Origin of the sequence: Saonia flava (assembly GCF_011927795.1) — a bacterium.
Classification (GTDB): Bacteria; Bacteroidota; Bacteroidia; order Flavobacteriales; family Flavobacteriaceae; genus Saonia; species Saonia flava.
The window spans coordinates 403,583-518,925 of sequence record NZ_JAATJJ010000001.1; the positions used below are offsets into that span (position 1 = coordinate 403,583).

Here is a 115,343-nt window from a genome sequence, read left to right on the forward strand (position 1 = left end):
TAGAGCGATTTCTTAATCACAGGAAAAGGGTCTGGATAGTTTAATTTATAGGGTTTCTTGTACATAAATTCTACCACATACTTTCCGTTATCCTTATACTGATTTACAAAAACCTTAAAATGATAGGGAATATTGGCCTCCCCATTGCCCTTTACCTCTTCGGGAATTCCATCAAAAGTTTTAAAATTTTGTTGTTGCGCCAGCTCTATGGCTTTGTCCTTTTTTAGTTCTTTTACGTACCTTTTTAACAGGAACAGGTTCTGGGCCTCTATTACCACTCCATGGATAAATCCAAAAGAGCCCAACCCCACCAGCGCAGCATTAAAGAGCCCATCATTTCGAATGACCCTAGACCTAAGTTTTTGTACAAAAACATCGTTTAAGGCGGGTTTAGAATGCCTTTCCAAATACACAATATCCCCAGGATTGGGACCAATTATAAGGTTTAGCCCCACAACATAATCCTGTACGGAACCTACATTGATTGCAGACCCATGTACTCCCGTAGAAATACAGCCCGCAATGGTTTGTCCGTTACTGGCACCCGAGGCCTTTAGGGATTTCCCATGTCCCGCTAATTTCTCAGAAATTTCTTTTACCACATTGCCACACTGAAAAAGGAACAAATTCTCTGCCTGATACCCTGAAAGTGCATGCAAATCTTGGTTTCTAAACGAGAAATAGGTGTTCATATGCGCATTAAAGTGCATACGTTCTTTTTGGTGCGCTATCTTGGACATGGACCAAGCTGAACCATACGCCCTAAAACCCTCATTTTTGTTCTTTGCCTCTGTAATGAGGCTTTGTATTTCCTGTGCCGCATCATTGTAACGGTCCAAATCTGAGGGCATCAATGCAGGCGACTCCAACTTGGTTTTGTACAATAGCTTTAGAGGGAAAGGCCCATTGTTATGGAGCGTATCCCATTCTGTTAAGGTAAGTTTTGTTGTTTTGGCCATTTTACTGGGTTTTAATCTTTCATGCAGACATACTTAATTTTCACTTTTCGCTTACGGCCAAAAGTAACCGCGCTCAACAATAGGGCTCCGAAGGTATTTCTATACTCTACGGTGTGCAGTTTGCCCGAAGGACATAAATCTGTTGACTTAATGAGATAGCTAAAGTCTTTGTCGGCTACCCCAATGGTAATCACAGTATCCAATTCTGTAACTTCATAGGGACGGTAATAATCGTCACGTACATGGGGAACGGCAGGCTCGGGCGTTCCTACGGTGCTTACTAGACGTACCGAGTAACAGGATTGAAACAAGAGCAGCACCAAAAACGCCAATACTAACAGAGGTATTAGGTATTTTTTAAACTTCATATAAATGGGTTTTGTGCCATATACCAGGGCATACAGCAGATTTTTATAATACTATATTGGGAGAACAGTGGAAAAATACCCCTAGGGGCATTCTTACTAACTAAAAAATCGAGGGAGGGTACTACCTAATACTTTTGGTTCTAAAATACAACGTATCTTAATGTACGAGCATATATAATGTATATCTTGTAAGAAATAGTGTACGTTTGGTGCTTTTACTTATATTTATAGAACTGATATTGTGATGTTTATATATTTAAAATAATAATCTTACCTAAATCCCCCAACTGGTCCATCTATCCATCCCATCCTGATACCATTTGTCCCCTTTGATAAAAAACAGATCGTTGTTTCTTTCTACCTTAAACTCTATGGGTTGGTTATAGAGTTGCCCATCCTTCCATGCCGTAAAGCAGTCCATCAAGGCAAGTACCTCTTCATCTTTGGTTAAATCCATGTCCATAGCATATAATTCTTTAACCAAAGGGATGACCTCTTCTGCTGTTTGGGTATCAAAATGTATTAATGGGGATAACCTAATAATAGCATCGTTCGTTAGCTTGTCTGTTGTTGCTTTTAGGAACATCATGGCTATATAATTGGCCGTATCTGGCGGTTGGTACAATATGGTTTTCGCTTGATTTAATACGGTGGCAGAAAAAAACTTGGACTGGGGTTTTAGTTTAGAAAAGACCAGCTTTTTTCTTCGGTATTTTTGCGCTATCTGTTTCCATTTCCAAAACCTCTTTTTATCCTCCATGGACATTAAAGAATTACTGGTTCCAAGGGAAATCATGCGTATATCCTTTAGGTCTACCCCTGTCTTATACGCTTCTATGATGCCTGCCAAGATGGGGTTGTTAAATCCACCAAGTGCGCCATCCCATAACTCGTAAAAAATTTCGCTTTCCTTGGCCAAAAATCTCGCAGGGAAATCAAAATACTGTACAGGTGCATTGGAGGAACCGTTAATGGCCTGTGTGAGCCTTACCGAATCATAACCCGTATTGCCAGAGGTGTAGGACTTAAAAAATTTGGCGCGGTTATTCAACGCATCGTAGGTGCATACCGCAATTTTAAGGGATTCCTTCCCTATTTCTTTTGGCAGTTCCGCCATTTGGAACTTGTCTATTTTAGGAAATAGGCTCTCAAAGGCTTCTTTTTTCTTTTTGGAACTGTATTTTGGACCCAACCCCAACCCTAATGTTCTTAGGTAGTCCACAGGAAAAAAGCGGTCACTAAAGGAGTTCTTGTGGAAAATCTTTTCTCTATTCTCCTTTTCTTTAAACAGGGCTATGGCTTCTTCTATAGTATAATCTTCAGCAAGAGCGGCTAAAACAATGCTCCCTCCAGAATTGGCAATGACCAAATCGAACTTTTTAAGAATATCACGCCCCTTACTGTTCCCATACCGGTCTTTTAGGGTAAGTAGCTGTATAATGGCCCAACTCCCTCCCCCATCAAGTGATAAAATGTTGTACATGTTTTTATTGGTTTACCTAGTTAAGACGAGCTTACTATGTTTTAAATTTTTGACCTTGTTCTACATGGGGGATTTAGAATGTAGGAAGTCAATTCTTTGGAGACCAAAAAGTTATAAAAAATATTTGTAACAGCATTACACAAAAACCATAGGATTTATAGGGTTATGTTCCCGTTTAATCTTCCTTTTCTTACAATACGGCCTGTTTCCTAGAAAATAGTATACTTTCTAATTCTTAAGGAGAGATTTTTTAGATAAAAAACTAAAGGCAGTCCCAATCTCTGGGTATACCCTTAATTAACAAAAATCAGAGAATACCCTGACTTATTTTTTAGGATACCCCTCTAATTTGCGGATAATTTAATAACCTAAAAGAATAGAGTCATGAAAAAAAGTAGATCAAACTTTCTAATAATGCTAACACTCGTTTTGTTAGCGCTGTCTGCCTGTACAAGAGCAACAGAAGACCCAAACAGTGAATTTAGTATACCACCCACTATTGAAGTAGTATTACCAGATGATAACAGTATTTTCTATACAAGCGAAGGTCCAAACAGGCAAGCAGATTTACACTTTATAGGGAGAGACGATGTAACGGTAGACTGGGTATCTATAACGGTAATCAATAGTAGAGATCAAGAAGTGTACTATGATAAGGACATAACAAGGACTACCTCTACATCGTTTGAAATGTTCAGAAATTTTAGTACAGAAGCAGCAGATACCTATACCGTAATATTCGAAGTATCCGATACCGCTGAAAACACTTTGGAAGCGCGTAGAACTATTATTTTTGAAGATAGGGTTGAATTGGATACCGATTCCTAGGATAAGTAATGGCAACACATCTGTTTTAAAATAGATGTGTTATCTTTCTTTTTAATAAATGACAGATTGATTGGAATGAGACTATTTTACACATTATTGGCTTTATTATTTTATATGACCGTAACGGCACAGACGGGTAAAATAATAGACAGCCTTAAAATAGAACTCACCAAACAACAAGAGGATACGATTAGGGCCCAGGTTTTAAACGACCTATCTTACTATTATTTATATCAAAACACGGATACGGCACTACTCTATGGAAGAAAAACCTACACCTTTGCCAATACAATAGGCTATCATAAGGTAAGGGCCAAGTCCAAACTATACATGGGCAATGCTTTTTTGTTCTCTGACCGTGTGGATTCTGCCCAGGTATATTACAATAGAGCATTGGAAATTTCCAATGAACATGATCTTGATAAATCTGCCATATATTCCTCCTTGGGCATGTTTTATAAAAGTACGGGAGCCTACGAAAAAGCTACGGATATTTATTATAAGGGCATTGCGGACGATGAAAATACAGGAAACGAATATGGAAAGTTCATTAAGTTGAACAACCTTTCCAATGTCTATGGTATATTGGAGAACTATGAAAAATCTACTTCCCTGTTAAAAGAGGCGGTTGCCATTTCTGAAAAAAGTGAAAACCCAAACATAAAATATGCGTTGGGCACTATTTTAAACGGCATTGGTAGTCTCTATATACAGGTAAATAATTTTGATGAGGCCATCCTATATTTTAACCGTTCCCTAGAGGCCAATCTAGCTTCGGATAATGAAAAGGAAATAGCGAGAAACTATCAAAACCTAGGTGCTGTTTTTGAAAAGAAAAACCAGTACCAAAAATCATTGGAATACCTAAACAAAGCGTTCTCCATAAGGGAAAAGCTAGGGAATAAAAAAGAACTGTCTGAAACCCATTTTCAGTTGGGAAGTACCTACGGTAAGCTTTTAAACACCTCTAAATCCGAGTTTCATTTTAAAAGTGCCCTTGCATTGGCAAAGGAAATAAAGGACAAACCCCTCATCGCTGAAATTTACTTGACCCAAAGTAATACCTATGAGGATTGGAACAAGGCCCAAAAAGCACTGGCAAGCTATAAAGCATATAGTTCTTATAGAGATAGTATAGTACAGTCTGAGAGTCTTACGAACATTTCCGAAATTGAAACCAAATATGAAACGGCAAAAAAGGACAAGGAAATTTTGGAACAACGATTTGAAATTGAACAGACAAGCAATACCTTAAAAAGAAGAAACACCTTGTTATATTACTTGTTGGGAGCTTTGGTCCTCTTATGGTTGGTGTTTAGGCAACGCCAAAAAAGGAAGAACCAAGAAATTACAACCCTTAAAAGGGAACATCAGATAAAAACGTTGGAATCCCTTATCCAAGGTGAAGAAAAAGAGCGTTTTAGAATAGCAAAGGAATTGCACGATGGTGTTAACGGTGATTTATCTGCCATAAAGTTTAAACTTACTTCCTTGTTGGAAAAGAACAATAAAATCATTAATGAGGCCATATCCATGATCGATGATTCCTGTAAGCAGGTAAGGGCAATTTCCCACAACCTGATACCCCCATCATTGGAAAATTTTAATGTATCGGAAGCGTTGGCGGAATATTGTGAGAATGCAAATTCCATTCATGAGCCAGACATCTTCTTTCAACACATGGGAAGCGACATAAAAATTTCTAAAAATGCCGAAATCAATATTTTTAGAATTGCCCAAGAATTGGTGGCAAATGCCTTAAAACATGCCCAGGCCACTTTAATCAATGTACAATTAAGCTGCAGGGACAACGAAATTCAGCTTACTGTGGAGGACAATGGCATTGGTTTTAATGTGGAGGTGGAAAACACCCATGGCATTGGGTTAAAGAACATTAATTCCAGAGTGGAGTACCTAAAAGCGGATAAGGACATGATTTCCAACAAAGAAGGTACTTCCTATACCATAACTATGGATAAAGACACCCTATCATGAGTTTAAAAATTGCCATTACAGATGATCACCAAATGGTTTTGGAAGGCGTAGTTTCCATGCTACAGAGTGTGGATGAAATAGCTGTTGTGGGTACGTATAGCTCCGCCCAGCATACTCTGGAAAATATTGGGAACGATGAACCCGATGTTCTTTTATTGGATGTAAACCTGCCAGATATAAATGGAATAGATCTAAGCAAAAAGCTTCTTAAAAAGTACCCGGACCTAAAAATCATTGCTTTGACCAATTTTGAGGATATTTCTTTCGTAAAGCGAATGCTAAAAAATGGCGTTAATGGCTATCTATTAAAAAATACGGATAAAATTGAGCTGTTAAAGGCCATAAAAACAGTACTTGCCGGGGAGTTGTTTTTACAGAGTACTATCCAAAAGAAACTATTAAGTCAATCCCACGATAAACAAGTATTTAACAATGGGCTAGAGCCCAATTTAACCCGGCGTGAGCTAGATGTTCTAAAGGCCATTTCTGAAGAACTGACAACTCAGCAAATCTCTGAAAAACTATTTATAAGCCCCAAAACAGTAGAGACCCATAGAATGAACATTATGAGCAAATTAGGGGCAAAAAATAGTGTCGGGATTATTAAAATTGCCATGGAAAAGGAATTGATTTAACCATATACAGTTTAGCTTCCAAAGAATATCTATGGATAATGTATGACCTATTTGGAGGCCACACCCTTTTTATCCTAAAAAAAGAGCCCCTTCTATTTATAGCCCTTTATTTCAGCGATTTGGATTTGTGAACATTTTACATTAATATTGAGTACGCAATCGATTGCGCAAACCACCTACCCATGCATGATAAAAAATTAATTTTCGCCATTTGTGCCCTTATACTAGTGGCCTGTTCGGAATCCAAAAAGAAAAAATCGTTAGTAACCAGTGAAAAGCAAAGTGGTTCTTTAGTTCTAAAGATGGAACATAAGCCCCTTTTAAGTTACAAATACGAAACCAATTACCCACCCATAGGTGTAGACTCCTCCTATAAGCGAAGCGGTTATATTCACCCGCTAAGAACTCCAGCAGGTAAAGTCCTGACCCGTATACAGCCAGAAGACCACTACCACCACTATGGTATATGGAACCCATGGACACATACTCTCTATGATGGTGATACCATAGATTTTTGGAACCTCAAAAAAGGGGAAGGCACAGTTAGGTTCGCAAAGTTTAAAGAGATACTAGATAATGGGTACACTGCCCTCCATGAACATGTGGTGCTTAAGGACAATAAAAATGAAGTGGCCCTAAACGAATGGCAAACGGTAAAAATAACTCCCAGCGAAGATCCATCAACATATACCGTTGATCTAACTTTTACCTACGAATGTGCCACCGATAAACCTTTTTTGATTTTGGAATACCGGTACGCCGGTTTTGGGTGGCGGGCGACCGAAGAATGGACCAATAAAAACAGTGAGATTTTGGCCTCCAATGGAAAAACAAGAGTGGATGCCGATGGAAGCACTGCCCGTTGGTGTCTGGTCCAAGGTACATTGGGCAATGAATATGGGGGAGCCCTAATGCTTTCCCACCCCAACAATTTTAATCATCCCGAACCTTTAAGAATCTGGCCTGTGGACCAATATGACCGTGGAGATGTCTTTGCTTGCTTCTGCACCACAAAAAACACCAATTGGCTTTTTGAGCCTGGTAAGACATATACCTTAAATTATCAACTTGTGGTTTTTGATGGGAAATTAGATGCAGAAAAATCAGAACAATACTGGCAACAATTTGCAAAAACTGAATAACCAAACAACTTTTATATTATGAATCAAATAAATAGAAGGGACTTTATAAAAAAAACAAGTGCAGCATCCCTTGCCACCGTTGCGGTCCCTACCATTGTTCCCTCTCGGGTATTTGGTAAAAACGCGCCCAGTAACCGTATTAATATTGCAGCCATAGGAACAGGAAGAATTTCCCGTATAATGGATATGCCCCAAGTTTTGGCCCATGATGATGTACAGCTGGTAGCAGTTTGTGACCTAGATGCCAAGCGTGCACTGGAAGGGGCCCAATTGGTTAACAACCACTACTTTAAAAAACATGGGAAAGCCTATATTGAACCGGCCCAATACACAGATTACCGCGAGCTATTGAACAAAGATGATATTGATGCTGTATTAATAAGTACTCCAGATCATTGGCATGCTAAACTTGGAGTAGATTTTGCAAGAGCTGGTAAGGATATCTTTATGCAAAAACCAGCCTCTTTAACTATTGAGGAGGGAAGGTTCTTAAGTGATGTGGTTCAAAAATCTGGTGTTATTTTTCAAATTGGAAGCCAACAGCGTTCCAGCCATCAGTGGAGATTTGCTGCAGAAATAGTGAGAAATGGTCGTATAGGTGAGCTCAAAAAAGTCTATGTGGGCTTACCTGGTGATCCAGCAGGTGAAGAGGAGCACGAACTTCCCATTCCAGAAAATTTAAACTATGACATGTGGTTGGGTTCTACCCCAGAGGCCTATTATACCGAAAAAAGGGTGCATCCCCAAGTGGGTTATGGCCGTCCAGGTTGGTTGCGTTGTAGGCAATTTGGTGCAGGCATGATCACAGGTTGGGGTGCGCATCATATTGATTCTGCCCATTGGGGCATGAATACGGAACTTACTGGGCCTATTGAAATTTGGGGTGATGCAGAGTTTCCCTCTTCAGGTTTATGGAATGTCCATGGTGAATTTAAAACCCATGGACTTTATGAAAATGGAGTTGAAATGATTGTTTCCAATACAGCTCCAAATGGTGTGAAGTTTGAAGGAACCGAAGGTTGGGTTTTTGTGACCCGTGGCGATTATAAAGTCACTGCATCTGATCCAGTGGCCAATGAAGAAGGCGTTAAACCTCTTGATGCTAGTAACCCCAGCATTATTAATTCTCCAATTGATCCCAATGGCATACACCTTCCTGTAAGTGAAAATCACCATAGAAATTGGTTAGACGCCATAAAATCAAGAGAACAGCCTATTGCTCCCGTTGAAGAGGCACACAGATCATGTTCAGCGTGTTTATTGCACCATATTGCCATGAAATTGGATAGAAAGTTATATTGGAACCCTAAAAAAGAAAAGTTTAAGAATGATAAGGAAGCAAATGCTCTATTATCGCTTGAACAACGCGAACCTTATAAACTGGTTTAATTCATGAAAAAAGGAATTTATGTACTCATATTGTTCGTTATTTTTTCGTGTGGCAAAAAGCAAAACAAGCCAACCGAGGATAAAATAAAGTTGGTTACTGTTGATCCCGGACATTTTCATGCGGCTTTGGTCCAAAAAAACATGTATGACCTTGTTGATTCTACCGTCCATATTTACGCTCCAGATGGAAATGATGTGGATTTGCACCTTGCAAGAATTGAAGCGTTCAATACAAGAGCTGAAAAACCCACGGATTGGAACAGTAAAGTGTACCGAGGGCAAGATTTTTGGGATAAAATGTTGGCCGAAAAACAAGGTAATGTTGTGGTTCTGGCTGGCAACAACCAAAAGAAAACAGAGTACATACACCAAGCTATTGACGCTGGCATGCATGTATTGGCAGATAAGCCCATGGCCATTGATCGTGAAGGGTACAAGCTTTTACTTAAAACTTTTAAAAAATCGCAGGAAAAAAATGTGTTACTGTACGATATAATGACCGAGAGGTATGAAATAACCTCAATCTTACAGCGAGAACTGACACAAATACCTGAAATTTTTGGTGAGATGGAAAAAGGAAGTCCTGAACACCCAGCCATTACCAAAGAAAGTGTCCATCATTTTTTTAAGTATGTTTCGGGCAACGTCCTTGTACGTCCGCCTTGGTTTTTTGATGCCAACCAAGAGGGGAATGGACTTGTTGATGTTACCACGCATTTGGTTGACCTTGTGCAATGGCAATGTTTTCCAGAACAAATATTGGATACCTTGGATATGGAAGTGGGCAAATCTTCATTGTGGCCCACTAAATTGTCCTCCAAACAATTTGACCGGGTTACCAATTCTTCTTTTCCAGACTATCTGAACAAAGACATTAGCAACGATACCCTTAGCGTAAACTGTAATGGTGAAATAAACTTTAAAATTAAAGACTTACACGCCCGTGTATCGGTAATATGGAACTATGAGGCACCAGAAAATGGTGGCGATACACACTTTTCCACAATACGTGGCACCAAGGCCAATTTGGTTGTTAGACAGGGCAAAGACCAAAATTTTAAACCTACATTGTACATAGAACCGGTTGCCGAGGACTTTGATAATGAATTGCTTTCCAAAACATTTGGTGCTCTGGCCATTAAATATCCTGGTATTTCATTAAAAGAATCTTCCACCGGATGGCAGGTGATGGTACCCAACGATTATCGAGTGGGCCATGAGGCACACTTTACACAGGTGACCGAGAAATTTATCGAATTTTGGCGTAAGGGAAGTATGCCGGCCTGGGAACGTAACAATATGATGACCAAATATTATATCACTACAATGGCCTCAGAGCTGGCTGAAAAATGAAAGGAACAACCTGCAAATAGTACTTTAATTAAAATCGATAGTTTTTCATGAACTAGCGTATCCTTAAAAATTTTAAGGATTTCAAAATTACAGAAATTGGCTAAAAACTTATATTCGCGCCATGTGGATGTATTTAGGCCTTTTGGCAGCTCTTTTTTTAGGATTACACAACCTATGTAAAAAACATGCAGTACAGGGAAATGAGGTTTTTCCAGTGCTTTTGGGTACAATTACTTCGGGTTTTTTATTACTTCTTCCCTTCTTTATTGGGTCCCTCTATTTTCCAGAATACACCAAACAAATAGGATTTCATATCACCAAAATTCCATGGAAAACCCATGGTTTTATTTTTATAAAATCTATGATAATGACCGCATCATGGGTTTTAGCCTACCAAGCGTTAAAACACTTGCCCATAACCATTGTTACTCCAATACGTTCGGCAGGTCCATTTTTTACCTTCATCGGTGCCATTTTAATTTATCAAGAAAAGCCTAATTTTTTACAGTGGATTGGTTTTTTCCTTATTATTTTCTCTGTAATGTTATATTCTAGAATAGGCAAAAAAGAAGGAATTCATTTTAAGAGCAATAAATGGATATATGCCATTATTGCTGCCACATTTTTAGGGGCTTCCAGTGGTTTGTATGACAAGTTTTTAATACAGAACGTAGCGTTGAACCCCCAAACCTTACAATTTTGGTTTTGTTGGTATACCATACTGATCTTACTGGTTGTCTTATCCGTACTATGGTTTCCCAATTCTGAAAAACGAAAAAAATTTAAATGGCGTTGGACCATTCTTGCCGTTGGGGTTTTGTTACAAACAGCAGATTATTTTTATTTTAAGGCCTTACAGGACCCAGATGCCTTAATTATGTTACTATCCGCTATAAAACGAAGTCAAATACTGATTGCCGTCCTCATTGGCGGATTTGTCTTTAAAGAAAAAAATAAGCGTAAAAAATTAGTGCCTTTGCTCGGTATAATGATTGGCGTATTTCTGATTTTATATTCAAATACATAGCAAAGAATATAGAACAGGCCATGCATAAACACATTGCAGCTCCCTTTCTACTCCCCATCATGATCAGCCAGCTTGTTTTTAAATTAGGACCATTTGTTAATTATAAGATTTTAAGTGCTTTAGAACATATAATCCTTTATCTATTTTTTTTATAAGAAGATGGTGTTGTCTCCTCAAATCTTTTAAAGGCTACATTAAATGAGGATAGACTACTAAAACCCGTATCAAAGGCGATAGATGAAATTGTGTACTTCTGGTGGTTAATATCCAACAACATCTTTTTTGCATCTTGGATTCTGTGATAGTTGATAAAATCGTTAAAGTTACGCTTGGCATATTCATTTATTACCTCCGAAGTTTTCTGAGTACTTTTTTCAATAAGCTTGCTTACACTCACCAAGGAAATATCCGATTCTAGATAAAGCTTTTGTGCTACCACCAATTCACCTATTTGTTCAAACAGTGCTGCATTTTCGTTTTTAGCAAATGCATATCCATCTATATTGGTGGACTTTAGCCTAAAAGCCTTAATACTTAAATAATAGATTACTATGGAATACACAATGGGACCCACAATATAAGGTACTGCATCTTCTACAATGTTTAAAACATATGAAACCCAAATAAGAACAAAACAACCGATCAAAATTTGTAGCCATTGCAGAACCGTTGCCTGAGATTTTGTTCGTTTCGTCTCTGGATGGGTTTTCCTCACTTTATGCACCGACCTGCCACTTTTAACAATGTAAAAGGCCAAATGTAAATAGGTGAAAATAATAACGCTGGCAAACAGAGCAATGGCCTCGCTATTGTTTTCATTGAACCAATTGGTCTCCAGAAAAAAGCTCATTCCCACAATAAAAACGAAGGGTACCAATTCAAAGAAATGAAGACCGATAGGCCTAAAACCAGGTGTGGTCATGGCCATAACATACCATCGCAATAAAGGCCCTATGACCAGCAAAAACGATAATCCCAAAAAAACAAAAATGGGTTCTAGATCATGCCCAAAATATAACATGACCGATTTGCCTATACGAAAGGCCATAAAGATCAATATTAACCCAAGCAAAAGGTTGGAAACCGTTCTTTTCTTATTAAAAAAACATAAATAGAAAGCAAAAAAAATACCGTGCAAGAGTCCCGCACCACTAGTTAGTATAAGAAGTATGTCTAAAAAGCTCAATCGAATATTTTTTCGAATTTAACCATTATCCTTTTTCTATGGTTCTATTTCCTTAATAAAAGAGACCAGGCCAATAAGGTCAACAAATTGACCGACCTTTCCTTGCATGGCTGCGATAATGCTATGCTTTGCTATTAGCACCCTATCAATTACCCTTTTTCCATCTTGTGATAGCTCCAGAACCTGCTCCTTTGCTTTTTCGGAGCCTTTTTGATGATAGGTCACCAATATATCCACTGCATGCTCCTCTGGGGTAATCTCTCTAAATTTTGGCCTATGCCCCATTTGTTTAACCATGGTTTCTGCAACAGACCAAACAGACCAAGGGTTTTGGCCCGTAACCAGGTTCTTGTCATGGCTAATTTTATCTAAATACATGTTCCCCGCATTAAAGCGTGCTCCTTGGTCCACCAGCTTATCCTCCAAAAGAAACGGGAAGATGGATGTCGCTTCTGGTATGAGCAATAATTCCTCGTCATTGGTAAAACCACTTACCGTTTTGTTCTTTAGTATGGATTCACCGTTGTCCAACACAACATTCACCAAAGCGGCCGGGCCATGGCACACTGCGCCAATAACTTTGTTGGATTGGTAATACTCCCGCACGATTGCTTGTATAGTTTTATTTTCAGGAAAATCGAACATAGCACCTTTACCGCCAACAAAGAAAACGGCCACATAACTTTCTGCTTCTACCTGATGTAATGGAATTGTATGGCCGGTTTTATATTGGGCGATGGAATCATTCATAAAGGCAAAATCATAGGATCCCATATCTTCATCATCGATTACCACAGGAGGTTCGCCGCCCAATGGGCTGGCAATATCCACCTCGTAACCATTGGCTTGGAACACATAATAAGCTCGGGCCAATTCTGTTAGTTCATAGCCTGTACTTTTTTCGCTGTCCCCCATTGTATAGGTACTTGTGACAACCGCTAAAATTTTGCCCCGTGGAGGCTGAATGTTTTCTGACACGTAGGGCAGTTGTTCTACCAATGTCATTTCTATTGCAGTATCTCTTAGGGGAAGTAAACTTTTAAACCATAGTCCAAAGGAAACGATTAAAATTAGGAAAGTGGCACAGGCAATGAGCACCCATTTAATAATTGGATATTTTTTTAACATGACGGTATTCTATTTTTTGATTCGAGTACAAATAAGGCCTCATTCTTGACAAAAGCATTGTGAATGATAATTCCGTCAGAATTAAAATGGGCGCATTAGTTTAAAAATCATGTGAGATACCTGCATGAGACGGGAGGGTATTATGCCTCATACTTCCCCTCGTTATAATCTGTACTTAAACCCTACCCTAACAATTTGGGTCTCAAAGAAGTTTTGGTATAATGCTGTAAATCCTTCATTTGTTAATCTTTGTTGAATACCAAACTTATTAAAGATATCACTAGCAGAAAATGTAAGTTCAGCTTTATTGCCCCATAAGCTTTTCCTTAACCCAAGGTCTACAGAGGACCTAGCCAGTTCCTCCCCTTGGGGAATATTCTTTTTGGAATAATAGACCCCTGTTAGTTGTATTGTAAAATCCTTGGGCAGATCAACTTCTGAAGTTAGTTTTCCTGTCCAAGCATTAGCCGATGACGCATCAATATAGAAAGGACGTTCAAACGGGAACAACAAGGTACCTTGATAAGCATCAATCTGGTTCTGCAACCAATTAAAGGTGCCAGAGACTTTCCATTGACTGGTAATATCTTGACTTGCCAATAGTTCCACACCTGTATTGGTAGCACTGCCTGTATTTTGGTAAATACGGTTCACAATATCATAATCTGGATTGGAATCATCAATGCTAAAAATACGCATGTACTGGTCTTGGGTCATTCTATGATAAACGGATGAAAATAAAGAGCCGTTGTCCCATGAATATTTATGGGCCAATTCAAAGGCATCCGTAAATTGTGGCCTTAAATAAGGATTACCCACTTTTAACAGTTCAGGGTCATCATATTTTGGAAAAACCCGTAGTTCTGGTTCTCCAGGGCGGTCAATACGACGGTTATAAAATATGGAAAATTTGTTATTGTCCCGTATCTTGTAGGTAAACCTAATACTTGGAAAAAGCTCAAAATAATCATAACTATCATTCTCGGGGTAATACCCGTTCACGGGGTCCACATCATAAAAAACCGAAGTTTCTTCTGCTCTTAAACCAGCTTCCACATCGTATTTCTCTTTTTCCAAAAGATAGTTGATATATCCAGCATACAGGTTTTCACCCCAGTCCGAAAAGGTTCCCAAATCTGGATATATAATAGATTGGTTTCCTGGCGTAATGGTATAATCCACAGGGAGTCTGCGAACACGAAGCTTTGCGCCCAATTCTAGTCGCCCCGATTGTAACGGCCGCACATAATCCGTAGAAAGACTTGTAGTGTTTTCTATGGCTTTAATATTGGTCATATCCCTACCTATACGGACAGCCGAGCTATCGTTTAAGGAATAGGTCTCATCTTCCAAACCTTGGGTATACTGTGCATTGGCACTTAGGGTATGCCCCGCTTGCTTAAAGGCATGCCTATAGTTTATGGCTGCATTAATGTAGCGGGTTACTTCCTCTTCCCGCCAAGTATAAAAGCGGTTTCTAGTGTTCGTGTTTAAATTAATAAAAGCAACTTGGGCGGTATCTATGTGTTTTTCCCGGTCATACAGTCCAGAAAACGTAAAACTATTTCTTTCGTCCAGTTCATAATCAATGCCTCCATTAATAATGGACCTAAATTGTTTTCTATTTTCCGGTACTTGGGAAATAATATTGCGACCATCATCATAATTTCTAGTCGTGAATTCATTATTTGGCAAAGCTTCTTGAAGAATGAATTCCGATTGTAAAAAGTAATTGGTCTTCTCCTTTTTATAATTCAGGTTTATGCTCGGAATCACTTTGGGATTGGCAGAAAAACTCCCCAAACTTGTCGGGGTGTCCTCTTTTCTTTTGCCCAAGGCACCCAATCCGAAAGAAAGCCCAACATCCCCATTGAGGCCGGTTTGTTTTTCTTTTTTATAAATAATGTTCACAATTCCGGCAAAACCATTGGCATCGTACTTTGCGGAAGGGTTATTGATGATTTCAATTTTCTCAATATTGGATGCGGGAATATTGGAAAGCCCTTTTTGATTCCCAAAACCTGTTAGACTGCTTTGCTTGCCATCTATTAGAACCACTACTTTATCACTACCCCGTAAAACTACTTTCCCATCTTGGTCAAAACTCACTCCGGGAAGTGTTTTCATGGCATCCAAGACGGAACCGCCAGACTGTGCAATGTTGTTGTCCAAGTTAAATGACTTCTTGTTTAAGTCGGCATTTGTGATTGCTTGCTCCCCTACCAGTTCCACTTCTTGGAGTGCTTCTGCACTTGGACTTAGCTCGATTTTTCCAAAATCAAAAATAGTGTTCAATCCACCTGCATTAAGAGTGCGTTCGGCAGTTTTAAAACCCAAGAATGAAAAATATAAGCGGTATTTGCCCAAAGGAAGTTGTAAAATTTCAAACCTTCCCTCTTCATTGGTAATGGCCCCACTCAATAGGATGTCATCATCAAATTGATGTATAGCAATATTGGCAAAGGACAAAGGTTCTGCCGTTTCCCCATCTATTAATTGTCCACTTATAGATACGGTTTCTTGGCCTATAAGAAGTAATGGGCTAATAAATAGTAATAGTGTAAGGAAAAATCGATGCATGCTATAGAAATGAATTTCTATCAAAAGTACATCTAAAATAGTTTAGGAATGGGAAAATTGGACAGTCCTAGTTCATATTTCTAATAGACAGGTTTTATAAAAGTAATTAAAGCATAATAGACTTTAATCAGTATAAAAAGGGTAGGGTTATTTTTCGTTGACTTCTACCAACTTATCATTTTCCCACTCACCACCTGCAACTAAATCCCCATCAGAAGCAAAAAAACTACCAACACCACTGCGTTTGTCCTGTTTCCATTCTCCTGCATATTTTTCACCATTGGGCCAATAATAAGTGCCAAACCCACTTCGTTTGTCATTTTTATAGGTGCCCACATAGTATTCACCATCTGGCCAGTAAAAAGTACCCTCTCCCTGTCTTTCGTTTTCTTTCCACTGACCTTCATAGCGACTGCCAGAGTCCAACAGCGCAATACCGAAGCCATTGGCTTTTCCATTTTTTACTTGACCCACGTAATGCAACTGGTTTCCTTTTTTGCTTTTAAACTTTAAGTACTCCCCAGATGACTTTTGCTTAAGTTGTTGCCTTACTTGTGCCAATTGCACCTGGGTCTTTTCCAATACAAAATTAATGGAATCATATTTTCGGGTTTCAGAAGGATATTCAGTTACCTTCTCCACCTCCTCATCCAAAAGCGGCTTTTCTTGTGCTTCTTTCTGCTCCTCAACCATTTTTTCCCCTAGCAATTTTTCAGCCAAAGCAATACGTAAGGGAATGGCCATTTTATTTTCTTTTTGCACATTTATGGATGTGCTGTACGATTCAATTGCTGCATTGTAATCCCCTTTTAACAAAATGGAATCCAATCGCGCCAATTCCTCATAATTGTTCAATCGTTCTACTAGGCCATCCTGTTGCTCCTTAACAAGTGCAAGTTGATTTTGTAGTGTATGTGATTTTGTGCTAAAAAAAAGGACGCCAGCCATGGCAATTGCAAGAGTTAAATAAAGAGATGCTTTTTTCATAAGTATATCGTACTAGCCCAATAACTACTTTACATACGGTCTAATCGTTCAAATGGATTTCGGGCAGTTTATTTTTTACCTTTCTAAAATCCGGGGAGTAATACATATGAAAACGAAGTGTCCATGCCTGTTTATAATATCCTCCATTGTAAAGGTCTTGTCCCTGGGAATACATAAGTCCGGCCGCAAAGGTTAATCGGGGTGTTGCTATATACCCAAAAGTAGTGGTTAAACGTAGGTCTTCCATGGGGCTTGCCACAACTTTTTTGCCGCTTTGCATAATTAGTTCGGCCTCTGGAGAAACATAAAACGTCTTGGGTTTTAATTTATGGTCGTTCAACGGAATCTTGGCCCTGAACATATAACGCCACCTATTTCTAAAAATATATTCACTGTTCTCTTCAAAACCTTGTGTCCATCTATGTTCAATCCTAATTCTATGATAAATCATAGCACTATAAAAAGGCATGGCAAATTGGTATTGATGCCAAATTCTCCATTCTGGAACCACATTCCTATCTTCGGAATCCTCATCTGTATTAAAATTAATGCGTACTACCCCTCCCAAACTAAAATTGGTCTTCTTGGAATAAATATACCCAATGGCATGCCTGTTGTAAATTTGTCCTATCTGACCTACAAATGGAGTGTCCTCAGTCTCCTGAAAACGAAAATGGGTTTGGGCATCCCAAAAAAAACGTTTTCCTATTCGGATATTTCCATAGGTATTCAACCACACTTTGGTCTTTGGGTCCTTATATTTGGAATACTCAGGGAGCACTACTTGTTCATCTTGCCCAGTAACGGTATTGGGAAGACCTACTAAGAATACGACCAGCCAAATAAAAATAGTGTATTTAGTGCTCATTCTTACCTTCTTTTGCCACGGATGGTTGGTGAAACAACTTTATGATTTCGTTGGGGTCCTTCTCTTTTCGAAGTTTGCGCTCCAATTTTTTAGTATCCTCCTCCCGTAGTTCAAGCATTCGTTCATTTATGAATTTGATAGCACTATCTAAATCCCCTACATTTTCACAAGTAAGTTGTGTCTTTGCTTCTTCTAGAAAATGGGGTATCAATATTTTAGAGTAGGCCGCCCCTATTCTTTTCTTGACTTCTTCTTCCATCACATTGGCCATAAAAGGGTTCCAAACAGCGTCTTGATATGCAGTGTTGATTTCTTCTGTCTTATCAGGAAGCGAAAGCAAAGTATTTGTTAGCATGGCGTATTGTGACAAACACTTTTGAATCTTGTTCCCGTAGGTCAACTTTTCTTCAGGATTTTCTATGGACGCATATTCGTTTAAATGGGAATCGGCCAAAGATTTGATGTTTAATAAAGTATGTTGATATGGAGCGGAAAACGTACTAGAGACTGAATCTATTTGGGCCACCAAGGATTCGTTTTGTTCTATAAGTCCTTGCTCTACTCCATTTAGCATCTGTAATTGTTCATGGTCTGTTAAGTGACTGGAAAGTTTTTCTGAAATTGCTTTCATGCTTAAGGTAGCATAGTTCGTTATTTGGTAGAGCGCATTAAGGTTGTTTCCTTTAAAATCAAAATCAGTCGCGTTTGGCAATTCAAATGTTCGTGTATTGCCATCAACTGGGACTTTAATATGGGTATTGGGTATTCCATTGGGCCACAATTGGTCAAGGAAATGGACTAGGTTTATGTATTCTATAATGCCCGCCTCTTTCAAGGCAATCAGTTTTTCTATGGGTATAATAAATTCCTCTGAAAATACTTGGATAGTATTATAATGGAACAAAACATCTTCGTTTGTCCGCTTAACTATATTTAGATGACCATTGCGCAAATGGGTGTTACGAATCTCCTTCGCAGATTTCAAATCACTATCAATTTTTTCAAGTACGGATATCTGTTCGGAGTCTAAAGGAAAATAGGGCACCTTTACTTTAAACTCAGGTTCAAAATTAGATGACCCCAATTGTGTTAATAGAGTGTCTATTTTTTGATAATAATCTATATTTTGTGATAGTAAGCCAAAAATGCCCTTTTTAAAATCTAGAGTACCTTCTGTAGATATGGTAGCCTTCAATACCTGAATATAGGCATCGTTCAAGGGTATCGTCTTAGTTTCATCATATTTATCCTTAAAGATGGGGATTACAGTTGGTGTCCCATCTTCAACACTTATGATTTTTCGTAGAAGTCCCTCCTCAAAGAACCAACTCTCATTAGTGTTTATATCATCTGTGCTATAGGCAGACCACTCATCATGTGCAAGCCCGTCCCTAAGAAAACGTCCGACCAAAGTATAGCTATCATTTTCTATGTGAAAATTTTGTTGGGGAACCCCTTCATTAAAAAGAAAACTGCTTTTAAAGAGAACTTTCTCTATTTCAGAGTTTTTAATCTGGCTCACTTGATAATCCCATGGACCTTCGGGCATTCCATTCTCCATGGCACCCTTTCCTTCTTCTTGCACACCGCTAATCAGGACTCTATATTCATAGTCCACTACATTGCTTTGGCTCCCAGATTGATACTCCCCAAATTGAAATACCCAAGGACCTGTGGCCTGGCCATTTTCAAAACCTCCCCTGAACAAAAAGGAGCTGTCCTCCTTATTTAATAAAGCGTTCAAATTGGATTGCTCTATTTCAAAAGTGCCATGGAGCACAGTATCATTTTCTACAATTTTGAAGGTGTAATTGGCAAGTCCCTCATACTTTCCTAGTTTTAATGGACTTTTGAACAAATAGGTCTCTTGTCCCAGCAAATTCTCAGAGATAAAAAAACTACAAAAAAAAGAAAGCAATAAAAAAAAGGATGAAATTCGAAACCGAATCATACGGTAAAAAAAGCTAGTCATAAATATAGTGTTACTTCTTTTACGAGAATAAAAGGCAGTTTGGATTTTAAAAATCCATTTTAATTTACAAGAAAATCTTGACCTTAATAAATATGATATGAAAGACTTTTTAAGGTTTATATCAATAGAACTGGCTATCCATGCCCTAAATTAAAGAACATATTCTTTTTATGTTTTTTTTAGTGGGACAAAAATTATTCTACATTAAAACTCCATACTTGCCCTATTGTTTGGCCTTCCTTATCGTCTTTTACAACAATTTTCCAATAATAAGCTGTTGAGGCAACTGCATCTATGTTATAACTTGTAGTTTCTTGATTCTCTGACACTAGGGTTGTAGGAGGGTTTTCCGTTCCAAAATAAACATCAAATGTTAGGGGGTCATCATCGGCATCACTTGCAGCCCACTCTAATTCTACCGTGCCTTGAGCTTTCGTTGCATTTAATAAGGGTTTTACCAATTCAGGAGCAAAGGGCAAATAGTTGTTTATACCTTCGCCTTCCGTGTAGAAATTAAATGTTTGGGAATAATCGCTTTCTGCATTTTCCGTATCTATTGCCTTCACCCTCCAATAGTAAGCAATTCCCTTTTCCAAGGTAAAGGTTTGGATAGTTGGTGTGCCGGTTGTTGTATGGGTTATTTCAGAAAATTGATTGTCCGTGGATACTTCAATTAGATAGGTGATTGTATCTCCATTACTATCGGTAGAGGCACTCCATTCAAAATCCAAGGTATTATCTATACAAAGCAAATTGTTTGTAGGATATACCAAGCTAGGCACTGTAGGGGCTTCATTTACCTCATCAGGTGTAGGTGGTGGGGGTGATTTATCAGTCTCACCTCCCTCTGAACTTGTACAAGACCACATACCAACAACCAATAAACTTATATATAAGAATTTCTTCATAACTCTACTGTTTTACAATTTTTAAGGTTATAGGCTCATGTAAATGTACTTTAGCCAAATAAACACCTTTAGGCAGATTTTCAATATCCAATTTTGCCCTTCCTCCAACAATGGAATAACTACGGCTTGAAATAAGCTGTGAATCAGTGGTAAATAAATCTATTGTTACCTCCGATTGAAAAATGGGTAATGATATTTCAAAAAAGTCTGTGGTTGGGTTAGGGTAGGCACTTATTATAATAGGGCCCTCAACCATCTGTGAAAAGATTCCCTCACATACTTTATCCGTTGCCACTTCTACAAAATCCCCTTGTTGTACATCTACAGAAATTTCCTTTAAATAGGTCTCCATTATTTTTTCACCATTTACCGACACGTAGTATGGGGCTGTTCCCTGCTCCATGGTAATAGCCATTTTCCCATTTTCCACTGTAGATTTTCCTGAAATATCGGCCGCTTCGGTCAACTCTAGGGCATAGCATTGCTCAAAAGCCTGTGAAGGAACGGTTATGCAAATATCATATGCTCCAGGAACCAAGTCAGACACAACTAGGGTATCTGTAAAATCATAATTGGTACCATTGATTGTAGCTACATAATCATAAATCTCTATAGCTGTAATTTTAATTTGGGCATTATCTTGGTCTGGACAGGTTTCGGCAATACTTTCAATAGCGAAGTTATTGGCAAACGAAATTAGGCACCCCTTATCGTTTACAATTCCACCTATTGGAGTGTTTAAACATTCATCCAAATGGTCCATAACACCGTCGCTGTCATTATCTGCATTACAGTTAACATTCTTCCCACCATCAATAATGGTCCAGCCATAGTTGTCAATAAGATATTGTTTGGAAACTTCTCCATCACAATATTCAATACCAACAGCTCCTAATTGAACACCATTTTGTACTAATGTTGATTGACTCCAGGCAACTAATAGTCTATCATAGTTTTCCGTGGCCAATCCAGAATCGTCAAACATAGAAAACATTTCAGTAGTATTTGATATATCCCAATTACTAATGTCCTGATTAAATGATGTTGCGCCTTTAAATATAGAACCCATGTTTTGCACTAATCCTACATTCCAGCTGCTAATATTTTGATTAAATACCTTATTATCAACAAACATTCCATACATAGAGGTAACTGCACTAGTATTCCAACCACTTATATCTTGGTTAAACGCAGAAGCCCGAAACAAGCCATTCATGTTAGTAACATTACTTACATTCCAATTATTTATATCCTGATTAAATGAGCTAGCGTTATAAAATAATGACTCCATATTTGTTACATTCCCCACATTCCAACTACCAATATCTTGATTAAATGAATTGGCCACTTGAAACATCCTTGACATATTAACAACATTACTTACATCCCAATTATTTAAGGGTTGATTAAACAAAGTAGCCCTAGAGAATAACTGTTGCATATTTTCAACAGAAGAAGTGTCCCAATCATTTATGCTGGAATTAAAAATCAAAGAACTTGTTTCGCCAAACATAGTATTTAAAGATGTTACACCTGATAGGTCAGGAGCATCTATGGCAATCACATCCAAATTATTGCATCCATAAAATGCAAACTCCATTGAATTCCATTTATTGGTTCCCCACTGGTCAACAGATACTATTTTAGACCTATCACCTTGGTTATAAAAAAATATTCTAGGGAAATTTCCTGTTATTGAAATAGTATATGTTCCGCTAAAACCGTATGTATGGGTAATATCACCTACAACTTCTGAAGTTGATGTTCCATCGCCCCAATCTACGGCATAATTGTAGCTTTCACCAGGATAGGTAGGTATTGTTATTTGATTGTCTTCCGAAGCTCCCGGATTATCAGTTTTCCATGTTGTAATAAAAAACGAAGAATCCAAACAATTCTTACCCGCATCATCAAAACTCCAAAAGTAATTGTCAATCAAGTACTGTTTTGCTCCTTCTCCATGGCAATAAGAACTGGTGCCAGCGCTAAGATGAACCCCTATCTTTAAAGTTGGTAATTGGGCCCAACCAATAAGAGTTTTATCATAATTGGTTGTTGAAAGACCGGTTGAGTCAAACATCAAATTCATATTGACAACATTTTGAATGTCCCAATTTCCAAGGTTTTGATCGAAAGATTCCGCTTCATCAAACATCCACATCATATTGGTAACATTACCAACATCCCAAAGAGAAATATCTTGATTAAACATATATGCCCTGTGGAACATTCCAACCATGCTTGTTACGTTGCCAACATTCCATTTACCAATATCAGTATTAAATGAAATAGCAGTGTTGAACATATTTTCCATGGCTAACACGTTGGAAACATCCCATGATGAAATATCTTGATTAAAATTATCCGTATTGTGAAACATGGAAGCCATGTCCGTCACATTTGAAACATCCCAAGTAGATATATCTTGATTAAATACTTTATTTCCATTAAACATACCGCCCATATCTTCCACACTACTTACATCCCAATTTCCAATGTTTCCATTAAAATTACTACCGGCAAACATTCCTTCCATATCCTTTACATTACTAACATTCCAGTTTCCAATGTTCTGATTAAATGATAGAGCATGTCCAAACATAGATGACATATTATCAACATTTCCCATATCCCAATTAGAAATGTCTTGATTAAAATTCTCTGCGTAAGCAAACATAGATGACGCATTACTTATATTGGACATGTCCCACTGGGCAAAGCTTGTATTTCCTACTAAAGAAATACAATTAGAAAACATACCAGAGGCGGATACCGTTTCAGAAAAATCAGGAATATCTTCGGCCACAACATCTAAATTAGAGCAGCCAGCAAAGGAAGAAGCTGCAAATTGCCATTTATTTGTCCCCCATTGATTTACCTCAATTATTTTTTCCGGATCTACAGAATCGCCAAAGTTTATCCAAGGAAAATTGCCAGAAATTGCCACGGTATATGTTCCAGGAGTATCATAAGTGTGCATATGATCACCTGTTAAACCTATATCAGATGTTCCATCTCCCCAATCTACTGAGTAATTGTATACAATGCCATATTCCGCAGCTGTTGGGATTGTAATTTGATTATCGTCTGATGCCCCATTATTATCTGTTTTCCAGGTAGTTATAAAATAGGTGTTAGAACAATCCTTACCAGCATCATTAATTGTCCAACCATAATCCTCTATCAGTTTTTGCCTGGCATCCTCGGATAAGCAATATTCACTGTTTCCTGCATTAAAGATTATATTGGATTGAAGGCTTGGCAAACTACTCCAGCCTTTCAAAAGACTATCATAATTTATAGTAGATAATTCAACCCCCTCAAACATCGAAGACATATCCACAACTTTGGAAATATTCCAATCTCCTATATCTTGGTTGAAAGATGTTGCGTCCTTAAACATTTCGTGCATGTTGGTAACATTCTCAACATTCCATTTAGCTATATTCTGATTAAAGGAGGATGCTCCTAAAAACATACTTCCCATATTGGTAATATTACTAGTATTCCAATTACTAAGGTCTCTATTAAATCCCTTTGCTTCATAAAATACACCAATCATATTAGTAACATTTCCAACATCCCAAACCCCCACATCTTGATTAAATATATTGGTCCGAGCAAAAATGGAGTTCATGTCTGTTACATTCGAAACATTCCAAAGTGTAATATCCTGATTAAACGAAGTCGCACCAGAAAACATTGAACTTATATTATTGGCACTTGACATGTCCCAATTTCCAATATTCTGATCAAAAGAGGTGCAGTTATAAAACATTGCTTCAAAATATGTTACATTACTAACATCCCAACTACTTATATCTTGATTAAAAGAAGTGGCTCCACCAAACATAGAGCCCATTTGAGTTACGCTAGATACGTTCCAATTGCTTATGTCCTTATTAAAAGAAGTGGCTCCTTTAAATGTTACACTCAAAGATTTTACTTTACCTAAGTCCCAACCACCTATATCTTTGTTAAAAAGGGAGGCATTATTAAAAACACCCGTTAAGTCGACAACATTTGATATGTCCCAACCACTTATGTCTTGATTAAATAAATGGCAGTCACCAAACAAAAAACCCAAGCTACTTACCCCAGAGGTGTCCCAATCTCCTATTGAGGGGTTTAAAACCAGTGAAGAACAATGCCTAAACATTGAATTTATGCGGTAGACATTTGACAAATCTGGAATATCCGTTGCCAAAACATCGAGATTAGAACATCCAGCAAATGCCTGTTCCATGGATTTCCATTGGTTGGTACCCCACTGGTTAATAACAACTAATTTTTCCCTATCATTCTTTGATTCATATGGTAGTGAATTAAAATAAATTCTGGGAAATTCTCCTGAAATAGAAACTTGATATGTACCAGGTTCCAAATAAGTATGCATTGCATCCCCAGTAAAATTAGACTCTATAATTCCATCTCCCCAATCTACTGTATAATCATATATTTCACCGGGATAAGTTGGTATTATAATTTGATTGTCTTCAGAACTTCCAGGGTTATCTGTTTTCCAAGTGGTTATAAAAGCTGAGGAGTTTTGGCAATTTTTACCGGCATCATCTATAATCCAACCATAGGTATCCACTAGATTTTGCCTGGCAGTTTCACCATCACAATACTCAATTCCACTAGCTCCTAATTGAACTCCACTTTGTAGCAATGGCAAATTACCCCATCCTTTTAAAATTTTATCGTAATTGTATGGAGAAAGACCAGAACCATCGAACATGCCATCCATGTTTTCCACTTTTCCTATGTTCCAATTTTCTAAATTTTGGTTGAAAGAAGTTGCATTTTCGAACATTCTATCTAGGTATCGAATATTACTGACATCCCAATTCTCTATAGGTTGATTAAACTGTGTAGCTCCAGAAAACATACTAGGTGCTGACATCGTTATATAACTTAAATCCCATGAAGCCATACTTTCATTACCCTTGAGTGATGTACACCCATAAAACATATAGGAGAGGTGAATATCTTTAGAAAAATCTGGAATATCTGTTGCCAACACATCCAAATTTGAACAACCTGCAAAAGCAAAAGACATAGATATCCATCGATTAGTTCCCCATTGATCTATGGAAATAATTTTATCAGTATCTGAGGTATTTTTAGGAAATTGATAAGTGTAATCTTCACCGCTATTATTAAAATAAATATGTGGAAATCTACCTGATATGGACACTTGATAGGTGCCAGGCTCAGCATAGGTATGCGTAATATCTTCTGTAATACCCGTATCACTGGTACCATCACCCCAATCTACATTGTAATTATATATTTCTCTCGGATTTGTCGGTATGGTAATCTGATTATCTTCCGAGGGACCTGGATTATCCGTTTTCCATGTAGTAACAAAGGGACGGTACTCTTCACAGTTTTCACCTTGGTCCACAATAGACCAATTATATGTTGAAATTAAAAGTTCCCGGGCATCTTTTGCTAAACAATACTGCACATCTTTTGCCCCTAATTGTGTTCCATTTTGCAAGGATGGCAGTTGACTCCAAGCAATCAATATGTTATCATAATTTTCTCTTGACAAATCATTATCGTCAAATATGTTCGACATATCGGTTACATTTCCAATGTTCCATGAAGATATATCTTGATTAAAACTACATTGGCTCAACATATGCCTCATAGAGGTAACATTGCTGACATCCCAGTTGGAAATATCTTGGTCAAAATAGGTGCTGTTGAACATAAAGTCCATATTAGTAACACTACTTACATTCCATCCTGTAACATCTTTGTTAAAATTTGAAGATCCAAACATACCCGTCATATTGGTTACATTGCTTACATCCCAAGTGCTAATATCAAAATTGAAAGGACTGCTAAAAAACATATAAGACATATTCTTTACATTGCTTACATTCCATTGGGATATATCCTGATAAAAAGAAGATTTATCAAACATATTAGACATATCCGTAATGGTACTTACATCCCAATCATTGAAATTTTCAATGCCATTGAAATTAGGGAATTCACGATTGCCTGAATTATCGAAAGCATAAATGCAATAGAAAAACATTCTTCTTAAACTTGTAACATTGGATAGGTCTGGGATATCATTGGCCGCCACCGATAAATTGCTACATCCTGCAAAAGCAGATTCCATAGAAGCCCATTGATTACTGCCCCATTGGTTAATGGTGAGAATTTTATCTTTATCACCTGTTTCGTTAAAAAATATTCTTGGAAAGGTTCCGCTAATGGAAACATAATACGTACCCGGCTCTATATATGTGTGGGTAATGTCCCCAGAAACATTGCTATCGACATTGCCATCACCCCAATCAACCAAATAGTCATAAGTTTCCCCAGAGAATGTTGGTATTGTAATTTGGTTGTCTGCCGAAGTTCCAGGATTATCTGTTTTCCATTTCGTCACAAATTGATTTGGCAAAAAACAAACTTCCCCTCCATCAGTAATAATCCAACCATGATTGTTGATCAAATCTTCTTTGCCAGCCTTACCGTCACAATATTCACTGTTTCCTGCATTAAAAAATACGTTATCCTGAATTTGTGGTAAGGTTGACCAAGCGGTTAAAATGTTGTCATATATATTCTTGGACATTCCTATTTCCAAAAACATATCGTCCATACTAGTGACATTGGTAATGTTCCATAAAGAAACGTCCTGTTTAAAGGTATCCGCACGGTGGAACATATTATCCATCAAGGTTACTTTACTAACGTCCCAATTACTTAAATCTTGGTTAAAGGAATACGCATATTGGAACATTCTTGTCATATCCGTTACAGAAGATACATCCCAATTGTTGAGAGGACGGTTGAAAGAAGTGGCCCCATTAAACATACCAGACATATTGGTTACTTTGCTAACATTCCATGAAGAAATATCTTCTCTAAAACCAAAAGCGTAATAAAACATGTTGGACGTGTTCGTCACATTGGACATGTCCCAAGCATTCAATGGTTGGTTAAAGGATTCTGCTTTTCGAAACATTGACCCCATATTGGTGACCTGACTTACATCCCAGTTGGAAATGTTTTGATTGAAGGCCATTGCACCATCAAACATTAAAGACATATCTGTAACACTAGATACATCCCAGCTTCCTAATGGTTGGTTGAACGCTTTAGAATTTGAAAACATCCAGCCCATTTGGGTTACATTGGCAACATTCCAATTCTCAATATTCTGATTAAAAGAGTCCGTTCCTGCAAACATTGCCCACATAATTTTTACATTACTTACATCCCAATTTCCTATATCTTGATTAAAAGAAGAGGCATTAAAAAACATTGCGGGCATATTTTCTACATTGCTTACATCCCAGTTTCCAATTGGAGCATTAAAATTGGTACACGAATTGAACATGCTATCCATATTTGATATGGTTGAAACATTCCAATTATTGAAAGCAGAAGTTCCCACTAGCATAAAACATCCACTAAACATTTGGTTTGTTGAAGTGACTTTGGAAAGGTTGGGACTATCATTTGCCAAAACATCTAAATTTTTACAACCACTAAATGCCTCTTGGGCCGCAACCCATTCAATATCCCCCCATTGATCGACGGATATTATCTTTTCATTATCACCCCAATTCTTAAAATAAAAACCTGGGAAGTTCCCAGTAATTTCTATAGTATAAGTACCTGGATTGGTATACGTATGGCTTAAATTAGAGCTATTGGCATATGTGTTACTTGTACCATCTCCCCAATTAATAATTACTTCGCCAAAATTTCCATAATAGGATGGAATGGTAATTTGGTTGTCTGCCGAAGTTCCAGGATTATCTGTTTTCCAAGTGGTTATAAATTCTGTCTGGGCATTGGCAAATAAAGAAATAAGGCCAAAAAAAAGAATTGGAATAATTTTTTTCATGGTATATGATTGGTTGGGTATAAGTGTTTAAATCTAAACATTTAAAATAACAAAAGTTTATTTTTCACGATAAGCTGTAAAAAAAAACTTTCAACTCCAGACAATACCCAACCTAGCAATAATCTGTGGCAAAAACCATTTGTTTTAGAAATTGTACTTTAGATATGGATAGCTCCCCCTCACATATATACAGTATTGATGAAAAATAAATCCATCAACAAAATTGTAGCCATTACCACAATGGCACTAGCTGTTTCTTTGGTTCAAGGGCAAGACTATTTGGACCTGGTAAGTATTTCCTATTTCAACACGCCATCCAATAGTTTTAAAAATAGCCAACAATCTACGCAATTGCAGCAATTGGATATGCAATTGGACTTTCCCATAGTAGCCAATGAAAAAATGGTATTTCTTACTGGTTTTTCTTCTCAAGCCAACACACTATTATTGAATCCTGATAATGAATCTGAAAGCACGATTGGATTTATGGCCGTGGAAATGGGAATAAATCTAGTACATTCAGAAAAAATATCTGGCACCTATTTGGTCATTCCAAAATTAGCTTCCGATTTTGGCTCTATTAATAAAAAAGATTTTCAGCTTGGATTTCTAGGGTTGATCAATCTGAAGAAAACTGAACATTTAAGCTACAAATTTGGTCTCTATGTAAATACGGAGAAGTTTGGACTTTTCCTAGTTCCCTTGCTAGGTTCCTATTATAAGAGCCCCAACAACAAACTTGAAGTAAATGCCATTTTACCAGCTTCGGTAGATGTAAATTACAAAATCACACCTACTATATGGGCGGGAATCTATTTTGAAAGTCTTTCCGGTAGCTATTATCTTAACAACAACCATGTAAACAGTAGCAACCAATATGTAAACAAGTCGTCGAATGAGCTTTATCTTTATTTAGGTATTCCATTGACAAAGTCACTCATTCTAAAACCTAAACTTGGTCATAGTATTGGAAGAGCCTACAGAACATTTGATGTAAATGACAAAGTATCCTTTTCCCTAAGTTCAATTTATTTTGGTGACAATAGAACCCAATTAAACCAAGATTTTAAAGATGGCCCAATAGTAGAATTGGAACTTGTCTATAGATTTCACTTCAAAAAATAGAACTCTTTTCCTGTTTATTTAAATGATTATTTTCCATTGCGTAAAATTCACATACATTCCTTACTTTTAAGCAACTTAAAATTTAACTAATAAACATGAAAAAATCATTTTTAAAATTTCCCTTAAAATTAATACTGGCGGTATTGGTATTGGGAAGCTCATTCTCTGCCATTGCCCAAGAAAAATTGGGTGGATTGGCCCTTTATACTGTTCGTGATGCTATGGGCAAAGATGCCAAAGGAACTTTGCAAGCTGTTGCCGATGCCGGTTATAAAAATATTGAAGCTGCCGGATATGAGAACGGAACGTATTATTCCATGTCTCCAACGGCTTTTAAGGCCATGCTGAAAGAATTAAAGCTAAAACCAATGAGCACACACCAGTCTTCCATAACATTGGATAAGGCCGATGTCATGTTTGCAGATGCAAAAGCTGCTGGTTTTAAATATTTTGTAGTGCCCGTACCTCCTATGGGGTATTTTAAATACTACCAAGAAACACAAAGCATGGGAATGACATGCAGCAATGAAGAATTAGCTACTATTCTTACCACTTTGGGGAAAAAGGCTAAAACATACGGACTTAAATTATTGTACCACAATCATGATTTTGAGTTTAAAAAAGATAAGGATGGCATTGTACCCATAGAGTATTTATTGGAGAACACCGACCCCAAATATGTGAATTTTCAAATGGATTTATTTTGGGTGACCAAAGCAGGTGCAGACCCAGTTGATTACTTTAATAAATACCCAAAACGTTTTAAAAGCTGGCATGTTAAGGACATGGATGACGAAGGTAGATTTGCACCAGTGGGCAACGGAAACATTGATTTTGAAAAAATCCTTGCCAATAAAAAACTTTCTGGCATGAAATATTATATGGTGGAACAGGACAGGACTTTTAATATGGAACCCTTGGAAGCTATAAAAGTGAGTAGAAAAGCCCTTAAGCAAATAGGATTTAAATAGTATTTTTTTAAGTCATAGTAAAGGGGGAAAACCAAATGGTTTTTCCCCTTTATTTTTAGAGCATCTAGAATAAAACTCAGTCTTTAGTTTTCGCCTATATCATCCAATAGTTCATACCCCTGGTTGATTCCTTTTTCAATTGCTGGCACGCCATGTTTCATCCATACTGGTTTGGGTGCCGCTTTTAAGTAGTGGTCAAAAAACTGTGCCATACGTAAATTAAAATCTTTTCTATTCTGGAATTTTAAAGGCCAATGGGGTTCCCCATTGTAATTTAGGAACCATGAGGGTTTCCCCAAACGTCTTAGGCTAACAAAAAATTCAATTCCTTGGTACCAAGGCACATGACCATCGGCATCATTGTGCATCACCAAAAGCGGGGTGTTTATTTTATCTATATTAAAAATGGGTGAGTTTTCTATATACCTTGCTGGATATTCCCATGGGGTGCCCCCTAACCTGCTCTGGGTATGTTCATATTGAAATTGCCTGCTGAGACCTGTCCCCCATCTTATGCCACCATAGGCACTGATCATATTTGGTACGGGAGCACCAGATTCGGCCGCCTTAAAAATATCGGTCTTGGTCACCAAATATGCTATTTGATATCCTCCCCAACTATGCCCTTGCACCCCAATATTATCTTTGTCCACAAAGCCCTTTTCCAGCAATGAGGTAATTCCAGGAATAACACAATTTAAGGCACTTTCCCCTGGATATCCTATTCTATAATGAACATCGGGATTAAAAATGAGATAGCCCCTGCTTGTATAAAAACTATAATTGATTGTGGAACGTCCAAAAGAAGGGGCCCTATGTCTAAAAAGTCCGTTAGAGCTTTTTTCATAGAAATTCACAATCATTGGGTATTTTTTGTTAGGGTCAAAATTTTCGGGTTTTATGAGCATCCCCGTAAGTTCTTTTCCATCTAGGGAGGTCCATTTCACCAATTCAGATGTGCCCCAATTGTATTCCTTTTGCTGTGGATTGGCATCGCTTACCACTATCTGTTTCTTAAAGTTTAAATTAGAAATTCTAATATTGGGGAATTCCTGAAAGGACTGTCTTGTGAAAATAACATGTTCTCCCATTTGTGCCTTTATTGGCCTAGAATAGCTATACGGACCCGATACCAATTGCTTTCCTTTAGTGGTCTTTGGATTATATTCATAATATCCAGAATGTTTAGAGGTTTCATCAAAGGTTGTGAACAGCCATTTTTCATTCGTATCCATAAACCGTTTTTCATCATCTAACTGCACATAACGGTAGGTAACTTTATTGGCCCTTCCTTCCGTTAATTTTTCACTAGACCCTGTATCTGGGTCGAACTTCCAAATATCATATCGATCATAAATTAAAAGAGCCTTGTCTTTTTCTGTCCAACCTGCTACACTATAAGAACTGGGATGTCTTGGTGAGTCGTTCAATTCATTATAAAAAAGCTTTCCTTTGGTCAAATCAATACGTTTTCCAGATGCTACTCCATAGGCAAACCAGGTACTGTCAACGGGACTATAGCCATAGGCATATTTACCCTCAGGGCTTAGGCGAACGGCACCACCTAATGCTGTGAGCACCTTTTTGGTTTCTCCCGTAGCCACATTGACCAGGGCATAATCACTAGATCGCATTCCTGTCCATTGACTTTCCAACTGATAGGGTTTTGGATTATTGACCAAGGCATAAGGTGCATTCCCCTCATTGCCCAATCGCACATTTGGATATTCCTTAGATCCCAATTGTACTAGTTTACCGTCCTTTAAATGAATAACCGTTTCGTATGCTTTTTCTTGATCTCTTTTAAGCTGTAACTCTTGTACTGTATATAAACGTGGTTCATCATAGGTCCAAACTTCTACATTTACGATTTCATCGTCGTTCAATAAGGTGTCCTGGACAATAGCCGGAGTTGCCAATCCAAAGTACACTTTTGTCTCATCCTTGGAAAAGATAATGGCACCATCTGGCGAAACCCTGTACCCCTTTGGGCTGGACACGCCATCCAACAGTTTTTCTGCCAAGGAAGCACCCTTCTGCCAGAGAAACAGTTCATTGGGTCGTACATAGGCCTTGGTAGTGTCATTATCTACCACAAAGCCCAATCTTTCACCAGATTCACTAAAACTTAATTGATAATACTTGGATTTTTCTGCCTCATAAACCTGTGAAAGTTGGTCGTTTTCAAAATCAAACACATAAACCCCTGCCTTCATAATACTATCCGTGCCTGTAGTTACAAAGGAAAGCTGCCTTCCTTCTTTTGCAAAGATGTAGTCCGTTACAAATTTTATGGTATCTTCTTTTTTGGACAATAAATTTCTTACAACCAAATGATACCCATTGTCTTTATCTACTTTTTTTGACTTTTTCTTCTTTTTATCTTTCTTTTCTTCTTTTTCAATTTCTTTATCACTATTCTTTGTGGTGTCCTTTTTAGCACTAATTTCTTCAAGTTGATACGCTATATGACTGGACCATTTTTCTGGAACTTTGTATGACTTTATGTTTCCTATCTTCACCAGAGAACCATCATTTAAATTGTAAATTCCAAGGGAGTCTTTTGGTAGCCTATCCTTTTTAACTTTTCTTCTTTTCATATCAGAAACAGAATCTTTCCAAGCTTTTATGGTAAACAAGGCGAAGTCTGAATGATAGGTGAATTTACCCTTCTCCCCTCTTTCATGCTCAAAAACAAGATTGGATTTAGCGTTTTTAATTTTTAAGTGGCTGTCCTTTTCCCCCTTTTCCAGGGAATACATAACAAAATTTCCATCATTGGAAATGGACCTGTTTTTAATGGTTTTCCACAAATCAACATCTGCATGGTCCAAAATCTTTTTTTGGGAAAAAGCACTAATTGAAAGTGAAATTAAAAATGTAGAAATTATATATTTCATTATATAGTTGGGATTAGTTGGTCTTTGTTTTGTTAAAATAGTTAAACTAAAAAAGGATTGGGTGACTTAGGCCAGTTCCTTAATCACCTTAAGCGCCCTATCAATTTCTTCTTTGGAATTATAAATATGAACCGAATGTCTCAACATCTCGGCACCAACCGAACGGGGTTGTAGTTTTTCCTTTTCCCACATTGTTTTTTGCAGATCTGGTCCCGAAATTCCTTTTACACTATAGGTGGTTATTCCAGCAGCCAGTTCTTCATTGCTAGAAGAATGTAAGGTTACATGTTCCATTTTCTTTAGTCCGTCTCGTAAATAAGTGCCCAATTCCTTTATCCTCCCCAACCATCTCTCTTGGCCTATGGTATTATAGAAATCTACCGCTGCCCCAAAACCTGCCAATAAAGCGGCATTTCCAGTTCCAGTTTGCATTAATCGAAACCCATGATCTTCTTGGTTGTCCCAATTATAGCTGGCAATAGTGGTCCATATATCGCCTACCACATCTTTATTCACATATAAAATACCACTTCCTGCCGGTGCCAGCATCCATTTATGAAGACTGGAGTAATAGGCATCACATCCTATATCCTTAACATCTACTTTAACCTGACCTACGCATTGCGCACCATCCAATACGGTAAAAATTCCGCGCTTTCTGGCTTCTGAACATATTTCCTTAACAGGCATTACCGTACCATATCCAGAAATAATATGGGGAATGGCAATTACCTTGGTTTTCCGGGTTACTTCTTTAAAGATTGCATCAATAATTTCTTTTGGGTCATTGGCCGGGACAGGCATAGTAGCTTGTTTGTATATACATCCCTTTCTTTTTGCCAACAATTGCCATGCTCCAAAACCACCACCATGCTCTTGGTTGGTATTCAATAACTCATCCCCCTTTTTTAAATTGAGTCCCATGCCCACATAGTTCATTCCAAAAGTGGCATTTTGGGTAAGGGATATTTCCTTAAAATCACAGTTGATAATGCTTCCCAATTTTGTCCTAAGTTCTTCACATGGAAAATACCCACTTAAAAGTACGGGGCCAGAACCATTTTTATAATCCACTGTGGCGGCCTGTTCTCCCCAATGCAGCATATGATTGATCATGGTATCCAAAACATAACCAGATGAAGGTCCCATGGTGCCATTATTAAAGTAGGTCATTCCCTCTTTCAAGGGAAACTGCTTACGAACCATCTTCCAATAAGCTTCCCCTTCCGTTGTAGTTGTATTCAGTTCTTTTAAAGACCAATCCTTTTTGGTATCAAAAGATAAAAAGGGCATGGACAAGGCGGCAAGTGAGCCGGTTTTTAGGAAAGATCTACGTGGATTCATAAACTCTGCATTTTAGATTGTGTTAAATTTACAGAATAACTTAAAAATTATGGGTTAGATATCCCTAATTATTGAATGTCTTTTTCGCAAAATTGATATTAAAACCAAGGGTTTTAGAAGAACCAAGAAGAGTTTACTATGTTACGTCCTTTTCTGAAACAGCATACACAAAGACTTCTTTAAGTTTACCCCTTAGGGAAAGACTTCCCAATTCATTAAAGATAAAGCCGGAACCATTTAATTGATTTTTTAGTTTATCAGAAATCAATAGTTCTTGTTTGTGTTCGTTGCATTTACTTTGAATCCTTGCAGCAGTATTGATGGTGTCACCATGATAGGCAATCTCCTTTTTGTACTTGCCAACCTCTGTCACCGTAACAATACCAGAATGCAGTCCTGCCTTAAAAAAAGGCGCACAATTGTATTTACTTTTATAGGCTTCCCTTTTTTTTGCCAACTGCTTTTTAAAATTATAATAGGCGTTGATACAGTTTTGATTTCTTAACCCAGCCTTTAAATTCCAGGTCAATATTACTTCGTCTCCCACATATTGATACACTTCCGCCTCATTTTCCAAGACCACACCCAAATCATTAAAACACTCTTGGATCATTTTACTATATGTTATATGGCCCAATTTTTCTGCATGGGTGGTAGAGGACTGTAAATCCAAAAACATAAAAATACGTTCCTCTTCCCTAGGGGTGTAAAACTTACCCGATAAAACCTTTCCAAGGTTTTTCTCCCCAATGAGCAAGCTTATCTGTCGAAAAACAAACATAAAAATATCTACACAGAGAATATAAAAATAAATGGCCGGGCTTCCTGGTTCTAGTACAAAGGCAATAAAACCTTTGGTTTCACCAAAAAATGTGGTGACCATGAGGTAGGAAACAAAAATGAGAAGGGATAAAAACAAAAAAGCAAAAACCACCCTAACCAGTAGTAGCTTAGCTATGGATATTTGCTTGTAAATACGTTCTTCCGTAAGGATCTGGGTATATCCAGAAATGCTTCCAAATAGGAGACCAAATAGTATGGAAACCAAAATAGTTTCCCAGAACTCAAAGGCAACAGAGCTTTTTTCAATGGTTCCTACTCCCCGTACTATGCTTAGAAAAAGAAATGCTAGCGTCCAACCCAGAACATAGTGTAAAATAATCTTCCATCTATATTTGGTTTTGAACTTCATAGAAACTAAGCTACACAAAAAGTAGTAAAAGCGTAAGAACAATTCCTCCCAATGTATAATACAGTCCTTTTTTAAAGGTGTCCGATTTTGGTAAAAACATAAAAAAGGCAGAAACCACAAAGAACAATAAGGAGACCCCAAAGAAAATATTAAGCCAAAACAACGGACTATTGGTAGTTGCCTTGTGTACTTTGGTCATCTTGTTCAGGACAAAAGGAAGTTCTTTGGAAGTATACGTGGCCATCCCTGTGGCATTGTTATATTCCCCATTGGAAAAATAAAAAACATCCCCTTCTTTTTTGGTGATTTTTAGGTTTCTATTGTGCACTGCCCTTCCCAATTCATCAATAGCCATATTTGGTGCCAATTTTTCTTCCACTAATTTTTCCTGTTTCAAAAAATCCGTGTTCCTAAAGATGAGAACAATCCCACTCAAAGCGTACATCGCCATGATTCCTGCTAAGAAAAAACCCAAATAGCGGTGGAAAATTCTCATATAAAAACTTGTTGATTTTTTTGCTCTTGCACTCATATTAAAATTACTTTTCTTTGGATTTAATTTATATATCTATTCAACTGCAATACTAAGAATATCTTTTATAAATAGCTGGTGATTAGGCAGCATTTATATATTTGTTGAAAATTAAAAAGTGCATCCTAGAAATCTTCACAACAAAACTTATGATTTTAAAAAGCTGATCAATGGCCATGCACCACTACAAGATTTTGTTTTTACCAATAGTTACGGTACAGAAACTATTGATTTTGGAAATCCAAAGGCCGTTTTAGCTTTAAACAAGGCCATACTATTAAGTGATTATAAACTAACGGATTGGGAGTTGCCAGAAGGCTACCTATGCCCTCCTATTCCAGGAAGGGCAGATTACATTCATCATATTGCGGATGTTCTAAAAAATGAAGGGATGACAGAACCCGTTAAAGGTTTGGATATTGGTGTTGGGGCCAACTGCATCTACCCCCTTTTGGGAGCACAGATTTACGATTGGAATATGGTTGGAGCAGATATTGATCAGACCGCAGTCGTTTCAGCAAGAAACAACGTAGGTTTAAACCATGAATTAATAAACAAAATTGAGATAAGGCACCAACCCAATAATGCCGATATTTTTAATGGAATTATACAACCCAAGGAATACTTTCACTTTACCTTATGTAACCCCCCTTTTCATGCCTCAAAAGAAGAAGCTAGCAAAGGTTCACTACAGAAACTAAAGAATTTAAAAGGTTCTAGTGCCCTAGAACTAAATTTTGGCGGACAAGCCAACGAACTGTGGTGCAATGGTGGGGAAGCCCTGTTTATTAAACGCATGATCAAACAAAGCGTAGCATTTGCCAAACAAGTGGGCTTTTTTACGTGTTTGGTCTCAAAAAGTGATAATCTTCCTAAAATTAAAAAGCAGCTCAATAAACTAAAAGCCTCCTACTCCATTATTCCCATGGAGCAAGGCAATAAGAAAAGTAGGATTGTGGTCTGGACGTTTAAATGAATCCTGTTTAATTTAAGCAGGAACCAAATCCTTCTTGGATTTTCTATACAGGTATGAATTAAAAATACTTCTTCTGGCAAAACGGTATTGCTTTGGAGAACTATTAAATTTTATAAATACATTCCTGTTTACCCCAAAGTATTCATAGGTAGTACCATCTAAAAAAGTAACTTCCAATAGCAATCCTTTGTGTTGGTAATCTGCGATACCAGATTCCGAAATAGTTTTATTGTATTCTTCCAGGTTGGCAGCTTTTGTCTCGGGAGCTATACTTACCAAAAAATGATACGCATCTATAATCTCCCTACTTTTAAGTTCTGCCTCTTCCTTTTTGGCATCTCCCTCCAAGAACTTATCTGGATGCCATTGTTTTACCAAACCTCTATAGGTTGTTTTTAAGGTTTTAAGGTCTATTTCCTTTTCTATGGAAAATAACTTCTTGTATTGGTTAATACGTTTCATATGCCAGGGTTTTAAAAACCAGCCGCGAAATTACACTTTTTCTTTTGATAGTTGTATAAAATTCAACGTATTACGGCAATAAAGTTTAAGTAGGGCCTATATATTGATTCCTTTATTAATTCATTACTTTTATAAGGGATATATAGATACCGTTACTAATATCCGTACGTTAGGTGTCATTTGAAAAAGACACTCTGTCAGTCATTGAACATTGGCATAAATATTGCCATCTAACTTCCAGAAAATAAGTTCATTGAAATAATAATATTGGATTAGACTTTAGGTTCACTCATAAATCTATCGTCAGGATTGCCCTAGAACACCTTTTGAGAATATGTGTCCGAACGATTTACGTCTTTGGGCTGTATTTAACCTTAAGTGGTTCTGTGTGCTTCTCGTTTGATGCCATTGTGTATGACAGCACAATACCAATGGAAACAATGGTATCAAGCTCTTTTAAGAGCAGAGAGTGCAGGCAGTCAGAAGCTGTTTCTGCAAAAAATGCAAAAAACTTGCAAAAGTCAGAAAAAACCTTAAATTTGAATGAAATGAGTATATATCACAACATCAATTTGGGCGAGAAAGCTCAATCCAAAAAAATGCCGTCCGCAACGCCGATGAGAAAACGCTTGAATTAAATGTCAAGTTTGCGTTAGACTTTAGGTTCACTCATAAATCTATCGTCAGGATTGCCCTAGAACACCTTTTGAGAATATGTGTCCGAACGATTTACGTCTTTGGGCTGTATTTAACCTTAAGTGGTTCTGTGTCTATATTGTAGAGGCTGTCATACAGACAGTTTGTCTTCCAAAAGGTCTTTGCAACACAAGAATTGATGAAAAAAACACTACTATACAAAATATCCTCTGAAAAAAAACTACTAGCTGCTTGGGGAAAGCTTAACAAATCAAATAAATCTTCATATGGAATTGACAATATTTCAATTGAGGATTTTAGTGCAAATTTAGAGGATAAAATATCTTCAATTTCTAAAAATTTACGCGCCAACTCTTATAAATTCTCAAAAAACAGAGCTGTATTAATTCCAAAGTCAAACGGCAAGTTTAGACCATTACAAGTTCCTACAATCTCTGATAGATTAGTTTTAAAATCTATAGCTATAGAACTTGAAGAACAATTTTCAGAGACAATAGATAAAAGTTCAGGATTAAGCTTTGCGTATCAAAAAAAACTTGGAGTTAAAGATGCAATTGAAAAAATCAAGGAACACTACGATAGTGGAAATGATGTCGTTCTTGAAGCAGACTTAATTAACTTCTTTGGAGAGGTAGACAAAGAGAAACTTCTAAATACACAGATTTTTCCCAAACTTCCAGATGACAGCTTAAATGATTTAATAAACAATGCGCTCAATCAAGAAATTGGTGGATTGGATAAAATAAAACAACACGAAAAGAAGTATTTCGACGGCTTAAATACTGGAATCCCTCAAGGAAATCCGCTTTCACCATTGCTTTCTAACATTTACTTGTCACCTTTCGATATTTATTTAAAAAGCAAAGGACACTTATTAGTTAGATATGCTGATGACTTTGTAATTATGTGCAAAAATGAAACCGAATGTAAAAATGCTTACAAGGACAGTTTAGAAATTCTAACTAAATTGGATTTAAAAATTCATCCTTTAGAAGACAGTGATAAAACCAAAATTGTCGACTTATCAAAATCCACTTTTGATTTTTTATCAATCACTTTTGACGGAAAATCCTTTTACCCTTCAATTGAAAACGTTGAACGGCTGAAAAGTAAAATCCGTGATATTTGTAATGGAAAAATAGACTACAATGTGCTTACGCTACTAAAAAAAGTGTTCAACGTATTTGATGGTTGGGTTTCAGCATTTTATTACACAGAAGTTGAAAGATATTCAAAAGAAGTCGATTACTATATTAATAGGCAATTATTTCTCGCATTGAGAAAATTTGATTGGAAGTTTACACCATCATCAAAAGGAAAACTTCCGAATAAATATCGTCATAAAAATGAAAGTCCTGATTGTCTTTCTGACAAGCAAAGACAAAAATCTGGAATTCCAATTTGCACGGAATTGTTAACTTCAAAACGGAATAAAAAAAACGACACCTAACAAAGAACTGAGGTGAAAAACAAACAAATTCTTCCTTAATCTGAATCAAACTTAAGAAGTGTATAATTAGTTGCGGGCTGAATTTCCAAATGGAAATTCTTAACTTTAAAAAATGGCTCGGATCTAGGCGGACGATTTCCGATGGAAATGTCCGCAACGAAATCATAGCTGAACCGTTATGCAAGAAACTATACAAATAGGAATTGGTAATTTAAGATTCGATTGTCGAACTGATGGCAATAAAGAAAATGAGTTAGTGATTCTTTTACATGGTTTTCCTGAAACTTCATACATGTGGAAAAAGTTAATGTCCAGTCTTTCTGAAAATGGATTTTATTGTGTTGCGCCAAACCTAAGAGGATATAGTAAAGGCGCTTCCCCAAAAGGTAAAAAAAACTATAGTTTGGATAAATTGGCTATGGATGTTTTAAATATTTCTAAATTTCTAAATAGACCTAAATTTCATCTCATTGGCCATGATTGGGGAGCTGCAATTGGATGGAAAGTGGTTCATGATCATAAAGACAGTATTTTAAGTTGGACTGGGATTTCTGTACCTCATATACAAGCTTTTGGAAAAGCAATTGTAGTTGATAAGGAACAAAGTAAAATGAGTCAATACATTAAAAACTTTCAAATCCCATTTCTTCCAGAAATTCAAATTAGAAAAAACGATTTTAGGTTATTTAAAAAGCTATGGAAGAATTGTGATGCAAATGAAATAAATGATTATTTGGAGGTTTTTAGAAACCCAAAACAACTTACTGCAGCCTTGAATTATTACCGTAGTAATTATAAACTATTAAAGAAAGCTTATAGAAATAAAATACTCGGGGACATACATGTCCCAACCTTATTTATTTGGGGAAATAAGGACATTGCAATAGGTTCTTACTCCGTAAATGAAAGCCATCAATACATGAAAAATGATTATGAGTTTATAGAGTTGGATTCTGGACATTGGCTAATTCAAACAAATTACTCTGAATTGCAAAAAGCCATTTTTAATCATCTTTTAAGAAACAAGAACAGTACCTAACCATGTGTTTAGCAATAGCGGTTTAAGTGATAAAACCAAAGCATAAAATAAAACAAAGGTCTTGTACCAATTAGCAAAGTAAGCTCTAACCCCTTATTCTTCTTATACAAACGGATGGTAGTGCATTAACAATTAAAGCTTAAGAAATCCTATACAACGTAGTTATAATTACTTCTTTATTCCCATTTACAGGAACAGCCAACAGTTGTTTTTCTTCTTTTACTTTTAGATTAAAGAGGGGTACCAATAGGTTTAGTCCACTTTGCTTTTTTAGTCTAGTTCCTTGCCCAGAAATAATATCTTTATTGGGTATAAAATCTCCTACAGGTAGATGTTCCGTTATAATAACATAGTTAAAAGCAGCCAACTTTCTTACTATTTTTTGTACTTCCCCATTGGATAGGTGTTGCAGAACTTGTCTTAGTATGGCGCAGTCCCCATATGGCATATCATCTACTGCAATATCCAAGCACTGGAATTCCAAGTTTTCTGCTGCAAATTTCTCTTTATTATGCACAATTAGGGCAGGAACAATATCTACGGCAACATAGTTCTTAGTGAACTTTACCAACTCCTTGCCCACATTAAAATCCCCACAACCTAAATCACATACCGAAAGGGGGTTTGTAAAAGAGTTTAGAAATGTTGTTAGAACTGCTATATAAGGATTTACTATTTCAGGATCGTGTGATCCTTCACCGGAATAAAACTTAGCAACGCTATTCCCCCAAAGGTTCTTTTCATAAACCTGTTCCATAGCAGCTTTCGTTGGCCAAGGTGTCTTAATTTTAACGTTATCTTTCTTTTTCATGGATGCACTAAAGTTGACTTTGGCTACCAATCAATAGGTCTATAATCTTTTAAGAACTTGCCACTCCAATGCTTTCCTGTATTTATCCCATCTATTAATGGGTCCATAACCCTGGCAGCGCCATCAACAATATCCAATGGTGGTTGAAAATCGTGCAATTCTTCTTTACGCTTGGCCAATTCGGCAGGGTCTTCATCCGTTACCCAACCCGTATCCACAGCATTGACGTAAATTCCATCTTTTGCCAAACTACCTGCCGCTGTATGGGTAAGCATATTTAGTGCTGCCTTGGCCATATTGGTATGGGGATGGCGGTCTTCCTTAAAAAAGCGATGGAATTTACCTTCCATGGCAGAAACATTAATAATATGCTTTTTACCCGTGTTATCCTTCTTCATTAATTCTGAAAGTCGGTTACACAACACAAAAGGAGCAACTGAGTTCACCAATTGGACTTCTATCATTTCCGTGGTTTCAATTTCACCCAGTTTTAACCGCCAACTATTGGTTTTCCTAAGGTCTACCTGCTGCAAATCGGCATCCAACTCCCCTTCTGGGAATACTTCACTGGCTTGTAAAGAGTTATCAAAACTATACGGAATCTGGGACAGTTTTGCCGATGCTCGTATTCCAATTCCAGGTTCTGGACCATGCCATGTTACAGGCATGTTTTTATTGGGCGATGCTGTTGTTGTCAACTGTTTTAACTCAGTTAAACAACTTACGTGGTCTTTTAATAAATCGGCAGCATATTGGGGTAAAGAATCTATAGGTCGCTCTTCATTGGCCATTAAATGCTGATAAAATCCAGCCGGTCTGCGTACCGTTTGTGCCGCATTGTTGATGAGGATATCCAATCGGTCATACCGCTGCTCTATATAATTACAGAAAATTTCCACACTGGGAATATGACGTAGATCCAATCCATGAATTTTTAACCGATGTCCCCATTGTGTAAAATCGTCCTCTTTGGAAAAGCGCAGGGCCGAATCCGCAGGAAAACGGGTGGTTGCCACAACCGTGGCGCCTGCACGCAATAACATTAAAGTAATATGGTACCCTATTTTTAAACGGGAGCCCGTAATTACAGCTACCTGCCCATCCAAATCACACGTTTGAAAACGTTTCGCATAATTAAAATCCCCACATTCTGTACACATGGTATCATAAAAATGGTGCAATTTGGTAAAGAGTGTTTTACATACATAACAATTTCTTGGCGACTCCAATTCAGGAGTTTCCTTTGATACATCTGCTGCCGGGAGCAATTTTGGAGCTACAAAAACTGTGGCCTCACGAGCACTCCGAATACCGGTTACTTTACGTGCATTTCTGTCTTTTGCTGCCTGCTTCCTTTTTTGAGCTTTTTTGGCATCTTTTTTTCTGCGGGAAAACTCATCTCTATTGGGTCTGGAAAGTTTTCCAGAAGCTATTAGCAATGCAGTACGCTTCTCTTTGGATATTTCAAAAATCTCATTGGTATTATCCACCAATTGCTCAAGAATGGCAATGCATCTATCAATCTCCGCTTCGGTAATAGCCGTTTCCTTGTCTTCTTTAATCATGATTAACCCTTAAACAGCTATTTACGTTTGTTACGCTTGTTATAGTTCTTATCTCCCTTGGTCTTGGGCTTCTTATATTTTTGCTTGATGATACGCTTATAGGAACCACCCTGATTGGTTTTTTTGTTCTTTTCTGATTTCTCATGAAAACTGGGGCCACGCTCCTCCAATTCCAATTTGTTGGGATTGTTGCGTTCCAAAATTTTAGGACGTTCATCAGCTGTTAGTTCCTTGGATACATCAACGGATGGTGGCAACTCCTCCAATGGGATATGTAAATCCATCAACTTTTCAATAGCCTCTTTACTTTCCTTTTCCTGCTCCGTATAAAACAAAAGGGAAGTTCCCTCCTTTTCTGCCCTACCTGTTCTACCAATCCTGTGCATGTAGTTTTCTGGATAGCTTGGTGTATCAAAATTAATGACATGGGAAATTTCATCAAGGTCCAATCCACGTGCCATAACATCGGTAGTGACAAGGATTCTATTTTTACCTTCATCAAACTGACGAATAGAACGTATCCTATAATTTTGGGTCTTATTGGAGTGAATTAAACAGATTTCTTCACTAAAGAATTCTTCCAACTCTTTAAATAAAAGGTCTGCAGTTCTCTTGTTAGATACAAAAACCAACACTTTGTTAAATTCTTCAACATCTTGAAGCAAATGCACCAATAGATTAACCTTGGTATAAAAATTAGGCACTGCATAGCAATGTTGCGATATATTATCTAGAGGAGTACCACTTACTGCCACAGATACTTTTTGGGTTCCTCTAAAAAAGTCGTGGATAAGCACCTCTATCTCATCGGTCATGGTGGCGGAAAACATAATGTTTTGTCTTCGTTCTGGTAGCAGGTCAAAAATATTGGTCAACTGAAAGCGAAAACCTAAATCCAACATCACATCAACCTCATCAATCACCATTTTTTTAACAGATTTCAATTGCAAGGCCTTGCACAGAACTAAATCGTACAAACGACCAGGAGTGGCCACCACAATATCTGCCCCTTGGGCAAGTGCTTCTTTTTGTCGGTTCATATTGGTGCCACCATACACACCAGTTACCCGAACAGAGGAATATTTCCCGAATTTTTCTATCTCTTCCACAACCTGTACAACCAGCTCCCGTGTAGGTACCACAACCAGAACCCTTGGATGTAGCTCCTTTGAGAAAGGGAGCATTTGTAATATGGGCAACATATAGGCAAAGGTTTTTCCTGTACCCGTTTGGGCTATGCCCACCATATCCTTACCAGACATTATCACAGAAAATGCCTGCTCCTGAATTGGAGTGGGTTTCTCAAAACCCAAATCGGTAATGGCATTCCGTAATTGATTGTTTATTTTAAAATCCTCGAAAGATTGCATATGGCTTACTTTTAAAACTGGGAGTCGTTCTTTGATTCCTCCTTTTTTACAGTGGGCAAATTAGTGTGTTCCACAATATAATTCCCTAAAATTTTCTCCACGAGTTCCTCTTTTGTAAGATGATGGAAAATCGTGTGTATTTTTTCCTTAAACTCCCCGGATACAGCTCTATTGGGTTTTGTTTTGAAGATTTTTTTTGCCCATAAAAGCGTATTGTTTTCATCAATACTTTGGGCATCCGCCTTTTTAAACTTTTTAAAAGTAATGCCCAGTTCCTTCTCAAAATCCGCAATATCCTCTACCTCTTCTTGTTGCAATACCGTTAGTGCAAAGCCTTTTGCTCCGGCCCTGGCCGTACGCCCACTTCTATGCACATACACTTCATATACATCTGGTAAATGATAATTGACCACATAGGATATTTCTTTAACATCTATCCCCCTAGCAGCCAAATCAGTTGCTACAAGGATATTAATATGTCCTTCCCTAAATTGTCCCATAATCCGGTCACGAATGGGTTGGGACAAACTACCGTGCAAGGCCCCAGAAGAGAACTTGTTTATGGCCAAATTCTTGGCCAATTTGTTAACCGCTGCTTTTGTCTTGCAGAAGATAATGCCACGCTCACCATCTCTTGAGCTTAGAAAATGCATCAACACTTCCAATTTCTCAATGGGATCAACAACCACATATTGGTGGTCTATTCCTTTATGGCCCACAGTTTCCATATCCGCCTTTACCTCCATTACATGCTTGGACATATAATTTTGTATCAACTGTTTTATGGTCCCTGGCATAGTTGCCGTGAACAAGATGGTTCTTTTATTTTTTGGCAACTCTGCCACAATTTTATCCAACCCATCCCCTAAGGAACTCACCATTTCATCTGCTTCATCCAACACCAAATATTTTACACCTTTGAGGTTGATTTCATTTCGCTGAATTAAATCTATAAGACGCCCTGGCGTAGCCACAACAATATGTGTAGTACTTTTTAATTTTTCTATCTGAGGTTTTATAGGTGTGCCACCACAGATTGAAGCGATAGAAATCTCGGGTATCTTAGAGGCAAAAGAAACTAAATTGGTGTAAATCTGTTGCCCAAGCTCTCGGGTTGGCACTAAAATTACAGCCTGTATAGCAGTTATTTCAACATTCACCAGTTGTAACAAGGGCAATCCAAAAGCAGCAGTTTTCCCTGTTCCAGTTTTTGCCAAACCAACAAGGTCGTCCTGTTTTTCCAATAAAATAGGAATTGCTTTCTTTTGGATATCTGTAGGAACGGAAATCTTTAAAGTAGCTAATCCTTTTTGAAGCTTAGCATTGATTCCAAGTTCAGAAAACTGTTTAGACATGAATTAATTTTCGGCAAAGATAGCCATTAATCCTCAGGCGGATAGCCATGGATTTCCTCAAAAATATCATCAAAATTTTGGCGCAGATAAGAGTTTAATTTTTTCTGATAATCATCCTTTAACCAGCTTAAAAAATTATAGGTGCTCCTACTTATGCATTTTGCATAGGTTTCTATACGTTGATCAATATCACCCTCTAGTAATTTGGCCAATGCCAAAGCATCATAAACATCCTCACTGTTCTCTGTACATATTTTTGCATGGTGCGCAATAGACCGTTCAAGCACTACTTTTGAGGATTCCCCCATAGCTACGGCATCTGTATAGGTAGCCTTAATATCAAAATAAACATCTTCGGACTTGGAAAACTCAGCCCTAAGTTCTTCGGGCATTTCGTGTTTAAAATTAGCCTCTATTTCCTCATCTCCAACCAAACGCTCCATATAAAATTTGGGCGAGCTAAAAATAGTCTGCCAATCCAAATCGGCACCCCAAGGACCAAACCTATAGTAATTGTTACCTAAATCTATAACTGAAAACTTGGTCTTATTGTTCAAAATTCTGGAACCACGTCCAATCATTTGATAATATAATGTCAAAGATTTTGTGGCCCTATTCAAGATAATGGTATCTATAGTGGGTTCATCAAAACCTGTGGTAAGAATACTCACCGATGTTAAAATAGCGTTTGGAGTTTCCTTAAACCATTTCAAAATTTGCTTACGCTGTTTCTTGGTAGCGGTATTGTCCAAATGCATTACTGGCAATCCTGCTGCTCTAAACGTATGGTATACATGTACGGATGTATTAATTCCGTTGTTGAATATCAATGTCTTCTTGTCCTTGGAATGTTTTAAATAAGCCTGTAAAAGCTTATCCAACATGGCCGGACTAGAATATAGATCCTCGGATGATTTTACGGTGTAGTCCCCATTAGAGCCCACCTCTAAAGAAGTAAGACCCATATCATATTGAAACACCTCGGCACGAGCCAAAAATTCATTTTCAATTAGGTTTTCTATACTTTCCCCAGTAATCAGTTCATTATAATTATCCTTCATTGGCAGCTCCTTATTGGAACTAAGTGGAGTTGCCGTTACCCCTAGGATAAAAGATTTTTCAAAGAATTTAAAAAGTTTGGTAAAGGAATTGTAATGCGCCTCATCTATAATGACCAAACCGATATCGGAAATATCCAACATGTCGTCATTTAGCCTATTGTTAAGTGTCTCCACCATGGCAACAAAACAAACATAGTCATTCTGATCATCCAAATTTGCAGTACTGTTCACCACCTTATTGATTACACCAAAGCTGGTAAGCATTTCTGAAGTTTGCCTACAAAGCTCCACACGATGGGTCATTACCAGTACCTTCTTGTTATGGTGCTTTAGATACTGACGTACCATTTCTGAGAAAATAACCGTCTTACCACCACCTGTTGGAAGCTGATAAAGAAGATGGTAATCATCAGGAGCGGTATCAAACTTTTCAAAGATTTTATCAATAGCACCTTTTTGATAGCTATAAAGTTCCTTGTCTGTTTTCTTTTCCTGAAGTTCTTGTGCCAATTCTGCCATACCATTTTTTAAGGGAGTGCAAATTTACAGCCTTTAAAGGGCTCTAGCCAATAAATTTTGGAAAATATGATGAATGTAGGAAAATACGGGATGTTCTACTCATTTCTTTTTCTACTAAAAAACCTGGAATACCCTCTCAGTTTCTTTTTAGTATTGATGAAATATACTCCTGTTAAAAGTATTACGGCAGCAATTATGGATTGAAGTGTAATATGTTCATTTAAAAAATACCACCCCAGAAGCAATGCTATAATTGGGTTTACATAGGTATTGGTGGCAACTTTTTCTGGGGATACCACCTTCAACAAATAATTAAAAGAAGTGAAGGCCACAATACTTCCAAAGACCACCAACAAAATCATTGACAATTGAACTTTTCCGCTCCATTGAGAAGGCCATGACCATGCATCTTCATAAAACAAGCTAAAACCAGCCATTAAAACACCCCCTATAATCATTTGATAACCAGTGTTTACAAAAAAATTACTGGGTAATTCCGCCTTGGCTACAAAAAGGCTTCCAAAAGCCCAACTGATCATACAGGCAAATATCATTGCAATCCCCACTATAGCGCCCTCCTGCAAAACTATCTGTCTTTGGCTCGCCAAAAGATACATGCCCAATACACCCAAGACCACACCCACATAGGACATAGGCTGAATCTTTTTTCCTTCCACAATTCTCATTAATATAAGAATGACCAAAGGTTGGCCGGAAATCAACAAAGCTGCAAAACTACTGTCCACATATTTTAATGCCCAAACAGCAATACCATTGCCAAGGGTTAAAAATAGAAAGCCAGCAATTGAGGTGTTAATAAACTGTCTTTTGCTGATTGAGATTGAAATCCCCATTAATCTGGAGAGAATGAATATGAGAATCCCCGCAACTATAAATCGAATGGAGGCCAGCATAAAGGGCGGCAACTCAGTCACGGCAATCTTGTTCAACAGATAAGTGGAACCCCAGATAACGTATATTGAAAAAAAAGCAAGAATGATAAGTGTACTACTCTGAGGTTTACCCATATAGATTCAAAAAAAAACACTATTAATTCAACTATACGTTCCCTCTTTAGGGTACTTAAAAGATTAAATCTTTTTTACACGAACGGCATTCATGCCTTTCATGCCCTTTTCCAATTCAAAGGAAACTTTGTCATTTTCAGCAATCTCATCGATCAATCCACTAACGTGACAAAAATATTTTTCTTGATTCTCTGAATCTATAATAAATCCAAAACCTTTAGAGGTATCAAAAAATGATACTTTTCCTTTTCTTACCGGGTCAAACTCTTCTTCATCGCCTTCCTCCTTTTTAGGAATTCCCAATACAATGCTTTCTGCCTCAATCTCAACTTTCATACTTGGATCTGGTGGAGTGTCCACTAGATTCCCGTTAAAGTCAACATAGGCCATAGGAATACCTGTTTTCCCATTCTCTTTGGCCTCTTCCTTGCGAGCCAACATTTTTTTTCTTTTTTCTTCGCGCTTTTTTAAACGCTTTTTTTCTTTTTCACTTTTGTTAAATGTCTGTTGCGATTTTGCCATTCATTAGTTTTAATTATACTTCTTTTTGCATGCGTGTTTTAGAAGAGCGAAATACTAAACGAATGTTTGGAGAGAACAATGAATGTATACTATTATAACCTATATACTAGCTAGTAACTAAAGTAAGGGCTTATGTTTATCTTCTTAAACAATACAAATATAAAATATCCTTTTAAATGTGATGCTACGATATTTATATTTATTGCCATTATATACTACGAAAAATTAAATAGTTAACGATCCTTCCAATATAGACACCGCTTTTCCCTTAATAATTAGGTTTCCATTCTCCAATAATTGCAGTTCCATAAATCCTGTTCGTTTAGAGGCCTGAAAAGACTTCATTTTAGTTAAATTCTTTCTTTTGCCCCAATAGGGAGCTAAAAAAGTATGTGTGGCACCAGTAACCGGGTCTTCATTGGTCCCAACCCAAGGCCAGAAATATCTTGACTGAAAATCATATTCTGGATTGTTGGAATGTGAGGTAACCAAAACACCACTTATACTGTTTGTTGATTTCTTTAAGGCAACAAAATCGGGAGTCAAATCAACTAAAAGTTGAGGGTCGGCAATTTCTACCAAAAGAATATTATTCTCTTTGTTGTATTCCGCATTCACAATTTCATCTATTCCCAAAGCTTCCAATAGTTCTTGTGGTGCATTTGCAGGAGTGGTGCCATAAGTGGGGAATTCCATTGCAATGAAGTCGTCCTCTTTTTTTGTGACCAAATCCACACCACTCTTTGTTAAGAAATGGATTTCATCCAAGTCCTGTTCATCAAAAATTACTTTTGCCGAAGCCAAGGTGGCATGTCCACACAATGGAATTTCCTCTAAGGGTGAAAAAAAGCGAATAGAATAAACATTATCTTTTTTATGCTTTACGAAAGCTGTTTCTGACAATCCCAATTCATGGGCTATGTGTTGCATTTTCTCTTCTGTGATGTCATTTTCCACAAGAGCTACTCCCGCTGGGTTTCCTTTAAAGGGTTTATCTGTAAACGAATCTATTATATATGTTTTCATGGGTGTTGTTTTAATTGTTATTGTTTAAGGCCCACTCCACTGCCATTTGCGCGTGAATGGTACCCGTATCAAGAGTTGGGATTTCCACTTCAGAACTTGGAATTAAAATAGGGAGTTCTGTACATCCCAAAATAATGCCCTCTGCCCCGTCCTTTTGAAGGGTTTTTATAATTTTTAAACATTTCTCTTTGGATACCTCCGTAAATTGACCTTTAACCAGTTCATTATAAATAATGTCGTGCACTATTTTTCTATCCGCTTCATTGGGAACAATGACCTCTATCCCATGGTTTTCTTTTATGTAGCCTTTATAAAAGTCCTTTTCCATAGTAAAACGGGTTCCTAAAAGACCCACTTTCCTTAGTCCCTTCTTTTTTATTTCCAATCCCGTAGCTTCCGCTATATGGAGAAAGGGAATGGATATGTTATCAGATATATAGTTACTGACCAAGTGGATCGTATTGGTACACAGGAGTACAATATCTGCCCCAGCCCTTTCCAATTTTATGGCTGCATCCTTTATAATCTCACCTATACCGTCCCAGTCTCCTTCAAAAGTGAGTTTTTCTATTTCAGCAAAATCTACGGTTATCATAATATTTTTGCACGAATGGGAGCCACCCAATTCTTCTTTAACTTTTGTATTGACCGATTCGTAATACAATTTTGAGGACTCCCAACTCATTCCCCCTATTAATCCGATTGTTTTCATTTAGTTTCTTTCTCTATTGTTACTAATAAATTCTAATGACTTCTCCATTGTCTGTTCCTTCTAAACTTCGCACATAACCATTTACTACTTTGTCCATGGGTATGGCAATATGTCCAGGGAAATAGTCATGATATTTTTTAACAGCATCCTCTACCAAACCTGGGGACACCACATTTACCCTAATACCATTGTTCATTTCCAGCTTTACCGCCTTTACAAAGCTATGAATTGCTCCGTTGACCATAGCGGCACTGGTTGTCATCTTTACTGGGTCATCTGCCAGAATACCCGTGGTCAACGTAATAGATCCACTGGAATTAAGGAATTCTTTCCCAATTCTAACCAAATTTACTTGCCCCATTAGTTTACTTTGAAGTCCTATATAGAAATCTTCTTCGCTCAATTCATTAAAAGGCGCCCATTTAGCTTCCCCCGCTATGGAAATAATAGCATCTACCTGACCTATGGATTGAAACATACTAGTAATGGAATCTGAATTCGTGATATCCACTTGGGCATCGCCTTTTTTTCTCCCAGCTATTATTACCTTATGTTTTTTTGATAAATATGATGAAACCTTTTTGCCAATGGTTCCGTTGCCCCCTACTATTACTATTTTCATATGCTTTTAATTAATCTATTTATCTAGAATTCTAGATATGTATCCTAAAAAATTATATTTCCTTACTCAATAATTTAATATATTCCGAAATTACTTTTTCATTCCTCCTATAATAGGTCCATTTACCATGTCTGCTAGGTATCAATAGATTGGCATTTTGCATCATTGACAAATAGGTTGAAGTGGCAGATTGCGACAAACCAGCTTTGTCCTGTATATTACCAACACACACACCATCATCAAAACCTTCTATGTCCTTATGTGGTGGAAAGTTTTTCTCCGGTTCCTTAAGCCATTTTAGTATATTGACCCTTGTTACATTGGAGAGCACTTTACTAATTTCTATGATATCCATGATGCAAATATACAAATAATATTTATATATCTAGATTTATAGATATGTTGTGTTGATTTTAACCAATAACCCTATATATTAACCAATTGTCCCTACTCCAAAGAACTCAACAAATAATTCTGTATATTGAAAACAAAAGCATCTAGATGATCAAACGATTACTTTTTATTCTATTTCTGACATTAAATTCATTACAAGCCCAAGAAAAACCCATAAAAATTGAGGTTAAAGAATTACCCAATCGTTTGGCGTTCTACGGTTTAAATGAAACCGATACGGATTATGATGTTTTGTTCAAAGTAAAAGGATCCAATTTTAGGCAAAGTGCAGCCCCTCCCCGACTGATTCGTATACCGGCAACTTCTAAAGTCCATTTAAAGACCATTGTACTATTTAGGGGAAAAACGCCAACTTATTCCTATGAAATTACTGCCAACGATAGTTTATCCAGACGTTCCTTAAGAAAGGAATTTACAATAATTGAAGTACCACCAAAGAAAATACAACCCAAAAAAAATGTTACCGTTTATTCTACAGATGGTTGTGAACCCTGTTCAGCTTTGGTAGATTCTCTAAACACCAATCACTATATTTTTAGACAATATAACCTCAATGAAAATCCCAAAATAAAAGAGCAACTGGAAAAAGCATATGGTTCTGGTATTTTATTGGACTCACTAAAAGCCCCTATTCTAAATTTAGGTGGACGTCTATATAGAGGTATAGAAAATTATGGGCAATTATTAACTGAACTGAACAAGGAATAGCCCTTTTTATGTGGAAAATTTCCACTCTCCTACCCGGTATTGAGTCTTCTTCTTCCCTTTTTTAAAAATATTATATGTTAATTATTTTATAATGATGGTATTTTTATAATATTGATTACCAGTATTTTAAGTAAAAATACTATCGATATTTTTGTTAATTTTTGTTAAAGATGGTACTATTTATAACATAGTACTGTAACAAAACAAATCAATCCTCGTCTTATAGATATAAAACAAATTATTTATAACAATTTAAAAACAAAATATTATGAGAACTTTCATTAATCGCACACCAACAGAATCTAGAAGACATTCTTTCTTTTCTAACTTAAAAGACAGTAAAAGAGTACGCTGGTCAGAAAGCAGGAACCATACCCATTAGGTATAGACAATCAATCAAAAAATCATCATCAATCTAAAAAACAAATATCATGAGAACTTTCATCAATCACACACCAACTGAATCTAGAAGGCATTCTTTCTTTTCCAACTTTAAAGACAGTAAAAGAGTACGCTGGTCAGAAAGCAGGAACCATACCCATTAGGTATAGACAATCAATCAAAAAAAAATCATCAACAATAAAAAACGAACATTATGAGAACTTTCATCAATCACACACCAACTGAATCCAGAAGACATTCATTTTTCTCAACTTTTAAGGACAGCAAACGAGTACGCTGGTCAGAGAATAGAAATCACACACATTAAGGGTTGAATTAAGTAGGTCTTTAGGTAAACAATAAGGGATGTCAAATGACATCCCTTATTTTGTTTTCTCATTATCTGTTAATGGATATATTGTACCATAGTAGTTTATGGTAGTTCTATTGATGCTTTTAACAATAACACTGGATTTTCCACTGCTCCCTATGGTAAAGGTAAAATCGAACCGTTCTGATTTATTTCTAGAATTAAAAGTTACAACAATCCTGTGTTTTCTATCATTATACTTTACTTGGTAATTAACAACTTTATTCTTTATCTCTATGGAGCCATTATCACCATAACCTCCCATTCCGCGTATCTCACCAAAATAAGGCAAAAACACTTCTGCCCTACCCCCATTTACATTAATATGGCCTGTATTGGTTGTTAAACTAATACTGCTTCCCCTGGTTGGCAATGCAGTAATTGCTTCAAAACGAAATAAACCAGATTCAATAATTGCTTTTGTATCTTCAAAACTCTTTTCTTTTTCTGTTTGCGCATTTAGGGAGGAAACTCCAAAGAAAATCAAAATTACTACAACTAAATTTTTCATGTTTCTATATGTTAAATCTCTTTGTTAAGTATATATCACAAACCATTCCAAGTATTTAGAAACCATCTTTATTGAATTTTAAAAACTAAAGTGTGTGTTGGTTTTGAACTTCCATGAACGGATTTTTCTTCCAAGTCCACATCAAATAAATTATTCATGTTGTTGCCCGCCAAATCTTCCAATTTAGAATCAACCCGTATTTCGTATTTTCCTTCCTTCCAATTTGTGTTCGGATAAAACTCCAACACCTCTTCCCCATTCAACAGGACATAATCACCATTTAAAATCTCATGTTCAGGGTTTCTAAAGCGAATGGTCTCTTTGGCAAGAAAGGCATCCAAGGGCTCATTAAACTGAATTCTAAGAGGGTTTTTTGTGTTCCTTTTAGGCGTGTGGATTTTCCAATTTTTTAAGACAGGTCTTAATACATCTCGGCCTGTAACAAAAAATTCTTTGGCATATTGCTGCTTTAGATCATTGCCATTGGAATCCTTCCAATCACTTTCAATTATTATTTCATAGAAACTACCTTGAACAATCGGCAATCCTTTTTCCTTGTTTGGAATTAAATCAGTCTTTATTCTTCCAGGGTCTAGCCATAGAGTAAGTTCTGTATGTTCCATATTCCACAATTCGGGTTCTAAATTTAGAAAAATGGATTCTTCTTTACCTGTTTCTAAATTTTTGATCGTTATATACTCCAAAGAACTTTTTACCTCTTGCATAGGTTGGGAAAACACAAAATACATTTTTAAAAGATTCTCAGGTAAAGTATCCTTACTGGGATAAATAGAAAGCAGTTCAGTTTTTTTTCTATTGCCAAGTCCCTTAATTGCAAACCTTCCTAGGACCATCCCATTCTGTTTCAATACATAGTGTTGTCCAGCAGAAAAAGGAACAATAGGCTTGTAGGTATACATATGTCCCTTTGATAAAAAGTTGGCCAATACCGGAGTGTCATTATTACCGTAGGTAAAAACCTTTAGATTCTCTAGTTCAATAGTTGATTCAAATGTAATACTAACAGCCTTTTCGTCTTCATAGTTTACATCAATATCGATTGTTTCCTGAACATTTTTACACTTGTAAACACCCAGTAAAAGAAAAGGGATCAAGAAAGTCTTAATCCCAATATTAAATATTTGCAATCTATATTTTAGCATTAAACGCCGCGTGTTCTGAGAACCAACTCTCCATTAGAGGTTCTCTGCATATATAAAATTGTATTTCCGTTCAAGATATCCATTTGCAGAACATTTACCATAGGCAATGAAAAGTATTCTACCCCCTCGGTGGTTTCAACCTTTTCAGTAATATCGTCCTTGGAAGAAACAATATCATCATAATTTATACGCATTACCGGTCGGTTAGAATTAGACATTAGAAAATATGTTTTCCCTTCTTTTTGGTAAGAAACTATATCCAAAGGAGAGTTTCCCCATCCAAATTCAGCAACTGTTCTTCCTTTAATATGTTTACCATCTTTAAGTTCGTCCATAGGAAAAAGCACTAAAGGCGTGCACGTATAACTAGCCATTAAATAGTCCTTCCCATCTTTGGCAACCACTCCAAATGTTTTTATAGGGGCGTAGGTTTCATAACGCCCATGGGCTGCATGATACACCTCCAAAGATGCGTAATCCTGGGAACCCTTAAAGGGAAAGGGAATGCTTCTAAACGTTGAACTAAATTCTTTGTTGGATAAACCTGAAACCATTATTTTACCATTATGATACTGCATATCTGAGATGGCCCAAACACGTTGTGAACGTCCTCTCCTATCTTTAGCATCTGCCTCAATAGCATCTTTAAGTGCTATCTTGGAATAGCTAACATTATCTAAGGAAACATGTTCCAAAATATCCCCATTCAATTTTAACAAAATAGATGTCCCGTCCATAATACTAACAGAGAAGTATGCAATTTTTGAAATGGGATTTACCGCCATATCGGTAATTTTAATATTGTCTGCAGTGGTTCCTAAAGATGAAGCTATTTTTTTATCAAAGCTGCCAATATCAATCTTTTCCGTCTTTTCGCTGTTTTCCACATCCTTAGTGTCCAATGCATAAATTGTGGCATTTTTGGAATCTCCAATAAATAAAATACCTTCAGGGCCAAAGCTCAGTGCATTTACAGATTTAATTTCTGGAGTGCCAATAATAAAATTTTCAGTAAAGGAATTTTTTTTAGAATCTTTGGCGGCAATGGTCAAACCTGCCACAGCGCATATAATAATGCCTAGGAATATTTTTTTCATGGTTGATAGTTTTTCTTAAAATTATTGTATTTATTGTACAATGGTCTTCCCTTTAAGAATCAATTAACTAAATTTTAACGTGTTGATTTATCGATGATTACCAATACCGGCCACATACTCATTTACACTTTTCTGTATTTCATTAAATTCAGTTATTTGCTCTTTACTCCTATCTCTATCCACAACCATATTTGGACCACGCTGTTTTAAGGATGCTATAATCTCCTTGTTTTTTTGCAACAATACTTCTAGCTGGGATTTTAATAATTCCATACGCTCATATAAACTCCTGGTCTGTGGTTCGCAGGTATAGGAAGCTAATTTTCTTTTTAATTGGGAAAGTGCTTTGTTGTTTCTTTCCAATCTCAAGATTGAAGCATGGTTATCAGGATCTCTAATTTCGTTGATTTCTTGTTTATCCAATGTTTCCATAGCTCATGAAATTTAAGATTTAAACTTTCTTTAATTTGCACTTTAAGTTATGAATATTCTGACGTTTAAATAGCAGAAAATCAGACTTTAACATTTATTTTGTTTCTCTTTAACAAACGAAATTACATACAAGGACATACTCATAAAAAAACAACAGTAAAGTGATATGGAAAGTATTGGAAATAATGGCCATAAAAAAACCCAGTCTTACAACTGGGCTTAATGACTTTTTAAAAAATACCTTAAAGTTAGTTCGTCTTCTCCAAAGCTTCTTGTTTTAAGGCCTCGTTGGCAACTATAGCTAGCTCAACCCTTCTATTCTTTGCTCTACCTTCTGGAGTGGCATTATCCTCCCTTGGATTCTCCTCGCCATACCATTTGGTAGTAAACCTACCTATAGATAAACCTTGTCCTGTTAGATATGCTGTTACTGATTCCGCTCTCTTTTTGGATAATGCCATGTTATATTCATTGCTTCCAGCACTATCTGTGTGCCCTTCCACTAAAATATTGGAATTAGGGTATTCCTTAAAAATACCTGCCAATCTATTTAAAGTTTCTGCAGAGGCTCCTTTAATATCAGATTTATTGGTATCAAAGTAAACTCCACTATTTTCATCAAAAACAACATTGATTCCTTCCCCTACTCGGGTTACTTCGGCTCCAGGAATCTCCTCTTCTATTCGTTGCGCTTGCTTATCCATTCTATCTCCAATATATCCACCGGCAACACCACCAACAACACCGCCAATAATTGCACCAACGGCCGTGTTTCCATCTTTACCAACATTGTTTCCAATGATACCTCCGATCAAAGCACCTCCAGCAGCACCTATGACCGCTCCTTTTTGCTTGTTATTCGCATTCTGGGTTGCTTTACAGCCAACAGCCATTGTTATGACCATAATAATGGCCATACTTTTTAAAATTATATTATTCATTTTATTATTGTTTTTTAGTGAAATTATATACTATTGAAATAGGCTCTCCTTCTACCGAAACTTTGGATTTAAGTGTCATGGCATCAGAAGTAAGATTTTGGATTTCCAAACGATACCCCACGCCTCCTGAAATATCTTTTAATTTTTCATCAATAAACTTAAACTGAAGTTGATCGGGTGCATCGGTTCTATCAATAACAGACCATCTAATAAAACGGTCGCCACCGGCACAAAGGCTACTATTCTGAATGGTATACCTACCCGTATTGTTGTTGTCCCTAAAGAACCAATCACTGCCCTCAAAGCAGATGTCATCGGCATCATTAAAAATAACAGATTTAAAATTGCCACTGCTTCCTTCATAGGAAACACTGTTTAAAGTCCAACTTCCACTTAGATTGTTACCTGCATCCCTGGCAACCTTTGTTGCCGAACATGAAGCAACTAAAACAGAAGTAATAATTGTAAATAGTAAAAATGATTTCTTCATCGTTAATGGTTTTGTTTATTAACTAATATATACGTGGATTTAATATTTTTGGACGTTACTTTTCGACAAAATACCTAAGTTTTTTCCTGTTAATATGCAACAAGCTCAAGAAGAGCTGTTTGAAAACGAGCTTTAGGAAGATAGTGCTCCTCAAGCTCCTTTGCAAAAGGAATTGGTGTTTCGCTACTTGCTACTCTCTTGACAGGAGCATCCAAATACCTAAAACAGTTTTCCATGACCAAAGCGGAAACATCACTTGCAATACCGCCAAATAAACTGTCTTCTTGTAATATTATAAGTTTCCCCGTTTTCATTACGGATTTATATATGGTCTCCGTATCCAAGGGCTGCAATGTTCGCAAGTCAATTAAATCGGCCTTTATGCCCTCATGTTTTTCTAACACTTCCAATGCCCAATGCACTCCAGCTCCATAGGTAACAATAGAAATAGCTTCCCCTTCTTTTAAAATACTGGCTTTTCCCAAAGGCAGTGTATAGTAATCTGTAGGCACCTCTTGATAAATACTTCTATATAGTGCTTTATGCTCAAAGAAAAGAACTGGATTTGGGTCGTTAATGGCTGTGTTCAACAAACCCTTTGCATCGTAAGGAAAAGCAGGGTATAGTACTTTTAATCCCGGTGTTTTGGTAAACCAAGCCTCATTGGTCTGGGAATGAAATGGACCGGCACCCACTCCACCACCACAAGGCATTCGTATTACCACATCGGCATGTTGTCCCCATCTGTAATGGGATTTAGCCAAATAGTTTACAATTGGATTGAAACCTGAACTGGCAAAATCTGCAAATTGCATTTCTACAACTGCTTTCATTCCATTGATTGACAATCCCATAGCGGCAGAAACAATGGCAGATTCACAAATGGGAGTATTTCTCACTCGGTCCTTTCCAAAGATTTCAACAAAGCCCTCCGTGACTTTAAAAACCCCTCCATACTCCGCCACATCCTGTCCAAGTATCACTAAATCACCATGTCTTTCCATGGACTGCTTCAACCCCTCTGAAATAGCATCAACCAAACGAATATTTTTGATAATATTTCCGTGGTCATATGACTGATAATCAATATATTTTAGTACATCATCTAACTCATTACTTTTGTTATAAGATATTGGTGTTTCCTGAAACGTTTGCTCCAACTTTTTATCAATATCCAAACCTATTTCACTCTTTATGTCCTTGATCAATTCTTCCGTTAAAATTTCTTCATCCAATAAGAAATTTTCATAATTGGCTATTGGGTCTTTATCTTTCCAAAAATCCATAAGTTCCTCTGGAACATATTTGGTTCCGCTGGCTTCCTCATGCCCACGCATTCTAAAGGTTTTAAACTCCAGCAAAACTGGTCTAGAATTTTTTCGAATGCTTTCACAAAGATTATTAACAGTTGTAAAAACTTCCAAAATATTATTCCCATCAATGATATGGGATTCCATACCATAGCCAATTCCCTTATTGGCCAAATCCTTACATTTATATTGTTCATTGGTGGGTGTGGACAACCCATACCCATTGTTTTCAATACAAAACAAAACAGGCAAGTCCCAAACCGCGGCCACATTTAACGCTTCATGAAAATCCCCTTCACTTGTCCCTCCTTCTCCCGTAAAAACAGCGGTGACCAATTTTTCATTTTTTAGTTTGTTGGCCAGTGCTATTCCATCCGCAACACCTAACTGGGGGCCTAAATGTGATATCATCCCAACAATTTTATATTCTTGGGTTCCAAAATGAAAACTACGATCTCTACCCTTGGTAAAACCATTGGCCTTTCCTTGCCATTGGGAGAAAAGCCTATCCAACGGAATCCCCCTAGTTGTAAAAACCCCTAAATTACGGTGCATGGGCAAAACATACTCTTCCGATGTAAGCGCATTGGTTACGCCTACAGAAATTGCCTCTTGACCAATTCCACTGAACCACTTGGATATTTTACCTTGTCTAAGTAAAATCAGCATTTTTTCCTCTATCAAACGCGGCAACAACATATCTTTATACAGTTTCAATTGAATCTTACTGTCCAGTTCTGCATTTAGATATTCCATAAATATGTATTAAATAAGTATGGGATAAAAATAGAAAAAAACCTGTCAATTGAATCTTAAATTCTCCCCCTATAGATTCCGTTTTATTTCATAAATTTGATGTCAATATTTAAATTCATAAGATGAATGCTATACCAAGTGTAAACCTGGAGGATTTTATTTCTGGTAATTCGGAAAGGAAGGAAAAATTTATTGAAGAGTTAGGAAGTGCTTTTGAAAATATTGGATTTGTTGCTGTAAGCGGACATTTTCTATCGGAAGAATTGGTGGGTAACCTATATAGTGAAATAAAGAAGTTTTTTCAATTGCCACAAGAAACGAAGGACTCCTATGAGATTGAAGGCATTGGAGGGCAAAGAGGATATACCTCCTTTGGAAAAGAACATGCAAAAGGGAGAAAAGAAGGGGATTTAAAGGAGTTTTGGCATTTTGGACAGTATGTGGAGGACAATCCAAAATTATTAGAAGAGTATCCAGAAAATGTAATTGTAAAAGAACTGCCAAGTTTTAACTCTGTAGGCAAAGAAGCCTATAAAATGTTGGAGAAGACGGCAAAATACATTTTAAGGGCGCTTGCTATCCATCTAGATTTAGAAGAAACGTATTTTGATGGGTTCATTAAGAATGGAAACTCCATTTTACGCCCCATACATTATCCCCCTATTACAGAAGAACCAAAAAACGCTATACGGGCTGCAGCCCACGGAGATATCAACCTTATTACCTTACTCATGGGCGCCCATGGAAAAGGCTTGCAGGTACAAAACCATGAAGGGGAATGGGTAGATGCTATTGCCAGACCTGATCAATTAATGATCAATGTAGGGGACATGCTTTCCCGACTATCCAACAATAAACTAAAATCCACTATCCACCAAGTTGTGAACCCCCCAAGAGAATTATGGGGCAGCTCAAGATATTCAATTCCATTTTTTATGCACCCAATAGGCGAAATGCCTTTGAATTGCCTAGAAAATTGTATTGACGAGAACCACCCAAAGGCATTTGCTGATATTACCGCGGGAGAATTTCTTCATGAAAGGTTAATTGAATTGGGATTAATCAAAAAGTAAAATGGATTTACAAGACCAACTTAAAAACCTTTTCCCTGAACATGTTCCAAGCGACAAGGAACCTTCAAAATTGGAAAAAACCGATATTTGGATGCAGGAGACACCCATTATTTGCAAATATGAAAAGAGAAAAGGCAAACCCATTACAATTTTAGAAGGCTACACTGGAGCAGATTCCGATTTTAAAAAATTAGCAAAGGAACTTAAGACAAAACTAAGTGTAGGTGGTAGTTTCAAGGATGACAAGATAATAATCCAAGGGGATTATAGAGATCAGATTATGGAAATTTTAGAGGCCAAAGGTTTTACAACAAAGCGAGTTGGCGGATAGTTTTTTGTTATTTTTTTTTGATATGTTCGATTAAACGTTAAATTTATCGTCCAAAACCTAACAACAACCAACATGAGTTCCCTTTTACACATTACAAATGGTGATAGTTTTACCAAAAAACTAAAGTCCCTTAATATTGATGGGGATGTTATTACATGGCGTGAAATGCTCTGTGAGGGCAAAACGCTAACCAATGTTGGAAGTGAATCTTTCTGGAAGACCAGGTTTGAATTCTTGAACAAGAATTATAAAGTATCCAAATCTAAATTTATAGAGCTTACCCTTAAGGAATATCGCTCTTTATGCAACCACAAGAAGGAAGATCAGATTGTATTGTGGTTTGAATATGATTTGTTTTGCCAAATTAATATGTTGGCCGTGCTAAGTTGGTTAAAATCCCATAGAAAACATGCCCAAATATCTTTGGTCTGTAGTGGTAATGAAGACGAAAGTGATAAATTGTATGGCCTTTGTGAATTAAGTGATGAGCAATTACATAAACTATACGACAATAGAACCATCCTAACACAAGATGATATTGAATATGCAGACTATGTGTGGCAATTGTATTGTAGCAACAATCCAATCAGGTTGGAAAATTTAGGAGATTTTGACCAATACCAGTTTGAACATCTTTCTGGCGCCATACAAACCCACCTTAAGCGTTTTCCAACAATTAAAAATGGCTTAAACGAAATTGAAAATCGTATTTTGGAATTGGCCATAAAAGAAAAGCCCCTTAACAAGAAAAGTCTCATGATGACCATTCTCCAAAACCAAGGGCTTTATGGATACGGTGATGCTCAATATGAAAGAATAATTAGCTCCCTTAAACCCCTGTTCACTTCTTTTAATCCTGTTAAGGTCACTAGAAAAGGCAAAGAAATACTTCAAGGAAAAACTAATTACTACTCCACAATAAAGAACAATGACCTGTATTTGGGCGGCTCTTTAAAATACAACTACCTTTATAATACAGATACAAATAGAATATTAAAATTATAGGATGCAACTTGGCCCATCGGAACTTATTCTAAATCCAGATGGCAGCATATACCACCTAAATCTACTTCCAGAAGATATTGCCCACACTATTATAACTGTTGGTGATCCGGACCGTGTATATGATGTCTCTAAATATTTTGATTCTATTGAAATCAAAAAAGGAAAAAGAGAATTTATAACCCATACAGGGCTGTTAAATGGAAAGAAAATTACTGTAATTTCTACCGGCATCGGAACCGATAATATTGATATTGTTTTAAATGAATTGGATGCTCTGGTTAACATAGATTTCCATACAAGAACCATTAAAACAAAAAAAATATGTCTGGACATAGTGAGAATTGGAACCTCTGGGGCGATACAAGCGGACATTCCGATTGATTCATATATTATGAGTGAATATGCCATGGGTTTTGACGGTCTTTTGCATTTTTATGATAGTGGACATATACAAGTTCCAAAACTACCGGAGGCTTTTGTAAAGCATACGGATTGGAATCGCTCAAAATCTACTCCCTATGTGGTTAAATATGACGATTCTTTGGGTGCTCAATTAATGAGTAATCGTATACGATTAGGCTTAACAGCAACAAATATAGGATTTTATGGTCCACAAGGAAGGAAGCTAAGACTAGCAACACAAGATGTCGACTTAAATAGCAAGTTGGAGTCTTTTGAGTATAATGGAATCAAGATTACCAACTTGGAAATGGAAACCTCTGGCATCTATGGCCTGGCAAAACTGCACGGACATAAGGCAGTTTCCATGAACTGTATATTAGCAAATAGAAATACAGGTGAATTTTCCAAAAATCCATCTAAATCTGTAGATGGGTTAATTAAATACACCCTGGACAAACTAACATCTTAATGAAGCAAGTAAAAATCGTTGGGGTTCCCGAGCATTTTAATTTACCATGGCATATGGCTATTGAAGAAGGTGCCTTTTTGGAGCGGGGAATTAATTTGGAATGGGAAAATATACCGGAAGGTACAGGAAAAATGTGTCAGTTATTAAAAGATGAAGAAACTGACCTGGCAATAATCCTAACTGAAGGGCTTATAAAAAGTATTTCGGAAGGCAATCCTTCAAAAATCGTGCAGGTATTTATAAATTCTCCCCTCTTATGGGGCATCCATGTTGGAGCAAAATCCGAATATAAAAATATTGATGAATTAAAGGGTGCCAAGGCAGCAATAAGTCGCTTTGGAAGTGGCAGTCATTTAATGGCCTATGTCCATGCCCAAAACAAAGAATGGGATACAAATACCTTACAGTTTGAGGTCATAAATAATCTGGAGGGCGCTATCGATGCATTGACCAATGGAAAAGCCGATTATTTTATGTGGGAACATTTTACAACAAAACCATTGGTGGACAAAGGTATATTTAGACGGCTAGGTGACTGCCCAACCCCATGGCCATGTTTTGTAGTTGCCGCAACAGATAAATTCTTATCAAACAATAAAGGGGCATTAGATCATATCCTTGAAACTATAAATTTATATACATCAGAGTTTAAATCAATTCCAAGTATAGATAGGACTTTAGCCAATAAATATGGCCAACAATTGGAAGATATAAAGGATTGGCTTTCAAAAACCGAATGGAGTCAGTCACAAATAGATTCAACAACTTTGTTGGAAGTACAGAAAAGATTAATAAGCCTAGATCTTATCAAGAGAATAGAATCCGACAAAACTTTTAGGCACCAATAAAACAAATAATATATGTTATCTATTCAAGTACTCCCCTATCAGCTTTTCAAATGCTTTTTCGGATAATGGTTTTTGAACAATGTCCTTTACGCTTAATTCTTTAAGATCTTTTGTAGTAACAGGGTCTACTTCAACTGCTGTAAGTACAACTATTGAAATTTTATCCTTAATTTTTGGTTCAAAGTTTTCATTAAAAAATTCTAAAAACTCCCAACCATCCATATATGGCATATTAAGATCCAAAACAATTAGACAATCGCCAAAATCGGATTCTTGAATATTAACATCTAAAATATCTATAGCTTCTTGACCGTTCAAGGCAATATCAATCCCAAGGTCATGGTCTAGCTTATCAATAAAAACTTTATTTAAAAAATTAGTAGTAGTATCATCGTCAACCAACAAGATTGACTTTAAATTAGTCGCAATCATATATAAATTTTTAAGCTACAATAAAAGTAGTATTTTTCCCAAATGCAAATATAATAAATGTTGTGAAAACCCCAATACTACCATATAATCTCTACCTTTTTCATAGTCATAAGCAATTGATTACATGTGCTAAAATGTTTGTTGCCAAACCAAAATCCTCTATTGGCACTAAGAGGGGATGGGTGCCCGGAAGTTAAAACATGATGACTGTCCTTATCTATTAATTTAATCTTTTTCTTGGCAAAACCTCCCCATAGCATAAATATTACCCCTTCTTTTTCTTTAGAAATCTTTTTAATGACCTCGTCTGTAAATAATTCCCATCCTTTTTTTTGATGGCTGCCCGGTTCATGAGCCCTAACGGTTAAGGTAGCATTCAACAATAAGACCCCTTGTTTTGCCCATCGCTCTAAATCACCACTCTTGGGATAAGGTTTTCCAATGTCGGTCTCTATTTCTTTAAAAATATTAATCAGTGATGGCGGGTGCGAAACAGTATCCTGAACAGAGAAACACAAGCCATTCGCTTGGTTGGGACCGTGGTATGGGTCTTGGCCTATGATAACAACCTTGGTTTGATCAAATGAACAATGGTCAAAGGCGGCAAATATGTTTTTGCCTTCTGGATAACAAACAGTCTGTTTGTATTCCTTCTGAACAAAGGACGATAGTTCAGAAAAATAAGGTTTATTAAATTCCTCTTCCAGAACGACTTTCCAACTCGGTTCAATATTTACATTCATGTTAGTTTAATGGAATTTAGTTTGCTTTTCTGTACAATACTGATCAAAAAAAATAAATCTAAAAAATAAATTAGAAACTTTTATCTTTAAGAATACTTTAGCTTATGAGTAACGACTATAGAGATCCAAAATTTAAGAAATGGTTAGATAAATTGCAGCAAGAGAGCTGGCAATTAGAACTTATTATCTCTGGTTTCGCAATTTATGGTCTAATGATGGTGTTTGAGCCCATTATGTTAAACATAAAAGAAGCGGGTATTTCCAACAAGGAAATGGCATCTTTTATATGGATTTTTACTCTATCCTCTTGTTCTATTCTTATTTTCAACCTAATTCTACATGTAATCTTAAGGGGGCTTTGGATTGGGGCTTTGGGGCTTAGGTATGTCTCTGGAGATATAGATTACGACAAATTAAACTATACCCCTAAGTTCACCAATTACCTTAAAAGGAAAATAGGCTCTTTTGATAAGTATATTGCTAATCTAGAAAATTACTGCAGTGTCCTTTTTGCCATTTCTTTTCTTTTGATCTTCTATGTTTTAGCCATTTTTATTGTACTCGCCCTTATTGCACTCATAGGTGAATCTATTTTTAACAACGACAATATTTCGGGAAATTTCAAAATGATTTTAGGCATAAGCCTAGCTGTACTATTATTGATAGGTGTGCTTTTTACTTTTATTGACTTTTTAACCCATGGGTTTTTAAAAAAGAAAAAATGGCTCGCCAAAATATACTTTCCTATTTATTGGGTATTCAGTTTTATTACACTGTCTTTTTTGTACAGGCCATTGGTGCATAATTTTCTGGACAATAGGTTTGGAAAAAGGCTCAGCTATGTTCTAATTCCTCTCTATACCGTTATCTTATTGTTAACTTCATTGAATTTAATAAAATCTAATTATTTAAGCCTTAACAAAGACTCCTCCAGCATTTTTGCCAATAAGAATAATTATGAAAACCTATTGCGTGATGAAGGAGATTTTGTTGAATATGCATCAATTCCGTCCAAAGTAATTACGGACTCCTATTTAAAAGTATTCTTGAAATTTACCGATAACACCGAAAATGACGTTTTTGATTTTAATCCCGGGATAAAACCAGAAAAGGATAAAAGAGGGTATGACTTTGATATAAGGTTTGGAGCTAGTGATGAATTTTTGAACCCTAAAAAGTATGACAGCATTCGGAAGGAATATTTAAAAACATTCAATGACATTCACAGTGTTTTTATTGATTCCATAAAATTCAAAAGTGATTTTGTCATTACATCCAACCATAAAGATCAATTGGGGTTTGAAACCTATTTAAAATTAGATTCCATAAAAGATGGAAAGCATTTACTAGCCATTAAACGCCTTAAAAAAAGAAAAACTGACACCACCGAAACGACTTTAATTACCATTCCTTTTTGGTCTTTCAAAGATTAAACTGAAAATATCTTCTCAAAAATTCAAGCGTTTATCAAAATTTCTTTTTAATACAGGAATTTGCACTAGTATCAGGCAGGCAAAAATTCCAATGGCGTATATCACTGTTTTGGGCACACGTATAGCCGTGGGTATTTTTGGGCTTTTAATAGATGGAAGCTTGTCAAAATTTATATAACTAAACCACCCTGTTTCTTGGATTGTTGGCCCAAAAAACAAATACCCCATGGAACCAAGTACCAACAAACCAATTACGAACCAAGATTTCTTAGAAATCAATGGTTTGTAAACCAAAGCGGAACTTTGTGGAAGCTTTTCGATTTTAGACAAAATATTGGTTGTAAAATCTTTTGAAGGAGATTCCAACGGCATTTCCCTAAGTAGCTTTCCAGTTAATTCATCTATATGTTTATCCATGTTTTCTTTCATAACGTTCAATTTCCTGAGGTTCCAACTTTGTTCTTAAAATAGAAGCCAGCATTTTTCTAGCCCTAAAGAGTTTCACCTTTAAATTATTTACCTTAACACCTGTAATTTTTGATATTTCCTTTAAAGATTGTTCTTCAAAATAAAACAAGGTCATTAAAACACTGTCTTCACTAGGCAATAAACTTAAACAATTCTTTATTATTTCTTGTCGCTCCTGTTGCTCCAATGTATCCAAAGCATTCTCCAAAGTCTTTATTTCATGTTCCGTAAATTCATCTATTGTTACATTTTGCCGCTGTCTTTTTTGACTTTTCAATCTATCCAAACATGTATTATAGGCAATTCTATATACCCAAGTGGAAAATTTTGAGTCCCCTTTAAAGGAATTCAATTTTTTGTACACTTTTAAAAAAGTGTCCTGTGAAACTTCTTCGGCCTCTTCCTTGTTTTTTAGCATTTGCAATCCCAACGTAAATACCAAATCTTTATAGCGATTTACCAATATGGCAAATGCATTGGTATTCCCACTTAGCACTTGTGCAATGTCTTGTTGGTCGTTGGTTACTTTCATTTGGATGTTGGACGACGAAAAGCCATAATTGGTTACAACCGAAATAAAAAAATAATTTGAAAAAGTTGTAACCATGGTCAAAAAAGTGTCGTCATAAGCTATGAACGTATTAAAATTAATCAATTAAAAACAATCAGTTATGCATTCAGAATTAATAATAGTACCAATATTTTTCGGAGTAGTATTTGCCATTGCTTACTTGTATTTTTCAACAAGGAACAAAGAACGTCTTGCCTTAATAGAAAAGGGTGCAGATGCCAGTATTTTTGTTAGAGGCAAAAAAGAAAACGCAGCCCCCATTTGGAAGGTTCTAATTTTAAATGCTTCATTAATTTTAATGGGCATTGGTATGGGCGTTTTTATTGCAGCCATTCTGGTAAATGCCGGTATTGATGATGATGTGGCCTATCCAGGTACTATTTTCTTAATGGCGGGTATTGGCTTATTTGTAGGTTTTACAATGACCAAAAAATTAGATAAGGAATAACTCAAAAAAACCTTTACTGTGAAAAACGCTCCCATAGGAGCGTTTTTTTGTTTTTACAGTGGATTGAAGTTTTGGATAACGGCAATTGAAATGAACATAAAGCCAATTATTTTCTTTTATTTAAAACTTCCAAGTACAGGTCCTCTACTTTTTTTCTGGCCCAAGGAGTACGTCTTAAAAATTTTAAGCTCGATTTTATTGACGGGTCATGGGTAAAACATCGGATATTGATTCTATGCCCCAAATGTTCCCAACCATAATATTTAACTAGGTCATTGATAATTTGCTCTAGTTTTATACCGTGTAAAGGATTGTTTGGTTGCGAAGACATATTACCCCCTATTCCTATTTCTATTCTTGTTTCTATTTCCTTTTGGTTTGTTGGAATCCCCTCCTCTATTTCTATTTGATGAACTTCTAGAACCACCTCTACCACGTCCCGACCTTTGTCCGGGTTTTATAGGTTCTGTCGATGCATTGGGGTCGGGTTCAAAACCTTCGATTATTTCCTTTTCTATTTTTATACCAATCAGTTTTTCAATGTCCCGTAAATAACTGGTTTCATCTGCACTCACCAATGAGAGGGCTTCTCCATCGGCTCCTGCCCTACCTGTTCTACCAATTCTGTGCACATAGTCCTCAGGAATATTGGGCAATTCAAAATTTACTACATGGGGAAGTAACGGAATATCCAATCCACGTGCAGCTATATCAGTTGCCACCAATACTCTTACGGAACCATCTTTAAAACCTGCCAAAGCTTTGGTACGTGCTCCTTGACTTTTGTTTCCATGGATAGCGGAAGCGGTTATACCACTCTTTACCATTTTCTTGCACAAGTTATTGGCTCCATGCTTGGTTCTGGTAAATACCAATACCTGTTTCCAATCGCCTTCAGAAACGAGTTTTATAATGAGTCCCGCCTTTAGACCTTTAGCTACACGATATACCTTTTGTTCAATTTTATCTACTGTAGAATTCTCCGGGGTAGCTTCTACCAAAACAGGATTGTTTAAGATGTCCCCTGCTAATTTCTTTATATCCTTGGAAAAAGTAGCAGAAAATAATAGGTTCTGTCTTTTCCTTGGCATAATGGCCATTACCTTTTTAATGTCGTGTATAAAACCCATATCCAACATTCTGTCGGCCTCGTCCAACACTAAAATTTCCACCTTGGCCAATGACAGGGCTTTTTGGTTGTGCAAATCCAGTAAACGACCTGGTGTGGCTATAAGAACATCTATTCCTTTTCTAAGTGTTGCAATTTGTGGACGTTGGTTTACCCCTCCAAAAATTACAGTGGACCTAATGTCAAGAAACTCACTGTATTCCTTTACATTGTCATAAATCTGTGCTGCCAATTCCCTGGTAGGGGTTAACACCAATGCCCGGACCGGTCTATGTCTTAAAGGCTGTGCTTTAGATAATATTTGAAGCAGTGGCAAGGTAAACCCTGCGGTCTTTCCTGTCCCTGTTTGGGCAGACGCCAGCACATCTTTTCCTCCTAAAACTAAGGGGATTGCTTTTTCTTGTATGGGTGATGGGGTGTCGTATCCTTTTTTACTTACCGCCTTTAACAAAGCGTCGGATAGACCTAATGATTTAAATGACATATTTCTTATTGAGCCGCAAAGGTACTGCTATTTTTTGCGTAAGACATTATTTCCTTGTCTTTGATACAAAAAGCCACTAACTTACATCCACATCTTTAAAACTAGACTTTTATGGAAACCAAAAACAGAAGAAATTTTATCAAGAAATCCGTCTTGGGCGCTACGGCGCTTGCCCTACCATTAGAAATGTTTCCAGCAACCGTCTTGGGAGCAAATGACCGTATTAACCTTGGTGTTATTGGGTGTAATGGCATGGGCTGGAGCAATACCCTTTCCATATTAAAGGTTAAAGGCGTTAAACTTGTTGCCCTTTGTGATGTAGATCAAAATGTTTTGGATAGACGGGTGAAGGAAATGAAAGATGCCAGTCCAGATAAAGCCTCTAAAAAAATAAAGGTTTATTCCGATTATAGGGCTTTGTTGGATAATAAGGATATTGATGTAGTAATTATTGGCACTCCAGACCATTGGCACTGTAAAATTATGGTAGATGCCTGTGAAGCGGGCAAGCAAGTTTATGTAGAAAAACCTATTGCCAATACCATTGAGGAGTGCAACATTATGTTAAGAGCCGCAAAAAAATACAATACAGTGGTTCAAGTAGGTCAATGGCAACGTAGTGGGCCCCATTACAGAGAGGCCATTGATATTGTGCAGTCTGGCGTACTGGGGAAAATACGTGTGGTAAAAGTTTGGGCGTACCAGGGATGGATGAAACCCGTTCCCGTAGTTCCAGATTCAAAAGCGCCAAAAGGAGTTGATTATAAACAATGGTTGGGGCCGGCAACCAATAGGCCCTTTAACGCCAATAGGTTTCATTTTAATTTTAGGTGGTTTTGGGACTACGCAGGTGGATTAATGACAGACTGGGGTGTACATGAAATAGACATTGCCCTTTATGCCATGAAGGCACTGGCACCAAAATCGATCATGGCAAGTGGTGGTAAATTGGCGTATCCAGATGATGCTTCGGAAACGCCAGATACGCTACAGGCCCTTTTTGAATACGAAAATTTTAATATGCTTTGGGAACATGCTACGGGGATAGATTTGGGACCTTATCAAAAACCTGAAGGCATAGCATTTATTGGCAACAATGCCACATTGGTTTTAAACAGGGGAGGCTTTGAGGTGCTTTTGGAAAAGAAATCGGAAGGATATGGTAAATCCAGTCAGAACAAAATAGACCCAATTGCAAGTGGTGGTGTCCCAGAAGGGGTTAATTATTTGGACCTGCACCAGGAAAACTTTATTAAGGCCGTAAGGGCAAATGATAGTTCGCTACTTAATACGCCCATTGAATCTGGTAGTGTAGCGGCTATAAATGCACAAATGGGGAATATTGCCTATAAAACAGGCGAGAAATTGTACTGGGATGCAAAACAAGGTAATTTTGGAAACAATGAAAAGGCAAACAAATTAATCAAGGCCCAATATCATAATGGCTGGGAAAAACCTTTAGTATAATCCATGAAGTTAACACATACCAAACTGCTTCCCGAACTTGGCGTAAGCCATAATCCAGACATAAAGAAAAAGGTCTTTTTGGGAAGAGGCGAAATTCCTCAACTAATGAATTTTGGCACGGCCACTTTTAAACCCGGCCAGGCGGTGGAAGAGCATAAACATGACACCATGTTCGAAGTCTTCTATATACAAAGTGGTAAAGCGGAGTTTATAGTAAACGGGGAAGCATTGGTGTTGCGGGCAGGTGATTGCATTACGCTGGAACCGGGAGAACTTCATTCACAAAACAATCCATTTAAGGAAGATGTCGTTTGGCTCTATTTTGGTATTGCCACGGATTAATAGTTTAAAACCTATCATAATAGACTGTTTTTTACTATATATATTTTTTGATTTAAACATTTATTGTAATATTGCAATGATATAATAAAAGACCATGGGATTAGCAAAAACTGAAATTTTTACAGACCAACAAAATGAAATTTCCCAATATGCAAAAGTCTTTGGGCATCCGGCAAGGGTAGCGATTCTACAACATCTATTTAAAACGGATAGTTGCGTTTGCGGTGATTTGGTGACTGAAATTGGATTGGCCCAACCCACAATTTCACAACATCTTAAGGAATTAAAATACTTGGGGTTAATTAAGGGAAATGTGGAGGGTACTAGTGTATGCTATTGTATCAACACCGAAAATTGGATTAAAATGAAAGAGATTATGTCCAAATTCCTAGATCAGGATATACCTAAAGATAAAGATTGTTGTTAAAAAAATTTAACTCTATTAATCGTTTTATTGCGATAAATTAATACTCTTGTAACATTTAAATAATCTGCCATGAAAACAAAAACATCTATTTTATTCATTGTAACATCACTACTGACCATACACTTGGCATCGGCCCAAATGCTTCGTAAAAAAATTGGCAAAAGCGTAGAGGTTCTAAGAACGCAAATTAACACCCTGCCCAAAGAGAAGATAAATGAACTGGACCAGGTAGCCTTTAAAATCTATAAAAATTGCTATAACAATAGTGATGCATCTGTACTTTTCATAGACCAAACTAATACCCAAAACTCGCAGTTGGCAATGATTTGGTTAAAAACTGGATTGGCTTATTATGCTATTGATATTAATGTACAATCGGCAGGTGTCTCCTTAGAGAACAAACCAATTTCAAATTTAAATAGTTTAAGTGACTATGGGTTTGTCATTAAAACTCCCAGTAATGAAAAACCTAACCTTTATACTGTAATTTATGGACGTTCTGGAAGTTGGTCGGTATTCCCGAAAGCACTTTCTGATATTAAAAAAAATAACCCTATGGACATTAAAATAATTGTGGACAAGGCGTTAAATGACAAAGGTATTGCACTTATGAAATTGGAACTCAACGAGGAAGATATACCATTACAGATTATCTATATAGCGGCACAGCTAGATCATCTAATAAAAAACAAAATATGAAGATCATATTATTTAGTGACATCCACTCCAATCTACCGGCATTGGATGCTTTTTTTGAGCATATAGACAACAGGAACTATGATGCTATTTATTGCCTTGGAGACTTGGTGGGTTATAATATTTGGCCCAACGAAGTGATTCAGGAAATTAGAAAACGAAAAATACCGACTATTGCAGGCAATTATGACTACGGCATAGGTAGAACTAGTGATGATTGTGGCTGCGCTTATAAAACCGATGAGGAAAAAGCGAAGGGTGCCATTTCTATTTCATTGACCAACCAATTGGTAAACAACAATAGTAGAAACTATCTTAGAACACTTCCTGCCCATATCAAAATAGAATTTCAGCTAAATAAGGACAAATTAAACTTAATGTTAGTTCACGGTAGTCCCCGTAAAATAAACGAATACCTGTTCGAGGATAGAGCTGAAAAAAGTATGGTGCGCATTATGGAGCAGGCCGGTGCAGATATTATGTGTTTTGGACATACGCATAAGCCTTATCATAGAATTTTTAATACTAACGATGAAAAAGTGCCCCATTTTAGACACGCCATAAATATAGGTTCCATAGGCAAACCTAAAGACAATGATATGCGCGGAAGTTATGTGATATTGGAAATTAACGAAAACGCTTCGGTTTTAAACAAGGATAGTATTTCAGTGGAATTTGTAAAGTTTGAATATGATATAGAAAAAGCTGCAAAAGCAATTGAAGACAGCATTTTACCAAACAGTTATGCTCAGAATCTAAGAAACGGGTACTAATTTATGTAGTAAAAACAAACATAAAAACCCAATTAATGACAAGGAGTCTTTAAAATAAGTACAGAATAATATGACTAAAAAAAAATTAAGCTTTCTGGATAGAAATCTAACCCTTTGGATTTTTGTTGCTATGGCCATTGGAGTAGGAATTGGATATTTTATACCCACTTTTCCAACTGTTATAAATTCCCTAAGTAGCGGAACAACCAATATTCCCATTGCAATTGGTTTGATCCTTATGATGTACCCCCCTTTGGCAAAGGTCAACTATGCGCTCTTGCCCAAAGTCTTCCGAAATACTAAAATCCTATCCATTTCATTGATTCTAAATTGGATAATAGGTCCTGTTTTAATGTTTTTTCTGGCCATCACTTTTTTACGGGACTATCCAGAATATATGGTTGGACTTATTTTGATAGGTTTGGCCCGTTGTATTGCCATGGTCTTAGTTTGGAACGACCTGGCAGAGGGCAGTAGCGAATATGGCGCTGGTTTGGTAGCTTTAAACAGTATTTTCCAAGTTTTTGCCTATAGCTTTTATGCCTGGATTTTTATAACCGTGCTTCCACCCTATTTTGGGTTCCAAGGGGCAATCGTAGATATATCTATTGGCACCATTGCGGAAAGCGTGGCCATTTATTTAGGAATTCCTTTTGTATTGGGAATTATAAGCCGACTTATTTTAGTAAAGTTAAAAGGGGAAGAATGGTACACTAAAAAATTCATTCCAAAAATCTCTCCCATGACACTTATAGCCCTTTTATTTACCATTGTGGTTATGTTTTCATTAAAAGGGGAATTAATAGTGGAGATTCCAATGGATGTGCTCATTATTGCCGTTCCCTTGCTTGTTTATTTTTCTTTAATGTTCATCATTGGTTTTTTCTTTACCAAAACAATGGGTGCAGATTATGATAAAACGGCAGCTGTAGCATTTACGGCGGCTGGAAATAATTTTGAATTGGCAATTGCAGTGGCCATTGCTGTTTTTGGGCTCAATTCGGGACAAGCATTTGCCGGGGTCATTGGACCTTTGGTAGAAGTTCCGGCTTTAATTTTGTTGGTTCGGGTATCTTTTTGGCTACGTGGCAAGTATTTTAAAAAGGCCGTTGCTTAGGCCCATGCACAATTCTACTTGGAATAGGTTACTACCTACAACGTATTACTGCAACAAATGCAATAGACCACGATTTCTCTTATAGTCCAAAAAAAGTTCTCTAAAAATTATTACGTCTTTAGGGTCATTTGGGGCAGCTATATCTAAACTGGGCAAAACATGATTTATTTCTTGTAGAAAAGCATCAAAATGATTTTCATGCGTCATATTTTGGCCAGAAACTAATTGTTCTATTTCTATAGTTTGTTTTTTACGGGAATACATAATTCTAACATTTAATTTGGTTTGCTTTAAAGATGTACAAATATGCTATTGTCATAAAATAAAAAGGAATACCTGTAGACTAATGGTAGATTACTATAGACGAGTAGAATTTTTAAATCGACGAATAAATGAGGAAAAGTACTGAATATGGTAATAGAGCGGCGGTTGGGCAAATGGATGAAGAAGCTCTTTTGTGACAATTAAATCTCTCAAATAAATAAAGGACAAATTGCGTTATATAGATAATATGGATTAACCCCAAGATAAAGACCATGAAATTAATGCTATTATATGTCTTCGTATTTTTAGTGGTCGCTTGCACTAAAAATGACAACACTACAGTAGACCTAATTCCCGGGCCTGCTTTAGAAGAGGGGCTACTGGAAAATCAAAAAATAGATATTTTGGGAACGGAAAGAGATTACCATCTCTACATTCCAGAAAACCCTATAAATGCACCCGTTGTGATGCTTTTTCATGGTAACGGCAGTAACAATAACGAAATATTGGGCATAACCAATGTAAAAGCACCTTATAAAGTTTGGTTAGACATTGCCGAACAAGAAGACCTTATACTAATTGTACCCAATGGTTCTGAAGGTACCGATGGCAAAAACGGCTGGAACGATTGTAGAGCAGATGCTGAAGGCAATCCCAATTCCAATGATGTACTTTTTGCCAATCATCTAATTGATATGGCCATAGAACAATATCAGGCCAATGCATCAAAAGTTTTTGCTGTAGGCACTTCAAACGGAGGACACATGGCCATACGCTTGGCTCAAGAAATACCGGATAAACTAAAAGCTTTTGCCTCCATTGTTGCAGCCAATCCTGTGAACACCCAGTGTACAAATTCCACCATACCCATTTCAGCACTCATAATTAACGGTACAGAAGACCCTTTTCTACCCTATGAAGGTGGGCCAATGGCAAGTAGTCGTGGTGAAGTCTATTCTACTGAAGAGACCATTGCATATTGGGTCGATAGAAATAATACAAATATTGCTCCGGTTATAAATAACCTTGCAAATACAGACGAGACAGATAATTGTACAGTAACTACATATTTATATGAAAACGGTACCAACAATACCGAGGTAGCTTTATATACCGTTGTTGGTGGCGGGCATACCGAACCTAGTATTAGGGAACGCTACAGCAATTTATTCAAAATTATTGTAAAGGAACAGAATGGCGATATTGAAATGGCGTACGAAGTCTGGAATTTCTTTAAAACCAAATAATAAAACGCCACTTCCCTATTCCTACAGTTCAATAATCCAATTGTTAGGCCAATAGCCATTTTCCGGCTTTGCGTTTATATAGATATAAACATGTTAAAAACCACCAAAAGGTGGTTTTTTTATGATTGGCATAAAAGAAATAACTAAAATAATGAGCAACACAAACAAACACAAACAAACACTAACATACTAAAAACAAGAATCTAACTTGATTATTAGGAAATATGAACGACCAAAGCAATCCAAATTTTAAAATATAGTGCGTTATCAGTTTAATTTAAAAGCAGTTAGATGTAAATTCTTGGATAAGTGTAAAATTTACACTAATTTTAGAAAAACAAACATTTCCAAACCATATGATCATGAATTCAAAACTTAAGAATCTCATTAAAACACTCATTTTGTTACTCACTATAGTATATTTTCAAAATACTATGGCCCAAGATGGAACCATCTATCCCCTAGAAATTCCCAATGAGCCAAACGCCATTCCTCTTGGAACAGGTGGTGTTGAAAACCAGCCCGCCTCAGAGACATGGTTCAGGCAATGGGGTGACCCAATGGCCCGAAACATCACCACGGCAACTCTTACCCCATTTCTGCCAAAACCAGGGAAAGCAAATGGGGCAACCGTCATTGTAGCACCAGGAGGAGGTTTCAGGTGGCTTTCACTTGGGAATGAAGGGTGGGAAGTTGCGGAAGCACTGGCAGAAAAAGGAATCACTGCCTTTGTGCTTAAGTATCGACTCCATCCAACTCCAGAATCCCTTGATGACTTCAGTGCATGGATGAACAGGCCTCGCACTCCCGCTCCTTCTTCTGATACATCTGACTCTTCTAGTAATTCAGAACCTATTAGTCGACTACAACGAGACCTTTCAAATCAATTGGAAGACGCTGAAGCTGCTTACAAGATGATAATTAATCGGGCTGAGGAATGGGGAGTAGATACAAATCGAATTGGTATGATTGGCTTCTCTGCTGGTGCTGGTCTCACTATGCACTCAACATTGAACTCCGAAATAATGAATCTAGCCTTCATAGGTCCAATTTATGGTGGCATGGGTGACGTAGAGGTTCCAAAAGATGCTCCACCTATGTTCAACGTAATTGCGGTGGACGATTTTCTTTTCAGGGGTCAGTTTGGCGTAATTGATTCATGGTACAAAGCAGGAATACCTGTTGAGTTCCATCTTTACCAAAATGGGGGTCATGGTTTCGGCTTAGGAAATCCAAACAGAACCAGCAATCGCTGGTTTGATGCCTTTATACACTGGTTAGACGTCAATGCTTTCCTTACACCCAAGTCCAGTGAGTAACATTCTTGATATTGTTCTAGTTTATAGAATCGGATACAAGGTCAATTAATCTTTGCCAACTAGAACAAAACATAACATGTATGTCATCTTTTAAATAGATGAACCTACATAAAAATCAGTGATAGCGGATTCATTCTAGTTAAATTTGAAAAGTCAATGAGAATTGATCCGCTATACATATAAACTAAGTTGATAGAAAAATCTTTTGATTTTTTCATTGTGACCATAAACCCCTGACATATTCTGACATTTCCTGCCATTACATTTGCCATATGTTTAACCTCTAAAAAAGAAAATCATGACAAATGCAATCAATTGGTTCGAAATTCCTGTTACAAACTATGAAAGGGCAAAAAAGTTCTACAGCACTGTTTTAAAAACAGAAATCACGGACGCTCCCATGCCCGGTGTTAAATACGGTGTCTTTAAGTACGACATGGAAGGTGTTGGCGGTGGCTTAATAGAGGGCGATGGCAGACAGCCCCAAAAGGACGGCGTGTTGTTGTACATGCCCGGTGGTAATGACTTAAGTATTCCATTGGCCCGGGTAGAGGCTGCTGGGGGTACCATTCTGATTCCAAAAACAAGTATTGGCGAGAACGGTTTTATGGCCCAGCTCATAGATACGGAGGGCAATAAAATTGCTTTACACTCAATGAACTAAAACTAAAAAGAGAATAGCGAACCCGTTTTGGGTTCGCTATCTTTGTATCTATGTCACAACTGGCCAGACTTATAGCAATACTTACGTTATTAAAATCCAAACGGGTTTTAACGGCCACCGAACTTTCGGATAAGTACGATGTAAGCATCAGGACCATTTACCGGGACATCCAAAAGCTTATTGAGGCAGGTGTCCCCGTAATTACTATAGAAGGCAGGGGCTATTCTCTTATGGATGGCTATTCCGTAGCTCCCGTACAGTTTACAGAGAAACAGGCAAATGCCCTGATTACGGCCACACATTTGGTAAAGCAAACCCAAGATTCGTCCTTTATTGAGGATTTTCAGGATGCCATGACCAAGATAAAATCGGTCTTTAGAACCTCCATTCAGGCTAAAAGTGAATTATTAAGTAGTAAGCTCTATATATTTAACAAACAAGATATTAAAGTTCCTAGTAATGCGCTTTCCGAAATACAACTGGCCATTACCAATTTTAACTATATAGAAATAAACTATCGCAAGGCAGATGACCCAAACATTACCTTTAGAAAAATAGAACCCTGTGCCATTTACTCCACAGAAAACAAATGGATATTGATCGCTTGGTGCCATTTAAGAAAAGACTATAGATCTTTTAGGATAGATAGGATCCAACATTTTAAAATACTCCAAGAGAAATTTGAAGACAGAAAGTTTACTTTGAAAGCCTATTTTCAAGTGGACAAATACAGACATTCGGAAAAAAATAACTAATGTGAGCAACTATGTGGCCCATATTGCATCTTACAATAAAGAAATTATGAGAGTAATTGCATCGGTCCTTATTTTTCTCTTATTTATGGGTTGCAGTAAAAGCAATGACAATGATGGAAGAAAGGATTATTTTTTCTATACCGAGTCCCAAATTGTTTTGGAGGATAGCGGTGGCAATAACTTTGCAAAAATTGTGGATGGAGAAAATTTAGTGTTTGAATACTTTTTCCAACACCCAGACCAAGAGAATATTGCGGATGATGAATATTCTGAACGTATCATCTTTGAAATGGATGCCAGTTTAAGCAGCTTCTCAATTTCCAACACAACCTTGACAGAATACAATACGTATTTTGATGAATATTGTTTTTGTGGCCTACAAGGAAGTACTCCTATAACTTTTGGAACCATAAAAGGAACCAAAATTGACGAAAATAGATGGGATATCACATTAAACGTTTCTTTTGAAATGTATGATGAAACAAGAACCAAAGAGGTGAACCATCGTTTTGTTTTAACCGAAAAGTAAGCATATAAAACTCCCACGCAATTTAACACCTGCTCCCTGCTTTTCTATCTTATAAAACTTTAATACCTAAAATTTGTAACCTACTATATTACGATGTCGTCATAGATAAACAATCAATTAAAAACGACACATGAAACTTAAATTAGGTTACCTTGTATTTGGATTTCTTTTTTTAACACATCAAATCTGGGCACAGACCCCAAACAGGGACCCATCCCAAAACCTTCCAAAACCATTCTGGATTTGGACACCCAATTTTGGGAAGCCTACAATACCTGCAATCTGGAAAATTTTAAAACCTTTATCACGGATGATGTGGAGTTCTACCATGACAAAGGAGGGCTTACCACTTCCCTATCTGGTTTAATGGAAAGTGTAAAAACAGGCTTATGCGGTAATGAAAACCTAAAAATATTAAGAGAGGCCAAAGAAGGCACGGTACAGGTATTTCCGATAGCCAATTACGGTGCAATTATTACAGGGGAGCATGTGTTCTTCCTTAAAGAAAAGGATAAAGAGAAAAGATTGGACGGACAGGCAAAGTTTACCCATCTATGGCAATACAAGGACAACCAATGGAAAATGTCCAGAATATTAAGCTATGACCACGGACCGGCTTCCATAAATGACTCAAAAACAGAGGTTACCTTATCCAACGAAGTTCTTGCCACCTACACGGGAACCTATACCATTGCAGATGGCCAAACCGTAACGGTAACCTTAGAGGGCAATGGGCTAAAATTGTCCGCACCCAATAAAGAATTGATCATACATCCAGAATCCGAAACCCTGTTCTTTCACAAACAGGCCCCACTCACCTTTGAGTTTGAAAAAAACGCACGGGGAACGGTACAAAAATTTACCATAAGGGAGAACGGGAACATTGTGGACGAATCAAAAAAAATTAGATAAAAAAATCTTGAAACATATACATTTGTATAATATACAAACGTATGGACCCACAAGAATATATAGTAAGAAATGCAGTTCCTAACGAGTTTAAGGAGATAGGACAATTACTAGTTGCGGTATATTCCCAATTGGAAGGCTTTCCAAAACCAAGCGAACAGCCAGATTACTACAGATTACTGGCCAATATTGGGGAAATCACCCAAAAACCAGGAGCAGAGCTTTTGGTGGCTGTAGCCCCAACAGGCCATATAGGCGGTGCCGTGGTCTACTTTAAGGATATGCAGTATTATGGTTCTGGAGGTACGGCCACCAAGGAGAAAAACGCATCCGGATTTAGGCTACTTGCCGTAAGCGAAGCCTCAAGAGGACTGGGCATTGGTAAGCTATTGACAAAAAACTGCATCCAAAGAGCCAAAAACCATCATAACCGCCAACTGCTAATACACTCCACAAAAGCCATGCAAATTGCATGGAAGATGTACGAAAACCTTGGTTTTGAGCGATCGGAAGATTTGGACTTTACCCAAGGAGAACTTTCGGTTTATGGTTTTAGATTGATACTATAAACTATATAAGGGCATTTTTCCTTTCAACCCTAATCCCTACCTTTGTCCCTTTAAAATTCCATAATGGACAAAATTCATCCTAAAACCCTACAAGACCTAGAGTTTCCAACAGTTTTGAAACAACTGGTGGGACGTTGTCATACGGAATTGGGCAAGGAACAAGCATTGTCCATTAAACCACTGCCCAATAAGGAGGAAATTATAAGGGTATTGGGGCAGACATCCGAATATTTGTCTTCATTTACCAATGACAATAGAATTCCCAATCATGGTTTCGAAGTAATTTCAAATGAAATAAAATTGCTGAAGATTGAGAATACGACTTTGGAAATAAGTGGGTTCAAAAAAATTGGAAGCATTTGCAACACCGTAAACGAACACAAAAAGTTTTTAAAGAAGTTTAAAGAGTACTACCCCCTCCTCTTCGAGTTTTCAGAAACAATTGATGCCAACACTGAAATCCCAACTGAAATCAACAAAGTATTGGATAAGTTTGGCGAAATAAAGGACAATGCTTCATCCAACTTAAAATCCATACGCATACAGATAAACGAAGTAAAGGGGAAAATAAACCAAAGCTTTGCTTCTGCATTAAGCTCCTATCAGTCCTCAGATTATTTGGACGAAATTAGGGAATCAGTTGTTGAAAACCGACGTGTTTTGGCGGTAAAGGCAATGTATCGCAAAAAAATCAAGGGCATGGTCATGGGCACTTCCAAAACAGGAAGTATTGTTTACATGGAACCTGAAGCTTCCTTGAGATACAGTCGGGAACTCAATAATCTGGAATTTGAAGAGAAGGAAGAAATTCAAAAAATACTCAATCAGCTTACCAATACCATACGTCCTTACGGGTATCTTTTAACCAAGTACCAAAACTTCTTGGCTCATATGGACATTACGGCCGCCAAGGCAAAGTATGCTTCGGAGATGAATGCGGTATTGCCCACAATCAATGACAAAAAGGAAATGCGCCTAAGGGATGCCTACCATCCCCTGCTCTATTTAACCAATAAGTACAAAAAGGAAAAGACCTATCCACAGACCATTGAGTTGCATCCAAAAAACCGGATCATTGTAATTTCCGGTCCCAATGCCGGTGGAAAAAGCATCACCCTAAAGACTATTGGCCTCCTACAGGTAATGGTACAAAGTGGTTTGTTGATTCCGGTTCATGAGCGCAGTTCCGTATGTCTTTTTGATAAAATATTGACAGATATTGGGGATAACCAATCCATTGAAAATCATCTAAGTACATACAGTTACCGGCTCAAAAACATGAACCAATTTTTGCGCAAGTGTAACAACAATACCTTGTTCTTAATTGATGAGTTTGGAACGGGCAGTGACCCTGAATTGGGTGGTGCCCTGGCCGAAACTTTTTTGGAGGTATTCTATGAGCGGGAATCCTATGGGGTAATTACCACCCACTACGCCAATTTAAAAATGTTGGCCAATGAATTGCCGCATGCCACCAATGCTAATATGATGTTCGATAATAAAACATTGGAACCTACCTACCAATTGATCTTGGGACAGGCAGGAAGTTCTTTTACGTTTGAGGTGGCACAAAAAAATGGTATTCCCTATAGTTTGATCAATAGGGCGAAGAAGAAAATTGAGCGTGGCAAGGTACGTTTTGATGCTACCATAGCCAAATTGCAGAAAGAGCGAAGTAAAATGGTGCAAACCGGGGATCGTCTTAATGAGGAAGAGGCCAAAGCCCGTGAAGAGGCTAAACGTTTAGAAGAGCTGAACACCAAAATAAAGTCCAAGCTAGAGAACTACCAAGAATTATACGATCACAACCAACGTATGATTTACTTAGGAAACAAAGTGAACACTGCAGCTGAAAAATATTTTCAAGATAAAAAGAAAAGGCCTTTGGTATCCGAGTTGTTGCGATTGGTAGAAACGGAAAACAGTAAGAGGAAAAAGAAATCGGTACAACAGACAAAAATAGACAGACAAAAGAAGGTCCAGGTGGCCCAAGAACTGGAGCAAAAAATTGTGAAGGTCAGAAAGGAAAAAATCGCCAAAAAGAAAAAGGCGGTCATAAAGGAAAAAAACAAACCTCGACCCATTTTTAAAGTGGGTGACAGGGTTCGCATACAAGATGGCAAAGCTGTCGGCAGTATTGATAAGCTAGAAAAAAATAAGGCCATAGTAAACTACGGCCTATTCACTACAAATGTAAGCGTAGATCAGCTTGATTTGGTCGAAAGAAAGAACTAGGGCACTTATCTACCTTGAACCATAGCAGTTAAATTTTCCAATGCTTTTGCATAGTAATCATTGTACTGTTTTATGTTTTCCTCGGTGGGGTTTTCCAATACACTCTGCAAGTATGGCATATCAGAGAATTTAAACACACCATTGTCCACATCCTTGGATTGCATTATTGTTTTGAGCTTTCCTAGTTTTTGCTCGGTAGTTGCCTGTTGTTCAAATCCATATTGCTCCATCAGAAGCTGTTGCATCGTTTTGGATTTTGTAGTTTTTATATTATTGTCCACCGTGACAGTCTCAACATCAAAATATGTAGGTTGATATGCAGGATTTGCTGCTATCAAAGCATCTTGCATTCGATTCATAACCTGCTGCATATTGGACACAACATTGACTAAATCATTAGTGTTTATGCCGACTGCCGTATTTATATATGAAAACAGGTCGTTACCATAATACTCCTCCCAGGCTACACCAATGATTCGTTTATAGTCATTTGTTCGCATATTTTGTGGTGAAACTGCTATGCCCATACCATCTAAATTACCAGAAGGTAAAATGTAATCTCCCTTATTAACAGTGCCTAGAACCTTTACAGGTACCTGACCTAAGAAAGCTACTTGCTTATATTGGCTTACTTCCTCCCCTTTAGGCATTGCTCCAGATACAATGGGATTTTTAGAGATAACCATGAAACGGTCAGCATCTACAAAACTTTTTGATATCTCACCAGCCCTCAACCCTACAACCTCTCCATAAGTAAATGTTTCCTTAGCATCATATTTTTTCAACCATTCCGCATAATCAGCACCTCCCGACTCAAAGGCCACCCCAACATTAGCCTCGTTATACCATATATATAAGGATATCTGTACGCCCTGAATAAATAAGGTAAAAGCTGCATCCACAGCATCATCACAATCACCCGCAATACCAACACCCGCAATACAAGCGCCAAGGTTAATACCAAAACTTGCCGATGATTGTATTAGGTCTAGATATTCTAAAAGTAGATTTAGTGAATAATCGTTATTCAAGTACACGCTAAAAGCACTTGGCGCCTCTGCTGGCGGAGCCGTGTCATCATCATCTTGATCCTTAGCTTCATCCTCCGAAGGCTCATTATCAACAATGACATCTAAAATAAAATTTTGGCTAACATCAGTATAGGCCTGAAATCCCTCTATTCTACCAATTGGTTCACCTCCTCCATTCCAAAAAGACACAAAATTGCGCTCTCGACTGGGCACGGCATCGTTCAATTGAATGGCCATACCGTTTGCACTACCTTGTAATCTTAAGGGGTAGGCATCAATATCCGATTGGTTAGTTTCCGAAACTTGGGCCGTAATTGTTACCCTATTGTTGAAATTTGATGCACCATCCGCTGTCAGTGTTTGTAAGCGGGTATCCTGTTCTACATAGACATCCCCTGTGAAACGAGACAAGCTTTGGTTGTTTACATTAAAATCACTATTTAGATTGGTCACCCCGTCCGCTACAAGGTTCCTATGCCTAACATAAGGAACATAGGTAAGGGATTGTTCACTGAACTCCACAAAATTAGTTCCTGCATCCATATCAATATCTACTTTTAAGGTTTTGGGACCATCCCAATCAATGGTATTGAAAGTGCCCAAGCTTTCAGGAGTTGTTTGTCCCTGTCCTATGGTAAGATTTATGGTTCCGTAGGGATCCGTTTGTGTCTCTTGGGTCTCTTGGTAATTTACATTGCCAGAGGCGTCCATAACTGTAAACCGAATACTGATGGGACGATCCGGTATGTTATTGGACGGAATGTCCACACCGGGGATTTCATCCGAATTGTTGTCAATCAACACTGCTTGATAGGTAATACCTTCAGTTTGTGCTATTCCGACATAAAGGCAAAAAAGGCTTAAAATGGTGAATATGTATATTTTTTTCATGATATGGTTGTTAGAAAGAACAGTTGCATCCTGGTAATTGTATAATGATGCCCATTCCGAAATTATGATTGGAAATATTTAATTTTTCATTATCGTTCGGGTTGGAATTCACTAAAGAAAAGCTTCTCCCGTATTGATATTGGACAAACAATGCTGCTTTGTTGGATATGGGGTACTCTATCCCCAAGCCCAATCTTGGCACCACTATTAAGTTGTCAAATTCATCTTCTCTGGTTAAGTCAAATACTTGGTTGTTCAAAGTCTGTGTTCCACGCAACAAATACTCCATAGAGGCGCTTAGCTTGGCAAAAAAGACAAAGTCCCTAGATCTTGCATAATTATACCAAAGCCCGGTCTGCAAACCCAAATAAGATAGGTCCCACTCGTAAAAATTGTCCAAAAGGACATCGCTTCCCATTGCACTATAGTTTGTAAAGACACCCCCTACCATGATATGAGCTTTGTCCCCGGGAAGTTGAAAGGCATACCCGGCACCCATATAGGTATTGCTACCCTTTTGTAAATTTTCCAAGGACCCACCAGATGAGTTTTTATATTCAAAGGAAGATATGGTCTGTCCAACATCAGAATACAATATTTGTCCATAAGACATGGCAGACAACAAACAAATGGCTAAAAACAAATACTTGTTCATTTTTATTGCTTTATAAGTTGTCTAATACTGTGTTGTTGCCCAACCTGGAGTTTAAAAAAATAGACTCCCCTTGACAAGTTCTCCAATGGAACTGTAATTTGGGTGCTATTCTCACGAATCTGGTGCAAAATCAATCTACCGGTCATGTCAAATAAGAACACATCTACATTTTCATCCTCTGTGTTTTCCAGATTTACCACAACCCCATCAATAAAGGAATTGGGGTATACGATCATTTCCAGTTCATTGGGATTGCTCCCTATGACCCCTGGTCGTAAAATCTGCAAAAAACCTTGACGCAACGTTTTATTTTCTGTTGCAAATGTGTTAATGACACTGGTTTGCCCAATACTTTGCTGTAAAAAATAATTGCCTTGCGTAGAGGTAACCCTTTTACTATTCCCACTTACCCCTAAAGTCTGTCGCACTAAGACTTGGGAATGCCCATACAATGAGAACAACAATAATGCGAGTAAAAATTTCTTCATGTTAATTGATTGGTTTTTAAGGTTCAACACTACCAAATTACTTACGATGTTGTTATGCACCTAATTTTGTCCATGGACAAAGTATGGACAGAATTGATGGACAGCAAGCATAGACAACATGGACAAGTCCTTGAGATAAACTAGATTAATATCATTAAATAATTGAAAAACAATTGGTTACATATATTAATAAAAAATATATGTTAGAATATCATGGACAGTAGTAAAAAAAAACATAAAATAACAGCCGGCATCAAGTTGTTGAACCCAACCTGAGCGGCCAGCTGCCGTTTTTATTAATTAGTAAAATAATTATTTACAGAGGCTAATCTTTGTTTTTAAATTGCCTTATTGTTTGCTTCCTTCCCAAGTGCCTTCCATATTCCTTCCTGCATCTATCCAGGTACCCGTAGCTTCGTTGTTTTCTTTTAATTGACCAACAAACTCCCGGTCATCTGTATTGCCCAAAGTGGCGGACAGAGTGCCATTATCAGTAACTTTTCCAGAGATATTTTGGGAGTCTTGGGTATATGCTGAAGTAGCAGTTCCAGAAACATTGCCATTTGCATCTACATTGACTGTCCAAATTCCTCTATCGTCTCCCGAGTAAGCGCCGTTCCAGGTTCCCGTTAAATTAGAATCAATATTCACATCTTGTTCATCCTTTGAACAGGACGTAATTGCTATTGTAAAAATTAGTATCGGTAAAAAAAGTAGTTTTTTCATTTTATTTATTATTTAGGTATATTTTTTTAATCAATTAAAGCAAATCAAAGATTTTTAAATAACAGCCGGCATCAAGTTGCTTCATCCTAAATGGCCGGCTGCATATCTATTAATTATAGTGCATAAGGACCATCTTCGGTGCCATCTAGACCTTTCACAACCAATAATCCTTCTGGCGTAAAAAACAGCATTTTTTGTATGGCATTACCATTAATGTTTATTTTACAAGCAGCCTCTACCGCTCCTCTCAATTCCCCTACATCAGTTTCTGGTTCCCAGCAATTAAAATCAGGATAACCTCTAGTATCTCCATTCGGAAGGCTTATTGACCGAGGGTTGTAATAATTTCTTCTGCTATATGTGGCCCCATTGTTCTCAAAGGAATAGTAATATGAGGAAGTAACATCACCGCTTATGGTACGAACAAAACTGGATCCTACATAGTAACCTATTACTTGATCATAAACATCTCGTCTAACTGCAGCTTTAACCCCTTTACCAAATAATGGGTATTCTATACAATTCGCATCCCTACCTTCAGCACCATTTAGCCCTTCAATATCACTATCTATATCACTTTGACCTGTAAAAGCGTCATTGACGACAAACCTTCTGTTGGTACCATTTTGTTGGCTAAAATTACCTATTGGAGCTGTTGGCGTGCCATTGATATTACCACTATTATAAATGAGAATTTCATATTCCGTTCCCTGCTCATTGAATATGTAGATCTCACCCAAAAACTGCCTTAAAGCAGCTCCTACATTATCAAAAGTTGTAACTCCAAGTGGACCATTGGAATCTTTAATACTGTATGGTTGTGACACAGAGCCAGATGAGGCATTAAAAATCACGTATTCTGTACCTGCCCCATTAAAAATAGCAGTATATTCATCTTTAATTTGGGTTGCAGCTCCAATACCATCATCAAAAAGATCTACAAGGTTTAAATACAATACTGGAGGAAGAACTCCTTTTAATTCACATTCCACAACTTCCATTTCTGTTGAAATATTAACCCCTACTTGTTTTGATGGGTCTTCCAATGAGTATATTTCATAAGAAAGAGGCAGTCCAGTTCTTATGTCCGTACTTGCAGCCAACATATCTGCCAAAGCTTCTACATTTGTCTCCCCTAAGCTTGCAAATGTATTTTGAGAATCTCCACCATAGGCAATCACCTTTACCTTTAGGTTTTCCATCTTCTTCATTGTATCAACTTCAAGGTCACCTTCTATGTCATTATTAAAACCATCATAAGAAGCAGATATTTGAGTATTCATTTCCTCCAATGAGGAGGTAGATTCTATTAACATATAGAAAATTCTACCATAGGTCACCTTTTTTATATAGGTCGCAGGATTATCTGCTTGAATATACTTGTCTAAATCTTCAGGGGTAACACTTTCATCAAAAACATCATCGTAGCTAGTTGGAAAGTCATAACTGATATCATAGTAAGATTGATTCAATTTCACCAGTACCCTATTATATGTGTTTTCAGTGCTAAATGATAATTTCCCTTCTGCCTTTATGCCATACCCCTCGTAAGAAAGTCCCATTTTTAATGCTAGCTGTTCTTCAGAAAATACATTTTCATATACTAAATCGAAATTTGAAGGTACTACTCCACTACTACCAGAGATAATATTGTTCATTGCCTGTCTAACTTGTGACTCGCTCATTTCATCCAAGTCTTGGGATGCTTGTAGATTTCCATCGTTCAAATTGTACGAAATACTGCCACCAGCTCTTTTCAATGGTATTCCTTGCGGTTTTACATTGTTTATGGTCTTGCCCTGCAATAGAGCTCCTGGGAAAATTTCACTTGCTACACCGCCCAAAGTCTGAAATTCCCCTGTACCATCTGTAACACTAACCGTTCTGGATTTACATATAAACCTATGTGTTTCTGCCTCTGACCCAGTACCTGTTGTATAATCATCTGGGTAGTCTTCACCTTCTTCAAGGATTTCTTCGGTTCTAGACTGGGGCACCTCTTGGAATTCCCCTCCTTGGTCGATTACCGAGTCAAAAGTGAGGTTCGTACCAACTGGTGGATTGTCATCATCAATGATTCCAGAATCATTTTCATCTTTGCTACAGGCTGTTAGCGCAATGCACGCAACTGCCATTAACATAAAACTTTTTAAAATAACTTTACTTGTTTTCATAATTTTGTGGTTTTAAAGGTTCAACACCCCAAAACTATCTTCAAGTCAAGCTGTTACCTAATATTGTCCATGGACAAAACATGGACGAGCCTTCCAAAAGTCGATGAAACACACCATGGACAAAGCATAATCATAAATTTCACCTAATAATTTAAAATATTGATTATCAGTTATTTAAAATGATATATGAAAAATATGAAGTTTTTGGAAGCATGGACAAAGTATGGACACAGAGGTTTTTAGACATTGAAATTGATTTTTTTGACCGAAAGTTGATTTATCTTAGTGGAAACCAAACCATTCTGATCAATGAAGTCAATGAAACTCCTTTTGCTTATTTGCTTTCTTTCACATATAAGTCTACAGGGACAGGACCAAAAAGAGATAGACAGTTTAATAAAGGTTTATCATGCAAATAATTCAATTGAGGCCAAAGTCCTTGCACTGGATGATTTGATAGATCTGTATGTTTATACCGAACCAGATGAGGCCAAAAAATACATTGATGAAATGCTCCAAATTTCCGAGAAAGCCAACTACAAGCATGGTCTGCTCAGGGTTGAGTTTTGTTTGGGCCATTATTATTCTACCTTGGGACAAATGGACCTTGGGGTAAAGTATTACAGAAAAGCCTTAAAACTTTCCTTTGAACAGAATGATGATACTTTTTTGGCCACGCTCCTAAAAAACCTTGCTGTATATGAGGAGCATCAAGGAAATCATGGCAAAGCAATTGAACTTATGGATTCTTCGGCAACGTATCAATTAGGTTATGGTGATTATGTGCGCTATGGTTCGGCCATGAACATCATTGGATTTAACTATTATGAAATGGGCAATTTTCCAAAGGCCATGGAATATTACAACAAGGCATTGAGGACCATGGACACTATAGATATTAAGAGCTATCATAAAGCCGATACCCATAGAAATATTGGATATTTGCAGACTGTTCAGGAACGATATGATGATGCATTGAATTCCTTTCAATTGGCCATGAAGGTTTATGAAGAAACCGATGATCACTTATACCAAGCTACTACCTGGCTAGATATGGGTGATGTCTATGCTGAAAAAAAAGACCACTCCAAGTCCATAAAATTTTACAACAAAGGTCTTGATTTGGGGAGTAAATATAAGTTCCCAACCATTATGGTATATGCCTACAGTGGATTGGGAAATGCCTATAAAGAATTGGGAGAGATAACCAAGGCCATTCCGTACTTGGAAAAATGTTTGACCACAAATCTAGCCGATATTTCACAAATAAACCGCATCACATATAATTACAATTTAGGCCATGCCTACACCTTGAACAACCAATTGCAAAAAGCATTGAACCACCTCAATGAAGCAGTGTTTTTAGGGGATTCCATGAAAATATCCAAAAGATTAAAAGATGCACTCTACTTTAGGAGCAAACTCCATGAAAAAAAGGGGGAGTTGAACAAGGCGATATTGGACTTGCAACGGTCGGTTACCATTAATGACAGTATTTTCTCCTTAGAAAAGGCAAAACAAGTGGACAAGCTGCAAACCCTGTATGAAACGGAAAAGAAAGAAGCGGAAATAGCCATACAACAAGAAGAAATCAAAACCTTAAATGAAAAGGCCAAGGTAGATAAGTTGACCAAGGGGCTCTATGCCGGAGGAATGTTTACATTTTTGACGGTTTCTGGCCTTTTGTACTTTGGATTTAAGCAACGCATGAAAAAGAACCGGATAGCCCGGGAAAAACAGGAGGAAATCTATAAACAGGAAATTGAGCATAAAAAGAAGGAGCTCGCCAGCCAAACCCTTCATCTGGTCCAAAAAAGCACATTTATACAAGAGCTAAAGGAGAATTTAGAAAAATTAAAAAGTTCACCTGATAAGTTTAAAGTGGAATTCAGGCGCATTGTAATGCTCTTGAAAAAACAAAGTGCAGAAGACAAGGATTGGGAGGTCTTTAAAACCTATTTCTCCGAGGTACACAATGACTTTGACCAGAAGCTCAAAACCCTGTACGAGGACATATCCGAAAAAGAGATAAGATTAGCAGCCTTTCTTAGGATGAACTTAACCACCAAGGAAATTGCGGCCACCTTAAACGTATTGCCCGATAGTATTTTAAAATCCAAATACCGGCTTAAAAAGAAGTTGGGTCTTGATAAAGAAACCGATTTGAACCAATTTTTAAATGCGTTATGAAAAAACTCCTTTATTTGACCTTATTGCTAAGCGTATCCATTTTTGCCCAGGACCAAAAGAAAATAGATAGTCTCCTAGCATTGTTCGCCAAAACCAAAATTGATAGCATAAAGTTAAAGACCGCTAACGGAATTGCCTCATATTACATGTATAGGGACATAAAGGAAGCTAAGAAATATAGTGAAATTGAACTGAAAATTGCCAGCGACCTAAATGATAATACTGGAAAACTCAAAGCCCATAATCACTATGCGACCATTTATACCACCTTAAGTAAATACGATTCCGCCCAATACCATATCGAAGCATCGATACGACTGGCCAAGGAGAACGACAAATCAAAATCGTTGGCATCAGCCGTACATAGTTTAGTGATATTGGAAATAACGAGAGGAAATTATAAAAAGGCAGATAGCTTAAACCAACTCAATTTAAAATTCAACGAAAAAATCAAGGATTCATTCGGTTTAGCATTATCATACGATACGGCTTGCAGTATTTATATTGACAAGGATTACAATCAACTTGCGTTGGAAAATGCGTTAAAAAGCTTGGAAATATTTCAAGATTTGAGTGAAGAAATCAGGGTTGCAGATGCTTTTTATAAAATAGCCATAATTGAAAATTCACTTGAAAATTTCAACGCTTCAATTGAAAACAGTCAAAAGGCATTAAAAGTCTATCGTGAACATGACGATGTGGAATACCAATCATCCATTTTAAATATTCTGGGTATTTCCCATAAATTCAAAAAAAAATATGACAAGGCCATTGATTATTTTAATGAAAGTCTTAAAATATCAAATGAACATGGATATAAGACCATAAAATTGGTAAGCATACCCCATTTAATTGATATTTATTTGGAAACCGGGGATAATGAAAAGGCAAAAGCATTGATTGACCAGGGCCTTTCCATAGCACGATCAATACATAGCGATTATACAATCAGCTATATCAACGTAAGGCTGGCCACCTATTATAAAAATATAGGGGATTTCAATAAAGCTATTGCTCTTTTGAACAGGTTGCAAAAAGACCCTTTGATAAACGAACAATACCTAGGACAGGTCCATAGGCTGAAAAGCGAAGTTTTCAAATCAAATTCTAACTACCAAAAAGCCTTGGAAAGTTATGAAAGCTTTAAAAAGCACCAAGATTCCACCTTAAAAAGAAAGAATATCTCGAAAATCAATGAATTAAGGATTATCCACCAGAATGAACAGAACGAGATCAAAATTGCCCTGCAAGGAGAAGAAATCAATACCCTTAATGAAAAGGCCAAAGTGGACAAACTCACCAAAGGACTCTATGCTGGAGGTATGGCCTCTGCCCTAGCCTTATTTGGGCTTTCTGTTTTTGGGTTTCGTCAACGTATTAAAAAGAACCGCATAGCCCGTGAAAAACAAGAAGAAATCTACAAACAAGAGATTGACCATAAAAAGAAGGAACTCACCAGCCAAACCCTGCATTTGGTACAAAAAAATACTTTTATACAAGAGTTGATGGAAAATCTTGAAAGTATTAAGAAATCTCCAGAGCTATTTAAAACCGAATTTAGACGCATTGTGATGTTGCTAAAAAAGGAAAATGCCTCGGACAAGGATTGGGAAGTGTTCAAGACTTATTTCTCTGAAGTACATAATGACTTTGACCAAAAATTGAAAACATTATCCTCGGATATATCGGAAAAGGAAATACGTTTGGCAGCATTTATACGGATGAATTTGACCACGAAAGAAATCGCAGCTACATTGAACGTGTTACCGGATAGTATTCTAAAATCCAAATACCGCCTTAAAAAGAAATTGGGGCTTGATAAAGAAACTGACTTGAGCACTTTTTTAAATACCCTATAAAGTTCCGTAATCTACAATTTGAAGTGTACTTTTTAAGAACATAATGCCTTTTCGAGTGAGTGAAGCGACGAGAAATCTTTTTAATAACATTATGGATTCCGCACATGGGTTTACATTGACAATTTTAAACCTAGGAGTCATTTCGAGGGAATGAAATAACCGAGAAATCTAAATAAACCTATATTTTGCTATTGAGATTTCTCCTTTCAGTCGAAATGACTAAAAGAGCCCAAAATGTCATTTCGAAGGAATGAAGTGACTGAGAAATCCCCATCATTTTCTTTTAAATTATTCCCTGCCGTCGAAAGGACCGATAGAGCCAAACTCCCTTTCGAAGGAATGAAATGACTGAGAAATCTCTTAAAACTGAATTTAGATTTCTCCTTTCAGTCGAAATGACTAAAAGAGCCCAAAATGTCATTTCGAAGGAATGAAATGATTGAGAAACCTCTCAAAACTGAATTTAGATTTCTCCCTTTGGTCGAAATGACATTTTAAAGTTATCCGCCGTATCTTTATCTAGTGGAAAAAAGATTCCCGCCTACGCGAGAATGACAATATGAAAGCAATGGACAAAAAAATCATTCTTTTTGACGGAGTTTGCAACCTTTGCAATAGTTCTGTCCAGTATATAATTAAAAGAGATAAAAAGGACATCTTCCGTTTTGCAGCCTTGCAAAGCGAAACAGGGAAAAAATTGGTGGAAGAACGTAAAATTGACACTTCTAAAGTGGATTCCATTATCTTAATTGAACCTGGTGTTGCCTACTATACAAAGTCTGATGCCATTCTAAACATAGGTTTGGAATTTGGTGGTAGCTGGAGAACAATCACAGTGTTTACTTGGATTCCCACAGGAATACGAAATATCGTATACGATTTTATTGCCAAGAACAGGTACAAATGGTACGGCAAAAAGGACGCTTGCATGATACCAACACCCGAATTGAAGGCAAAGTTTTTAGACTAACTCACCCAAAGCGCAATTTCCCTCACCAAAAGGCTTTATTAGCGCGTTATTGGTTTTAAAAGGCAATTGTCCACCCTATGTTTGGACAACTTTAAAACCAAAAAACATGAAAAATCTAGTTCTTTTACTCCTCTTTTGCCCTATACTTCTTTTTGGGAACGACATTAAAATACCATCCACAATAAAAGAAGTAACAGTGTACCTAAACAGCGCGCAAATTACCCGATCTGCCAATTGCGTTCTTGATTCTGGTATCACCAAAATTAACTTTACCGGACTATCCACCAAAATTGATGAAAGTAGTATTCAAATATCAGGATTACAATATGTTTCCATTCTTTCCATGGATTATGATATTGATTATCTTGTTAAATCCGAAGGAAATCCAGAAGTAGACTCCATAAACAATACTATCGAAGCTTTAGAATTGGAAATCGCCCTTCTAAAAAATAAAATAGATGGACTAGATGAGGAAGAATTGGTCATTACAACGAATAGAGCTGTAAGCTCTAGGACCAAAGACTTGGATTTGGACAAGGTAAAGCAGATAAGCACCTATTACAGGGAACGGATTACGGCAATAAAGAATGAAATCTTTAAAACAAACCTAAAAATCAATGCCTTAAAGGCAGATATAAGGGCACACCAAAACCAATTGGCAGAAATAAACAATGCCCCTATAAAAGAGCAAGGGAAAATCTCCATTACTTTTGACTCCCCTATTCCCGCCTCCCTAAACTTAATATTGTCATATTCGGTACAAGACGCAGGATGGATTCCAACCTATGATATCAAATCCAAAAAAATCAATGATCCCCTGCAATTAACGTACAAAGCGCATGTATATCAAAAAACGGGAATGGACTGGAAGAACGTAAAAGTGACCCTATCCACTGGTAACCCCAATATAAATATTGCCAAACCAATAATGGGAACAAAGTATTTAAACTTTGTGAGCGGATATCAAAAAAGATACACACCCACCTCTAAAACACAAGGATATACATACAACCCTATGGTAAAACAAATAACAGGGATTGTAACCGATGAATCCGGAGCACCGCTACCTGGCTGTAATGTAGTGATCAAGGGAACAACAATTGGTACTACCACCGATTTTGACGGTAACTATAGTCTTGAAGTTTCAGAAGGTCAAGAGCTAACCTTTTCCTATATAGGTTTTCAAGACAAACAAATGCCCATTTATTCATCGGTCATGAACATTCGATTGGATGAAGATGCACAAATGCTTGAAGAAGTTGTGGTTACTGGCTATGCCTCAAAAAGCAGGTCAAACATAACTGGTGCAGTGAGCTCTCTACAAGGTAGAGTTGCCGGAGTTCAAATTAGGGGCACCTCTTCTATTAGAACTAAAACCCCAGAACCTCAACTACCCCTTTACATTGTAGATGGTATTCCCATGGATGGTTTTATGGAAGGGGATATAGATGAAAACGAAATTGAACATATAGAAGTGCTGAAAGGCGAAAAAGCGACAGCTTTATACGGAAGCAAAGGAAACAACGGTGTTATGGTTATAACCACCAAGAAAAGTAATACAAATGACACCATGACCAGTACAGAGTTCAAAATTAAGAAAACCTACTCCATTGCCTCGGATGGTGATATTACAGCCATAGAAATAAATACACATCAACTAGATGCTACTTACGAATACTTTGCTGCACCTATCCTAAATGAAAATGTATTTCTAACGGCACAATTCAAAAACTGGGAACAATACAACCTAATGCCGGGGGAAGCCAATCTATATTTTGAAGGGGGGTATGCAGGGAAAACAGTCATAGATCCATACAAAACAACCAAAGAAATGGTAGTATCCCTGGGAATAGACCCTAACGTAACGGTTGAGAGAAAGCAGAACAAGAACTTTAAGAGCAAATCTTTTACCGGAAGTACAAGGATTCTGGATAGAACCTATGATATAGAGGTTAAAAATAACAAAGGTATAGCTATAAACCTTAAATTAATGGACCGTATCCCGTTATCTCAGAACAAAGAGATAAAAGTAGATGATATAGAAACCTATACAGCAGACTATGATGAAAAGAAGGGGCTGCTGACGTGGAAAATAAACTTGGCCAGCCAAGAAACCAAAAAGGAAAGCTTCTCTTTCCAAGTAAAGTACCCAAGATACAAGAGTATTTCACTATAAAGTTACCTAATGTCCGGTGGAGCGGTAGAAACCATATTTGTTTTATACCGCTCCAATGGACATTATTTTAGGATCTATGTCTCAAAATAAAATCAAGTTCAGCATTGAATCCATATATATTGCATGTCAAAATAGCGTCTTCAGATAATTAAACTTTTAGTTTAAATAAAATTCACAATACTATATAAATTAGATGTTTAAGTATATTTTATATTGCCATTTATTATACCCGATTGCCAAAATAGCCAGACCCTCTTGTACCCTTAGAAATTTTGGAACACCATTTTAGTAAATCTTGAAAAGCTGCAACAAATTCTGATATTTATCATAAGAATAGTAAATATTGTACGGTAGTTTTGAACATATAATTAATATGCATCATGAAAAACCTATTCACTATATTGAGGGAAATAACACAACTTACCAGCAATATTGAAACCAATTACCCTGAACTCTATCGTTCTTTGGATGAAAACCCAATGACATTACCTGTCACGAACCATCCTCATATTGACAAAGAAGTTATGCAGGAGTATTTGGAAAGTCTAAAACAATTACTTAGACATCATCTGGAGACACACAAACACAACCAATTATAAAGATTATGGGAGAAATAGCCACGTCGGACCGACAAATTACCCTATACTACAGTTCTAAATCCACTAGAGCAAAACAAACCTTGGTGTATACCAAAGCCGAAGGGCTTCCTATCCAAGAGATTGATATCTTGAAAACGAAACTTACAGGGACACAAATTGTAGAACTTGCAGATAGATTAAAGATAAAAGTGGCGGACCTGGTAAATCAGGAACATCCCGCATACTCTTCCAATTTTGGTCATCATGATTTTTCGACAAACGATTGGATCAAAATGATTCAGCACAACCCTGAGATTATGAAGCAGCCCATTGCTTTAAGGGGAGACATAACTATTTTAATTGAAACACCTACCGATATCATTAAGATATAAAGATTGCAAGAATGCATTCTTTAATCATTTTACCTCATCCCAGTTGTCGTCCCAATTCTTTACATGGGGCTCTCCCAATTTTCCAACAGATTTGGCAACCACCATCGAAACTGTAGCATCACCAGTGATGTTTACAACCGTTCTAAACATATCCAAGGGCCTATCCACTGCAAAAATCAATGCAAGTCCAATGGCCAATTTATCAGCCGGAAAGCCCACAGCTTCCAAGACAATAACCAACATCACCATTCCCGCTCCAGGAACAGCTGCCGTGCCAATGGATGCCAATAATGCTGTTAGTACAATTATAAGTTGATCAGTAAGTGTTAAATCGAATCCTAGGGCCTGGGATATAAAGACCGCCGCCACTCCTTGGTACAAACTGGTTCCATCCATATTGATGGTGGCTCCAACAGGCAATACAAAACTGGAAACCTCTTTATCAACCCCAATATGCTCCTCTACCCTTTCCATTGTTACTGGCAAGGTAGCCGCGCTGGAACTGGTTGAAAAGGCCAGTAATTGCGCTGGACTTATTTGCTTAAGAAACCAAAAAGGGTTCTTCTTTGCCAAAAGAGAGACTACAATACAATAAAAAACAATCATTAAACAAAGGCCAAGTACAACAACACCCGCATACTTTAGCAAGGCCAACAGTAATTCTGGGTCACTGGATGAAACTATTACATTCGCTAAGAGTGCGAAAACAGCATATGGTGCCGAAAGCATAATTAAATCCACCATTTTCAACACGACATCATTTAGCGAATCGAAAAACTTTTTTAATGGCTTTGCCTTTTTCTCACCGATTAACAGCATAGAGATTCCCATAAAAATGGTAAAGAAAATTACCTGCAACATCATTTTATTGTTGGTCATGGCCGCCAAAGCATTATCTGGCACCATGTCCTCTAAAAATTTAAGTGGCCCTGCACTCTTTTGTCGTGCCGCTTCCTCCATTTTTTCAACAACCCCACTATCGTTTGCATAGGTTTCCGTTAGTTTTGCTATGGTGTCTTCGGAAATACCATTTCCGGGTTGTAAGATATTAACCAATAAGAGCCCAAGTACAATAGCGACTATTGTAGTGCAGATGTATATGACAATAGTTCTTAGGCCTATATTTCTAAACTTGGAAATATCCTTTAAATCTGATATGCCCTTTATCAGTGAAGCAAGAATAAGAGGAATTGCAATGAGCTTTAATAGTTTTACAAAAATGGTTCCGAAAGGCTTAACCCAATCAAAAACAAAGTCTTTTCCCCAACTAATTTGGGTCATTGCAAAACCAAATATAATTCCAAGAAGCATTCCGATAAGAATCTTCCAATGCAGTTCCAATTTCTTCATATGCCTAATTTAGGCTAGAAAGATACTATTTTGGAACGAAAAGCCCTAAACGAACGATTATATTTTATTGGCTCTTTGAAGAAGGGTGAAATCAGCCAAAACCAAGGCCGCCATTGCTTCTACGATCGGCACAGCTCTTGGCACGACACATGGGTCGTGCCTTCCCTTTCCTTGCGTCTTAACACTATTACCGTCTTTATCAATAGTTTCATAAGCCTGTATAACCGTGGCCACGGGTTTAAAAGCAACATTGAAGTAGATATCCATACCATTGCTTATTCCCCCCTGAACACCTCCACTATAATTGGTTTTGGTAGAACCATCCGTGTTAAAGGAGTCGTTATGTTCACTGCCCTTCATACACACACCGGCAAAACCACTACCATACTCAAAACCCTTTACCGCATTTATAGACAGCATGGCCTTTCCTAAATCCGCATGTAACTTGTCAAAAACCGGCTCTCCCAATCCAACGGGAACGTTTTGAAGTACGCATGTCACTACTCCCCCAATTGTATCTCCCTCTTTTTTGATTTCTTTAATGTACGCTTCCATTTTGGAGGCCGTTGCGGGATCGGGGCAACGAACAGGATTGGATTCTGTCAAGGACAGGTTGAGTTCCGTATAGTTTTTATCAAGTTTTAAAGTCCCAACCTGGGAAACAAAAGCATTGATTTTAATATTTTTTAGAAATTGTTTTGCAATAGCTCCGGCAACTACTCTACTGGCCGTTTCCCTTGCAGAGCTTCGTCCACCACCTCTATAATCCCTAAAACCATATTTTTGATCATAGGTGTAATCCGCATGTGAAGGCCTATATGAATCTTTGATATGACCGTAATCCTTAGATTTTTGATTGGTATTGTGAATGGCAAAACCAATAGGCGTTCCAGTGGTCTTTCCTTCAAAAAGCCCTGAATAAAACTCCACGGTATCTGGCTCCTTTCTTTGTGTTACAATGGCAGATTGGCCCGGTTTTCTTCTGTCTAAATCCAATTGAATTGCGTTTAAATCCAATTCTAGTCCAGCCGGACATCCATCTAACACGCCTCCTATTGCCACCCCATGGGATTCGCCAAAAGTACTTAGTTTAAAAAGGGTTCCAAAAGTATTGCCTGCCATTAAATAATATTTATGTCAAAGGTAATTTTAAAATTAGTGGAAACCAAAATTACCCCTTTGTTAATCTTCCCTTAACATATCTTAAGCCGCTTAATATAAACTTAACCATATGCTTATCTACAATTGATTACAACTTCATCATAAATTTATACCTATAGGTTTATTTTGTATAAAATTCCCTGTGTTGAAAAAAAGAAAATTAGAGGTTGCTGTAATATCCGATGTACATTTAGGGACCTATGGCTGTCATGCAGACGAACTTATTGCCTATTTAAACAGCATTAAACCTAAAAAGCTTGTGTTAAATGGGGATATTATTGATATATGGCAATTTAGCAAGCGTTATTTCCCGCCATCACATCTTAAGGTCCTAAAAAAGGTCATCGGGATGGCGTCCAATGGTACGGAGGTATATTACATAACCGGAAATCACGATGAAATGCTCAGGAAATTTGCTGATACCTCCATGGGCAATTTTAAAATTGTTGACAAACTTATTTTAAACTTAGATGGCAAGAAAGCGTGGTTTTTTCATGGCGATGTCTTTGATGTATCCATACAAAATGCTAAGTGGCTAGCGAAACTGGGTGGGTATGGCTACGACTTGTTGATTCTTATAAACCGAATGACCAATTGGGCGCTGTCCAAATTGGGAAGAGAAAAATACTCCTTGTCCAAAAAAATAAAAAACAGTGTCAAAAGCGCCATTAAATATATAAACGATTTTGAAAACACGGCCGCAGACCTGGCCATTGAAAATGAATACGATTATGTAATATGCGGACACATTCATCAACCGAAAAAAGAACTGTATGAAAACAAACATGGTTCTTGTACCTATTTAAATTCTGGGGATTGGGTAGAAAACCTTACGGCGCTTGAATATTCTTTTAAACGTTGGAAAATATACAGATACAATCATGACAAACTGCTCCCCTTCTTTGTAGATGACGACCTAAAAGAATTGGACATGCAAGACCTCATTGCCTCTATCACTAAAGAAGCCTCTACAGATCAAGTAAAAGAAAAGGAAAAAGAAACTGAGGGGGACATCATAGATTAAAGCAAAGCTTCATTAAAAATAGTGATCGGGTGCAAGGCCTTGCGCTTGGTACCATCATATATTTGATGTCTACAACTCGTGCCATTTGCAGCTATGGTCACATTATCATCGCTCTTTCTAATGGACGGGAATAGCTTTAACTCTCCTACTTGCATGCTAACTGCATAATGCTCTTTCTCATATCCAAAAGATCCCGCCATACCACAACAGCCAGAAGATATAATGGAAACAGAGTAGTTGTCTGGCAAATTAAGCATATCAAAAGTAACTTTTTGATCAGATAAAGCCTTTTGGTGGCAGTGATTATGAATCTTTATGGTTCTTGCTTCTTTTGACATATGTTCAGAAGTTATACTGCCTTTTTTAATTTCTGAAGCCAAAAACTCCTCAATAAGAAATGAGTGGGATGCAATTAAATCTACATTTTCCGTATCATCTACCAATCTTTTATATTCATCCCTAAAGGTCAATATAGCACTCGGCTCCAGGCCAACAATGGAATATCCTTTCTCTGCGAAGGACTTAAGTTTTATAACATTTTCTTTAGCCAATTTTTTTGCTTGTTTCAAAAACCCCTTAGAAAGGTAGGTTCTACCACTTTCTGCATAAAAGAGCTCTACATCATAGCCCAACTTCACCAGCACCTCTATAGCATCCCTACCCAGGTCAACATCCATGTATTTGGTGAACTCGTCTATGTATAAGATTATCTTATAGTTTAATTTATTTGATTGATTATTAGATTTTTCTAAGTATTTATCGAAATCAAAACTTGAAACATTTGGAAGGGTTCTTTCTATGGCAATTCCGCTAGCTTTCTTTATTAATGTTCCTATTCCCTTTGATTTGAACACAGCATTAACCAACCCAGCTATTTTACTGTTTGCCTTGTTGATTTTAGTATTGTGCGCAAATAATTTACTTCGAAAAGAATACCCATTTGCTTCTTGGTATTGATATAAAAATTCAGCCTTCAAAGTAGCTACATCTACATTGCTTGGACATTCACTGGAACACGCTTTGCAACTAAGGCACAAATCGAACACCTCTTTTAATTCGGGTTGATTAAATTTATTTTCTTTTTCTGAATTTGTTAAAAACTCCCTTAACGCATTTGCCCTTCCTCTTGTAGTATCTTTTTCATTCTTGGTAGCGTGATAGCTTGGGCACATAGCTCCCGGCATATGGTGGGTTTTACGGCAATCACCACTTCCATTACATTTTTCCGCAGCCTTTAAGATTCCTTCGCTATCAGAGAAATTCATTAGCGTATCAATAGTGGGCTCCCGTCTATCCACTTCATATCGAAGAGACTCATCCATAGGAAACGCGTCAACGATTTTTCCTGGATTAAAAATGTTATTAGGGTCAAAATAAGACTTTATGCGCTTTAGAAGCTCGTAGTTCTCTTCCCCTATCATTAGCGGAATAAACTCAGCGCGCACAATACCGTCCCCATGCTCCCCACTAAACGAACCTCTATATTTCTTGGTTAGTTTGGCGACATCTGTGGTAATATCCCTGAACAAACCAACATCTTCCCTTTTCTTTAAGTTTAGAATAGGTCTCAAATGCAATTCTCCAGCGCCTGCATGGGCATAATATACCGCCTGCTGGTTGTACCCCTTCATTATCTGTGAAAACTCTCCTATGAAGTCCTTTAGGTCTTCTAAAGCTACAGCAGTGTCCTCTATACAAGCCACTGCCTTACGGTCGCCTACCATATTCCCCAATAAGCCCAAACCTGCTTTTCTAAGTTCAATGGCTTTATTTATGTCGACTCCTTTAAGAATAGGATTTGCATAACTGAGCCCTGAAGCATGAATGCTCTTAAGAAGCTCATCCAATTGTTTTTGTAATTCCTCTTCAGAATCAGCTTTTACCTCCAACATCAATAAACCTGCCGGGTCACCTTCCACAAAGAAACGATTGGCCAATTGCGCCCTATTGTTTTTGGTACAATCCAAAATAACTTTATCCATCATTTCGCAGGTATGCAAACTATGCTTCATCACAGGAACTACATCGCTAAGGCAATCTTCCAATGTTTTGTAGTGGGTTACCACCATCGCGGAAAGTTTTGGGGGTAAGTCATTCAACTGCAAAGTAATCTCCGTAGTAAATGCCAAGGTGCCTTCGCTGCCACTCAACAAATCACAAACATTTATTTCCTTGTCAACAGCCCCAAAAACATTATTTTTCAGTAATTCATCGACAGCATACCCGGTGTTTCTCCTATGTATTTCAGGTTTAGGAAATTCTTTAACAATATTTTCTTTTATAATATTGTTTGATAGTTCTTTATGTATTGATTTATAAACTAATCCTTCAAGTGAATTTAATGATGTTTTCTGTTCAAAATCCTTTTTGGAAAGCGACTTGAACTCAACTTCACTGCCATCGGAAAGAATAGTTTGCAGGGCAACCACTTTATCCCTGGTTACTCCATATTGAATAGATGTGGTTCCAGAAGAATTATTGCCCACCATACCTCCTATCATGCATCTGTTGGATGTTGACGTATTGGGACCAAAAAAGAGTCCGCGGGGAGCCAAGTACTGATTAAGTTCATCCCTTATTACTCCAGGCTGAACCCTAACTTGTTTTTTATCAACATCTAAATGAATGACCTTTGTAAAATGCTTGGAAACATCCACTACAATCCCATCGCCGACACACTGTCCGGCTAAAGAAGTTCCCGCAGTTCTAGGGATAAGTCCAACTTTTTGTTCATTGGCAAAAACTACAAGCTTTTTTATATCACCCTTAGTTCTTGGATATACAACCGCTTTGGGAATTTTTCTATATACGGAGGCATCTGTTGCGTATAATCTAGTAGATAAATCGTCTACCAATAACTCTCCTTCTATGCTTGCTTCTAATTTTTTTAGTAAATTTTTATCCAACTTGGAACAATTTTTGGAAACAAATTTAAGTTTTTATTATCGCAGACATAAACAAAATTCTGATATTTACTAATTAAAACAGAAACCTATGAAAATTGTAAAAGTAGTTACCATCTTTCTTTTTTTAGTTACCGCATCTATGGGTGCACAAGAAATCTCTGACCATGCCCTAGGTCTTCGCTTGGGTGATAGTGATGGATTTGGAGCGGAAATTTCCTATCAAAAATCCATAGCACGTTACAATCGTTTAGAAGTTGACTTAGGATGGAGGGACCATCGTGATTTTGACGCCTTTAAACTAGCTGGTGTATACCAATGGGTACATGCACTGGACGGCAACTTTAATTGGTTTTATGGTGTTGGTGGTGGACTTGGAAATGTTGATTTTTCCACTCCTGCAGATGATGGACTTTTTATATTTGGCGCCGGTGATATTGGTGTTGAATACAATTTTGACATTCCCTTGTTAATTTCTCTGGACTTTAGGCCCGAAATTGGTCTATTAGGCTACGATGGTTTTGATGACGGATTTGATTTTGACATAGCATTGGGTATTAGGTATCAATTCTAGCGCCCTATTCATTTTAGTAAAAAAGCCGTTGAAGTTTCAATGGCTTTTTTTATTATGCTTATATAAGTACCTTTACCCCATTAAACGAAAAAAAATGAAAAAATTAGTATTCTTTTTAAGTATTCTTTCCTTTTTTATGGCATGTACAGGTACTCCCGAAGGGTTTACATTGGAAGGTACATTAACAGGTGAACTGGAAGAAGGAACCCTGGTCTATTTAAAAAAGGCAGAAGAGGGCAAACCTCCCGCAGATATTGATACTGCCACCATAGAAAATGGAAAATTCTTGTTCACAGGAGGAATACAGGAATCCCCAGAGGTACATTACGTGGCCATTGATAAGGTAAGAGGGTTTATACCAATAATCTTGGAAAATGGAGAAATTGTATTGGAAGCACAGAAAGACAGTATTGCATTTGCGAAAATAAAGGGAACAGTGCAGAACGATATTTTTGCAGATTACCTAGAAAAATCAAGAGCTATGTCCGGAAGGGTAGTATCCATGCAAAATGATATGAGAAGTGCACAAGCAGCCAAGGATACTGCCACTATGAACTCTTTACGGGATGAATACTTTGAACTACAGGAAGAGGCCAAAAATTTTGAAATGGATTTTATTAAAAATAATCCCAATGCTTTAATAACTGCTTTATTAATTGATAAAGCTTTAGGCTCAAAAGCTTTGTCCGAAGAAGAATTAAAAGAGATGTTTGAATCTTTAACTCCAGAAATCAAAGCTACAAGTGTTGGTAAATCTTTAATGGGTAAATTGAAAAAGGCAGAGACTACTACCATAGGCTCCAAAGCTCCAAATTTTTCCGCTCCCACACCAACTGGTGAAAAACTTGCCTTGAACGATGTTTTGGGAAAAATAACCATTGTGGATTTTTGGGCAGCTTGGTGCAGACCATGTAGAGCAGAAAATCCCAATGTGGTCAATGTCTATAATAAGTATCACGATAAAGGATTAAAAATTATGGGGGTATCCTTGGATAAAAGTGCAGAGGAGTGGATCAAGGCCATCAATGATGATGGACTTGTTTGGGACCATGTTTCCAACGTAAATTATTTTGATGAAATTGCAGCGTTGTATAATGTAAATGCAATACCTGCTTCCTTTATTTTGGATGAAAATGGTGTTATTGTTGCCAAAAATTTACGTGGTCAGGCATTGGAAGAAAAAATTGCCGAACTATTACAATGATTTAAAGCTATATTTTCCATAAAAAAAACCGGCACTTTTCAGTGCCGGTTTTTTTTATTTTTTATCGGTTAAGTTACTCAAACTTATTCTTTACATCATCAAAGGTTCCCTCTATTGCAACACTACCATTCATATAAACAGAGCCATAAATATCAACTACAGAATCGGTTCCAATAAATTCTAGCGTAGCGCCATCGTTCAATATTAAATCACCATAAATTGTTAGATTTCCCTCCACTCTAAAGGTAGCTCCCTGATTGATCGTAATATTCTTTCTGCTGTTATTTCTACCAACCGCAAAGGTTCCATTCATTTCAAACAAACCATCGCTATTCATATTAACATCATTCCTCACAGACCATGAGCCACATAAAAGTAAGCTGCCGTTGATATTTATACCACTAAGTCTTGTAAAGCCACTATATGAAAAAACCTCTCCTGGATTAACATTTAACCAAGAACTACCTCTATATCTTACGGCTCCTTCACATTTAGTCTCCAAACTTTCGTCTGGTTTGTTCATCTTTATAATTTGCAAACCTGCCTTACCAGAAGCTGCAAAGACATAATCTCCTTTACTTTCCACATAATTAATAGAACCATCCAAATCCACAATTCCAACAAGGTCAGTATTATCCGCCTGTTCCTCGGATAGACAAAGACCAGCACCTCCGTTTGCCATTAAAACAACACCTTCGTTCACCGCAATAGCATTGGTTACTATATTGGACTCCTCCACACCTTCTGGATTGATTAATATAGGTACATATTCCAATAATGTTCCGGTAGTATAATCATATACACCGGCCCCTTTGGCTCCTTCTGAAACAATTATCTTATTTCCAGAAAAATCCAAAGTTCGTTTGGCAACACCAAAATCGGTGTCGATTGCTATATCTCGTACTACATTGTAATTTTGATCCAAAATGCTGACCCCTATACTCCCATCCAATAATGCGATATTATTATCTTTTAAGGCAACAGAACGCAAGTCTGCATATGGAATTTCATTTAATATCGTTAAATCAGCTTTGTTGTAGACTGTTAAGGTTCCCTCTTTACCACTTGTAACCAAAATCGTATTGTCGGTAGTTTCCACATCATTACTAACAAATCCTTGATGGAAGCCATAGGTAACATTACCCGTGTCCATTCTCCCATTATTTACAGGAATTTTAGCTAAAAATGAATTAGATGTAGCTCTAGCTGATAATTCTGCGTCTACTCCGCCCACTGCATACACAAACCCATTATCATATTTAATGGCATTAACATCTGCATTACTATAATACAATCTAGAGGCAATACTAGGACTTGTGGGGTCACTTACATTTATTACATCCACTCCGCCAACATAATCTGCTCCAGCGGTGTTATAAGAAACATAGGCAAAATCACCCACTACATGAACATGTGTGGCAGTAATATTTTCTCCACCAGCAAAACTTGGAGGAGCAACCTGGGCAACCAAGGTAAGTGGATAATCTCCCGCCACTTCTGCAGCTTTAGAAAATTTTCCAGTACTCTTATCTTCTTCATAAATATCAATTACACCCGCCTTATCATACACAATACTATTTTCCAGCACCTGCTCACTGGTCTCAAGTCTTATATTGTTCTCATCACTTAGGGGATCTGTAAATACAGTGGTTTCATCTGAACAGGAAATTACCAACATTGTTGTCGCTAGTAATAGCAAGCATGTCTTCTTCATCATTAAAGTAGGTTATAATTTAACAAGCCAAAAATATTGACCTATACCTATTAGTAGCAAAAAAATGTTGTGAAGCACCCTAAAGATGTTGACAAAAGCCGTTTTAAAGGAAATTTTATACTTTTCCCATCTTTTCCAAAGCAAAAAGAATGATAATTGGAAAGGCAAGTAAGGCAACCATCAGGGTGTCCGTGACCAATAATTCCGGTTTAAAAAGCAAGGTCGTTACATACCCTCCCATGGCCCCTCCAAAATGAGCGGTATGGCCTATATTTCCCACCTTATTCTTCATTCCGTAAATGGAATACAATAAGTACCCAATTCCTATAACATATGCGGGTAATGGGATGGGGATGAACATAATTCCCAACTGCATATTGGGTTGCAATAAAATTGCGGCATATAAAATTCCAGTTACAGCACCACTGGCACCTACAGCACTATAAAAAGGCTCTTCTTTATGAAAGAAAAGTGCCAAAAGACTTCCTGCCAACAAACTCACAAAATAGATAATCCCAAATTTTGTTGGTCCAAACCAGTTAATGACCACATTAGCGAAAAAATAGAGGGTAAGCATATTGAACAATAAATGGGATATGTCCACATGCAAAAACCCAGATGTGGCCATACGCTCTTTTTGCCCATCCCTAATTGGGCCTATTTGAAACTTATATCTATCAAAAAAGACATTGTCATTAAACCCTTTAAGGGAAACTAGTACATTGGCGGCAATAATAGCAATAGTGGCAGCGTGTAAATTCATGGTACATCCAAGGTTTGGTCTCAAATATAGCTATATTTGTCCATACTTTTTATTAGAATGCAGCGAGTTATTTACATTTTGGCATATCCCCTTTTATGGTTGATTTCCAAATTGCCCTTTCCCATTTTATATTTGTTTTCAGACTTTGTTTTCTTCCTGGTCTATACCGTTTTTGGATATAGAAAAAAGGTTGTTGAAACCAACTTGAAATTGGTTTTTCCCGACAAAACCGATGTGGAAATTAAAACAATAAGGCGGAAGTTTTATAGCCATTTGTGTGATACTTTCCTAGAAATGATAAAGCCCTTGGGCATGTCGCCCTTTGAAATGAAAAAAAGGTTTAAAATAGCAAATATTGATACCTTGAAAGCTATTGAAAAAGATAAAACCGTTTTAATTCCCTGCGCACATTATGCCAATTGGGAATGGAACGTTAGTCTTAGTCTGCATTCACAAAACAAAGGGTATGCAGTGTATCAAAAAGTAGGAAATAAGTATTTTGACAACTTGATAAAGCGAGTAAGAAGCAAGTGGAACACAGAGCTCATTATACAGCAGGAAACGGTAAAAACCGTTCTTAGAAATCAAAAAGAAGGGATAAAGGCCATTTTTGGAATGGTAAGCGACCAGTCTCCACAAATTTCCCATACAAAATATTGGTCTGAATTTATGGGTATAACCGTACCCATACATACAGGTGTTGAAACTTTGGCCAGAAAGTTTGATTTGGCCGTGGTGTTCATAAAAGTATCCAAGGTAAAGCGGGGATATTACCAAGCAGAATTTATTCCCATTACCACATCGGGAAAACAGACCAAGGAACATGAAATTACAGATGCTTTTTTACGTCTAACCGAAGAACAGATCAAGGAAGCTCCCCAATACTATCTATGGACGCATAGAAGATGGAAACATAGAAATAAAGTACCCAAAAAGCTTACATAAACCATAAGTTTAGTATTTTATCCTCTAATTTAATTATTGAGAAAAAGAAAATAAATTGTAAGTTTAATATTACAATATTTTTTAAATTCTATTGTTTTGGTGGATAAGCAATTTGTCCAATGACTAGATTAACTACTTCTGCTTTTTGTTTTCATAAGACAAAACAAAGTATAGTGAATAAATAATAATGGAATATTATAATTATATCGTATTAGCATTTATAGTGGCAGGAGCCATTATTATGGCCCTATCGGCCTTCCTTACGCGAAGGATATTTGGAATGCTGCCCAACGAAGACTTTAGAAGTAGTTGGAGGAATTTATATTTATTTATGATTTTCTTCTTTTTTGGTTATTTGGGAGCTGCCTATATTGTCATAACCGGAAACAGGAGTTTATTGGAATTTCTAACGGGCATCATTTTTTTTCTTGGTGCATTCTTTGTTTACATTGTTGTACGTATTGGGTTTACCACTTTAAAAGCGTTAAAAGGGGCAAATCAAGGTTTAGAGGACAGGGTCAAAATTAGAACCAAGGAACTGGAGCTTAAAAACCAAGAATTGGAACATTTTGCCTATATAATTTCCCATGATCTTAAATCCCCTCTCAGGGGTATTGAAAATTTGGCCCATTTCATGGAGGAGGATTTAAGGGATGGCAAAACAGATGAAGTATTCACCAACCTATCATCCTTAAAAGGCCGGGTAGACCGAATGGAAGGTTTAATCCAGGGAATCATGGATTACTCAAAGATTGGAATGGTAAAATCCGAGGAAGAGGAAATAGACATGAACCTATTGGTCAATAGTGTTTTTGGTCTTTTGGGCACAAAAGCGGTTGAACTTAAAATCAACACACCCCTTCCAACCATTAGGGGGATACGAGTTCAATTTGTTCAATTGTTTTCAAACTTAATAAGCAATGGAATAAAATTCAATGACAAAGAACAAGGTACGGTCATTGTAGACTACGCAGAAAAGAACAATTCCCATGAATTTTCAGTAGAGGACAATGGTCCAGGAATACCCGAAAAATATCATGAAAAAATATTTGTAGTGTTCCAGACCCTACAAGCAAGAGATACTTACGAAAGCACTGGTATTGGTCTTTCTATAGTAAAAAAAATAGTAGACTTGCTCAACGGCTCCATTAAATTGGAATCTACAAATGGCAAAGGCACAAAATTTATCATTAGTCTGCCCAAAAACAGATGAATCTTCACCAAAAAAAGAGATTATAGTCCTGCAACCTCCTTTATTTCTCCAATAATTCTATTGGCAAGACCATCGGCCTCTGTCTGACTTTTAGCTTCGGTATAAATACGAATGATAGGTTCTGTGTTTGATTTTCTTAGGTGCACCCAATTTTCAGGAAAATCAATTTTCACGCCATCAATCACTGACACTTCTTCATTTTTATATTTATCGTGCATTGCAACTAAAAGCGCATCAACATCCAGTTCTGGTGTCAGTTCTATTTTCTTTTTGCTCATAAAATAGCTGGGGTAGCTTGCCCGTAATTCGGTAACGGTTCCTCCTCTTTCCGCCATCAGCATTAAAAACAAAGCAGAACCCACCAAGGAATCTCGACCATAATGGCTTTCAGGATAAATTATGCCCCCATTTCCCTCTCCACCAATAATGGCATTATTGGCTTTCATTTTGGTTACCACATTCACTTCTCCCACAGCAGCAGCTTCATAGGCACCCCCATGCTTTTGGGAAATATCCCGTAGCGCACGGGAAGACGAAAGATTGGAAACCGTATTCCCTTTGGTTTTACCCAATACATAATCAGCACAGGCAACCAAGGTGTATTCTTCACCAAACATTTCACCATCATTGCTAATAAAAGCAAGTCGGTCAACATCTGGGTCCACTACAATACCAAAATCGGCCTTTTCTTTAACGACCAATTCACATATATCCCCTAGGTGTTCTTTAAGGGGTTCTGGATTATGGGGAAAATGACCCGTTGGATCACAATACAACTTTACCACTTCCACTCCCAGTTCTTCCAGCAATTTTGGAATGGCAATACCCCCTGTAGAGTTAACACCATCCACAACGACCTTAAATTTGGCAGCTCGTATGGTGTCAGCATCAACTAAAGAAAGATTTAAAACTTCATCGATATGAATATCTATATAAGAATCATTTTTGGTGATGGTTCCCAAATCATCTACTTCTGCAAATACGAAATCTTCTTTTTCCGCCAATTCCAAAATAACAGCCCCTTGTTCGGCATCCAAAAACTCTCCCTTTTCATTCAATAATTTTAAGGCATTCCATTGTTTTGGGTTATGACTGGCTGTAAGGATAATGCCACCATGAGCCTTCTCTAAAGGCACTGCAATCTCCACTGTTGGAGTGGTAGAAAGTCCTAAATCCACAACATCTATTCCGAGCCCGACCAAGGTAGAAACCACCAAATTTTGAATCATTTCCCCAGAAAGCCTAGCATCTCTACCAATAACAACTGTTAGTTTGTCTTTCTTGGAATACCCTTTAAGCCAAGTACCATAGGCCGCTGCAAATTTTACAGCATCAATTGGTGTTAAATTATCACTGGGTTGCCCCCCAATGGTTCCGCGAATTCCAGAAATAGATTTTATAAGTGTCATAGATTGTTGAAAAAGTTTTTGCAAATATACAAGGATAGGCTTATTCTAATGTTGCTAATTCGTAAATTCGGTTCAAAGAAATCTTTTTTTTGCGAATGAATTTTCTGGCTCATATTTACCTTTCTTTTAACGATGATGAGATTACACTTGGCAATTTTATGGCCGACAGCATCCGTGGCAATAAATACAAGCACTTGCCTGAAAAAGTTCAAAAAGGAATTATTCTGCATAGGCATATAGATACCTTTACGGATGCCCATCCCACCGTCCGAAAAAGTAGTAAACGGCTCCATAAAAATTATGGCCATTACAGTGGAGTGATCGTGGATATTTTTTATGACCATTTTTTGGCAAAAAACTGGAAAAATTATTCCGATATCCCTTTGGCCAAATTTGTGGAAAATTTTTATGATTTATTGGAGGAGAACTATGAAATACTCCCAGAAGGGGTAAAAAGAATGATGCCCTATATGATTGCCGACAACTGGATTTACAACTATTCAAAATTAAAAGGGATTGCCAAAGTTTTAAATGGTTTGAACCGACGTACCAAAAACAAATCCAAAATGAACTTTGCCATTCTGGACCTAGAAGAACATTACTTAGAATTTGAAGCTGAATTCACTTCTTTTTTCGAAGAATTAATTACCTTTTCCAAACAAAAATACATATCACTATGCGAAGAAAACTAACCCTCCTCCTATTTATCCTTGTATTTGTAAACTGTAGAAAACAACCAGCTGCCCCAACAGGGCTCGTGGTCGACAAGGCCATGGTGGTTTCTGCTCGGGAAGAAGCATCCAAAATTGGAGTGGAAATTATGAAAAAGGGTGGAAATGCTTTTGATGCCATGATCGCAACAGAAATGGCCCTAAACATAGCTTATCCCTTTGCCGGTAGTATAGGTGGTGGTGGTTTTATGGTCTATAGAAAAAGTAATGGAGATGTTGGGAGCATTGACTATAGAGAAAAGGCTCCCTTAGCTGCCCATAAGGATATGTATTTAGATTCCTTGGGCAATGTAATTCCCGATAAAAGCACGGTTGGTGCAACCGCTGTAGGTGTGCCTGGTGGTATAGCAGGTCTTATGGAAGTGCACAAAAAATTTGGAAGTCTTACGCTTGAGGAAATTTTAGAGCCTGTTATTCAGCTTGCGGAAAAGGGATTGGTAGTTACAGAAAATCAGGCAAGGAGATTGGATTATGCTCGTGAAAAAATAGTTGAGGTCAGTGGTGACAGCACCTTGTTCTCTTTAAAATATGTTGCAGGGGACACCATAAAACACCTTGCCCTGGCAAAAACCATGAAGACAATTGCCAAAGAAGGACATGATGGGTTTTACAAAGGCGAGATCGCACAAAAACTGGCAACCTTTATTCAAGAGCATGGTGGCTATGTAACCGAGGAAGATTTGGCCAAATACCAGGCTAAATGGAGGCAGCCCATTATTTTCAACTATAAGGATTTAAAAGTAATTTCCATGAGTCCGCCTAGCAGTGGTGGGGTAACTATGAACCAAATCCTTGAAATGATGGAACCTTATGATGTTTCTAAATTTGGTCATAACTCTGCCAAAACCATACAGTTGTTCACAGAAGCCTCCCGTAGGGCGTATGCGGACAGGAATTACTTTTTGGGAGATCCCGATTTTGTGGACATCCCACTAGATGTATTATTGAGCCAAGCCTATCTGGAAGAACGTATGGCGAATTTCTCTTTTGAAAAAGCCACCAAATCATCGGAATTGGAAAGAGGGAATATTGAAGTAATAGAAAGTATGGAAACAACCCACTACTCTATCATAGACCAAGAGGGAAATGCCATTTCTGTTACAGAAACCCTTAATGGGGCTTATGGCTCAAAATTATTTTGTGGTGAGCTTGGTTTTTTTCTGAACAATGAAATGGACGATTTTAGTGCCAAACCTGGGGTGCCCAATATGTTTGGTCTAATTGGTGCAGACGCCAACAGCATAGCTGCAGAAAAACGCATGCTTAGCAGTATGACTCCAACCATTGTGGAAAAAGAGGGTAAGCTATGGATGGTAGTGGGGACTCCTGGTGGTTCTACTATTATTACAGCTGTAGCCCAGACCATATTAAATACGTATGAGTTTAATTTGAGCATGCAAGAAGCAGTAAATGCCCCTCGCTTTCATCATCAATGGTTACCAGACATGGTAATCTTTGAACCAGAAGGTTTTTCTCCTGAACTTAAAGAAGAACTTAAGGAAAAAGGCTATATCATCAATGAAGAACGCACTCCCATTATTGGAAAAGTAGATGCCATTCGTGTACTTTCCGATGGGAAATTGGAAGGTGGTGCTGACAAACGCGGTGACGATACCGCAGTGGGGTTTTAAAAAAACTTATAGGTTATGAAAGGTCCCATTGCACAAAATGTTGATGACTACATTGTCCAGTTTCCAGAAGAAACCCAAATACTATTAAAAAAAATCCGTTCCATTATTAAGAAAGAAGCACCTGAAGCCAAGGAAAGTATTAACTATGGGATTCCCGCCTATAAGTTAAATGGAAGGCCTTTAGTTTATTTTGGAGGGTACAAAACACATATTGGGTTTTATGCTACACCCTCTGGTCATGCAAAATTCAAAAAAGAACTGTCTACTTTTAAACAAGGGAAGGGATCTGTTCAATTCCCTTTAAAAAAGGATTTACCTCTTTCATTAATTTCCAAAATGGTTGCTTTTAGGGTTCGGGAAAATGGCCAAGTGCCAACTCCAAAAAAATAAATTAAGCTATAAGGTTACAGCCCTTCTAAGCATCAAATGTTCCTAATTCATGTAAATTTTCAGCTTCCCATAGGTTCCCTTCAGGTAAGAAGGACAGAATATTTAATCCAAAACTCAAAATAATACTACCAAATAAATATTATTAGGTGTATTCCTACGTAATTTTTGTAGGAATTATACTATATTTGAGTTTTATGAGTTAAATATTATTAAACATTGGATGGTTATGATTGTTCCATTGCCAATGGAATAGAGAATGACCTACAACGAAGATCCATTGTACTAATACCTTTAAGGATAGCTATGAACTCAAAACTTAAATCAATTCTTTTAATAGATGATGACAAGGCCACCAATTTTGTACACAAAATTGTAATAAAAAAAGCCGATTGCATAGAAAATGTAGTTGTTGCAGAAAATGGACAGGAGGCTCTTGAATATCTCCACACTACGCAAAATGTATCTCCTCCGGAACCCAATATTATTTTTTTGGATATAAATATGCCTGTTATGAATGGTTGGGAATTCTTGGAAGAATATGAAAAAT

The 115,343-nt window shown here is 37.3% G+C and carries 102 protein-coding genes (2 of these 102 running past the window's edge); 50 read left to right on the forward strand and 52 right to left on the reverse strand.

The annotated features are described in order from the left end of the window. The 3 genes from GGR42_RS01935 to GGR42_RS01945 all read right to left on the reverse strand — a co-directional run. Positions 1 to 959, reverse strand: the 5' portion of a protein-coding gene (locus GGR42_RS01935; RefSeq protein ID WP_167960305.1) for an FAD-binding protein. The gene continues 640 nt to the left of window position 1, outside the view; only the first 959 of its 1,599 coding nucleotides appear in the window; it begins with the start codon at positions 957 to 959; its stop codon lies off the left edge, out of view. Positions 960 to 970: 11 nt separating this feature from the next. Further along, positions 971 to 1,291: a hypothetical protein gene (locus tag GGR42_RS01940; protein WP_167960307.1), complete on the reverse strand. Its 321-nt coding sequence runs from the start codon at positions 1,289 to 1,291 to the stop codon at positions 971 to 973. Positions 1,292 to 1,601: 310 nt separating this feature from the next. Beyond that, entirely contained in the window at positions 1,602 to 2,810 is a 1,209-nt protein-coding gene (locus GGR42_RS01945; RefSeq protein WP_167960309.1) for a patatin-like phospholipase family protein, read from the reverse strand. A gap of 384 nt (positions 2,811 to 3,194) precedes the next feature. Between GGR42_RS01945 and GGR42_RS01950 the strand changes: the two genes are divergently transcribed. From GGR42_RS01950 to GGR42_RS01980, 7 genes are all read left to right on the forward strand, one after another. Further along, on the forward strand, positions 3,195 to 3,638 hold the full coding sequence (locus GGR42_RS01950) for a hypothetical protein (RefSeq protein ID WP_167960311.1): 444 nt from the start codon (positions 3,195 to 3,197) through the stop codon (positions 3,636 to 3,638). A gap of 75 nt (positions 3,639 to 3,713) precedes the next feature. Then, on the forward strand, positions 3,714 to 5,633 hold the full coding sequence (locus GGR42_RS01955) for a tetratricopeptide repeat-containing sensor histidine kinase (RefSeq protein ID WP_167960313.1): 1,920 nt from the start codon (positions 3,714 to 3,716) through the stop codon (positions 5,631 to 5,633). Next, positions 5,630 to 6,268, forward strand: coding sequence for a response regulator (locus GGR42_RS01960; RefSeq protein ID WP_167960315.1), 639 nt, complete (start codon positions 5,630 to 5,632; stop codon positions 6,266 to 6,268). The genes GGR42_RS01955 and GGR42_RS01960 overlap by 4 nt, the downstream gene beginning before the upstream one ends. A gap of 182 nt (positions 6,269 to 6,450) precedes the next feature. Further along, positions 6,451 to 7,410, forward strand: a complete 960-nt coding sequence (locus GGR42_RS01965) for a DUF6807 domain-containing protein (RefSeq protein ID WP_167960317.1) — start codon at positions 6,451 to 6,453, stop codon at positions 7,408 to 7,410. Positions 7,411 to 7,428: 18 nt separating this feature from the next. Further along, the gene (locus GGR42_RS01970) at positions 7,429 to 8,799 is read left to right on the forward strand and encodes a Gfo/Idh/MocA family protein (RefSeq protein WP_167960319.1); all 1,371 of its coding nucleotides are present in this window, start codon (positions 7,429 to 7,431) and stop codon (positions 8,797 to 8,799) included. A 3-nt stretch (positions 8,800 to 8,802) separates the two neighbouring features. Continuing rightward, a complete protein-coding gene (locus GGR42_RS01975) occupies positions 8,803 to 10,152 on the forward strand; it encodes a putative oxidoreductase C-terminal domain-containing protein (RefSeq protein WP_167960321.1) in 1,350 nt (449 codons plus the stop codon). A gap of 121 nt (positions 10,153 to 10,273) precedes the next feature. Continuing rightward, complete coding sequence (locus GGR42_RS01980) at positions 10,274 to 11,179, forward strand: DMT family transporter (protein ID WP_167960323.1); 906 nt, start codon at positions 10,274 to 10,276, stop codon at positions 11,177 to 11,179. A gap of 136 nt (positions 11,180 to 11,315) precedes the next feature. Here GGR42_RS01980 and GGR42_RS01985 read toward each other — a convergent pair whose 3' ends face one another. The 8 genes from GGR42_RS01985 to GGR42_RS02020 all read right to left on the reverse strand — a co-directional run bounded on the left by GGR42_RS01985 (position 11,316) and on the right by GGR42_RS02020 (position 28,693). Beyond that, positions 11,316 to 12,227 (reverse strand): AraC family transcriptional regulator, encoded by a 912-nt coding sequence (locus tag GGR42_RS01985; protein WP_167960325.1) that lies wholly within the window; start codon positions 12,225 to 12,227, stop codon positions 11,316 to 11,318. Between the two features lie 174 nt (positions 12,228 to 12,401). Beyond that, positions 12,402 to 13,493 (reverse strand): type 1 glutamine amidotransferase domain-containing protein, encoded by a 1,092-nt coding sequence (locus GGR42_RS01990; RefSeq protein WP_167960327.1) that lies wholly within the window; start codon positions 13,491 to 13,493, stop codon positions 12,402 to 12,404. A 162-nt stretch (positions 13,494 to 13,655) separates the two neighbouring features. After that, positions 13,656 to 16,073 (reverse strand): outer membrane beta-barrel protein, encoded by a 2,418-nt coding sequence (locus GGR42_RS01995; protein ID WP_167960329.1) that lies wholly within the window; start codon positions 16,071 to 16,073, stop codon positions 13,656 to 13,658. 147 nt (positions 16,074 to 16,220) lie between these two features. Beyond that, entirely contained in the window at positions 16,221 to 17,060 is an 840-nt protein-coding gene (locus GGR42_RS02000) for an MORN repeat-containing protein (protein WP_167960331.1), read from the reverse strand. A gap of 40 nt (positions 17,061 to 17,100) precedes the next feature. Beyond that, a complete protein-coding gene (locus GGR42_RS02005) occupies positions 17,101 to 17,928 on the reverse strand; it encodes a DUF2490 domain-containing protein (protein ID WP_167960333.1) in 828 nt (275 codons plus the stop codon). Further along, entirely contained in the window at positions 17,918 to 19,807 is a 1,890-nt protein-coding gene (locus GGR42_RS02010) for a hypothetical protein (protein ID WP_167960335.1), read from the reverse strand. Before GGR42_RS02010 ends, GGR42_RS02005 begins: the two co-directional genes overlap by 11 nt. Before the next feature lie 287 nt (positions 19,808 to 20,094). Further along, a complete protein-coding gene (locus GGR42_RS02015) occupies positions 20,095 to 20,808 on the reverse strand; it encodes a fibronectin type III domain-containing protein (protein ID WP_167960337.1) in 714 nt (237 codons plus the stop codon). Between the two features lie 4 nt (positions 20,809 to 20,812). Continuing rightward, complete coding sequence (locus tag GGR42_RS02020) at positions 20,813 to 28,693, reverse strand: BspA family leucine-rich repeat surface protein (protein ID WP_167960339.1); 7,881 nt, start codon at positions 28,691 to 28,693, stop codon at positions 20,813 to 20,815. A 198-nt stretch (positions 28,694 to 28,891) separates the two neighbouring features. Here GGR42_RS02020 and GGR42_RS02025 point away from each other — a divergent pair, with 198 nt between their 5' ends. Beyond that, a complete protein-coding gene (locus GGR42_RS02025; RefSeq protein ID WP_167960340.1) occupies positions 28,892 to 29,818 on the forward strand; it encodes a hypothetical protein in 927 nt (308 codons plus the stop codon). A gap of 95 nt (positions 29,819 to 29,913) precedes the next feature. Then, on the forward strand, positions 29,914 to 30,789 hold the full coding sequence (locus GGR42_RS02030) for a sugar phosphate isomerase/epimerase family protein (protein WP_167960342.1): 876 nt from the start codon (positions 29,914 to 29,916) through the stop codon (positions 30,787 to 30,789). Between the two features lie 83 nt (positions 30,790 to 30,872). Here the strand turns inward: GGR42_RS02030 and GGR42_RS02035 are convergent, their stop codons facing one another. From GGR42_RS02035 to GGR42_RS02050, 4 genes are all read right to left on the reverse strand, one after another. Beyond that, a complete protein-coding gene (locus GGR42_RS02035) occupies positions 30,873 to 33,689 on the reverse strand; it encodes an alpha/beta hydrolase family protein (protein ID WP_167960344.1) in 2,817 nt (938 codons plus the stop codon). A gap of 66 nt (positions 33,690 to 33,755) precedes the next feature. Continuing rightward, the gene (locus GGR42_RS02040) at positions 33,756 to 35,033 is read right to left on the reverse strand and encodes an aminotransferase class V-fold PLP-dependent enzyme (RefSeq protein ID WP_167960346.1); all 1,278 of its coding nucleotides are present in this window, start codon (positions 35,031 to 35,033) and stop codon (positions 33,756 to 33,758) included. Positions 35,034 to 35,169: 136 nt separating this feature from the next. Next, positions 35,170 to 36,225 (reverse strand): adenylate/guanylate cyclase domain-containing protein, encoded by a 1,056-nt coding sequence (locus tag GGR42_RS02045; RefSeq protein ID WP_167960348.1) that lies wholly within the window; start codon positions 36,223 to 36,225, stop codon positions 35,170 to 35,172. A 10-nt stretch (positions 36,226 to 36,235) separates the two neighbouring features. Then, on the reverse strand, positions 36,236 to 36,721 hold the full coding sequence (locus GGR42_RS02050; protein WP_245201375.1) for a PepSY domain-containing protein: 486 nt from the start codon (positions 36,719 to 36,721) through the stop codon (positions 36,236 to 36,238). Positions 36,722 to 36,875: 154 nt separating this feature from the next. On the opposite strand from GGR42_RS02050, the gene rlmF reads away from it, so the two are divergent. After that, positions 36,876 to 37,733: a 23S rRNA (adenine(1618)-N(6))-methyltransferase RlmF gene (gene rlmF / locus GGR42_RS02055; protein ID WP_167960352.1), complete on the forward strand. Its 858-nt coding sequence runs from the start codon at positions 36,876 to 36,878 to the stop codon at positions 37,731 to 37,733. 12 nt (positions 37,734 to 37,745) lie between these two features. On the opposite strand, the gene GGR42_RS02060 is transcribed toward rlmF, so the two are convergent. After that, positions 37,746 to 38,195 (reverse strand): KTSC domain-containing protein, encoded by a 450-nt coding sequence (locus GGR42_RS02060; RefSeq protein ID WP_167960354.1) that lies wholly within the window; start codon positions 38,193 to 38,195, stop codon positions 37,746 to 37,748. 431 nt (positions 38,196 to 38,626) lie between these two features. Between GGR42_RS02060 and GGR42_RS16825 the strand changes: the two genes are divergently transcribed. The 3 genes from GGR42_RS16825 (at position 38,627) to GGR42_RS02070 (ending at position 41,341) form a co-directional block, all read left to right on the forward strand. Further along, a complete protein-coding gene (locus GGR42_RS16825) occupies positions 38,627 to 38,833 on the forward strand; it encodes a hypothetical protein (RefSeq protein ID WP_209023914.1) in 207 nt (68 codons plus the stop codon). A gap of 197 nt (positions 38,834 to 39,030) precedes the next feature. Continuing rightward, positions 39,031 to 40,302, forward strand: a complete 1,272-nt coding sequence (locus tag GGR42_RS02065; RefSeq protein WP_167960356.1) for a reverse transcriptase domain-containing protein — start codon at positions 39,031 to 39,033, stop codon at positions 40,300 to 40,302. Positions 40,303 to 40,480: 178 nt separating this feature from the next. Further along, positions 40,481 to 41,341, forward strand: a complete 861-nt coding sequence (locus tag GGR42_RS02070) for an alpha/beta hydrolase (RefSeq protein WP_167960358.1) — start codon at positions 40,481 to 40,483, stop codon at positions 41,339 to 41,341. 139 nt (positions 41,342 to 41,480) lie between these two features. Here GGR42_RS02070 and GGR42_RS02075 read toward each other — a convergent pair whose 3' ends face one another. The 11 genes from GGR42_RS02075 to GGR42_RS02125 form a co-directional block, all read right to left on the reverse strand. Continuing rightward, positions 41,481 to 42,152: a class I SAM-dependent methyltransferase gene (locus tag GGR42_RS02075; RefSeq protein ID WP_167960360.1), complete on the reverse strand. Its 672-nt coding sequence runs from the start codon at positions 42,150 to 42,152 to the stop codon at positions 41,481 to 41,483. Between the two features lie 23 nt (positions 42,153 to 42,175). Beyond that, positions 42,176 to 43,717 (reverse strand): SDR family NAD(P)-dependent oxidoreductase, encoded by a 1,542-nt coding sequence (locus GGR42_RS02080; RefSeq protein WP_167960362.1) that lies wholly within the window; start codon positions 43,715 to 43,717, stop codon positions 42,176 to 42,178. A gap of 17 nt (positions 43,718 to 43,734) precedes the next feature. Continuing rightward, positions 43,735 to 45,087 (reverse strand): DEAD/DEAH box helicase, encoded by a 1,353-nt coding sequence (locus tag GGR42_RS02085; protein WP_167960364.1) that lies wholly within the window; start codon positions 45,085 to 45,087, stop codon positions 43,735 to 43,737. 11 nt (positions 45,088 to 45,098) lie between these two features. Next, the gene (locus tag GGR42_RS02090; protein WP_167960366.1) at positions 45,099 to 46,442 is read right to left on the reverse strand and encodes a DEAD/DEAH box helicase; all 1,344 of its coding nucleotides are present in this window, start codon (positions 46,440 to 46,442) and stop codon (positions 45,099 to 45,101) included. Positions 46,443 to 46,468: 26 nt separating this feature from the next. Next, positions 46,469 to 48,022, reverse strand: coding sequence for a DEAD/DEAH box helicase (locus tag GGR42_RS02095; RefSeq protein ID WP_167960368.1), 1,554 nt, complete (start codon positions 48,020 to 48,022; stop codon positions 46,469 to 46,471). A 95-nt stretch (positions 48,023 to 48,117) separates the two neighbouring features. Next, entirely contained in the window at positions 48,118 to 49,050 is a 933-nt protein-coding gene (locus GGR42_RS02100; protein WP_167960370.1) for an EamA family transporter, read from the reverse strand. 63 nt (positions 49,051 to 49,113) lie between these two features. Then, positions 49,114 to 49,572, reverse strand: coding sequence for a cold-shock protein (locus GGR42_RS02105; protein ID WP_167960372.1), 459 nt, complete (start codon positions 49,570 to 49,572; stop codon positions 49,114 to 49,116). 225 nt (positions 49,573 to 49,797) lie between these two features. Then, positions 49,798 to 50,598: a PhzF family phenazine biosynthesis protein gene (locus GGR42_RS02110; protein ID WP_167960374.1), complete on the reverse strand. Its 801-nt coding sequence runs from the start codon at positions 50,596 to 50,598 to the stop codon at positions 49,798 to 49,800. 10 nt (positions 50,599 to 50,608) lie between these two features. Further along, positions 50,609 to 51,310 carry an aspartate/glutamate racemase family protein gene (locus GGR42_RS02115; protein ID WP_167960376.1) on the reverse strand — a complete coding sequence of 234 codons (702 nt, stop codon included), beginning with the start codon at positions 51,308 to 51,310 and terminating at the stop codon, positions 50,609 to 50,611. A gap of 22 nt (positions 51,311 to 51,332) precedes the next feature. Then, the gene (locus GGR42_RS02120) at positions 51,333 to 51,932 is read right to left on the reverse strand and encodes a short chain dehydrogenase (protein ID WP_167960378.1); all 600 of its coding nucleotides are present in this window, start codon (positions 51,930 to 51,932) and stop codon (positions 51,333 to 51,335) included. Between the two features lie 52 nt (positions 51,933 to 51,984). Then, positions 51,985 to 52,287 (reverse strand): ArsR/SmtB family transcription factor, encoded by a 303-nt coding sequence (locus GGR42_RS02125; RefSeq protein ID WP_167960380.1) that lies wholly within the window; start codon positions 52,285 to 52,287, stop codon positions 51,985 to 51,987. Between the two features lie 146 nt (positions 52,288 to 52,433). On the opposite strand from GGR42_RS02125, the gene GGR42_RS02130 reads away from it, so the two are divergent. Beyond that, complete coding sequence (locus GGR42_RS02130) at positions 52,434 to 53,054, forward strand: glutaredoxin domain-containing protein (RefSeq protein ID WP_167960382.1); 621 nt, start codon at positions 52,434 to 52,436, stop codon at positions 53,052 to 53,054. A 764-nt stretch (positions 53,055 to 53,818) separates the two neighbouring features. Here the strand turns inward: GGR42_RS02130 and GGR42_RS02135 are convergent. The 7 genes from GGR42_RS02135 to GGR42_RS02165 all read right to left on the reverse strand — a co-directional run bounded on the left by GGR42_RS02135 (position 53,819) and on the right by GGR42_RS02165 (position 60,505). After that, positions 53,819 to 54,316 carry a DUF4251 domain-containing protein gene (locus GGR42_RS02135; RefSeq protein ID WP_167960384.1) on the reverse strand — a complete coding sequence of 166 codons (498 nt, stop codon included), beginning with the start codon at positions 54,314 to 54,316 and terminating at the stop codon, positions 53,819 to 53,821. Positions 54,317 to 54,384: 68 nt separating this feature from the next. After that, positions 54,385 to 55,479, reverse strand: coding sequence for an Ig-like domain-containing protein (locus GGR42_RS02140; protein WP_167960386.1), 1,095 nt, complete (start codon positions 55,477 to 55,479; stop codon positions 54,385 to 54,387). Beyond that, on the reverse strand, positions 55,479 to 56,576 hold the full coding sequence (locus tag GGR42_RS02145) for a hypothetical protein (protein WP_167960388.1): 1,098 nt from the start codon (positions 56,574 to 56,576) through the stop codon (positions 55,479 to 55,481). The genes GGR42_RS02140 and GGR42_RS02145 overlap by 1 nt, the downstream gene beginning before the upstream one ends. A gap of 87 nt (positions 56,577 to 56,663) precedes the next feature. Further along, a complete protein-coding gene (locus tag GGR42_RS02150) occupies positions 56,664 to 57,008 on the reverse strand; it encodes a hypothetical protein (RefSeq protein WP_167960390.1) in 345 nt (114 codons plus the stop codon). Positions 57,009 to 57,256: 248 nt separating this feature from the next. After that, positions 57,257 to 57,949: an OmpA family protein gene (locus GGR42_RS02155; protein WP_167960392.1), complete on the reverse strand. Its 693-nt coding sequence runs from the start codon at positions 57,947 to 57,949 to the stop codon at positions 57,257 to 57,259. Positions 57,950 to 57,953: 4 nt separating this feature from the next. Continuing rightward, the gene (locus GGR42_RS02160) at positions 57,954 to 58,439 is read right to left on the reverse strand and encodes a lipocalin family protein (protein WP_167960394.1); all 486 of its coding nucleotides are present in this window, start codon (positions 58,437 to 58,439) and stop codon (positions 57,954 to 57,956) included. Positions 58,440 to 58,528: 89 nt separating this feature from the next. Next, positions 58,529 to 60,505: an alpha-ketoacid dehydrogenase subunit alpha/beta gene (locus tag GGR42_RS02165; protein WP_167960396.1), complete on the reverse strand. Its 1,977-nt coding sequence runs from the start codon at positions 60,503 to 60,505 to the stop codon at positions 58,529 to 58,531. A gap of 122 nt (positions 60,506 to 60,627) precedes the next feature. Between GGR42_RS02165 and GGR42_RS02170 the strand changes: the two genes are divergently transcribed. The 5 genes from GGR42_RS02170 (at position 60,628) to GGR42_RS02190 (ending at position 64,633) form a co-directional block, all read left to right on the forward strand. Then, on the forward strand, positions 60,628 to 61,578 hold the full coding sequence (locus GGR42_RS02170) for an isopenicillin N synthase family dioxygenase (protein ID WP_167960398.1): 951 nt from the start codon (positions 60,628 to 60,630) through the stop codon (positions 61,576 to 61,578). A gap of 1 nt (position 61,579) precedes the next feature. Next, positions 61,580 to 61,909: a translation initiation factor gene (locus GGR42_RS02175; RefSeq protein WP_167960400.1), complete on the forward strand. Its 330-nt coding sequence runs from the start codon at positions 61,580 to 61,582 to the stop codon at positions 61,907 to 61,909. A gap of 72 nt (positions 61,910 to 61,981) precedes the next feature. Next, positions 61,982 to 62,914, forward strand: a complete 933-nt coding sequence (locus GGR42_RS02180) for a DUF1835 domain-containing protein (RefSeq protein WP_167960402.1) — start codon at positions 61,982 to 61,984, stop codon at positions 62,912 to 62,914. 1 nt (position 62,915) lies between these two features. Next, positions 62,916 to 63,785: a nucleoside phosphorylase gene (locus GGR42_RS02185; RefSeq protein ID WP_167960404.1), complete on the forward strand. Its 870-nt coding sequence runs from the start codon at positions 62,916 to 62,918 to the stop codon at positions 63,783 to 63,785. Then, entirely contained in the window at positions 63,785 to 64,633 is an 849-nt protein-coding gene (locus tag GGR42_RS02190; RefSeq protein WP_167960406.1) for a substrate-binding domain-containing protein, read from the forward strand. Before GGR42_RS02185 ends, GGR42_RS02190 begins: the two co-directional genes overlap by 1 nt. Positions 64,634 to 64,648: 15 nt before the next feature. On the opposite strand, the gene GGR42_RS02195 is transcribed toward GGR42_RS02190, so the two are convergent. Together GGR42_RS02195 and GGR42_RS02200 are read right to left on the reverse strand one after the other, a co-directional pair. Beyond that, positions 64,649 to 65,065: a response regulator gene (locus GGR42_RS02195; RefSeq protein WP_167960408.1), complete on the reverse strand. Its 417-nt coding sequence runs from the start codon at positions 65,063 to 65,065 to the stop codon at positions 64,649 to 64,651. A gap of 77 nt (positions 65,066 to 65,142) precedes the next feature. Continuing rightward, positions 65,143 to 65,808: a uracil-DNA glycosylase gene (locus GGR42_RS02200; RefSeq protein ID WP_167960410.1), complete on the reverse strand. Its 666-nt coding sequence runs from the start codon at positions 65,806 to 65,808 to the stop codon at positions 65,143 to 65,145. Positions 65,809 to 65,912: 104 nt separating this feature from the next. Here GGR42_RS02200 and GGR42_RS02205 point away from each other — a divergent pair, with 104 nt between their 5' ends. Further along, the gene (locus GGR42_RS02205) at positions 65,913 to 67,241 is read left to right on the forward strand and encodes a hypothetical protein (protein WP_167960412.1); all 1,329 of its coding nucleotides are present in this window, start codon (positions 65,913 to 65,915) and stop codon (positions 67,239 to 67,241) included. A gap of 15 nt (positions 67,242 to 67,256) precedes the next feature. Here GGR42_RS02205 and GGR42_RS02210 read toward each other — a convergent pair whose 3' ends face one another. Next, complete coding sequence (locus GGR42_RS02210; protein ID WP_167960414.1) at positions 67,257 to 67,658, reverse strand: hypothetical protein; 402 nt, start codon at positions 67,656 to 67,658, stop codon at positions 67,257 to 67,259. Then, a complete protein-coding gene (locus GGR42_RS02215) occupies positions 67,651 to 68,364 on the reverse strand; it encodes an RNA polymerase sigma factor (RefSeq protein ID WP_317169668.1) in 714 nt (237 codons plus the stop codon). Before GGR42_RS02215 ends, GGR42_RS02210 begins: the two co-directional genes overlap by 8 nt. 16 nt (positions 68,365 to 68,380) lie before the next feature. Between GGR42_RS02215 and GGR42_RS02220 the strand changes: the two genes are divergently transcribed. Further along, a complete protein-coding gene (locus tag GGR42_RS02220) occupies positions 68,381 to 68,728 on the forward strand; it encodes a DUF6249 domain-containing protein (protein WP_167960416.1) in 348 nt (115 codons plus the stop codon). Between the two features lie 106 nt (positions 68,729 to 68,834). Here GGR42_RS02220 and GGR42_RS02225 read toward each other — a convergent pair whose 3' ends face one another. Together GGR42_RS02225 and GGR42_RS02230 are read right to left on the reverse strand one after the other, a co-directional pair. Continuing rightward, entirely contained in the window at positions 68,835 to 69,059 is a 225-nt protein-coding gene (locus GGR42_RS02225) for a VF530 family protein (protein WP_167960418.1), read from the reverse strand. Position 69,060: 1 nt separating this feature from the next. Further along, positions 69,061 to 70,341, reverse strand: a complete 1,281-nt coding sequence (locus GGR42_RS02230; protein ID WP_167960420.1) for a DEAD/DEAH box helicase — start codon at positions 70,339 to 70,341, stop codon at positions 69,061 to 69,063. 111 nt (positions 70,342 to 70,452) lie between these two features. Here GGR42_RS02230 and GGR42_RS02235 point away from each other — a divergent pair, with 111 nt between their 5' ends. The 6 genes from GGR42_RS02235 to arsB all read left to right on the forward strand — a co-directional run bounded on the left by GGR42_RS02235 (position 70,453) and on the right by arsB (position 75,163). Beyond that, a complete protein-coding gene (locus GGR42_RS02235) occupies positions 70,453 to 71,808 on the forward strand; it encodes a Gfo/Idh/MocA family protein (RefSeq protein WP_167960422.1) in 1,356 nt (451 codons plus the stop codon). A 3-nt stretch (positions 71,809 to 71,811) separates the two neighbouring features. After that, positions 71,812 to 72,150, forward strand: coding sequence for a cupin domain-containing protein (locus GGR42_RS02240; RefSeq protein ID WP_167960424.1), 339 nt, complete (start codon positions 71,812 to 71,814; stop codon positions 72,148 to 72,150). A gap of 94 nt (positions 72,151 to 72,244) precedes the next feature. Then, positions 72,245 to 72,577, forward strand: a complete 333-nt coding sequence (locus GGR42_RS02245; RefSeq protein ID WP_167960426.1) for an ArsR/SmtB family transcription factor — start codon at positions 72,245 to 72,247, stop codon at positions 72,575 to 72,577. A gap of 69 nt (positions 72,578 to 72,646) precedes the next feature. Continuing rightward, positions 72,647 to 73,276 carry a hypothetical protein gene (locus GGR42_RS02250; protein WP_167960428.1) on the forward strand — a complete coding sequence of 210 codons (630 nt, stop codon included), beginning with the start codon at positions 72,647 to 72,649 and terminating at the stop codon, positions 73,274 to 73,276. Next, entirely contained in the window at positions 73,273 to 74,046 is a 774-nt protein-coding gene (locus tag GGR42_RS02255; RefSeq protein WP_167960430.1) for a metallophosphoesterase family protein, read from the forward strand. The genes GGR42_RS02250 and GGR42_RS02255 overlap by 4 nt, the downstream gene beginning before the upstream one ends. A gap of 70 nt (positions 74,047 to 74,116) precedes the next feature. Further along, positions 74,117 to 75,163, forward strand: coding sequence for an ACR3 family arsenite efflux transporter (arsB, locus tag GGR42_RS02260; RefSeq protein WP_167960432.1), 1,047 nt, complete (start codon positions 74,117 to 74,119; stop codon positions 75,161 to 75,163). 45 nt (positions 75,164 to 75,208) lie between these two features. Here the strand turns inward: arsB and GGR42_RS02265 are convergent, their stop codons facing one another. Continuing rightward, the gene (locus tag GGR42_RS02265; protein ID WP_167960434.1) at positions 75,209 to 75,427 is read right to left on the reverse strand and encodes a hypothetical protein; all 219 of its coding nucleotides are present in this window, start codon (positions 75,425 to 75,427) and stop codon (positions 75,209 to 75,211) included. A 272-nt stretch (positions 75,428 to 75,699) separates the two neighbouring features. On the opposite strand from GGR42_RS02265, the gene GGR42_RS02270 reads away from it, so the two are divergent. The 8 genes from GGR42_RS02270 (at position 75,700) to GGR42_RS02305 (ending at position 83,654) form a co-directional block, all read left to right on the forward strand. Then, positions 75,700 to 76,674 (forward strand): alpha/beta hydrolase family esterase, encoded by a 975-nt coding sequence (locus GGR42_RS02270; protein ID WP_167960436.1) that lies wholly within the window; start codon positions 75,700 to 75,702, stop codon positions 76,672 to 76,674. Between the two features lie 362 nt (positions 76,675 to 77,036). Further along, positions 77,037 to 77,993, forward strand: a complete 957-nt coding sequence (locus GGR42_RS02275; protein ID WP_167960438.1) for an alpha/beta hydrolase — start codon at positions 77,037 to 77,039, stop codon at positions 77,991 to 77,993. Positions 77,994 to 78,291: 298 nt separating this feature from the next. Next, a complete protein-coding gene (locus tag GGR42_RS02280) occupies positions 78,292 to 78,657 on the forward strand; it encodes a VOC family protein (protein ID WP_167960440.1) in 366 nt (121 codons plus the stop codon). Positions 78,658 to 78,707: 50 nt separating this feature from the next. Beyond that, on the forward strand, positions 78,708 to 79,412 hold the full coding sequence (locus GGR42_RS02285) for a helix-turn-helix transcriptional regulator (protein WP_167960442.1): 705 nt from the start codon (positions 78,708 to 78,710) through the stop codon (positions 79,410 to 79,412). 1 nt (position 79,413) lies between these two features. Then, positions 79,414 to 79,941, forward strand: a complete 528-nt coding sequence (locus tag GGR42_RS02290; RefSeq protein WP_167960444.1) for a hypothetical protein — start codon at positions 79,414 to 79,416, stop codon at positions 79,939 to 79,941. 243 nt (positions 79,942 to 80,184) lie between these two features. Further along, entirely contained in the window at positions 80,185 to 80,853 is a 669-nt protein-coding gene (locus GGR42_RS02295) for a DUF4440 domain-containing protein (protein ID WP_167960446.1), read from the forward strand. 41 nt (positions 80,854 to 80,894) lie between these two features. Next, a complete protein-coding gene (locus GGR42_RS02300; protein WP_167960448.1) occupies positions 80,895 to 81,419 on the forward strand; it encodes a GNAT family N-acetyltransferase in 525 nt (174 codons plus the stop codon). A gap of 63 nt (positions 81,420 to 81,482) precedes the next feature. Next, entirely contained in the window at positions 81,483 to 83,654 is a 2,172-nt protein-coding gene (locus GGR42_RS02305; protein WP_167960450.1) for an endonuclease MutS2, read from the forward strand. A gap of 5 nt (positions 83,655 to 83,659) precedes the next feature. Here GGR42_RS02305 and GGR42_RS02310 read toward each other — a convergent pair whose 3' ends face one another. The 5 genes from GGR42_RS02310 to GGR42_RS02330 form a co-directional block, all read right to left on the reverse strand. Continuing rightward, on the reverse strand, positions 83,660 to 85,576 hold the full coding sequence (locus tag GGR42_RS02310; RefSeq protein ID WP_167960452.1) for a hypothetical protein: 1,917 nt from the start codon (positions 85,574 to 85,576) through the stop codon (positions 83,660 to 83,662). A gap of 10 nt (positions 85,577 to 85,586) precedes the next feature. Beyond that, a complete protein-coding gene (locus tag GGR42_RS02315; RefSeq protein ID WP_167960454.1) occupies positions 85,587 to 86,231 on the reverse strand; it encodes an outer membrane beta-barrel protein in 645 nt (214 codons plus the stop codon). Between the two features lie 2 nt (positions 86,232 to 86,233). Then, positions 86,234 to 86,719 carry a T9SS type A sorting domain-containing protein gene (locus tag GGR42_RS02320; RefSeq protein WP_167960456.1) on the reverse strand — a complete coding sequence of 162 codons (486 nt, stop codon included), beginning with the start codon at positions 86,717 to 86,719 and terminating at the stop codon, positions 86,234 to 86,236. A 348-nt stretch (positions 86,720 to 87,067) separates the two neighbouring features. After that, positions 87,068 to 87,445: a hypothetical protein gene (locus GGR42_RS02325; RefSeq protein ID WP_167960458.1), complete on the reverse strand. Its 378-nt coding sequence runs from the start codon at positions 87,443 to 87,445 to the stop codon at positions 87,068 to 87,070. A 113-nt stretch (positions 87,446 to 87,558) separates the two neighbouring features. Further along, positions 87,559 to 89,619: a thiol-activated cytolysin family protein gene (locus tag GGR42_RS02330; RefSeq protein ID WP_167960460.1), complete on the reverse strand. Its 2,061-nt coding sequence runs from the start codon at positions 89,617 to 89,619 to the stop codon at positions 87,559 to 87,561. A gap of 318 nt (positions 89,620 to 89,937) precedes the next feature. Between GGR42_RS02330 and GGR42_RS02335 the strand changes: the two genes are divergently transcribed. The 6 genes from GGR42_RS02335 (at position 89,938) to GGR42_RS02360 (ending at position 97,784) form a co-directional block, all read left to right on the forward strand. Beyond that, the gene (locus tag GGR42_RS02335) at positions 89,938 to 91,809 is read left to right on the forward strand and encodes a tetratricopeptide repeat protein (protein WP_167960462.1); all 1,872 of its coding nucleotides are present in this window, start codon (positions 89,938 to 89,940) and stop codon (positions 91,807 to 91,809) included. Continuing rightward, complete coding sequence (locus GGR42_RS02340; protein ID WP_167960464.1) at positions 91,806 to 93,668, forward strand: tetratricopeptide repeat protein; 1,863 nt, start codon at positions 91,806 to 91,808, stop codon at positions 93,666 to 93,668. Before GGR42_RS02335 ends, GGR42_RS02340 begins: the two co-directional genes overlap by 4 nt. A gap of 568 nt (positions 93,669 to 94,236) precedes the next feature. After that, entirely contained in the window at positions 94,237 to 94,638 is a 402-nt protein-coding gene (locus tag GGR42_RS02345) for a thiol-disulfide oxidoreductase DCC family protein (protein ID WP_394352745.1), read from the forward strand. Positions 94,639 to 94,744: 106 nt separating this feature from the next. After that, positions 94,745 to 96,814 carry a DUF4139 domain-containing protein gene (locus GGR42_RS02350; RefSeq protein WP_167960468.1) on the forward strand — a complete coding sequence of 690 codons (2,070 nt, stop codon included), beginning with the start codon at positions 94,745 to 94,747 and terminating at the stop codon, positions 96,812 to 96,814. A 380-nt stretch (positions 96,815 to 97,194) separates the two neighbouring features. Continuing rightward, complete coding sequence (locus GGR42_RS02355; RefSeq protein WP_167960470.1) at positions 97,195 to 97,413, forward strand: hypothetical protein; 219 nt, start codon at positions 97,195 to 97,197, stop codon at positions 97,411 to 97,413. 5 nt (positions 97,414 to 97,418) lie between these two features. Next, the gene (locus GGR42_RS02360; protein ID WP_167960472.1) at positions 97,419 to 97,784 is read left to right on the forward strand and encodes an arsenate reductase family protein; all 366 of its coding nucleotides are present in this window, start codon (positions 97,419 to 97,421) and stop codon (positions 97,782 to 97,784) included. A 24-nt stretch (positions 97,785 to 97,808) separates the two neighbouring features. Here the strand turns inward: GGR42_RS02360 and GGR42_RS02365 are convergent, their stop codons facing one another. Both GGR42_RS02365 and aroC read right to left on the reverse strand, forming a co-directional pair. Continuing rightward, complete coding sequence (locus tag GGR42_RS02365) at positions 97,809 to 99,134, reverse strand: dicarboxylate/amino acid:cation symporter (protein ID WP_167960474.1); 1,326 nt, start codon at positions 99,132 to 99,134, stop codon at positions 97,809 to 97,811. Positions 99,135 to 99,191: 57 nt separating this feature from the next. Then, complete coding sequence (gene aroC, locus GGR42_RS02370; protein WP_167960476.1) at positions 99,192 to 100,256, reverse strand: chorismate synthase; 1,065 nt, start codon at positions 100,254 to 100,256, stop codon at positions 99,192 to 99,194. 184 nt (positions 100,257 to 100,440) lie between these two features. Here aroC and GGR42_RS02375 point away from each other — a divergent pair, with 184 nt between their 5' ends. Then, entirely contained in the window at positions 100,441 to 101,319 is an 879-nt protein-coding gene (locus tag GGR42_RS02375) for a UDP-2,3-diacylglucosamine diphosphatase (protein ID WP_167960478.1), read from the forward strand. Here GGR42_RS02375 and GGR42_RS02380 read toward each other — a convergent pair. Next, positions 101,316 to 104,225, reverse strand: coding sequence for an FAD-binding and (Fe-S)-binding domain-containing protein (locus GGR42_RS02380; RefSeq protein ID WP_167960480.1), 2,910 nt, complete (start codon positions 104,223 to 104,225; stop codon positions 101,316 to 101,318). The two genes, GGR42_RS02375 and GGR42_RS02380, sit on opposite strands and share 4 nt — an antisense overlap. An 88-nt stretch (positions 104,226 to 104,313) precedes the next feature. Here GGR42_RS02380 and GGR42_RS02385 point away from each other — a divergent pair, with 88 nt between their 5' ends. Beyond that, positions 104,314 to 104,796 carry a hypothetical protein gene (locus GGR42_RS02385; RefSeq protein WP_167960482.1) on the forward strand — a complete coding sequence of 161 codons (483 nt, stop codon included), beginning with the start codon at positions 104,314 to 104,316 and terminating at the stop codon, positions 104,794 to 104,796. A gap of 94 nt (positions 104,797 to 104,890) precedes the next feature. Then, a complete protein-coding gene (locus GGR42_RS02390; RefSeq protein WP_167960484.1) occupies positions 104,891 to 106,000 on the forward strand; it encodes a TlpA disulfide reductase family protein in 1,110 nt (369 codons plus the stop codon). A 73-nt stretch (positions 106,001 to 106,073) separates the two neighbouring features. On the opposite strand, the gene GGR42_RS02395 is transcribed toward GGR42_RS02390, so the two are convergent. Continuing rightward, on the reverse strand, positions 106,074 to 107,717 hold the full coding sequence (locus tag GGR42_RS02395) for an LVIVD repeat-containing protein (RefSeq protein WP_245201376.1): 1,644 nt from the start codon (positions 107,715 to 107,717) through the stop codon (positions 106,074 to 106,076). Between the two features lie 112 nt (positions 107,718 to 107,829). Then, positions 107,830 to 108,477, reverse strand: a complete 648-nt coding sequence (locus GGR42_RS02400) for a rhomboid family intramembrane serine protease (protein WP_167960486.1) — start codon at positions 108,475 to 108,477, stop codon at positions 107,830 to 107,832. A gap of 57 nt (positions 108,478 to 108,534) precedes the next feature. Here GGR42_RS02400 and GGR42_RS02405 point away from each other — a divergent pair, with 57 nt between their 5' ends. Then, the gene (locus GGR42_RS02405; RefSeq protein ID WP_167960488.1) at positions 108,535 to 109,422 is read left to right on the forward strand and encodes a lysophospholipid acyltransferase family protein; all 888 of its coding nucleotides are present in this window, start codon (positions 108,535 to 108,537) and stop codon (positions 109,420 to 109,422) included. 187 nt (positions 109,423 to 109,609) lie between these two features. Continuing rightward, on the forward strand, positions 109,610 to 110,635 hold the full coding sequence (locus tag GGR42_RS02410; protein ID WP_167960490.1) for a sensor histidine kinase: 1,026 nt from the start codon (positions 109,610 to 109,612) through the stop codon (positions 110,633 to 110,635). A 20-nt stretch (positions 110,636 to 110,655) separates the two neighbouring features. On the opposite strand, the gene glmM is transcribed toward GGR42_RS02410, so the two are convergent. Then, positions 110,656 to 112,044, reverse strand: coding sequence for a phosphoglucosamine mutase (gene glmM, locus GGR42_RS02415; protein ID WP_167960492.1), 1,389 nt, complete (start codon positions 112,042 to 112,044; stop codon positions 110,656 to 110,658). Positions 112,045 to 112,139: 95 nt separating this feature from the next. Here glmM and GGR42_RS02420 point away from each other — a divergent pair, with 95 nt between their 5' ends. From GGR42_RS02420 to GGR42_RS02435, 4 genes are all read left to right on the forward strand, one after another. After that, complete coding sequence (locus GGR42_RS02420) at positions 112,140 to 112,736, forward strand: acyl carrier protein phosphodiesterase (protein WP_167960494.1); 597 nt, start codon at positions 112,140 to 112,142, stop codon at positions 112,734 to 112,736. Continuing rightward, positions 112,721 to 114,406, forward strand: coding sequence for a gamma-glutamyltransferase (gene ggt / locus GGR42_RS02425; protein WP_167960496.1), 1,686 nt, complete (start codon positions 112,721 to 112,723; stop codon positions 114,404 to 114,406). Before GGR42_RS02420 ends, ggt begins: the two co-directional genes overlap by 16 nt. A 15-nt stretch (positions 114,407 to 114,421) precedes the next feature. Next, a complete protein-coding gene (locus tag GGR42_RS02430; RefSeq protein WP_167960498.1) occupies positions 114,422 to 114,796 on the forward strand; it encodes an iron chaperone in 375 nt (124 codons plus the stop codon). Between the two features lie 216 nt (positions 114,797 to 115,012). Further along, positions 115,013 to 115,343, forward strand: the 5' portion of a protein-coding gene (locus tag GGR42_RS02435) for a response regulator (protein ID WP_245201377.1). 173 nt of this gene lie beyond the right edge of the window; 331 of the gene's 504 nt are visible here — the first part of the coding sequence; it begins with the start codon at positions 115,013 to 115,015; its stop codon lies beyond the right edge, outside the window.

Bases quoted from the DNA above. Each gene is read 5' to 3' on its own strand.
- GGR42_RS01945 (WP_167960309.1), bottom strand. From the start codon at position 2,810: ATGTACAACATTTTATCACTTGATGGGGGAGGGAGTTGGGCCATTATA.
- GGR42_RS01950 (WP_167960311.1), top strand. From the start codon at position 3,195: ATGAAAAAAAGTAGATCAAACTTTCTAATAATGCTAACACTCGTTTTG.
- GGR42_RS01955 (WP_167960313.1), top strand. From the start codon at position 3,714: ATGAGACTATTTTACACATTATTGGCTTTATTATTTTATATGACCGTA.
- GGR42_RS01960 (WP_167960315.1), top strand. From the start codon at position 5,630: ATGAGTTTAAAAATTGCCATTACAGATGATCACCAAATGGTTTTGGAA.
- GGR42_RS01965 (WP_167960317.1), top strand. From the start codon at position 6,451: ATGCATGATAAAAAATTAATTTTCGCCATTTGTGCCCTTATACTAGTG.
- GGR42_RS01970 (WP_167960319.1), top strand. From the start codon at position 7,429: ATGAATCAAATAAATAGAAGGGACTTTATAAAAAAAACAAGTGCAGCA.
- GGR42_RS01975 (WP_167960321.1), top strand. From the start codon at position 8,803: ATGAAAAAAGGAATTTATGTACTCATATTGTTCGTTATTTTTTCGTGT.
- GGR42_RS01980 (WP_167960323.1), top strand. From the start codon at position 10,274: ATGTGGATGTATTTAGGCCTTTTGGCAGCTCTTTTTTTAGGATTACAC.
- GGR42_RS01985 (WP_167960325.1), bottom strand. From the start codon at position 12,227: ATGGCCTTTCGTATAGGCAAATCGGTCATGTTATATTTTGGGCATGAT.
- GGR42_RS01990 (WP_167960327.1), bottom strand. From the start codon at position 13,493: ATGTTAAAAAAATATCCAATTATTAAATGGGTGCTCATTGCCTGTGCC.
- GGR42_RS01995 (WP_167960329.1), bottom strand. From the start codon at position 16,073: ATGCATCGATTTTTCCTTACACTATTACTATTTATTAGCCCATTACTT.
- GGR42_RS02000 (WP_167960331.1), bottom strand. From the start codon at position 17,060: ATGAAAAAAGCATCTCTTTATTTAACTCTTGCAATTGCCATGGCTGGC.
- GGR42_RS02005 (WP_167960333.1), bottom strand. From the start codon at position 17,928: ATGAGCACTAAATACACTATTTTTATTTGGCTGGTCGTATTCTTAGTA.
- GGR42_RS02015 (WP_167960337.1), bottom strand. From the start codon at position 20,808: ATGAAGAAATTCTTATATATAAGTTTATTGGTTGTTGGTATGTGGTCT.
- GGR42_RS02020 (WP_167960339.1), bottom strand. From the start codon at position 28,693: ATGAAAAAAATTATTCCAATTCTTTTTTTTGGCCTTATTTCTTTATTT.
- GGR42_RS02025 (WP_167960340.1), top strand. From the start codon at position 28,892: ATGAAAAATAAATCCATCAACAAAATTGTAGCCATTACCACAATGGCA.
- GGR42_RS02030 (WP_167960342.1), top strand. From the start codon at position 29,914: ATGAAAAAATCATTTTTAAAATTTCCCTTAAAATTAATACTGGCGGTA.
- GGR42_RS02035 (WP_167960344.1), bottom strand. From the start codon at position 33,689: ATGAAATATATAATTTCTACATTTTTAATTTCACTTTCAATTAGTGCT.
- GGR42_RS02040 (WP_167960346.1), bottom strand. From the start codon at position 35,033: ATGAATCCACGTAGATCTTTCCTAAAAACCGGCTCACTTGCCGCCTTG.
- GGR42_RS02045 (WP_167960348.1), bottom strand. From the start codon at position 36,225: ATGAAGTTCAAAACCAAATATAGATGGAAGATTATTTTACACTATGTT.
- GGR42_RS02050 (WP_245201375.1), bottom strand. From the start codon at position 36,721: ATGAGAATTTTCCACCGCTATTTGGGTTTTTTCTTAGCAGGAATCATG.
- GGR42_RS02060 (WP_167960354.1), bottom strand. From the start codon at position 38,195: ATGAAACGTATTAACCAATACAAGAAGTTATTTTCCATAGAAAAGGAA.
- GGR42_RS16825 (WP_209023914.1), top strand. From the start codon at position 38,627: ATGGAAACAATGGTATCAAGCTCTTTTAAGAGCAGAGAGTGCAGGCAG.
- GGR42_RS02065 (WP_167960356.1), top strand. From the start codon at position 39,031: ATGAAAAAAACACTACTATACAAAATATCCTCTGAAAAAAAACTACTA.
- GGR42_RS02070 (WP_167960358.1), top strand. From the start codon at position 40,481: ATGCAAGAAACTATACAAATAGGAATTGGTAATTTAAGATTCGATTGT.
- GGR42_RS02075 (WP_167960360.1), bottom strand. From the start codon at position 42,152: ATGAAAAAGAAAGATAACGTTAAAATTAAGACACCTTGGCCAACGAAA.
- GGR42_RS02080 (WP_167960362.1), bottom strand. From the start codon at position 43,717: ATGATTAAAGAAGACAAGGAAACGGCTATTACCGAAGCGGAGATTGAT.
- GGR42_RS02085 (WP_167960364.1), bottom strand. From the start codon at position 45,087: ATGCAATCTTTCGAGGATTTTAAAATAAACAATCAATTACGGAATGCC.
- GGR42_RS02090 (WP_167960366.1), bottom strand. From the start codon at position 46,442: ATGTCTAAACAGTTTTCTGAACTTGGAATCAATGCTAAGCTTCAAAAA.
- GGR42_RS02095 (WP_167960368.1), bottom strand. From the start codon at position 48,022: ATGGCAGAATTGGCACAAGAACTTCAGGAAAAGAAAACAGACAAGGAA.
- GGR42_RS02100 (WP_167960370.1), bottom strand. From the start codon at position 49,050: ATGGGTAAACCTCAGAGTAGTACACTTATCATTCTTGCTTTTTTTTCA.
- GGR42_RS02105 (WP_167960372.1), bottom strand. From the start codon at position 49,572: ATGGCAAAATCGCAACAGACATTTAACAAAAGTGAAAAAGAAAAAAAG.
- GGR42_RS02110 (WP_167960374.1), bottom strand. From the start codon at position 50,598: ATGAAAACATATATAATAGATTCGTTTACAGATAAACCCTTTAAAGGA.
- GGR42_RS02115 (WP_167960376.1), bottom strand. From the start codon at position 51,310: ATGAAAACAATCGGATTAATAGGGGGAATGAGTTGGGAGTCCTCAAAA.
- GGR42_RS02120 (WP_167960378.1), bottom strand. From the start codon at position 51,932: ATGAAAATAGTAATAGTAGGGGGCAACGGAACCATTGGCAAAAAGGTT.
- GGR42_RS02125 (WP_167960380.1), bottom strand. From the start codon at position 52,287: ATGGATATCATAGAAATTAGTAAAGTGCTCTCCAATGTAACAAGGGTC.
- GGR42_RS02130 (WP_167960382.1), top strand. From the start codon at position 52,434: ATGATCAAACGATTACTTTTTATTCTATTTCTGACATTAAATTCATTA.
- GGR42_RS02135 (WP_167960384.1), bottom strand. From the start codon at position 54,316: ATGAAAAATTTAGTTGTAGTAATTTTGATTTTCTTTGGAGTTTCCTCC.
- GGR42_RS02140 (WP_167960386.1), bottom strand. From the start codon at position 55,479: ATGCTAAAATATAGATTGCAAATATTTAATATTGGGATTAAGACTTTC.
- GGR42_RS02145 (WP_167960388.1), bottom strand. From the start codon at position 56,576: ATGAAAAAAATATTCCTAGGCATTATTATATGCGCTGTGGCAGGTTTG.
- GGR42_RS02150 (WP_167960390.1), bottom strand. From the start codon at position 57,008: ATGGAAACATTGGATAAACAAGAAATCAACGAAATTAGAGATCCTGAT.
- GGR42_RS02155 (WP_167960392.1), bottom strand. From the start codon at position 57,949: ATGAATAATATAATTTTAAAAAGTATGGCCATTATTATGGTCATAACA.
- GGR42_RS02160 (WP_167960394.1), bottom strand. From the start codon at position 58,439: ATGAAGAAATCATTTTTACTATTTACAATTATTACTTCTGTTTTAGTT.
- GGR42_RS02165 (WP_167960396.1), bottom strand. From the start codon at position 60,505: ATGGAATATCTAAATGCAGAACTGGACAGTAAGATTCAATTGAAACTG.
- GGR42_RS02170 (WP_167960398.1), top strand. From the start codon at position 60,628: ATGAATGCTATACCAAGTGTAAACCTGGAGGATTTTATTTCTGGTAAT.
- GGR42_RS02175 (WP_167960400.1), top strand. From the start codon at position 61,580: ATGGATTTACAAGACCAACTTAAAAACCTTTTCCCTGAACATGTTCCA.
- GGR42_RS02180 (WP_167960402.1), top strand. From the start codon at position 61,982: ATGAGTTCCCTTTTACACATTACAAATGGTGATAGTTTTACCAAAAAA.
- GGR42_RS02185 (WP_167960404.1), top strand. From the start codon at position 62,916: ATGCAACTTGGCCCATCGGAACTTATTCTAAATCCAGATGGCAGCATA.
- GGR42_RS02190 (WP_167960406.1), top strand. From the start codon at position 63,785: ATGAAGCAAGTAAAAATCGTTGGGGTTCCCGAGCATTTTAATTTACCA.
- GGR42_RS02195 (WP_167960408.1), bottom strand. From the start codon at position 65,065: ATGATTGCGACTAATTTAAAGTCAATCTTGTTGGTTGACGATGATACT.
- GGR42_RS02200 (WP_167960410.1), bottom strand. From the start codon at position 65,808: ATGAATGTAAATATTGAACCGAGTTGGAAAGTCGTTCTGGAAGAGGAA.
- GGR42_RS02205 (WP_167960412.1), top strand. From the start codon at position 65,913: ATGAGTAACGACTATAGAGATCCAAAATTTAAGAAATGGTTAGATAAA.
- GGR42_RS02210 (WP_167960414.1), bottom strand. From the start codon at position 67,658: ATGGATAAACATATAGATGAATTAACTGGAAAGCTACTTAGGGAAATG.
- GGR42_RS02220 (WP_167960416.1), top strand. From the start codon at position 68,381: ATGCATTCAGAATTAATAATAGTACCAATATTTTTCGGAGTAGTATTT.
- GGR42_RS02225 (WP_167960418.1), bottom strand. From the start codon at position 69,059: ATGTCTTCGCAACCAAACAATCCTTTACACGGTATAAAACTAGAGCAA.
- GGR42_RS02230 (WP_167960420.1), bottom strand. From the start codon at position 70,341: ATGTCATTTAAATCATTAGGTCTATCCGACGCTTTGTTAAAGGCGGTA.
- GGR42_RS02235 (WP_167960422.1), top strand. From the start codon at position 70,453: ATGGAAACCAAAAACAGAAGAAATTTTATCAAGAAATCCGTCTTGGGC.
- GGR42_RS02240 (WP_167960424.1), top strand. From the start codon at position 71,812: ATGAAGTTAACACATACCAAACTGCTTCCCGAACTTGGCGTAAGCCAT.
- GGR42_RS02245 (WP_167960426.1), top strand. From the start codon at position 72,245: ATGGGATTAGCAAAAACTGAAATTTTTACAGACCAACAAAATGAAATT.
- GGR42_RS02250 (WP_167960428.1), top strand. From the start codon at position 72,647: ATGAAAACAAAAACATCTATTTTATTCATTGTAACATCACTACTGACC.
- GGR42_RS02255 (WP_167960430.1), top strand. From the start codon at position 73,273: ATGAAGATCATATTATTTAGTGACATCCACTCCAATCTACCGGCATTG.
- arsB (WP_167960432.1), top strand. From the start codon at position 74,117: ATGACTAAAAAAAAATTAAGCTTTCTGGATAGAAATCTAACCCTTTGG.
- GGR42_RS02265 (WP_167960434.1), bottom strand. From the start codon at position 75,427: ATGTATTCCCGTAAAAAACAAACTATAGAAATAGAACAATTAGTTTCT.
- GGR42_RS02270 (WP_167960436.1), top strand. From the start codon at position 75,700: ATGAAATTAATGCTATTATATGTCTTCGTATTTTTAGTGGTCGCTTGC.
- GGR42_RS02275 (WP_167960438.1), top strand. From the start codon at position 77,037: ATGAATTCAAAACTTAAGAATCTCATTAAAACACTCATTTTGTTACTC.
- GGR42_RS02280 (WP_167960440.1), top strand. From the start codon at position 78,292: ATGACAAATGCAATCAATTGGTTCGAAATTCCTGTTACAAACTATGAA.
- GGR42_RS02285 (WP_167960442.1), top strand. From the start codon at position 78,708: ATGTCACAACTGGCCAGACTTATAGCAATACTTACGTTATTAAAATCC.
- GGR42_RS02300 (WP_167960448.1), top strand. From the start codon at position 80,895: ATGGACCCACAAGAATATATAGTAAGAAATGCAGTTCCTAACGAGTTT.
- GGR42_RS02305 (WP_167960450.1), top strand. From the start codon at position 81,483: ATGGACAAAATTCATCCTAAAACCCTACAAGACCTAGAGTTTCCAACA.
- GGR42_RS02310 (WP_167960452.1), bottom strand. From the start codon at position 85,576: ATGAAAAAAATATACATATTCACCATTTTAAGCCTTTTTTGCCTTTAT.
- GGR42_RS02315 (WP_167960454.1), bottom strand. From the start codon at position 86,231: ATGAACAAGTATTTGTTTTTAGCCATTTGTTTGTTGTCTGCCATGTCT.
- GGR42_RS02320 (WP_167960456.1), bottom strand. From the start codon at position 86,719: ATGAAGAAATTTTTACTCGCATTATTGTTGTTCTCATTGTATGGGCAT.
- GGR42_RS02325 (WP_167960458.1), bottom strand. From the start codon at position 87,445: ATGAAAAAACTACTTTTTTTACCGATACTAATTTTTACAATAGCAATT.
- GGR42_RS02330 (WP_167960460.1), bottom strand. From the start codon at position 89,619: ATGAAAACAAGTAAAGTTATTTTAAAAAGTTTTATGTTAATGGCAGTT.
- GGR42_RS02335 (WP_167960462.1), top strand. From the start codon at position 89,938: ATGAAACTCCTTTTGCTTATTTGCTTTCTTTCACATATAAGTCTACAG.
- GGR42_RS02340 (WP_167960464.1), top strand. From the start codon at position 91,806: ATGAAAAAACTCCTTTATTTGACCTTATTGCTAAGCGTATCCATTTTT.
- GGR42_RS02345 (WP_394352745.1), top strand. From the start codon at position 94,237: ATGGACAAAAAAATCATTCTTTTTGACGGAGTTTGCAACCTTTGCAAT.
- GGR42_RS02350 (WP_167960468.1), top strand. From the start codon at position 94,745: ATGAAAAATCTAGTTCTTTTACTCCTCTTTTGCCCTATACTTCTTTTT.
- GGR42_RS02355 (WP_167960470.1), top strand. From the start codon at position 97,195: ATGAAAAACCTATTCACTATATTGAGGGAAATAACACAACTTACCAGC.
- GGR42_RS02360 (WP_167960472.1), top strand. From the start codon at position 97,419: ATGGGAGAAATAGCCACGTCGGACCGACAAATTACCCTATACTACAGT.
- GGR42_RS02365 (WP_167960474.1), bottom strand. From the start codon at position 99,134: ATGAAGAAATTGGAACTGCATTGGAAGATTCTTATCGGAATGCTTCTT.
- aroC (WP_167960476.1), bottom strand. From the start codon at position 100,256: ATGGCAGGCAATACTTTTGGAACCCTTTTTAAACTAAGTACTTTTGGC.
- GGR42_RS02385 (WP_167960482.1), top strand. From the start codon at position 104,314: ATGAAAATTGTAAAAGTAGTTACCATCTTTCTTTTTTTAGTTACCGCA.
- GGR42_RS02390 (WP_167960484.1), top strand. From the start codon at position 104,891: ATGAAAAAATTAGTATTCTTTTTAAGTATTCTTTCCTTTTTTATGGCA.
- GGR42_RS02395 (WP_245201376.1), bottom strand. From the start codon at position 107,717: ATGATGAAGAAGACATGCTTGCTATTACTAGCGACAACAATGTTGGTA.
- GGR42_RS02400 (WP_167960486.1), bottom strand. From the start codon at position 108,477: ATGAATTTACACGCTGCCACTATTGCTATTATTGCCGCCAATGTACTA.
- GGR42_RS02405 (WP_167960488.1), top strand. From the start codon at position 108,535: ATGCAGCGAGTTATTTACATTTTGGCATATCCCCTTTTATGGTTGATT.
- GGR42_RS02410 (WP_167960490.1), top strand. From the start codon at position 109,610: ATGGAATATTATAATTATATCGTATTAGCATTTATAGTGGCAGGAGCC.
- glmM (WP_167960492.1), bottom strand. From the start codon at position 112,044: ATGACACTTATAAAATCTATTTCTGGAATTCGCGGAACCATTGGGGGG.
- GGR42_RS02420 (WP_167960494.1), top strand. From the start codon at position 112,140: ATGAATTTTCTGGCTCATATTTACCTTTCTTTTAACGATGATGAGATT.
- ggt (WP_167960496.1), top strand. From the start codon at position 112,721: ATGCGAAGAAAACTAACCCTCCTCCTATTTATCCTTGTATTTGTAAAC.
- GGR42_RS02430 (WP_167960498.1), top strand. From the start codon at position 114,422: ATGAAAGGTCCCATTGCACAAAATGTTGATGACTACATTGTCCAGTTT.